Source organism: Methylotenera versatilis 79 (assembly GCF_000384375.1).
Classification (GTDB): Bacteria; Pseudomonadota; Gammaproteobacteria; order Burkholderiales; family Methylophilaceae; genus Methylotenera_A; species Methylotenera_A versatilis_B.
Genome location: NZ_ARVX01000001.1, coordinates 230,687 through 346,029, shown reverse-complemented (window position 1 = coordinate 346,029; position 115,343 = coordinate 230,687). Strand labels below are relative to the sequence as shown.

General features: G+C 41.8%; 115 protein-coding genes and 2 tRNA genes (2 of these 117 running past the window's edge). 41 read left to right on the top strand and 76 right to left on the bottom strand.

Translation table 11 applies throughout. The features are described from left to right. Positions 1–15: the start of a PepSY-associated TM helix domain-containing protein gene (locus tag METVE_RS0101755; RefSeq protein WP_020166729.1), read on the bottom strand. The gene continues 612 nt to the left of window position 1, outside the view; only the first 15 of its 627 coding nucleotides appear in the window; its start codon is at positions 13–15; its stop codon lies off the left edge, out of view. Between the two features lie 384 nt (positions 16–399). On the opposite strand from METVE_RS0101755, the gene METVE_RS0101750 reads away from it, so the two are divergent. The 3 genes from METVE_RS0101750 to METVE_RS0101740 all read left to right on the top strand — a co-directional run bounded on the left by METVE_RS0101750 (position 400) and on the right by METVE_RS0101740 (position 3,195). After that, positions 400–1,134 (top strand): intradiol ring-cleavage dioxygenase, encoded by a 735-nt coding sequence (locus METVE_RS0101750; RefSeq protein WP_020166728.1) that lies wholly within the window; start codon positions 400–402, stop codon positions 1,132–1,134. Positions 1,135–1,306: 172 nt separating this feature from the next. Then, a complete protein-coding gene (locus tag METVE_RS0101745; protein WP_020166727.1) occupies positions 1,307–2,167 on the top strand; it encodes a YihY/virulence factor BrkB family protein in 861 nt (286 codons plus the stop codon). 206 nt (positions 2,168–2,373) lie between these two features. After that, positions 2,374–3,195 carry an alpha/beta fold hydrolase gene (locus METVE_RS0101740; RefSeq protein WP_020166726.1) on the top strand — a complete coding sequence of 274 codons (822 nt, stop codon included), beginning with the start codon at positions 2,374–2,376 and terminating at the stop codon, positions 3,193–3,195. A 168-nt stretch (positions 3,196–3,363) separates the two neighbouring features. On the opposite strand, the gene modA is transcribed toward METVE_RS0101740, so the two are convergent. The 5 genes from modA to METVE_RS0101715 all read right to left on the bottom strand — a co-directional run bounded on the left by modA (position 3,364) and on the right by METVE_RS0101715 (position 9,924). Next, the gene (gene modA / locus METVE_RS0101735; protein ID WP_020166725.1) at positions 3,364–4,128 is read right to left on the bottom strand and encodes a molybdate ABC transporter substrate-binding protein; all 765 of its coding nucleotides are present in this window, start codon (positions 4,126–4,128) and stop codon (positions 3,364–3,366) included. Positions 4,129–4,233: 105 nt separating this feature from the next. Beyond that, on the bottom strand, positions 4,234–5,610 hold the full coding sequence (locus tag METVE_RS0101730) for a di-heme oxidoreductase family protein (protein WP_020166724.1): 1,377 nt from the start codon (positions 5,608–5,610) through the stop codon (positions 4,234–4,236). 5 nt (positions 5,611–5,615) lie between these two features. Then, positions 5,616–6,932, bottom strand: coding sequence for an ABC transporter substrate-binding protein (locus tag METVE_RS0101725; RefSeq protein WP_020166723.1), 1,317 nt, complete (start codon positions 6,930–6,932; stop codon positions 5,616–5,618). Between the two features lie 110 nt (positions 6,933–7,042). Further along, the gene (locus METVE_RS0101720) at positions 7,043–9,250 is read right to left on the bottom strand and encodes a TonB-dependent receptor plug domain-containing protein (protein ID WP_020166722.1); all 2,208 of its coding nucleotides are present in this window, start codon (positions 9,248–9,250) and stop codon (positions 7,043–7,045) included. A gap of 332 nt (positions 9,251–9,582) precedes the next feature. Beyond that, the gene (locus tag METVE_RS0101715; protein ID WP_020166721.1) at positions 9,583–9,924 is read right to left on the bottom strand and encodes a winged helix-turn-helix domain-containing protein; all 342 of its coding nucleotides are present in this window, start codon (positions 9,922–9,924) and stop codon (positions 9,583–9,585) included. Between the two features lie 283 nt (positions 9,925–10,207). On the opposite strand from METVE_RS0101715, the gene METVE_RS0101710 reads away from it, so the two are divergent. The 4 genes from METVE_RS0101710 to galE all read left to right on the top strand — a co-directional run bounded on the left by METVE_RS0101710 (position 10,208) and on the right by galE (position 13,760). Beyond that, positions 10,208–10,663: a PA2169 family four-helix-bundle protein gene (locus METVE_RS0101710; RefSeq protein WP_020166720.1), complete on the top strand. Its 456-nt coding sequence runs from the start codon at positions 10,208–10,210 to the stop codon at positions 10,661–10,663. Positions 10,664–10,747: 84 nt separating this feature from the next. Further along, complete coding sequence (locus METVE_RS0101705) at positions 10,748–11,143, top strand: hypothetical protein (protein WP_232415361.1); 396 nt, start codon at positions 10,748–10,750, stop codon at positions 11,141–11,143. Positions 11,144–11,307: 164 nt separating this feature from the next. Beyond that, on the top strand, positions 11,308–12,537 hold the full coding sequence (locus METVE_RS0101700; RefSeq protein ID WP_020166718.1) for an HPP family protein: 1,230 nt from the start codon (positions 11,308–11,310) through the stop codon (positions 12,535–12,537). A gap of 203 nt (positions 12,538–12,740) precedes the next feature. Further along, entirely contained in the window at positions 12,741–13,760 is a 1,020-nt protein-coding gene (galE, locus tag METVE_RS0101695) for a UDP-glucose 4-epimerase GalE (protein WP_020166717.1), read from the top strand. A 51-nt stretch (positions 13,761–13,811) separates the two neighbouring features. Here the strand turns inward: galE and METVE_RS0101690 are convergent, their stop codons facing one another. Continuing rightward, a complete protein-coding gene (locus METVE_RS0101690) occupies positions 13,812–14,003 on the bottom strand; it encodes a hypothetical protein (protein ID WP_020166716.1) in 192 nt (63 codons plus the stop codon). Between the two features lie 225 nt (positions 14,004–14,228). Here METVE_RS0101690 and METVE_RS0101685 point away from each other — a divergent pair, with 225 nt between their 5' ends. The 3 genes from METVE_RS0101685 to glgX all read left to right on the top strand — a co-directional run bounded on the left by METVE_RS0101685 (position 14,229) and on the right by glgX (position 19,826). Continuing rightward, a complete protein-coding gene (locus METVE_RS0101685) occupies positions 14,229–15,647 on the top strand; it encodes an exonuclease domain-containing protein (protein ID WP_020166715.1) in 1,419 nt (472 codons plus the stop codon). Between the two features lie 65 nt (positions 15,648–15,712). After that, positions 15,713–17,542 carry a DNA helicase RecQ gene (gene recQ, locus METVE_RS0101680; RefSeq protein WP_026361965.1) on the top strand — a complete coding sequence of 610 codons (1,830 nt, stop codon included), beginning with the start codon at positions 15,713–15,715 and terminating at the stop codon, positions 17,540–17,542. Positions 17,543–17,744: 202 nt separating this feature from the next. Continuing rightward, positions 17,745–19,826: a glycogen debranching protein GlgX gene (gene glgX, locus METVE_RS0101670; protein ID WP_051085503.1), complete on the top strand. Its 2,082-nt coding sequence runs from the start codon at positions 17,745–17,747 to the stop codon at positions 19,824–19,826. A 129-nt stretch (positions 19,827–19,955) separates the two neighbouring features. Here the strand turns inward: glgX and METVE_RS0101665 are convergent, their stop codons facing one another. From METVE_RS0101665 to METVE_RS0101655, 3 genes are all read right to left on the bottom strand, one after another. Further along, a complete protein-coding gene (locus METVE_RS0101665) occupies positions 19,956–20,732 on the bottom strand; it encodes a ferredoxin--NADP reductase (RefSeq protein WP_020166711.1) in 777 nt (258 codons plus the stop codon). Between the two features lie 62 nt (positions 20,733–20,794). Continuing rightward, positions 20,795–21,739, bottom strand: a complete 945-nt coding sequence (locus METVE_RS0101660; RefSeq protein ID WP_020166710.1) for an electron transfer flavoprotein subunit alpha/FixB family protein — start codon at positions 21,737–21,739, stop codon at positions 20,795–20,797. Next, complete coding sequence (locus tag METVE_RS0101655) at positions 21,736–22,488, bottom strand: electron transfer flavoprotein subunit beta/FixA family protein (protein WP_020166709.1); 753 nt, start codon at positions 22,486–22,488, stop codon at positions 21,736–21,738. Before METVE_RS0101655 ends, METVE_RS0101660 begins: the two co-directional genes overlap by 4 nt. Positions 22,489–22,623: 135 nt before the next feature. Here METVE_RS0101655 and METVE_RS0101650 point away from each other — a divergent pair, with 135 nt between their 5' ends. Further along, positions 22,624–23,550, top strand: coding sequence for a LysR family transcriptional regulator (locus tag METVE_RS0101650; RefSeq protein ID WP_020166708.1), 927 nt, complete (start codon positions 22,624–22,626; stop codon positions 23,548–23,550). 110 nt (positions 23,551–23,660) lie between these two features. Next, the gene (locus tag METVE_RS0101645) at positions 23,661–25,319 is read left to right on the top strand and encodes an electron transfer flavoprotein-ubiquinone oxidoreductase (RefSeq protein WP_020166707.1); all 1,659 of its coding nucleotides are present in this window, start codon (positions 23,661–23,663) and stop codon (positions 25,317–25,319) included. 99 nt (positions 25,320–25,418) lie between these two features. Here the strand turns inward: METVE_RS0101645 and METVE_RS0101640 are convergent, their stop codons facing one another. The 7 genes from METVE_RS0101640 to METVE_RS0101605 all read right to left on the bottom strand — a co-directional run bounded on the left by METVE_RS0101640 (position 25,419) and on the right by METVE_RS0101605 (position 31,982). After that, positions 25,419–25,640, bottom strand: coding sequence for a hypothetical protein (locus tag METVE_RS0101640; RefSeq protein ID WP_020166706.1), 222 nt, complete (start codon positions 25,638–25,640; stop codon positions 25,419–25,421). A gap of 77 nt (positions 25,641–25,717) precedes the next feature. Further along, complete coding sequence (locus tag METVE_RS0101635) at positions 25,718–26,032, bottom strand: hypothetical protein (RefSeq protein WP_020166705.1); 315 nt, start codon at positions 26,030–26,032, stop codon at positions 25,718–25,720. 198 nt (positions 26,033–26,230) lie between these two features. Beyond that, complete coding sequence (ybaL, locus tag METVE_RS0101630; protein WP_020166704.1) at positions 26,231–27,934, bottom strand: YbaL family putative K(+) efflux transporter; 1,704 nt, start codon at positions 27,932–27,934, stop codon at positions 26,231–26,233. A 221-nt stretch (positions 27,935–28,155) separates the two neighbouring features. Further along, positions 28,156–28,695, bottom strand: coding sequence for a hypothetical protein (locus METVE_RS0101620; protein WP_232415359.1), 540 nt, complete (start codon positions 28,693–28,695; stop codon positions 28,156–28,158). 56 nt (positions 28,696–28,751) lie between these two features. Next, positions 28,752–29,642 carry a DMT family transporter gene (locus tag METVE_RS0101615; RefSeq protein WP_020166701.1) on the bottom strand — a complete coding sequence of 297 codons (891 nt, stop codon included), beginning with the start codon at positions 29,640–29,642 and terminating at the stop codon, positions 28,752–28,754. 85 nt (positions 29,643–29,727) lie between these two features. Beyond that, a complete protein-coding gene (locus METVE_RS0101610; protein ID WP_020166700.1) occupies positions 29,728–30,528 on the bottom strand; it encodes a sulfite exporter TauE/SafE family protein in 801 nt (266 codons plus the stop codon). A gap of 50 nt (positions 30,529–30,578) precedes the next feature. After that, a complete protein-coding gene (locus METVE_RS0101605) occupies positions 30,579–31,982 on the bottom strand; it encodes an MFS transporter (protein ID WP_020166699.1) in 1,404 nt (467 codons plus the stop codon). Positions 31,983–32,191: 209 nt separating this feature from the next. Here METVE_RS0101605 and METVE_RS0101600 point away from each other — a divergent pair, with 209 nt between their 5' ends. After that, positions 32,192–32,746: a DUF3617 domain-containing protein gene (locus METVE_RS0101600; RefSeq protein ID WP_020166698.1), complete on the top strand. Its 555-nt coding sequence runs from the start codon at positions 32,192–32,194 to the stop codon at positions 32,744–32,746. Positions 32,747–32,750: 4 nt separating this feature from the next. On the opposite strand, the gene METVE_RS0101595 is transcribed toward METVE_RS0101600, so the two are convergent. Further along, the gene (locus METVE_RS0101595) at positions 32,751–33,689 is read right to left on the bottom strand and encodes a LysR family transcriptional regulator (protein ID WP_020166697.1); all 939 of its coding nucleotides are present in this window, start codon (positions 33,687–33,689) and stop codon (positions 32,751–32,753) included. A gap of 126 nt (positions 33,690–33,815) precedes the next feature. Here METVE_RS0101595 and METVE_RS0101590 point away from each other — a divergent pair, with 126 nt between their 5' ends. Then, on the top strand, positions 33,816–34,052 hold the full coding sequence (locus METVE_RS0101590; RefSeq protein WP_020166696.1) for a DUF2798 domain-containing protein: 237 nt from the start codon (positions 33,816–33,818) through the stop codon (positions 34,050–34,052). 3 nt (positions 34,053–34,055) lie between these two features. Here METVE_RS0101590 and METVE_RS0101585 read toward each other — a convergent pair whose 3' ends face one another. The 5 genes from METVE_RS0101585 to METVE_RS0101565 form a co-directional block, all read right to left on the bottom strand. After that, positions 34,056–34,451, bottom strand: coding sequence for a YccF domain-containing protein (locus METVE_RS0101585; RefSeq protein ID WP_020166695.1), 396 nt, complete (start codon positions 34,449–34,451; stop codon positions 34,056–34,058). Between the two features lie 153 nt (positions 34,452–34,604). Next, positions 34,605–35,474, bottom strand: a complete 870-nt coding sequence (locus METVE_RS0101580; RefSeq protein WP_020166694.1) for a DUF6279 family lipoprotein — start codon at positions 35,472–35,474, stop codon at positions 34,605–34,607. A gap of 173 nt (positions 35,475–35,647) precedes the next feature. After that, positions 35,648–36,697 carry an NAD(P)-dependent alcohol dehydrogenase gene (locus METVE_RS0101575; protein ID WP_020166693.1) on the bottom strand — a complete coding sequence of 350 codons (1,050 nt, stop codon included), beginning with the start codon at positions 36,695–36,697 and terminating at the stop codon, positions 35,648–35,650. Positions 36,698–37,110: 413 nt separating this feature from the next. Beyond that, entirely contained in the window at positions 37,111–37,743 is a 633-nt protein-coding gene (ycaC, locus tag METVE_RS0101570) for an isochorismate family cysteine hydrolase YcaC (protein WP_020166692.1), read from the bottom strand. Positions 37,744–37,790: 47 nt separating this feature from the next. After that, entirely contained in the window at positions 37,791–38,534 is a 744-nt protein-coding gene (locus METVE_RS0101565; protein ID WP_020166691.1) for a pirin family protein, read from the bottom strand. A gap of 206 nt (positions 38,535–38,740) precedes the next feature. Between METVE_RS0101565 and METVE_RS0101560 the strand changes: the two genes are divergently transcribed. After that, the gene (locus METVE_RS0101560; RefSeq protein WP_020166690.1) at positions 38,741–39,658 is read left to right on the top strand and encodes a LysR family transcriptional regulator; all 918 of its coding nucleotides are present in this window, start codon (positions 38,741–38,743) and stop codon (positions 39,656–39,658) included. 391 nt (positions 39,659–40,049) lie between these two features. Here the strand turns inward: METVE_RS0101560 and METVE_RS0101550 are convergent, their stop codons facing one another. The 3 genes from METVE_RS0101550 to METVE_RS0101540 form a co-directional block, all read right to left on the bottom strand. Next, positions 40,050–40,460: a hypothetical protein gene (locus METVE_RS0101550; RefSeq protein WP_020166688.1), complete on the bottom strand. Its 411-nt coding sequence runs from the start codon at positions 40,458–40,460 to the stop codon at positions 40,050–40,052. A 191-nt stretch (positions 40,461–40,651) separates the two neighbouring features. Beyond that, a complete protein-coding gene (locus METVE_RS0101545; RefSeq protein WP_020166687.1) occupies positions 40,652–41,971 on the bottom strand; it encodes a hemolysin family protein in 1,320 nt (439 codons plus the stop codon). 92 nt (positions 41,972–42,063) lie between these two features. Next, complete coding sequence (locus METVE_RS0101540; protein WP_020166686.1) at positions 42,064–42,669, bottom strand: DUF502 domain-containing protein; 606 nt, start codon at positions 42,667–42,669, stop codon at positions 42,064–42,066. Positions 42,670–43,049: 380 nt separating this feature from the next. On the opposite strand from METVE_RS0101540, the gene METVE_RS0101535 reads away from it, so the two are divergent. The 4 genes from METVE_RS0101535 (at position 43,050) to METVE_RS0101520 (ending at position 46,318) form a co-directional block, all read left to right on the top strand. Next, complete coding sequence (locus METVE_RS0101535) at positions 43,050–44,009, top strand: DedA family protein/thiosulfate sulfurtransferase GlpE (protein ID WP_020166685.1); 960 nt, start codon at positions 43,050–43,052, stop codon at positions 44,007–44,009. Positions 44,010–44,072: 63 nt separating this feature from the next. After that, on the top strand, positions 44,073–45,011 hold the full coding sequence (locus tag METVE_RS0101530) for a DnaJ C-terminal domain-containing protein (RefSeq protein ID WP_020166684.1): 939 nt from the start codon (positions 44,073–44,075) through the stop codon (positions 45,009–45,011). A 10-nt stretch (positions 45,012–45,021) separates the two neighbouring features. Then, positions 45,022–45,351, top strand: a complete 330-nt coding sequence (locus METVE_RS0101525; RefSeq protein WP_020166683.1) for a chaperone modulator CbpM — start codon at positions 45,022–45,024, stop codon at positions 45,349–45,351. 97 nt (positions 45,352–45,448) lie between these two features. After that, a complete protein-coding gene (locus METVE_RS0101520; protein WP_232415357.1) occupies positions 45,449–46,318 on the top strand; it encodes an NAD(P)H-hydrate dehydratase in 870 nt (289 codons plus the stop codon). A gap of 378 nt (positions 46,319–46,696) precedes the next feature. On the opposite strand, the gene METVE_RS0101515 is transcribed toward METVE_RS0101520, so the two are convergent. The 6 genes from METVE_RS0101515 to recA form a co-directional block, all read right to left on the bottom strand. Continuing rightward, positions 46,697–46,773: transfer RNA gene (locus tag METVE_RS0101515), tRNA-Arg, on the bottom strand. Positions 46,774–46,864: 91 nt separating this feature from the next. Further along, a tRNA-Ser gene (locus tag METVE_RS0101510) sits at positions 46,865–46,958 on the bottom strand. 117 nt (positions 46,959–47,075) lie between these two features. Beyond that, positions 47,076–48,311, bottom strand: coding sequence for an aspartate kinase (locus METVE_RS0101505; RefSeq protein WP_020166681.1), 1,236 nt, complete (start codon positions 48,309–48,311; stop codon positions 47,076–47,078). Between the two features lie 99 nt (positions 48,312–48,410). After that, on the bottom strand, positions 48,411–51,071 hold the full coding sequence (gene alaS / locus METVE_RS0101500; protein WP_020166680.1) for an alanine--tRNA ligase: 2,661 nt from the start codon (positions 51,069–51,071) through the stop codon (positions 48,411–48,413). Between the two features lie 115 nt (positions 51,072–51,186). Beyond that, positions 51,187–51,666: a recombination regulator RecX gene (gene recX / locus METVE_RS0101495; protein ID WP_020166679.1), complete on the bottom strand. Its 480-nt coding sequence runs from the start codon at positions 51,664–51,666 to the stop codon at positions 51,187–51,189. A gap of 42 nt (positions 51,667–51,708) precedes the next feature. After that, the gene (recA, locus tag METVE_RS0101490) at positions 51,709–52,737 is read right to left on the bottom strand and encodes a recombinase RecA (RefSeq protein ID WP_020166678.1); all 1,029 of its coding nucleotides are present in this window, start codon (positions 52,735–52,737) and stop codon (positions 51,709–51,711) included. A 218-nt stretch (positions 52,738–52,955) separates the two neighbouring features. Here recA and METVE_RS0101485 point away from each other — a divergent pair, with 218 nt between their 5' ends. After that, entirely contained in the window at positions 52,956–53,339 is a 384-nt protein-coding gene (locus METVE_RS0101485; protein ID WP_232415356.1) for a hypothetical protein, read from the top strand. Between the two features lie 120 nt (positions 53,340–53,459). Here METVE_RS0101485 and METVE_RS0101480 read toward each other — a convergent pair whose 3' ends face one another. Genes METVE_RS0101480 through METVE_RS0101465 form a run of 4 tightly spaced genes read right to left on the bottom strand, consistent with a single transcriptional unit; the run spans position 53,460 to position 55,846 of the window. Then, positions 53,460–54,011: a CinA family protein gene (locus METVE_RS0101480; protein WP_020166676.1), complete on the bottom strand. Its 552-nt coding sequence runs from the start codon at positions 54,009–54,011 to the stop codon at positions 53,460–53,462. Beyond that, positions 54,004–54,549, bottom strand: coding sequence for a phosphatidylglycerophosphatase A family protein (locus tag METVE_RS0101475; RefSeq protein ID WP_020166675.1), 546 nt, complete (start codon positions 54,547–54,549; stop codon positions 54,004–54,006). The genes METVE_RS0101480 and METVE_RS0101475 overlap by 8 nt, the downstream gene beginning before the upstream one ends. Beyond that, on the bottom strand, positions 54,533–55,501 hold the full coding sequence (thiL, locus tag METVE_RS0101470) for a thiamine-phosphate kinase (RefSeq protein ID WP_020166674.1): 969 nt from the start codon (positions 55,499–55,501) through the stop codon (positions 54,533–54,535). Before thiL ends, METVE_RS0101475 begins: the two co-directional genes overlap by 17 nt. A 15-nt stretch (positions 55,502–55,516) precedes the next feature. After that, positions 55,517–55,846 (bottom strand): VanZ family protein, encoded by a 330-nt coding sequence (locus METVE_RS0101465; protein ID WP_232415355.1) that lies wholly within the window; start codon positions 55,844–55,846, stop codon positions 55,517–55,519. Between the two features lie 453 nt (positions 55,847–56,299). Here METVE_RS0101465 and METVE_RS0101460 point away from each other — a divergent pair, with 453 nt between their 5' ends. Continuing rightward, positions 56,300–59,047 carry a TonB-dependent receptor gene (locus METVE_RS0101460; protein ID WP_020184152.1) on the top strand — a complete coding sequence of 916 codons (2,748 nt, stop codon included), beginning with the start codon at positions 56,300–56,302 and terminating at the stop codon, positions 59,045–59,047. Between the two features lie 119 nt (positions 59,048–59,166). Here METVE_RS0101460 and mog read toward each other — a convergent pair whose 3' ends face one another. Then, positions 59,167–59,778 carry a molybdopterin adenylyltransferase gene (gene mog / locus METVE_RS0101455; RefSeq protein ID WP_020166671.1) on the bottom strand — a complete coding sequence of 204 codons (612 nt, stop codon included), beginning with the start codon at positions 59,776–59,778 and terminating at the stop codon, positions 59,167–59,169. A 71-nt stretch (positions 59,779–59,849) separates the two neighbouring features. Between mog and METVE_RS0101450 the strand changes: the two genes are divergently transcribed. Together METVE_RS0101450 and METVE_RS0101445 are read left to right on the top strand one after the other, a co-directional pair. Beyond that, positions 59,850–60,740 (top strand): PDZ domain-containing protein, encoded by an 891-nt coding sequence (locus tag METVE_RS0101450; RefSeq protein WP_020166670.1) that lies wholly within the window; start codon positions 59,850–59,852, stop codon positions 60,738–60,740. Between the two features lie 116 nt (positions 60,741–60,856). Beyond that, complete coding sequence (locus METVE_RS0101445) at positions 60,857–62,893, top strand: site-specific recombinase (RefSeq protein WP_020166669.1); 2,037 nt, start codon at positions 60,857–60,859, stop codon at positions 62,891–62,893. Positions 62,894–62,948: 55 nt separating this feature from the next. On the opposite strand, the gene METVE_RS0101440 is transcribed toward METVE_RS0101445, so the two are convergent. Continuing rightward, positions 62,949–64,205, bottom strand: a complete 1,257-nt coding sequence (locus tag METVE_RS0101440; protein ID WP_232415354.1) for a putative Na+/H+ antiporter — start codon at positions 64,203–64,205, stop codon at positions 62,949–62,951. Beyond that, entirely contained in the window at positions 64,202–64,762 is a 561-nt protein-coding gene (yjgA, locus tag METVE_RS0101435; protein WP_020166667.1) for a ribosome biogenesis factor YjgA, read from the bottom strand. The genes METVE_RS0101440 and yjgA overlap by 4 nt, the downstream gene beginning before the upstream one ends. A gap of 114 nt (positions 64,763–64,876) precedes the next feature. Between yjgA and pmbA the strand changes: the two genes are divergently transcribed. Then, on the top strand, positions 64,877–66,199 hold the full coding sequence (pmbA, locus tag METVE_RS0101430; RefSeq protein ID WP_020166666.1) for a metalloprotease PmbA: 1,323 nt from the start codon (positions 64,877–64,879) through the stop codon (positions 66,197–66,199). A 100-nt stretch (positions 66,200–66,299) separates the two neighbouring features. Here the strand turns inward: pmbA and METVE_RS0101425 are convergent, their stop codons facing one another. The 14 genes from METVE_RS0101425 to METVE_RS0101350 all read right to left on the bottom strand — a co-directional run bounded on the left by METVE_RS0101425 (position 66,300) and on the right by METVE_RS0101350 (position 79,071). Then, the gene (locus tag METVE_RS0101425; RefSeq protein WP_020166665.1) at positions 66,300–67,046 is read right to left on the bottom strand and encodes an MlaA family lipoprotein; all 747 of its coding nucleotides are present in this window, start codon (positions 67,044–67,046) and stop codon (positions 66,300–66,302) included. Between the two features lie 234 nt (positions 67,047–67,280). Beyond that, positions 67,281–68,789, bottom strand: a complete 1,509-nt coding sequence (locus METVE_RS0101420; protein WP_020166664.1) for a cryptochrome/photolyase family protein — start codon at positions 68,787–68,789, stop codon at positions 67,281–67,283. Positions 68,790–68,958: 169 nt separating this feature from the next. After that, positions 68,959–69,246, bottom strand: coding sequence for a hypothetical protein (locus tag METVE_RS0101415; RefSeq protein WP_020166663.1), 288 nt, complete (start codon positions 69,244–69,246; stop codon positions 68,959–68,961). A 145-nt stretch (positions 69,247–69,391) separates the two neighbouring features. After that, positions 69,392–69,859 (bottom strand): 23S rRNA (pseudouridine(1915)-N(3))-methyltransferase RlmH, encoded by a 468-nt coding sequence (gene rlmH / locus METVE_RS0101410; protein WP_020166662.1) that lies wholly within the window; start codon positions 69,857–69,859, stop codon positions 69,392–69,394. A gap of 62 nt (positions 69,860–69,921) precedes the next feature. Further along, complete coding sequence (rsfS, locus tag METVE_RS0101405) at positions 69,922–70,332, bottom strand: ribosome silencing factor (protein ID WP_020166661.1); 411 nt, start codon at positions 70,330–70,332, stop codon at positions 69,922–69,924. Between the two features lie 3 nt (positions 70,333–70,335). Continuing rightward, on the bottom strand, positions 70,336–70,716 hold the full coding sequence (gene panD, locus METVE_RS0101400; RefSeq protein WP_020166660.1) for an aspartate 1-decarboxylase: 381 nt from the start codon (positions 70,714–70,716) through the stop codon (positions 70,336–70,338). Positions 70,717–70,773: 57 nt separating this feature from the next. Beyond that, the gene (gene panC, locus METVE_RS0101395; RefSeq protein ID WP_020166659.1) at positions 70,774–71,625 is read right to left on the bottom strand and encodes a pantoate--beta-alanine ligase; all 852 of its coding nucleotides are present in this window, start codon (positions 71,623–71,625) and stop codon (positions 70,774–70,776) included. A 160-nt stretch (positions 71,626–71,785) separates the two neighbouring features. Beyond that, on the bottom strand, positions 71,786–74,008 hold the full coding sequence (locus tag METVE_RS0101390) for a TonB-dependent receptor family protein (RefSeq protein WP_020166658.1): 2,223 nt from the start codon (positions 74,006–74,008) through the stop codon (positions 71,786–71,788). Between the two features lie 308 nt (positions 74,009–74,316). Then, on the bottom strand, positions 74,317–75,129 hold the full coding sequence (gene panB, locus METVE_RS0101380) for a 3-methyl-2-oxobutanoate hydroxymethyltransferase (RefSeq protein WP_020166657.1): 813 nt from the start codon (positions 75,127–75,129) through the stop codon (positions 74,317–74,319). 143 nt (positions 75,130–75,272) lie between these two features. After that, a complete protein-coding gene (locus tag METVE_RS0101370; RefSeq protein ID WP_020166655.1) occupies positions 75,273–75,863 on the bottom strand; it encodes a hypothetical protein in 591 nt (196 codons plus the stop codon). Between the two features lie 108 nt (positions 75,864–75,971). Beyond that, positions 75,972–76,619, bottom strand: a complete 648-nt coding sequence (locus METVE_RS0101365) for a deoxynucleoside kinase (protein ID WP_020166654.1) — start codon at positions 76,617–76,619, stop codon at positions 75,972–75,974. Beyond that, positions 76,616–77,134: a 2-amino-4-hydroxy-6-hydroxymethyldihydropteridine diphosphokinase gene (folK, locus tag METVE_RS0101360; protein WP_020166653.1), complete on the bottom strand. Its 519-nt coding sequence runs from the start codon at positions 77,132–77,134 to the stop codon at positions 76,616–76,618. The genes METVE_RS0101365 and folK overlap by 4 nt, the downstream gene beginning before the upstream one ends. After that, positions 77,134–78,513: a polynucleotide adenylyltransferase PcnB gene (gene pcnB / locus METVE_RS0101355; RefSeq protein ID WP_020166652.1), complete on the bottom strand. Its 1,380-nt coding sequence runs from the start codon at positions 78,511–78,513 to the stop codon at positions 77,134–77,136. Before pcnB ends, folK begins: the two co-directional genes overlap by 1 nt. Before the next feature lie 6 nt (positions 78,514–78,519). After that, complete coding sequence (locus tag METVE_RS0101350) at positions 78,520–79,071, bottom strand: cob(I)yrinic acid a,c-diamide adenosyltransferase (protein WP_020166651.1); 552 nt, start codon at positions 79,069–79,071, stop codon at positions 78,520–78,522. Between the two features lie 49 nt (positions 79,072–79,120). Between METVE_RS0101350 and murI the strand changes: the two genes are divergently transcribed. Both murI and METVE_RS12640 read left to right on the top strand, forming a co-directional pair. Continuing rightward, on the top strand, positions 79,121–79,951 hold the full coding sequence (murI, locus tag METVE_RS0101345) for a glutamate racemase (protein WP_020166650.1): 831 nt from the start codon (positions 79,121–79,123) through the stop codon (positions 79,949–79,951). Between the two features lie 171 nt (positions 79,952–80,122). After that, positions 80,123–80,281: an entericidin A/B family lipoprotein gene (locus tag METVE_RS12640; RefSeq protein WP_020166649.1), complete on the top strand. Its 159-nt coding sequence runs from the start codon at positions 80,123–80,125 to the stop codon at positions 80,279–80,281. Between the two features lie 60 nt (positions 80,282–80,341). Here the strand turns inward: METVE_RS12640 and METVE_RS0101335 are convergent, their stop codons facing one another. Genes METVE_RS0101335 through METVE_RS0101320 form a run of 4 tightly spaced genes read right to left on the bottom strand, consistent with a single transcriptional unit; the run spans position 80,342 to position 83,080 of the window. After that, positions 80,342–80,488: a hypothetical protein gene (locus METVE_RS0101335; RefSeq protein WP_020166648.1), complete on the bottom strand. Its 147-nt coding sequence runs from the start codon at positions 80,486–80,488 to the stop codon at positions 80,342–80,344. Continuing rightward, on the bottom strand, positions 80,485–81,879 hold the full coding sequence (locus tag METVE_RS0101330; RefSeq protein ID WP_232415353.1) for a leucine-rich repeat-containing protein kinase family protein: 1,395 nt from the start codon (positions 81,877–81,879) through the stop codon (positions 80,485–80,487). The genes METVE_RS0101335 and METVE_RS0101330 overlap by 4 nt, the downstream gene beginning before the upstream one ends. Positions 81,880–81,925: 46 nt before the next feature. Then, complete coding sequence (locus METVE_RS0101325) at positions 81,926–82,114, bottom strand: zinc-finger domain-containing protein (protein WP_020166645.1); 189 nt, start codon at positions 82,112–82,114, stop codon at positions 81,926–81,928. A 21-nt stretch (positions 82,115–82,135) separates the two neighbouring features. Continuing rightward, positions 82,136–83,080, bottom strand: a complete 945-nt coding sequence (locus tag METVE_RS0101320; RefSeq protein ID WP_020184151.1) for a branched-chain amino acid transaminase — start codon at positions 83,078–83,080, stop codon at positions 82,136–82,138. 119 nt (positions 83,081–83,199) lie between these two features. On the opposite strand from METVE_RS0101320, the gene METVE_RS0101315 reads away from it, so the two are divergent. Beyond that, a complete protein-coding gene (locus METVE_RS0101315) occupies positions 83,200–83,793 on the top strand; it encodes an SCO family protein (protein ID WP_020166643.1) in 594 nt (197 codons plus the stop codon). 60 nt (positions 83,794–83,853) lie between these two features. On the opposite strand, the gene METVE_RS0101310 is transcribed toward METVE_RS0101315, so the two are convergent. From METVE_RS0101310 to lnt, 7 genes are all read right to left on the bottom strand, one after another. Then, the gene (locus METVE_RS0101310; RefSeq protein WP_020166642.1) at positions 83,854–84,189 is read right to left on the bottom strand and encodes a DUF805 domain-containing protein; all 336 of its coding nucleotides are present in this window, start codon (positions 84,187–84,189) and stop codon (positions 83,854–83,856) included. Between the two features lie 74 nt (positions 84,190–84,263). After that, on the bottom strand, positions 84,264–84,974 hold the full coding sequence (locus METVE_RS0101305) for a M48 family metallopeptidase (RefSeq protein WP_020166641.1): 711 nt from the start codon (positions 84,972–84,974) through the stop codon (positions 84,264–84,266). 2 nt (positions 84,975–84,976) lie between these two features. Continuing rightward, positions 84,977–85,690 carry a lysophospholipid acyltransferase family protein gene (locus tag METVE_RS0101300; RefSeq protein WP_020166640.1) on the bottom strand — a complete coding sequence of 238 codons (714 nt, stop codon included), beginning with the start codon at positions 85,688–85,690 and terminating at the stop codon, positions 84,977–84,979. A 38-nt stretch (positions 85,691–85,728) separates the two neighbouring features. Next, positions 85,729–86,286, bottom strand: coding sequence for a D-glycero-beta-D-manno-heptose 1,7-bisphosphate 7-phosphatase (gmhB, locus tag METVE_RS0101295; protein WP_020166639.1), 558 nt, complete (start codon positions 86,284–86,286; stop codon positions 85,729–85,731). Positions 86,287–86,304: 18 nt separating this feature from the next. Beyond that, complete coding sequence (glyS, locus tag METVE_RS0101290) at positions 86,305–88,422, bottom strand: glycine--tRNA ligase subunit beta (protein ID WP_026361960.1); 2,118 nt, start codon at positions 88,420–88,422, stop codon at positions 86,305–86,307. 74 nt (positions 88,423–88,496) lie between these two features. Next, positions 88,497–89,417, bottom strand: a complete 921-nt coding sequence (glyQ, locus tag METVE_RS0101285) for a glycine--tRNA ligase subunit alpha (protein WP_020166637.1) — start codon at positions 89,415–89,417, stop codon at positions 88,497–88,499. A 38-nt stretch (positions 89,418–89,455) separates the two neighbouring features. After that, on the bottom strand, positions 89,456–90,961 hold the full coding sequence (lnt, locus tag METVE_RS0101280; RefSeq protein ID WP_232415542.1) for an apolipoprotein N-acyltransferase: 1,506 nt from the start codon (positions 90,959–90,961) through the stop codon (positions 89,456–89,458). Between the two features lie 189 nt (positions 90,962–91,150). Between lnt and mscL the strand changes: the two genes are divergently transcribed. Further along, the gene (mscL, locus tag METVE_RS0101275) at positions 91,151–91,561 is read left to right on the top strand and encodes a large conductance mechanosensitive channel protein MscL (protein WP_020166635.1); all 411 of its coding nucleotides are present in this window, start codon (positions 91,151–91,153) and stop codon (positions 91,559–91,561) included. 95 nt (positions 91,562–91,656) lie between these two features. On the opposite strand, the gene METVE_RS0101270 is transcribed toward mscL, so the two are convergent. From METVE_RS0101270 to ybeY, 3 genes are all read right to left on the bottom strand, one after another. Then, a complete protein-coding gene (locus METVE_RS0101270; RefSeq protein WP_020166634.1) occupies positions 91,657–92,127 on the bottom strand; it encodes a hypothetical protein in 471 nt (156 codons plus the stop codon). A 131-nt stretch (positions 92,128–92,258) separates the two neighbouring features. Continuing rightward, positions 92,259–93,131 (bottom strand): HlyC/CorC family transporter, encoded by an 873-nt coding sequence (locus METVE_RS0101265; protein ID WP_020166633.1) that lies wholly within the window; start codon positions 93,129–93,131, stop codon positions 92,259–92,261. Between the two features lie 9 nt (positions 93,132–93,140). Continuing rightward, on the bottom strand, positions 93,141–93,578 hold the full coding sequence (ybeY, locus tag METVE_RS0101260) for an rRNA maturation RNase YbeY (protein ID WP_020166632.1): 438 nt from the start codon (positions 93,576–93,578) through the stop codon (positions 93,141–93,143). A gap of 43 nt (positions 93,579–93,621) precedes the next feature. Here ybeY and METVE_RS0101255 point away from each other — a divergent pair, with 43 nt between their 5' ends. After that, positions 93,622–94,617 carry a class 1 fructose-bisphosphatase gene (locus tag METVE_RS0101255; RefSeq protein WP_020166631.1) on the top strand — a complete coding sequence of 332 codons (996 nt, stop codon included), beginning with the start codon at positions 93,622–93,624 and terminating at the stop codon, positions 94,615–94,617. Between the two features lie 79 nt (positions 94,618–94,696). On the opposite strand, the gene tpiA is transcribed toward METVE_RS0101255, so the two are convergent. From tpiA to miaB, 4 genes are all read right to left on the bottom strand, one after another. After that, complete coding sequence (gene tpiA, locus METVE_RS0101250; protein WP_020166630.1) at positions 94,697–95,482, bottom strand: triose-phosphate isomerase; 786 nt, start codon at positions 95,480–95,482, stop codon at positions 94,697–94,699. After that, complete coding sequence (fba, locus tag METVE_RS0101245) at positions 95,482–96,570, bottom strand: class II fructose-bisphosphate aldolase (protein WP_020166629.1); 1,089 nt, start codon at positions 96,568–96,570, stop codon at positions 95,482–95,484. The genes tpiA and fba overlap by 1 nt, the downstream gene beginning before the upstream one ends. A 268-nt stretch (positions 96,571–96,838) precedes the next feature. Next, positions 96,839–97,783, bottom strand: coding sequence for a PhoH family protein (locus METVE_RS0101240; RefSeq protein ID WP_020166628.1), 945 nt, complete (start codon positions 97,781–97,783; stop codon positions 96,839–96,841). A gap of 3 nt (positions 97,784–97,786) precedes the next feature. Continuing rightward, positions 97,787–99,133 carry a tRNA (N6-isopentenyl adenosine(37)-C2)-methylthiotransferase MiaB gene (gene miaB, locus METVE_RS0101235; protein WP_198290310.1) on the bottom strand — a complete coding sequence of 449 codons (1,347 nt, stop codon included), beginning with the start codon at positions 99,131–99,133 and terminating at the stop codon, positions 97,787–97,789. 128 nt (positions 99,134–99,261) lie between these two features. Between miaB and cysG the strand changes: the two genes are divergently transcribed. Next, positions 99,262–100,647, top strand: coding sequence for a siroheme synthase CysG (gene cysG, locus METVE_RS0101230; RefSeq protein WP_020166626.1), 1,386 nt, complete (start codon positions 99,262–99,264; stop codon positions 100,645–100,647). A gap of 82 nt (positions 100,648–100,729) precedes the next feature. Here cysG and METVE_RS0101225 read toward each other — a convergent pair whose 3' ends face one another. Both METVE_RS0101225 and ompR read right to left on the bottom strand, forming a co-directional pair. After that, the gene (locus tag METVE_RS0101225) at positions 100,730–102,037 is read right to left on the bottom strand and encodes a sensor histidine kinase (protein WP_020166625.1); all 1,308 of its coding nucleotides are present in this window, start codon (positions 102,035–102,037) and stop codon (positions 100,730–100,732) included. A gap of 50 nt (positions 102,038–102,087) precedes the next feature. After that, positions 102,088–102,816 (bottom strand): osmolarity response regulator transcription factor OmpR, encoded by a 729-nt coding sequence (gene ompR / locus METVE_RS0101220; RefSeq protein WP_020166624.1) that lies wholly within the window; start codon positions 102,814–102,816, stop codon positions 102,088–102,090. Positions 102,817–103,096: 280 nt separating this feature from the next. Between ompR and METVE_RS0101215 the strand changes: the two genes are divergently transcribed. Together METVE_RS0101215 and METVE_RS0101210 are read left to right on the top strand one after the other, a co-directional pair. Continuing rightward, a complete protein-coding gene (locus METVE_RS0101215) occupies positions 103,097–103,672 on the top strand; it encodes a hypothetical protein (RefSeq protein ID WP_020166623.1) in 576 nt (191 codons plus the stop codon). 175 nt (positions 103,673–103,847) lie between these two features. After that, positions 103,848–105,041, top strand: coding sequence for a GNAT family N-acetyltransferase (locus tag METVE_RS0101210; protein ID WP_020166622.1), 1,194 nt, complete (start codon positions 103,848–103,850; stop codon positions 105,039–105,041). A gap of 72 nt (positions 105,042–105,113) precedes the next feature. On the opposite strand, the gene METVE_RS0101205 is transcribed toward METVE_RS0101210, so the two are convergent. Beyond that, positions 105,114–105,806: an SDR family oxidoreductase gene (locus tag METVE_RS0101205; protein WP_020166621.1), complete on the bottom strand. Its 693-nt coding sequence runs from the start codon at positions 105,804–105,806 to the stop codon at positions 105,114–105,116. A gap of 554 nt (positions 105,807–106,360) precedes the next feature. Here METVE_RS0101205 and METVE_RS0101195 point away from each other — a divergent pair. The 5 genes from METVE_RS0101195 (at position 106,361) to METVE_RS0101175 (ending at position 109,492) form a co-directional block, all read left to right on the top strand. After that, entirely contained in the window at positions 106,361–107,599 is a 1,239-nt protein-coding gene (locus METVE_RS0101195) for a tyrosine-type recombinase/integrase (RefSeq protein ID WP_020166619.1), read from the top strand. 37 nt (positions 107,600–107,636) lie between these two features. Then, entirely contained in the window at positions 107,637–107,828 is a 192-nt protein-coding gene (locus METVE_RS0101190; RefSeq protein WP_020166618.1) for a helix-turn-helix transcriptional regulator, read from the top strand. A 93-nt stretch (positions 107,829–107,921) separates the two neighbouring features. After that, a complete protein-coding gene (locus METVE_RS0101185; RefSeq protein WP_232415352.1) occupies positions 107,922–108,446 on the top strand; it encodes a hypothetical protein in 525 nt (174 codons plus the stop codon). A gap of 122 nt (positions 108,447–108,568) precedes the next feature. Beyond that, positions 108,569–108,898, top strand: a complete 330-nt coding sequence (locus METVE_RS0101180) for a nucleotide pyrophosphohydrolase (protein ID WP_020166616.1) — start codon at positions 108,569–108,571, stop codon at positions 108,896–108,898. Positions 108,899–108,925: 27 nt separating this feature from the next. Further along, positions 108,926–109,492 carry a hypothetical protein gene (locus tag METVE_RS0101175; RefSeq protein WP_020166615.1) on the top strand — a complete coding sequence of 189 codons (567 nt, stop codon included), beginning with the start codon at positions 108,926–108,928 and terminating at the stop codon, positions 109,490–109,492. 17 nt (positions 109,493–109,509) lie between these two features. Here METVE_RS0101175 and METVE_RS0101170 read toward each other — a convergent pair whose 3' ends face one another. Next, positions 109,510–111,369, bottom strand: a complete 1,860-nt coding sequence (locus METVE_RS0101170) for a DUF2075 domain-containing protein (RefSeq protein ID WP_020166614.1) — start codon at positions 111,367–111,369, stop codon at positions 109,510–109,512. Between the two features lie 91 nt (positions 111,370–111,460). On the opposite strand from METVE_RS0101170, the gene METVE_RS0101165 reads away from it, so the two are divergent. From METVE_RS0101165 to METVE_RS0101150, 4 genes are all read left to right on the top strand, one after another. Then, positions 111,461–112,393, top strand: a complete 933-nt coding sequence (locus METVE_RS0101165) for an HNH endonuclease (protein ID WP_020166613.1) — start codon at positions 111,461–111,463, stop codon at positions 112,391–112,393. Between the two features lie 12 nt (positions 112,394–112,405). Continuing rightward, entirely contained in the window at positions 112,406–113,056 is a 651-nt protein-coding gene (locus METVE_RS0101160; RefSeq protein ID WP_020166612.1) for a hypothetical protein, read from the top strand. 120 nt (positions 113,057–113,176) lie between these two features. Beyond that, entirely contained in the window at positions 113,177–113,386 is a 210-nt protein-coding gene (locus METVE_RS0101155; RefSeq protein WP_020166611.1) for a helix-turn-helix transcriptional regulator, read from the top strand. Continuing rightward, positions 113,383–114,333 (top strand): rolling circle replication-associated protein, encoded by a 951-nt coding sequence (locus METVE_RS0101150; RefSeq protein ID WP_020166610.1) that lies wholly within the window; start codon positions 113,383–113,385, stop codon positions 114,331–114,333. The genes METVE_RS0101155 and METVE_RS0101150 overlap by 4 nt, the downstream gene beginning before the upstream one ends. Before the next feature lie 115 nt (positions 114,334–114,448). On the opposite strand, the gene METVE_RS0101145 is transcribed toward METVE_RS0101150, so the two are convergent. Then, a protein-coding gene (locus tag METVE_RS0101145; RefSeq protein ID WP_020166609.1) for a hypothetical protein crosses the window boundary here: on the bottom strand, positions 114,449–115,343 show its 3' portion. The gene runs 527 nt beyond the window's last position; only the last 895 of its 1,422 coding nucleotides appear in the window; the start codon falls outside the window, past its right edge — the gene reads right to left on this strand; the stop codon is at positions 114,449–114,451.

Sequence of the window (115,343 nt, the reverse complement as noted above, 5' to 3'; positions counted from 1 at the left end):
GATTTGATTTTGCATATCTGGCTAATTTTACATGTTTGGATTTAATGTGGTTTTGATGGGCATTACACAAAATGCCGTTTGTATAGATACGCTTCAAATACAAATGAGAATTAATCGCATTATAACAGAAACAAATGTGCAATCAATGTGTGCGCTTTAAACTTACGTAGATTTACAATTCCTGATAACAAGTTTACAAAGTCCGGCATTAAAATAACACTTTGTTAAATCGTTTAAATTTGTCTTAATTTTTAGCGTTATTTAAATACAGCGCACGGTTTATTGCCAAAACTTAACCCAAAAAAACAGTTAATATTTGTCTGTACAAAGTGACAATAATCAAACGATATTCTTAAATATATTTTTCCTCATTTTTAATCATTGTCTGGATACAATCACATGCAAAACGACAAATCTACAACTTCAGCAAACCATGCTTTTACGCGCCGTAATGCGCTACAACTGATGGCTGCTGCAGGTGCCAGTTTGATAACTGGCTGCGGCGTTGCATCGGAAAACAAAAGCACATCCAATCTGGCATGCGTTGTTACACCAGAGCAAACTGAAGGGCCGTATTTTGTCGATGAAAAGCTGATGCGCTCAGATATTCGATTTGATCCAACTGATGGTTCGATACAAGATGGCACGCTATTAACCTTGGTTGTGAATGTTTTTGCTGTAGGAAGCCGTGCTTGTAAACCTATAAAAGACGCTATTGTTGATATTTGGCATTGCAATGCAGACGGTATTTATTCCGATGCAAAAGACCGCAGTTTTGATACGCGAGGTAGAAAGTTTCTGCGTGGATATCGGCTGACGGATGAGTTGGGTGCTGTGAAATTTTTCACGGTTTATCCAGGCTGGTATGACGGCAGAGCGGTGCATATCCATTTTAAAATCCGTGCTACTGATGCGACTGGTAAAAGCCACGAATTCACCTCTCAACTCTATTTTGACGACAAATTGAACGATGAGATTTTTGCGCAATCGCCTTATGCGGGCAGAGGTGAGCGTAAAACTAATAATAGTAACGACCGTATTTATGAGGACGGTGGCAAACAATTAATGCTTAAGCCCACAAAAACAGCGGAAGGTTACACGGCTAATGTTGATGTTGGTTTGAATTTAGTTTAACGCGTAATCTATCGAAAAACTTAACCTATTCAATGGGTTAAGTTTTATCTATTAATGTCTGCAATAGCACTTTTCAAGCAAAAGTGCGTTATCGCACAGACTATTTATTTTCAAAATAGGTTTAATTGGCACAGATTAAAACTATCTTTTTAAACAATTGAAATAAATGCGTATGAAAAAAATATGGTTACTGATTAAGACCACCATTGAATCTTGGAATAACGATTACGCCCCCAGCATGGGCGCAGCGTTGTCGTTTTATACGCTGTTTTCAATCGCGCCATTGTTGCTGATTGTGTTGTCTATTATTGGACTTATATTTGGCGAAGAAGCCGCGCGTGGCGAAATTGTCGGGCAATTACAAAACTTAATGGGTGAGCAAGGTGCGATGGCAGTTCAGGCTCTGCTGCAAAATGTTAACAAGCCAACCGAAGGCATTTTTGCCACCATTATTGGCGTTGTGTTGCTGTTAATCGGTGCTACCAGTGTGTTTGGTGAGTTGCAAAATGCGCTAGACCGAATTTGGCGCGCGCCAGAACGTGCTAAAACCAGTGGTTGGTGGAATTTAATCCATATGCGCCTGCTGTCATTTGGCATGATATTAGGTATCGGCTTTATTTCGATGGTGTCTTTATTGTTAAGTGCTGGCCTTTCTGCCATCAACAAATGGTGGGCACCTGTATTAAATAATGCAGAAAATGATTGGATTATTCTACTCACCAGCTTGAATGCACTTTTTAGTTTTCTGATTACTACCGCCATGTTTGCACTCATCTATAAGCTGATGCCGCGCGCAAAAATTGCTTGGAAAGATGTGCTGGTTGGATCTGTCATTACCTCCATTTTATTCACCGTTGGCAAAATATTAATCGGCGTTTATATCGGCACCAGCGCTATCGCCAGTGGTTATGGCGCAGCTGGTTCACTACTCGTATTGTTGATGTGGGTTTATTACTCGGCACAAGTGTTTTTGATGGGTGCAGAATTCACTTGGGTGTATGCCAATATCTACGGCTCGCGCAAAAATAAATAACCTTTCGGCTTAACCTGCCTCAAATTACTTATCTAGTAATCTGCTATATCAATGTGTTAGATAACGTACAGACCATAAAAATTCGTTGCCGCATGCTGGTAGATAACACACTTATAAATGAAAAGCTGTGATTTGAATATCACCTCCTTTAAATTCTAAATTTTTAAACTTTTCATTTCAATATTTAATTTTATGAAGGATTTTTCATGAGCTATATCACCACGCAAGACCAAACCAAATTGTTTTACAAAGATTGGGGCACGGGCAAACCAGTGATTTTTCTACATGGCTGGCCGCTGTCATCCGATAGTTGGGATGATCAAGCAATGGCGATTGCCGATGCTGGTTTCCGCTGCATTTCGTACGATAGACGTGGTTTCGGCCGCTCTACGCATCCTTTTAATGGTTACGATTACAACACTTTGGCCGACGATTTAGCCGCAGTCATTGAACAAACCGGTGCAAAAGATGCAACCATCGTTGGCTTTTCAATGGGCGGTGGCGAAGTTGCGCGTTATATGTCGCGCCACGCAGGTAAATCGGTTTCTAAAGCCGTATTGGTGTCGTCAATAGTGCCATATATGTTGAAAACGGAAGATAATCCAAATGGCACACCGCAAAGTACATTTGAGGATATGACCGCAGGAATGAAAGAAGACCGTGCCGCGTTTTTTGCCAATTTCTTTAAAACATTTTACGGCGTAGGCTTGCTTTCAAACCCAGTGAGCCAAGAAGTATTAGAGTGGTCGCGCAGTGTGGCGATGCAAGCCAATTTAAAAAGCACATTGGCTTGCGCGCAATCATTTGCAATAACCGATTTCCGCCCAGATCTAAGCGCATTTAAAGTGCCGACATTAATCATCCACGGCACAGATGATAAAACGGTACCAATCAATGCGTCTGCACGCGAAGCCGCAAAAGGTATTCCACACGCCACGCTAATTGAATATGACGGTGCTGCGCATGGCATTACAGCAACTGAGAAAGATAGATTAACGCAAGATTTATTGGATTTTTTGCATAGCTAGATTAGCGCAAGTAGTTTGATAGAAGCTGTAAATTTAAATTAATGGCACTGTAGTGAATACAGTGCCATTAACGTTTGTACTTGGATCAACATTCTTAAACGACAAATAAAATGACGAATTTTTCCTAAAAATATTGGTTAACTATTGTGTATTTAAAGTTTGAGAATATTAAGGTTTAAGTACAGTAAACCCATATTTAACAAAAACCGCTTTTGCCTTTTCAGATTTTAAATAGTCATAAAAACTGCTTGCTTCAGGTTTTGCATTTTTAGTTAAGCTTAACGGGTAAACAATTGCGTCATGGCTGGCATCAGGAAAAGCTGCAATCGTTTCAACTTTTTCTGTCACTTTTGCGTCTGTTTCATACACAATCCCTGCATCGCATTCTGCACGTTCCACCAGTGTTAAAGCGGCTCGTACATCTTGTGATCCAACGATGCGTGCTTTAATCGCGTCCCACCAGTTCAATGCTTTTAACGACTGTTTGGCATAGATGCCCGCAGGCACAGATTCCACTTCGCCAGTGCACAATTTTCCTGCAAAAGCATTAGTAAAATTAAATTCTGGTTTCATATCTACTTTAAAGCTTTTGCCCTTGGGGGCGATTAGTACAAGGCGATTGCCTAATAAATTTATTTTGCTGTCTGTTTTTAACAAGTCTTTATCTTGCAGGTAATTCATCCATTTAGTATCTGCTGATATAAAAATATCGGCCGGTGCGCCATTTTCAATTTGCTTGGCAAGCATGGATGATGCAGCCAAAGACGTTTGAATCTTTTGCGGATTTGCGCTTTCATAGTCAGTCACGATTTCTGAAATGGCGTTGGTTAAACTGGCAGCAGCAAACACGGTGACTTTTTGTTCTGCGATTGCATTGCCTGTGATGCAAGCGAATGCGATAGAAATGGCTAAGTTGAGAAGATTTTTGGACATTTTGTTTCCTTTAAAGATAGTTGAAAAATAGTTGGTTAAAATGTTTACTTAATTGAGTATTAAAAATACTGTTGAGTTTTATTGGTTAAGTTTACTCATTAGTTTTCACAGCGAATTCAAAAACTTCATTAGCGCTTTGCGCTCATCAGAAGGCATATCAATGACGCGTTGTTTTGCGTTTTCTGCTTCTCCGCCATGCCAAAGAATGGCTTCCATCAGTGTTCTTGCGCGGCCATCATGTAAAAATCCTGCTTGCAGATTCACTTGCTTGGCAAGTCCGATTCCCCACAGCGGTGGCGTGCGCCATTCCTCTCCAGATGCTAGAAAATCTGGCCGTCCATCTGCTAAACCAGCACCCATATTATGCAAAAGTAGGTCGGTATAAGGCTTTATCGTGACATTTGAAAGCGGCGTTAAGCGCGGAAACTTGCCCGTACGCATTTCTGGGATATGGCACGCTGCACAATTGGCTTGTTTGAAAATTTTCGCACCTTTAATCACCAGCGCATTGTCGGTATTTCTTTGTTTCGGCACCGCTACAGCTAATTGATAAAATTCCATGTCATCTAATTGACTAGAGTTTACTTCGTTCGGCGTGTTTAATCGCATGCAAGTTTGTTGTTTAGTCGCACAATTGGCATTTGGAAAATGTGTCGAAGTAATACCCATATCACCTGCAAGTGCGCTGGCAGTTTGCATTTTAATATCCGCAATATTGGCTTTCCAACCAAACCGGCCAAGCTGGGTTTTCTGCGTTTCAGCATCCCACACGCGGTTCACTTTGCCAGAGATACCATCTGGCTTGGCTTGTGCTGCCAAGTCAATCATCTGTTGTTCTGGTATGGCCGCTAAAAGCCCCATGCCATAAATACCAGGCGCGATTCTTGCGGAAAATTGCGTATCTGGTGCCAGATTTCCATAGGTCAATTCGGTTAAATGTATAGTCGGTGAGCGCAAATTGACCTGTTCGCCATCTTTAAAGGTAAATATCGTTTCAGTGTAAGAAATTTGAATTTTGGCTTCTGCAGGCACGTTGTTTTCATTGCCGTTCACACCAAACTCATTTATTTGATCGCCATACCAAGGGTGCGGCATTGGCGCATTTGTTGATGTGCGGTTTGGCAAACTTAAGCGAACAAGCATTGCTCTCAAGCTATCTTGCGGACCATCTGGCGCGTGGCCACGTCCGTTTTTGCTGTGGCAAGCAACGCAAGAGTTACGATTGTAGAGCGGACCTAGTCCTGCAATCGATGCATCTTGCGATGGCGGAATAATCCAACTTTGGCGCACTAAAGAACGGCCTCTAAAAAAAGCAGCATTTTGCGTGGCATCCAATGGTTGAATGGCTTGCGAATAAGCTTCTCTATTATTTGCTTCTGTCATCACGTTAACTAAGCCAACTTTTTCTGCACCTTGCGCGATTAATATGCCCGAACACGTGGCAACTAATAAAGCAGTGACTAATAATACCGAATGACGCACTGTTGTTATTGCTTAAGCAATAGCTGATGTGTCAACTCAATGACTTGTTGATAACGCTTTTGAATCTGCGTGTCCCATTCAGCTTCTTGTATTTTTTGTGCGGCTACATTTTTATCGTCTTTCTGTGAAAACAGTTTTTGCAAGTCTGCATCATTCGCTTGCGATTCAGTCAAAATCTGCATTTCAGCCATTTTAATAACTGTTAATAAACGCGGATTATTTTGCCCGACTTGCTGCTTGGCTTTTTCAATCGATTGCCACACTTCCTTCAGTATTGCGTGGTGACGCGTGATACGGGCATCGAACAATGCGGCAACTAGATTTTGACGCTTTAACGCCAACTCAGTATCGTAACGCCAATTATTAACGGAGATTTTCTGCTCAAATGGATTGAAATAACCATTTGGTTTATATTGGTAAACAGATGGCCGAGCGGGCAGTTTTTGAATATCTGGATGAAACAACAATTTTTGACCAGATTCTGACACGACGAAATTACTAAAAGCTTTCGCGCCTTCCGGATTAGGTGAATCGCGCAAAATCGCAATATGCGCGGGCGAATAACCCACTATTTTAGGGTAGATAAATTGAAGTGGCGCACCGTTGGCGATAGCCGAAACGGCGAAGAAATCAATCGTTAAGCCAGCCATAAACTGGCCTCTGCCTACATCATCCGTAATAAAAGTAGAACCAGAATCTGCTAGTTTGGCATTAGCCGCCATTTTTGTGATTAAAGCCCAGCCTAGTTCCCAGCCATATCCTTGTAATAAAGTGTCATATAAAGCTGGCGAAAAACCTACTTTGGATGGAATCGGCATCACGACTTGATTGCGAAATTGCGGGCTGGTTAAATCTTGCCAATCTTGTGGCAATGCAATATTCGACTGCGCTAGTTTGCCGGGATTGACCGCCATGCCAAAACCAGCGATTTCAGTTGCGGCATAAAAACTATCTTTGTCAGAAATCGTATAGCCAGCAACCTCAGTTGGCAGATTTTTAGTATCAGTCTCTAATTTCTGAAATGCGTGCTCATTTTTTAATTGCGTAAAATTGCGTTGCGCTGGCGACCAATATACATCTGCCGCACCTTGTGCGGGCAGATGCAAATAATCCAGTGCATCGCGTGATTGCTTCCACAAAACTTCTAGTTTGTATTGTGGATATTCACGCTCGAAAGAGATTTCAAATTGACTGACCACTTCCTGAGGGTAACTGGTCAATACCACAACTTTATCCGCCGCAGTCGCAAACAGACTGACTAGCATTAAGCTGCCAACCAACAGCAGCTGCTTTAACGATTGAAGTTGATAGTGGCTGGTCATGATTGCTCACTTTATTAAAACAGATAACTTAGATGAAACCATGTGCGCCAACGCATGTGAAGACATGGTAAGCGCATATGGTCTCAGATGCCGCAGCGGCCATTGCACGATTAAAACTGGTAACGACTCGATAACAGGAAGTTACGACCATGCGAAGGATAGCCAGCCGATAATTCATAATTCTTGTCGAGCAGATTATTGGCTGCAAAAGACACTACCCAGTCGCGAACGACCCTGTAATCAACCTTAAGGTTAAGTAAGTCGTAGGAACCCGTTTTCACATATCTAGGTCCTGGAATCCCATTTAACTGCGAAGACCATCGACTATCTGCAACTTCATAGCTTGGCACAATGTTCCATTTGTCTGTTGGGTTCCATTTTGCATAGAGGAAGCCCTTATTTTTAGGGGTGGCCAGATACGGATACAACGTAACTGTGCCTGGCGGAGGTGTGATATCAGCATCTATCCAAGAATAATTGCCACCCACTTCTAGTGTGGACATCACCGAGGCTACAATACCAAGCTCCAAACCCTTAATCGTGGCTTCACCGACGTTCTGGTTTTGATTGGAAAAGCCTCCACCAGCCCCCGGTACAAAAACAGCATTAGGTACTTGCTGGATATAATCCCTGATTCTGTTATGAAAGATTGTTGCATTGCCACGCACACCCTTAACCAGATTGTCCTCAATACCTAATTCATAATTGAGTGAACGTTCCGGATCAAGCCCGGGATTAGAGACTGCAGATCCAAACCGTCCGCTAAAGCGCTCAAAGATAGTTGGGAAACGTACACGGTCTGATACCGAAAAATGCGCCTTCCCACCAGGCTGGTAACGCCAGATCGCCGCAGCCTGGTAGTTTGTAGCATTCGTGTCCTTAACTGGAAGATTGAAAAGTGCTGCTGGCTGCCCTGGTGCCGGTAGGTTGAATTCTTCTGCTTGCTTAGATCCGCGCATGTCTCGGCTGATGCCGCCAACTAAGTCAACCGTATCTGCGACATGCCAAGTGTCTTCTACCGCGAATGACCAAATATCCTCAACCGTTTTTTGCTTTGGTTCAGGCGGATTGTTGTTGGCAGCCACTGCTGAGTTATTAGTCCGATTGGTGTTCAACTCATTGTGCTCGTCACGGCGATAGTGTACGGATGTTTTCAGAGTCTGTTGTGCAAGATGCTGGGTTCCAAGTTCAATGCTGAATCCCTTGGAATTATCATCGTAAAAACTGGAGTTAGCCAAGGTGCCAAGGCGATTGCCGCCGCCTGGTGCAACGGTATAGAAATCCAGCCGATTGTCGAAGGTATTGTAATACACGCGCGTTTTCAAATAGGACTTGGTGTCAATCTGTGTGTTCGACAGAAAGTAAAGGCTAGACGTATCCCATACAGGCCAATCCCAAAGGCGGACATCACCTGGCGCACATGTTGTTGTATTAATGCTTTGGGCATCATCGCATCCACGTACCGGCGGAGCGCGACGTTTTTCACCACTTTGCTTGGAATAGTTGAATGAGTATTCATCAGTGTCGTTCGGAGTAAAGCCAAACTTGAGGCTGCCGCGCCAGTCGCTCGAATCTGAGAAATTGCGCAGACCGTTGTCTTGATAGTTAGGCGCAGTAGTCGGCAATTCTGGTTTGTAATCTTTGGAAAGCCGCCAGCCGTCAATATCACGTTGCTGCAGGCTGGCTTGCCAGTAAAATTTCTCCTGCTTACCGCCGAGATTCGCATACCAAATATCCCCGTCATGCTGACCATCTCCACCCAGCAGTGCAGAGTAACGTATTTCACCTTCGAAGTCCTTGACTGGCTTGCGCGTCACCAGGTTGATGGCCCCACCAAAACCATCCGGGCCGTTGAGGACTGAGACGTAGCCTTTGACGACCTGAATTTCCGAAAGGTCAGGTGTCAAGAACCGACCGAAATCGATACGGTTGTCAGCAGGTAAGAAAAGGCGGATGCCATCGATGGTCAGCGGGACGCGTGTGCGGTCTAGACCACGCAGACTAATATCCGACTCGTTGCGGCGTCCCGAGGAACTCGACGATACGGAAACGGGTGTGGTCGCTACGCCAGGAATCAGGTTTAGCGCATCGGCGACACCGTTTTTACTAAAATCCCAGAGTTGTTCACGGTCAAGTGTGTCAATGCCCAAAGCTGTTTCTGTATCTTGATCCTTGGGAGCCACCACCACAATCTGACCTAGGGTAAACACACTACTATCTTCTGCCGCAATACTATTTGGCACGTGACTAATAACAGAAAGAAAACAACTGGAAATCACGGCAAGTTTTTTCTTTTTTAGTGGCAATAAAACATTCATTTAAATCTTCCCCTATTTTAAAATTTTTAAGAATGCGATATTTAGTGCGTTATTCTGTTGTTTTAATTTTTGTCTATCAATTGATTGCCGCCGTTAGCAATCAGTATTTTCAGTGCATTTATCATCAATATTTACGATGAATCTTGCTTAATTTGAGAGCGGTTTTAGGTCAATACAATCAGAAACAGACGTTTACTTTCGCTATTCCCATTTAATCATAATTAACGTTATTTTCAAATGGGAATAGCGATAGGCGCTCAAAATTAAGCTTGAAAATCCAAAATTGAATTAAGTTTGTGGGATTAAATTAAAAGCGGAATTAAGTTTAAAGATTAGCGTTTGATATTGGACAAAATCTGGTCGAGTTCTACTTGAGCAGCAAGGGAGGACTTTGCCACTAAATCTCGATAGCTTTTAAGAGTAGTGCGACCAAATTCAGACAGTTGTGCACCACCACCATTAACGCCGCCTGGCGAGCTGATCACCAATGGCTGGTTGAAACATTTATTCATCACATCCACTAATTCCCACGCTCTGCGATAAGACATTTTCATTTGCTTTGCCGCTGCTGAAATAGAGCCGTGCGCATCGATGGCATCCAATAAATCTGCCTTGCCTGGACCCATGGCGATGGATTTTCCTAAAGCGATTCTAATTTTGAGTGCTTGCATCATTGTTGAGACTTTTTAATGGTTAAGTAGTGGTCGAACAATAGAAACATTTTGCTGATCACTATTTTTAGATGATAAACGCTAATGATTGTTGATGCCAACGATTACTGATTCCAATGATTGCTGGTGTAAGTGTCTGACAGTCGATTCTCACACACATTTCCTGATTTATCTGATGCCAGCAATGCTTAAAAAGCTAGAAAGTATGACCTTAGGCTAATGCAAGTTTTAGGCTGATTTAATTTAATTGGTGTGCTGTCTAGCGCTAAATTTAAGGAGAACCAATATGAATAATGACGAAGCGGTATCCGTATTAAACGGACTAATTGAGGTTTCTATTGATGGCGAGGAAGGCTTTTTGCAGTCATCCCAAGCTGTGGACGATGCGAAATTGAAAGCTTATTTTTTACATCGCTCACATGAAGTAAAACAAAGCGTCTATGAACTGCAAGCGCTGGTGCGCGAATTAGGTGGAAAACCTGCAGATTCTGCCTCTATTAGCGGTTATTTACATCGTCGCTGGTTAGACATTAAAACGGCAATCTCAAGCAATGATAATTTAGCCGTTTTAAATGAAGTAGAGCGTGGCGAAGATGTGGCATTGAATGCTTATCGCGAAGCGTCTACCAAAACAATGCCTGCAGGCGCTAATTTGTTGATACTACGTCAACTTAAAGGTGCAGAACGCAATCACGATGAAGTGAAACAATTGCGCGATATTGCTGAAATGCAAGTGCATTAACCAATCAAACGGGTTAACGATTTTCGTCAAACAAAATTGTTAACTCGTTACTGTATGCCATTTAAATTTTATAAAGGAATCAATATGCATCAATTTATTTCAACTATTTTCGCCGTTGCGTTTGCCGTTAGTGCGTTTTCTGCCATATCTGCAACTAGCACTAATAACGCAGATGATGCGAGCGCAATCGGCACTTCAGAAGCACCACAGATTAAACAACAAAATCTGCGTACTGACAAAGGTGCAGTTGAAACAAACACAGGTGGTACAAATGATGCGGCTAGCAACTTAGGTAATTCAGAATCGCCACAAGTGGTTGAGCAAAACAAACGTACTGAAAAAGGTGCTGCGCAACCTACTGAAGGCGATCATCATAAGAAAAGCAAATTGCAAAAAACCAAAGAGCAAAATGCTGGTACAACTAAAGGCAACAAAGTACAGCCAACTTCACCAGAAGCTGCAGCACCAGCTACAAACTAACATATTATTTAATATTAGTTTAGCCTCAACAGGTTAACGTTAATGATTGCAGATAAGTTGCTTTCATCAATAGTTAACCTGTTTTTTTATGCAGTTTTTGTGTCATATCTTTACACCTAGACTTAAAGTCTAATTCCGCCAGTTTTAAGCGGTGCATCAAAACGGTGCATGTTGTAGAATTGCTAGCAATTTTATGGGTAGCAATCAACGTGACTAAACTGACAGAGTGGATAAAAGGCTTTTCGCCAGAGCCAATTAACATTAATTATACAGAACGCTTGCGCGCTAGTATTGGCGCGTTAATCGGCATACTGATCACCAGTTTGGCGACTTATTTAATCGAAGGCAATACCCAAACGCTGCCATATTTAATCGCGCCAATCGGCGCATCTGCGGTGTTGTTATTTGCAGTACCTTCCAGCCCTTTAGCGCAACCTTGGTCGATTATTGGCGGTAATATTTCTGCTGCGATTATCGGCGTTACGTGTGCATTATGGATTAGCAATATCGCAATTGCGGCTGCATTGGCCGTTGGCATATCTATCGCGGTAATGTTCGCATTGCGCTGTTTGCACCCGCCCAGCGGCGCGGTGGCGCTAACAGCGGTTTTGGGCGGACCAATTATCATCGAGCAAGGTTACGGCTTTGTGCTTTCCCCGGTTGGCATTAATTCCTTATTATTACTAAGCGTCGCGCTTATTTTTAACAACGCCACGCGCAGAGCTTATCCGCATGCAGTCAAATCGGCAGATTCCCATCAAACCAAAGATATTCCGCCAGAAATGCGTTTTGGATTTACGCCAGCCGATTTGGATGAGGTGCTGAAACAATATAATCAAGTGTTGGATGTGAGCCGTGACGATTTGCAAACGTTGTTACAACAGACCGAGATGCACGCTTATCGGCGGCGCTTCGGTGAAATCACTTGTGCGGATATTATGTCGAAAGATGTGATTAGCGTGGAATTTGGTACAGAGCTAGAGCAGGCTTGGGCATTGTTAAGAAAACATAAAATCAAAGCGCTACCAGTGATTGATCGGGCAAAACGCGTGATTGGCATGATTACCCAAATCGATTTTATGGAAAGCGCCAATTTAGAAGTGTATGAGGGATTTGAAGCGAAGCTAAAACGTTTTATTAAAGCCACGACCACGGTGTATTCCGAAAAGCCAGAAGTGGCTGGGCAAATCATGACTTCGCCAGCGACTACAGCCAATATCCATATGCATATTATCGAACTGATTCCATTAATGACGCATAAAGATGTGCATCATCATATTCCGGTGGTGGATGAAGATAGGCGCTTGGTCGGTATCGTTACGCAGTCGGATTTAGTGTCTGCGCTTTATCACGGTCGCGTGGCTAATTTGCGCACGTTGGGCTTGTCTTCATAATCATTTCATCAAATAAATTAACGAGTTAACACTTATTTTTACTGCATTTATTAACGCATATTTATTCATCATATTGACTTAACTGTCATGTATAGTCGCCACTAGTAAAATGTACTGTCTTTTGCATAAGTTAAGTCCTGCACAATTTATGCAGTATGATTCAATTTAAATTATTCAATCTTTCCGTTTTGGGCTAAAAAAGTATGGCTATATTAATTACAGGTGGCGCGGGTTATATCGGCTCGCACACCGTTTTGCAAATGTTGGAAGCTGGGCATGAGATTGTGGTGGTCGATAATCTATCGAATAGCTCCCCAGAATCGCTCACCCGCGTGCAGCAAATTACTGGCAAAACCATTGAATTTATTCAAGCGGATGTTCGCCATAAACTAGCGATGCGTGCTGTTTTTGAAGCGCATAGCATTACTGCAGTCATTCATTTTGCGGGGTTAAAAGCCGTAGGTGAATCCGCCGAAAAACCGCAACTTTATTACGATAACAACGTCACTGGTAGTTTGAATCTATTGGAAGTAATGGCGGAATTTAACGTTAAGAATATCGTCTTTAGCTCATCCGCAACCGTTTATGGCGACCCAGCCAGCGTGCCGATTAAAGAAGATTTCCCCTTAAGCGCGACCAATCCGTATGGTCGTTCTAAGTTAATGGTTGAAGATATTCTGCGCGATTTACATAAAGCCGACGACACTTGGCGCATCGCTTTATTACGTTATTTTAATCCGATTGGCGCGCACAGCAGCGGCTTAATCGGTGAAGATCCCAATGGCATTCCCAATAATTTGTTGCCGTATGTGGCGCAAGTGGCGGTTGGGCGTTTAGCCAAATTGCGCGTATTTGGCGATGATTACGCCACGCACGATGGCACTGGAGTACGTGATTATATTCATGTGATGGATTTGGCCGATGGTCATGTGGCTGCGCTGGATTACTTAAGCAAAAATCAACGCATGATTACGGTTAACTTGGGTACTGGCATTGGTTACAGCGTGTTAGATGTGGTGAATGCGTTTGCCAAAAGCAGCGCAAAAAATATTCCGTACGAAATTTTGCCCAGACGTTTGGGCGATGTGGCGATTAATTATGCCGACTCCAACGTCGCAAAAGAATTGCTGGGTTGGAAAGCAAAACGCAGTTTAGAAGATATGTGCGCCGATACTTGGCGCTGGCAATCAAGCAACCCAAATGGGTTTAAAAAAGTTGGCTAATTTTTAGTATTAAGTAGCAAAAATTTTTGTTACAAAATCACATTAATCAGATTAATAAACATAACGCGCAAGTGGCGCTTGTTGTTGCAAATTAATATGCTCTAAATTCAGGCGAATAATGTCATCAACCGTTGTTGTACCAACACCAATCGTGTCTAAATACTCATTTTCGATATCTGTTTCAATTGATTCTACCGCGTAATAATCATTGCGTAATTCACGTAATCTGTTTAAAAGTTTCATGGTTTATATCCGTTATAAAAAATAACAGTATTACCGCGAAATATTTCAGTTTGATTTTATATATATGTCAATTTGGTGATTTCGCTAGCTGATGCGGATTAGAAAAGTCGCATAGCTGCGATTAAAAACCTTAAATAAAAGCTAACAGCGCAAATAACACGCGCTATTATTCTATTAAACTCACCTAACTAATTGACACAAAAAAACCGTTAACACTTCATGATTATGTTGCCAGCCATCACTTATTTAGACCTTGAAACAACAGGCGCAACGCCATTGCACGACCGTATTACGGAAATTGCCTTGGTGCGTTTTGAGCATGGCGTCGAAGTCGCGCGTTGGCAAGCGCTGGTTAATCCTGAACAACCGATTCCGCCATTTATCCAGCAATTGACCACTATTAATAATGAAATGGTCGCAAACGCGCCAGTTTTTGCTGATGTAGCGGATAAACTGCTGAGTTTTTTAGAAGGCTCAGTGTTGGCGGCGCATAACGTGCGTTTCGATCACGGTTTTATCAAAGCGGAATTTAAGCGCATCGGCATTACTTTTCGGCAAAAAGTGCTGTGCACAGTCAAGCTTTCGCGCCTACTTTATCCGCAACACAAAAGTCATGGATTAGATGCGATTATGCAACGGCATAATCTCACCACGATTGCCCGCCATCGCGCGATGGGCGATGTGGAAGTAATGTTGGCATTTTTGGAGTCCGCAAAATTAGAACTGGGCGAAGCGCCGATTTTCCGCGCCGCGGCGCAGTTAATGAGTCAGCCAACATTGCCATCTCATTTAGATGCAACATTGTTGGACGATATGCCCGAAACGCCTGGTGTTTACTTGTTTTATGGCGACAACGATTTGCCACTGTATATCGGTAAGAGCGTGAATATTCGCGCACGCGTGTTATCGCATTTTAGTTCAGATCACGCATCTACGAAAGAAATGCGTATCTCTCAAGAAATCAAGCATATTGAATGGTTAACTACTGCAGGCGACTTTAGTGCTTTGTTGTTGGAATCTAAGTTAATTAAAGAACGTCAGCCAATTTATAATCGCCAATTGCGTAGTGAACGACAAATATGCAGCTGGAAATTAAACTCTGATCCTCAAGCCAAAAATCTATTAACGCTAGTGCGTGAAAGCGATATTAATCCAGCTGAATTGGGTGTGTTATTCGGCACATTTAAAAGTAAACGCCAAGCGATAGAAGCGCTGCGCAAGATAGCCGAAGCGCATCAATTATGTCCACGTTTATTGGGCTTAGAGCCTGCTGGTAACGGTGCGTGTTTTGCCAGTCAAATTAAGCGCTGCAAAGGTGTTTGTTGCGGCCGTGAATCGGCAGAAATACATTATTTGCGCTTACAGCAGGCATTGGTAGCGCACAAACTTAAAAGTTGGCCCTATGCTGGCAAGATTGGTATCCGCGAACAAAATGCAGAAAATGACAAAATACAATTACATGTTTTTGAGTATTGGACTTATCTCGGTGCAATTGAGAATGACGCAGACTTAACAGAAAAATTACAGCAAAAAGTCGAATTTAAATTTGATTTAGATACCTATAAACTACTATTAAAAGCCTTTAATCATCCCCAAACGCATATTGTGCAGTTGACTACAAAAATAGATTCTCAACCTACATAATATAAAGCCACTTTTATACACGCCTTGCCTTAAAGCAAGCTAGTTCGCGGTGTACAATGGACATGATGACAGCCTCCCCAGCACAGCAGCGCCTGCACGAAGTATTCGGATATTCCAGTTTTAGAGGTGAACAGCAAGCCATTGTTGAACACATGGTCGCTGGCGGCGATGCACTGGTGTTAATGCCCACAGGCGGCGGAAAATCACTGTGTTATCAATTGCCGGCTTTATTGCGTAACGGCGTAGCTATTGTGGTTTCGCCGCTCATCGCGTTGATGCAAGATCAAGTAGATGTTTTGCAACAGTTAGGTGTAAAAGCTGCCTTTTTAAATTCCAGTTTAAGCGCAGATGAAGCGCGCCAAGTCACAGCACAATTGATTCAGGGAGATTTGGATATTCTGTATGTTGCGCCTGAACGGCTGTTATTAAGCGGTTTTTTGGCACAACTGGAACAAGTGGAAATACACACAGGCATTGCGCTATTTGCCATTGATGAAGCGCACTGCGTATCTGAATGGGGGCATGATTTTCGGCCCGAATATCGCAAACTCACCGCGTTGCATACGCGTTTTCCCAATGTGCCGCGTATCGCACTAACCGCCACAGCCGATGCACCGACACGTGCAGAAATCGTTGAGCGATTATCCTTGGAAAATGCGCAACAATTCGTCTCTAGTTTCGACCGCCCGAATATTCGTTATCGCGTCACGCCAAAACATAAAGCGCGTGAACAATTAGAAGCATTTTTAGAAACTGAGCATGCGAACGATGCCGGTATTGTGTACTGTTTGTCGCGTCGAAAAGTAGAAGAAACAGCCGCTTGGTTGCAAGCGCGTGGCTGGGATGCGCTACCTTATCATGCAGGCTTAGATGTGAGTATTCGCAACCAAAACCAGCGCCGTTTTTTACGCGAAGAAGGTGTGATTATGGTGGCGACGATTGCTTTTGGCATGGGGATTGATAAGCCGAATGTGCGTTTTGTGGCGCATTTGGATTTACCTAAAAGCATGGAAAGTTATTATCAAGAAACTGGCCGCGCTGGTCGCGATGGTTTGCCAGCCAATGCCTGGATGACGTTTGGTGTGGGCGATGTGGTGAGCATGCGTCAAATGCTGGATTCAAGCGATGCATCAGACGCGCGCAAACAAGTCGAGCGGCAAAAGTTGGATGCGTTATTGGGCTTTTGCGAATCGGTCAGTTGTCGCCACCAAACCTTATTGCGCTACTTTGGCGAACAACATGCGGGCAATTGTGGACAATGCGATAATTGTTTGCAGCCTGTCGATACATGGGATGCGACACAAGCAGCACAAATGGCGTTGTCAGCGGTGTATCGTACAGGCCAGCGTTTTGGTGTAGTGCATCTAATGGATGTGTTAATGGGTAAAACTAACCCAAAAATAACGCAATTCAGCCATCAAACGTTAACGGTATTTGGTGTGGGCAAAGACCTTGCACAAACACAGTGGAGCAGCGTATTTAGGCAGTTAGTCGCTAGTGGATTTTTGCATAGCGATATTGATTCGCATGGCGGCTTAAAACTCACCGAAGCTGCACGCCCTGTATTAAAAGGTTTGGCGGAAGTATGGTTAAGGCGCGATGCGGAAATTGAAAACCGCAAAATCAGCAAAGCAGGGCGCAGTGCAAATGCTAAAGCGGCTTATGATGGATTAGCTGATGACCCACTTTGGCTGGCGCTAAAAGCCAAGCGTTTAGCGCTGGCGCATGAGCAAGCCGTACCGCCTTATGTTATTTTTCATGACACCACTTTGATTGAGATTTTAAATCGCCGCCCCAGTAGTTTGCTGGAAATGAGTCAAATTATGGGCGTTGGGCGCGCTAAATTAGACCGTTATGGTGAAGATTTTTTAGATGTGTTAATGGAACATACTTAACCCTATAAAACACTGCATTTTTATGAATGAATTTTGCACAAACGCTGATTCAAATTTTGTCAGAACAGTCCTACAATTAAATTCTGGTTATCTGATGTTTGAACGGATTGCTGCTATTTATAATCAAACCAAATATCCAAGCATTTTTAAGCATTAAGCACACTTGCATCACCAAGCTATTTATTTAGAACAGGATTCGCAAATGACAACGTTAAAAGAAGGACTGCCCTACCCGAGAGGTGCAAACTATAATGGAAAGGGTACGAATTTTGCGTTGTTTTCAGACCATGCCACCAGCGTAACGGTTTGTTTGTTCAGTGCAGATGGCAGCTCTGAAATGGAACGGATTGAACTCAAAGAATGTACTAACGGCATTTGGCATGGTTATCTTGAAGGCATCAAGCCGGGTCAGCGTTATGGCTATCGCGTAGACGGGCCGTGGGATCCTATGCAAGGCCAGCGTTTTAATGCCAATAAATTGCTGTTAGACCCTTACGCCAGAAAATTGCACGGCGCGATTAAATGGGATGATTCGCTGTATGGCTATACCTTAAGTGATGCGCCAGATGCAGATTTGATTATAGATGAGCGCGATAGCGCTGCTTTTATGCCAAAAGGCATTGTGATAGATTGTGCTGTTTTAGTAAAAGCCAAAAAGCCCAATATTCGTTGGCCGAAAAGTGTCATTTACGAAGCGCATGTTAGAGGTTTAACCATGCAGCATCCGCTGATTCCTGAGGATGTTCGCGGCACATTCGCGGCTCTGAGCGATTCTGTATTAATCAGCCATCTACATAAAATTGGCGTAACTGCCATTGAGTTGTTGCCTATTCACGCTTTTACACAAGATCACTATTTGATTGAGAAGAATCTAGCCAATTATTGGGGCTATAACAATCTCTCTTATTTTGCCCCAGAGCCAGCTTATATGGGTTCTGGTGAGTTAGAAGAGATTGCGAGAACGGTCGATAGTCTGCATGAAGCGGGCATTGAGGTGATTCTAGATGTGGTTTATAACCACACTTGTGAAGGTAATCACTTAGGCCCAACATTATCTTGGAAAGGCATCGATAACTTAAGTTATTACAAAGAGCTGCCTGGAAACCCACGTTTTTACGATAACTTAACTGGTTGTGGTAACGCATTAAATACATCGCACCCTAAAGTATTGCAGATGATTATGGATAGCTTACGCATGTGGGCAACCGTGTATGGCATCGATGGTTTCAGATTCGACTTGGCGTTAACTTTAGGCCGTGATCAACATGGATTCAATCGTGACCATGCGTTATTTCACGCCATGTTGCAAGACCCTGTATTAAGCCAATGTAAATTGATTGCAGAGCCGTGGGACGTTGGCCCGGGCGGCTTTCAGTTGGGTTCATTCCCACCTGGTTTTTCAGAATGGAATGGCGATTATCGTGATGTGGTGCGCGAATTTTGGACAGGTAAAGAAAGTTTACTGTCAAAATTTTCTAGCCGATTTGCGGCTTCTAGCGATTTGTTCAATGAACAGAATCGCCGGCCTTGGTCTAGCGTTAACTTTATTACCGCGCACGATGGTTTCACGCTGCATGATTTGGTTTCTTACAATGAAAAGCATAATGAAGCGAACGGTGAAGATAATAATGACGGCGCCAATGATAATCGCAGTTGGAATTGTGGTGTAGAAGGCGAAACAGATTCGGTTGAAATTAACGCATTGCGCTCACAGCAAAAAAGAAATTTCTTGGCGACATTATTCTTATCGCAAGGCGTGCCAATGTTATTAGCAGGTGACGAGTTGAATAATTCGCAATCCGGCAATAACAATACTTACTGCCAAAATAACGAAATAGGTTGGGTTAATTGGGATAAAGCAGATGACGGCTTGGTTAATTTTGTCGGCGATTTAGCCGCTTTACGCAAAAAATATAACGCCATTTCTAGAGCTGAGTTTTTGACGGGCAAACTGAATGAGCATGGCAATTCAGACGTCACTTGGTTTAATGTGAACGGCGAAGTGATGATGGATGATTATTGGAATGACCCGAATAATAAGTCGATGGTAGTTAAGTTTGCGCCACCACACAAAACCGCTGCTGGAAAAGATGAGCGTTCGATATTGGTATTTTTAAATGCCTCACATGTTGCGATTGAAGCGCAGATTCCTTGTATCGATCAACATCATTGGAAACCGATTTTGACCTCTGCGTTGCAGACTGATTTTGTTAACACTCAAGAAACTTTGCAGTTGCAACCGCGTTCTGTGTATGTGTTTGAGGGTGAGTTGATTAAAAAATAAGGTGTTAGAAAATAGCGTAAAAAAATCAGGTAACCGTTTAGCAGTTACCTGATTGCTTAAAAACTAATCATTTAAAAGTGTTAACTAAAACTTAGTTAACACTTTTTTTGTATCAATTATTTTGTAGTTTTACTTCTCAACGAAAGCGCGTTCAATCACGTAATCGCCTGGCACGCCGATTCTTGGGGACTCCACAAAATTTCTGGCATCCAATAATGCAGATGTATCCGCTAACATTTGTGGGCTACCACAAATCATCGCGCGGTCATTGGCTGGGTCTAGCGGAGGTAAACCGATATCTTCAAACAATTTACCTGAGTTAATCAAGTCGGTTAATCTGCCCTGATTGCGGAATGGTTCACGCGTCACCGTTGGGTAATAGATTAATTTCTCACGCACTAAATCGCCAAAAAACTCGTTGTTTGGCAATTCTTTTTCAATAAAATCGGCATAAGCCAGTTCGCTCACATAGCGCACGCCATGAATCACAATCACTTTTTCATATTTTTCATACACGTCAATGTCTTGAATCAAGCTGATAAAAGGCGCTAAACCTGTACCAGTTGATAAAAAGTAAAGATTTTTTGCAGGTTTTAAATCGTGAATCACCAGCGTACCAGTCGGTTTGCGACCAATCAAAATATCATCACCGACTTTTAAATGCTGCAAGCGTGAGGTGAGTGGGCCATTCGGTACTTTAATACTGAAAAACTCTAAATGCTCTTCATAGTTTGGGCTGGCAACGCTGTAGGCGCGCGCTAGTGGGCGACCATCAACTTCAAGGCCAATCATCACAAACTGGCCGTTTTCAAAACGCAAACCTGGATCACGCGTAGTTTTAAAGCTGAATAAGGTGTCGTTCCAATGATGAACGCTTAACACGCGTTCGGTAGAGTATTTGCTCATAAGTTAATGTTTTCTATAGATAATATTTTATCATTATGAATGATTGTTGTTATGCGTGATTCTTATTTTACTAGTGCCGCTGTGAGTGTAGGAACTGCCTCAAAAAGATCCGCGACCAAGCCATAATCAGCTACTTGAAAAATCGGCGCATCGGGATCTTGGTTAATGGCGACCACAATTTTACTATCTTTCATGCCGTAAGTGTGTTGAACGGCACCAGAAACACCGATTGCGATATAAAGCTCTGGCGCAACCACTACGCCTGTTTGGCCTACTTGAATATCATTTGGGGCGTAACCTGCATCTACCGCCGCGCGGGTAGCGCCTAAAGCTGCGCCAAGTTTAGTCGCCAATGGCGACAATACTTCTTCAAATTTTTCGGCGCTACCTAGTGATCTACCGCCAGAGACGACAATTTTGGCGGAAGTAAGCGCAGGCCTGTCTGACTGATTATGCGTTTCACTGACCCAGCGCGTTTTAGTGAAAGCGGCTGGTGCATCGATATTCACAATTTCAGTATTCGCGGCACCAGAAAGATTAATGGTGGCGGCTGAGAAACTGCTGCTGTGAATGGTTAACACTTGTGTTTTATCCACACTTTGAATCAAATTATGCACATTGCCAGCATAGCCAGAGCGCGTATAAGTGTTATTTGCTTGAATCGTCAATGCATCCGAAATCATCGCTACATCTAACAAAGCGCCAACGCGCGGCAAGATATTACGACTGAAAGAAGAGTGCGCCGCTAAAATCACTTGGTAATCTTTGGCGATAGTCACAATTAAATTCGCCACGTCTTCTGCCAGTGGATGCGCCAAGTGCGCCGCATTGGCGTGAACGACACGCGTGACGCCTGAAATTGACGCGGCTTTTTGCAGAATCGCTTCATTGCCACCAGCCACTAATAAATCGATAGGCGCTTGCCAAAACTGTGCCGCAGTAACTGCCTGTTGCACGGATGGGCTGAGTTCTTTGCCGTTATGCTCCGCTAAAATCAAAGTTTTCATAGCTGTATTCCTTCATGCGCACGCAATTTACTGACTAATTCTTCAATGCTATTTACTTTGATACCGGCTTTTCTAGCTGGCGGCTCAGATACTTTTAATAGCGTTAAACGCGGTTGAGTGTCTAAATCTAACTCGCTTGCATTAATACTTTCAATCGGTTTTTTTCTCGCCATCATCAAGTTAGGCAATTTCACAAAGCGCGGTTCATTTAAGCGTAAATCAGCGGTAATCACGGCGGGTAAATCTAAGGTTAATGTTTCAGTTCCGCCATCTACCTCGCGCGTCACAGTCGCTTCATTGCCTTCTAGTTTGATAGACGATGCAAACGTCGCTTGCGGATAATCTAACAGCGCCGCCAACATTTGCCCCATTTGCCCCGCATCATCATCAATGGATTGTTTGCCCAAAATAATCAGGTTGGCTTGTTCGCGTAACACAACCGCTTTTAATAATTTAGCCACGCCTAATGATTGCAGTTTCTCAGTGCTTTCTACTAAAATAGCGCGGTCTGCACCCATTGCCAGCGCATGTCTTAGTACATCATGGTTTGCGGTCGAACCAAATGAAACCGCGATTACTTCAGTCGCTTTGCCTTGTTCTTTTAAACGTAACGCTTCTTCAATGGCATTTTCATCAAACGGATTAACGCTCATTTTCACGCCTGCAATATCGACATCAGAACCATCTGGTTTAACACGCACTTTAATGTTGTAATCAACCACTCGTTTTACTGCGACCAGTATTTTCATAACCGCTTCCTTAACAATTAACGCGTATTTTATAGTAAAATCAACTATATGTTAAATGGATTATAATGATTATATATATCTGTAATATAGATATATGTTATTGGTATAAGCAAATGCGCCAATGAAATATAACAAGTGAAATACAGCTTAAGACAACTAGAGATTTTTGTAGCCATCAGCCGCACTGCCAGCGTATCGCGCGCGGCTGAGGAGTTGTCATTGTCACAATCTGCTACCAGCACCGCATTAGGCGAGCTTGAAAAGCAGTTCGATTTGCAACTGTTTGATCGCGTGAACAAATCACTACGCATCAACGAAACTGGCCAGCAATTGTTACCACGTGCGGTAGAGTTGCTGGATAGAGCAAAAGAGATTGAAGCTTTGCTGCAAGGCCATATCAGCTTTGGGCACATGAAAATTGGTGCAACCTTAACGGTGGGCAATTATCTTGTCACTATATTAGTCGCGCGATTTTTACAATCGCATCCAGAAAGTCGTATTCAATTGCAGGTGCAAAATACCAGCGCCATTGTGCAGCAAATCGCCAATCATGAATTAGATTTAGGTTTAATCGAAGGCGATTGTTATCATCCCGATATTACCGTGCAGCCTTGGGTTGCAGATGAATTAGTGGTTTTTAGTGCGCCTAATCATCCCTTGGCAAAGCTGCGCAAAGTGACGACAGAGCAATTATTATTGGAGCCTTGGATTTTGCGTGAAAAAGGATCTGGTACGCGAGAAACGTTTAATCGTGCTTTTCACAATTATAATGCGCAATTAAATATTCGGCTTGAGTTGGAACATACCGAAGCAATCAAGCGCGCGGTAGAGTCTGGTTTGGGCATTGGTTGTATTTCGCGCTTGGCGCTTAAAGATGCGTTCAGGCGCGGCAGTTTGGTGCCACTAGCCACACCGCAACTTAATTTGGGCCGATTTTTTTATTTTTTGTGGCATAAGCAGAAATATCAAACAACTGGCATGCGTGAGTTTTTGGCATTGTGCAAAGAGCTGACAGCGGGCGTTGAAAGAAGTGATTTGGTTAATCTGCCAGAAGTTGCCTAAATTAAACCGTTAAGTAAAAGCAGATTAAAAGTGGCTTAAATAATAAGTCATCAATATACAAATATTAAACAACAAATATAAAAATATAAGATTGAAAACAAGGAAATGTCATGCAGCGTGATGTAATGAATTATGACGTATTGATTGTAGGCGCAGGCCCAGCAGGTTTGGCAGCGGCGATTCGGCTTAAACAATTGGCGCAAGAGTCGGGTCAGGAATTAAGTGTCTGCGTGCTAGAAAAAGGCGCAGAAGTGGGCGCGCATATTCTTTCTGGCGCGGTAATCGATCCTATTGCTTTAAATGAGTTAATTCCAAACTGGCGCGAATTAGGTGCTCCGCTGAATACGCCAGTAAGTGATGATGAGTTTTTAATCTTAAGCCAGGCTAAATCCTGGGCGATTCCACACCGTTTATTGCCACCGTTAATGAGCAATAAAGGTAACTATATTGCCAGCCTTGGTGATGTTTGCCGCTGGTTGGGCGAACAAGCCGAAGCGTTGGGCGTTGAGATCTACGCAGGATTTTCTGCGCAGGAAATGCTGTATGAAGATGGACAAGTAGTAGGTATTATCACAGGCGATATGGGTCGCGATGCGAACGGTGAGCCAACTGCGCAATTTGTGCAAGGTATCGAAATCCGTGCGCCTTATACATTAATTGCGGAAGGCACACGCGGTTCGTTGACGCGTCAGTTGGAAGCGCGTTTTAAGCTGCGTGAAAATGCATCGCCGCAAAAATATGGTTTGGGTTTTAAAGAAGTGTGGCGTGTTTCTGCGGAACAGCACAAATTGGGCTTGGTGCAACATAGTATTGGCTGGCCGTTGAATGCCGATACCGGTGGCGGTTCTTTTATTTATCATTATGGCGAGCAATTGGTTTCTATCGGTTTTGTGGTGCATTTGGATTACGCCAATCCGCATTTGTCGCTATTTGATGAATTTCAGCGTTTTAAAACCCATCCAAAAATCAAAGCGCTTTTGCAAGGTGGAAAACGCTTAAGTTACGGTGCCAGAGCGATTAGCGAGGGCGGATTGCAATCGCTGCCTAATTTGATTTTCCCTGGTGGCGCGTTAATCGGTTGTAGCGCTGGCATGGTGAATGTGCCGCGCATCAAAGGCAGCCACAATGCCATGAAATCCGGCATGTTGGCGGCTGAAGCAGTATTTGAGGCTTTTAACAGTGAGAATTCAAACGACGTAAAAGAAAGCCTGTTAACGGCTTATCCTGAAGCATTGCGCAACTCTTGGGTTTGGCAGGATTTACAAGCGGTGCGCAATGTAAAACCTTTGTTATCACTATTTGGTAGTTGGGGCGGTATGTTGCTTGGCGGTGTTGAAATGTGGTTAGCCGCATTCAAAATAAAAACACCTTGGACGCTGCCACATCAAAAAGCTGACCATGACAGCCTTAAACCAGCGGCTGAAATGCCTGTGATTAATTACCCAAAACCAGATGGTATATTTAGTTTTGATAAGCTGAATTCAATTAATTTAAGTAATATCGCGCACGATGCGAATCAACCGTGCCATTTAAAGTTAATCGATGCGAATGTGCCGATTAGCATTAATTTGCCTAAATATGATGCGCCAGAGCAGCGTTATTGTCCAGCTGGCGTGTATGAGATTATTCAAAAGGATAATGCGCCGCATCTGCAAATCAACGCGCAAAACTGCATTCATTGCAAAACTTGCGATATTAAAGACCCAACGCAGAATATTGTTTGGGTTCCGCCAGAAGGTGGCAGTGGGCCTGTGTATACGGGAATGTAGCTATACAGCCATGTAGCATGCGGTTTTAACTGGAGTCATTTAAATAGTTAACACTTTATTTTAGACAATATTCTTGAATTAAAGTGTTAACCAAAATTTTTAGTCAAAATCATCCGCATCGGTAAATGGCGTTTTGACTGAGCAACCAATCGCATCGTAACCAGCTTTTTCTAATTGCGTGCGGTATTCACACGTGGGCAAATGCCCTTCAAGCTTGCCGTTAATTACTGTAGTTTCTTCCTTACAAAAAACGCAGCGATAGCGATGCAATTGATTCTCATAATGCTCTTGCGGAAAGTCGATGTAATAGGGTTTTTTCATGGCAATTCTCCTTGCTGTCTTAAGTGATTATTGCTTTAAATCTCAGCTTCTTTAAGCTTTATTAATTTTAAGGTCGCTTATTTCAAGCCTTCTTTCGCTTCTTCTGCGCTGCATTTTGCATACTCTTGCACGTCATTTGCATAAGTAATGGCATCTGCGGCGTAGGCGCTCAGTTTTTTCATATATTTGTTGATTTGGTCAATGTAGTTTTCGGCCTCGGTGTTTGAGCAATCGTGCTTGCCAGTACTTTTGTAGCTAGACATGCAAATGGGCAACGACGGCTTTTCGCTTGGCGCATCTGGCGCAGTTGGTACACTGCACGCCGCATAGGCAGCACTAACACTTAAGCAGAAAAATGTTGCAGCGAATAAAATAGAGATGGTTTTTTTCATATTGGCTCTTATCAAATAGACTTTTAATGATGATCAAGTGATTGTTATCGTTTGTTCAATCTGGCTTCATTGTGTTTTATTTCGGCTTTAATTTTTGCCTTAAATTCTCAAGCACAACAATCATATCAGCATTAAAAGCATTGTTCTAGGTAGCCAAAATAACAGTTTTATAAGGTATTGCGCGGTTAAGTTAACCTTCTAAACAGTGGCATTTTTTGGCGCATATTGCTTAACGATAAACTCGCACATGCCATTTGCCAACTCTTCTTCACCATAGAATACTTTGCCGATACTTTCTTCTCTTAAGAATCTCGATTCATCTTCGTTATGCGTTCTAACGACAATCTCAATGCCCGGTTGCAGTATTTTTGCAGTCTGCACCATTTTGCGTACATCAATCGTATCTGGCGTGGCAATCACCAACATAGAGGCGTTAGCAATATGCGCTTGAATCAATACACCAGCATCAGCAGCATTGCCTGAAACGGCGGGTACGCCTTTTTTGCGTAAAGATTCGACGATTTCGCGATTTTCTTCTGCTACAACATAAGGAATACTGCTCTCAGTTAATGCCTTGGCAATGCGTTTACCCACGCGACCATAACCCACTAACACGACTTGGCCTTCTAGATATTTGCGTTCGGTACTCATCGGTAATTCTGAGAATGGATCGGTGCGTTTTTCAAAATGGCGTGCCAGTTCTGAAAAGCCCAATACCCATTTTTTGAACGGTGTGATCATGGAGAACAACAGCGGATTCATGGCGATGGAAATCAGCGCGCCCGCTAAAATCAAGCTCATGCCTTGTGTTGGCAAAATGCCCAAAGTTACGCCTAATCCAGCCAGAATAAATGAGAACTCACCAATTTGCGCTAAGCTGGCTGCTACGGTAAGTGCGGTATTTAATGGATAGCGGAATGCCAGCGTAATCACCATCGCTGCAATGGATTTGCCGAATACGATAACGGCAACGACGGCTAATACGCTAAGCGGTTGTTCCACTAAAATCGCTGGTTCGAACAGCATGCCAACGGAAACGAAAAACAGTACCGCAAACGCATCGCGTAATGGTAAAGATTCTTCCGCGGCGCGATGGCTGAACTCAGATTCGCGCATGACCATGCCGGCAAAAAATGCGCCGAGTGCAAACGAAACGCTGAATAAATGCGCAGCGCCATAAGCGATACCGATGGCGGCAGAAATAACGGCCAAGGTGAATAATTCACGCGAACCCGTTTTTGCGACATGCCACAACAGCCAAGGCAATAGTCGTTTGCCGACCACCAACATTAACACGATAAAAACGGTCACTTGTAAAAGCGTAAAGCTGATGGTTTGCCATAATGGAGTTGACGTGACTTCTGTGGTGACGCCGCCCAAAATCGCCGCCAAAGGTGGCATTAACACCAAAACTAGAACGGTTAACAAATCTTCAACGACCAGCCAGCCGATGGCTATTTTGCCATTCATGCTGTCCATAATTCCTCTGGCCTCTAGCGCTTTTAATAGCACCACAGTACTGGCGCACGATAATGCTAAACCGAATATCAGTCCTTCGCCGAATTTCCAGCCCCACCAATGCGCCAGTGCCATGCCCAACAGCGTAGCGATGGACATTTGAACAATCGCGCCTGGTAATGCGATGCGTTTGACCGACATTAGATCGTTAATGGAGAAGTGTAACCCCACGCCAAACATCAGCAACATCACGCCGATTTCAGATAGTTGCGAGGCGATGGCGACATCTGCCACAAAGCCGGGCGTTGCTGGGCCAATTAAAATACCCGCTAATAAATAGCCCACTAATGCAGGCAATTTGCAGCGTTCTGCGATGAATCCAAAAATGAGTGCCAGCCCAAAGCCGGCAGCGATAGTGGTGATGAGTGTTAAATTATGATCCATAGTTTTTTATCGTTAGTTTTATTATTAGAAATGATTTTTGCAGTGTTTAATGCATTAAGAATGTTTAGATTGTTACTTATTATAACTAGTAAAGCCGCTAGTTTTTTATAAGCATGCCATATCAATATGACTTAACGACCTAAAAAGTTTGCTGAGAAGCGATTTTAAAGACGCTATTTGCAGATAGTGAGCCAAAAATTAAGGTTAATACGGGATTAAAACTAATGTGGGCCCAGATTCTCAATACTTTGCAATGTTGGCAAAAATTTTTGCTCAATCGACGGAAGTGTTAACGATAGCCGCCAACAAAATACGGCTATTACTGTCACAATCAGAATCGCGCCAGCGAATCTGCGCCAAGTCCAGTGTGTGGGTGGCGTATAAGCGGCAAGTAGCAGAATGCCGCCGACAATGGTAATCGCATCAAAACTCGCGCGTTGCCAATAACTGCCGCCCAGATGCAACCACATGCCGAATTCATCAAAAGTGAGTGCTAAACCGATACCATAAGTAATGGCGATAATGCTTAACCACTGCTTGGACGGTGTCGTAAATAACAGCGCTGCCCCGACTGCAGAAAGCAGGAAAATGCCGTAGTTTAAATGGTGCACATGCGTGCCGCCGATATGCAGAAACAAGTCAGGAATATCGCGCGTCATGATGAGTAGCACGACAATGCGCGCGCACGCAAAAGTCACAACAAAGCTGGTCAGCACAAGCCGCTGAAGATGTTTAGACGAGTTAAGATACTTTTTGAGCATATTTTTAGTGTTTAGTTAATGCATTTTAAAGTCTATATTTTTTCGCGACCACTTGTTTACTCACGACCATTTGCAGGTATTTTACTGGAGTCAGTATTGTTATTAGAAGTCGTGCTGTAAGTCACCGCGCAAATTATAATAACTGCACCCACTATCTGTGCAAAATTAGGCGGCAAGCCTTCGAAAGTAGCGATGACGATTGACGTGAGCGGTACAAGATTCATAAAAATAGCGGCTTTGGCAGGACCAAGATTGGCGATGCCCGCATTCCAAAAGAGGTAAGACAACACGCCACCGCAGATACTCATGATGAGTAAAGCAGAGCCAGCAATCATGCTTGGCATAATAAACGCATCGCCATGAATAAGCGCAACAAGCGTCAATGCAACTGCGCCGACCGTCATAATGCCAGCCGTGCTTGCGATGCCGCTAACATCTTTTGGCATTAATTTGCGCACCAGCACGTTGTAAAGTGCCCAATTTAAATTGGCGATAAATATAAAAATATCGCCTGTTGATACACGCAATTCTGCGCCTGCGCCCAGAACTACGATTGCGACGCCGATGATGCCAACGGGAAACGCCAGCATCTGCCGATTATTGGGCTTGTCGTTTAAGACAAAATAAGCAATAACTGCGGTAAAAAGTGGGTTAAGTGCCATAATCAGTGCGCCATTTACCGCTGAAGTGGTTTGCATGCCTAAAAAGAAAAATAGGTTAAAACCAAAAACACCGACTATGCCAAGCGTAAGATAAGTTTTAAGATGGCGCGCAGGAATACGCTCGCGCCTAAATTTTACAATCATCAACATGATAGCCGCCGCCAAAATATAACGGCTAGCACCCGCGATATACGGGCTCATTTCTGCGACGACTGGTTTTGCTAAATTGAAATTAGCGCCCCAAAAAATGGCTGCAGCGGCAGTTAATAAATACGTTTTAAGCAATGCGTGTTCCTTTTAATCTTTCTGAAAATATTCATTTATTTGTTGTTTTATTATTCCTTGCATTAGGTTTTAAGCAATCAGCATCCTATAAAAAAGATGACAACATCTTAAGGCTTAAAATCAGCAGTAATACGCCGAATATTTTCTTTAATATTTGCGTGGGTAAGCGCTGGGTTAACTTCGCACCCAAAGGCGCGGTAAAGTAACTGGGAATCGACACTAACAATACAGCTGGCAGATAAATATAGCCCCACGAATATTGCGTAGTGGCGGGGTTAATAAAGCCATTGATTAAATAACCAAACGTACCGGCGATTGAAATGTAAAAACCCAATGCCGCAGAGATGCCAATCGCGCTTTTCACATTGATTCCGCGCCACGTTAAATAAGGCACAGTGAGCGAGCCGCCGCCAATCGAAACCAATGCAGATGTTGCGCCTATTCCTAATGTGACTAATCTTAACTCGGTTTTATTAATCTCGCCTGAACTGGCTTTTATCTTGGTTGTTCTGAACATCTGCACAGCAACATAGCCCATAAAAGCCGCAAAGATGATGGATAGCGTGATTGAGCTTAAATAAGCAGTTAAGAAAGTACCCGAAAATGTACCAACCACCATGCCGATGGACATGGTTTTGACCAGAGGCCAAATAACGGCGCCATTTTTGTGATGCGCGCGCATGCTTGAAAAAGATGTTAACGCGATACACGCCATTGAAGTGCCCAATGCAAGATGCACAACACTATCTTTTGGGAAGCCCTGATAAATAAAGATAGAGGTTAAGACTGGCACCATAACGCCACCACCACCAATACCCAGCATGCCTGCTAATATGCCAACAAAAATACCGAGTAGCACAAATGCTATGATTAATTCAATACTCACTATTTAACCTTTCTGAGAACTTTTTCATTTAAACTTTTTATTTCAACTATTTATTTCTTAGTGGTGAGGAAAATGCTTAACCCTGCGCCTGCAAGTGCAAATAATGCCGCTAATGCAAATGCAAGTTGATAGCCACCGTTTAAGGCGGATATAGTAGCAATTCCATTACCCGCTAGATGGCGCGTTTGCATGGCTGCTAAGCTCGCCAATATGGCTAAACCTAATGCGCCGCCCATCATAAACGATGTATTAATCACGCCAGAAGCAAGGCCAGATTCACTGGGTTTTACATCATTCATTGCAGCCAGTAACATGGGATTAAACGCAATGCCTGCGCCTAAACCAAGTAATAACATGCCGGGTAATACGTCTACAACAAAATGCCCGGCAACGGGCATGCGTGCAAATAGTGCAAGCCCAATCGCAGCGAGTAATAAGCCAGATGCAAGCGGTATTCTTATGCCAAATCGCATGATTAACTTGGCCGAAATACCCAATGAAAAAACGGCCATAATGACGTTAGCAGGTAGAAAAGCCAAACCTACTTGCAACGCGCTATAACCCAGTACAGATTGCATATATAACGCGGAAATAAAGAACCAAGCAAACATCGCCGCCGCCCATAAAATAGCTGCAGTATTGGCGATGGCGAGATTACGCAAACGAAACATACCAAGCGGAACCAAAGGTTGTTTAACGCGCTGTTCAATAAAAATAAATGTAATCAGTAGCACCACCGAAGCGAGTAACAGACTCATCGTCTGCGTGGAAGTCCAGCCCGCCTCGTTACCGTTGACGATGGCATAAACTGCCAACATCAGTGAAGCCGTAATCGTCAGTGCGCCTCCTACATCGTGGCTGGTTGCATCTGCTTGAGTTTGGTCACTGGGCAAAAGTTTCATGCAAAGTATGAATACGGCGATGCCAATCGGCAAATTCACCAAGAATATCCAATGCCAACTAAACGCGCTGGTTAATAAACCGCCTAATAAAACGCCAATACTGCCGCCGCCAGCACATACAAAACCATAAACACCCATGGCTTTTGCGCGTTCATTTGGCTGTGCAAATAAATCCATAATCAGCGATAACGCGACTGCTGAAACTACTGCACCACCTAAACCCTGAATAGCTCTGGCAATGATTAGTATGGCTTGAGAATTTGCCAAGCCACAGGCCAGTGATGCAACCGTGAATAGCGTTAATCCAACCAGAAACGCTTTGCGATGACCGTAAAAATCGCCTAAACGTCCACCTAACAGTAAAAATCCACCAAAAGTGAGCATGTAAGCATTCACTACCCAAACCAGTGATGTTTCATTAAAACCTAAATCGGTGCGTATAGATGGCAATGCAACATTGACGATTGTCGTATCCAGCACAATCATTAATTCGCCCAGACAAAGCACAATCAGCGTTATCCACTGTTTATTATGCTCATTTGCTTTTAACATGATGCCCAATCCTTTTTAACATGCAGAGTTTCTTGACGCGTTTTTTGCCAAAACGACATGATATATGAGTTGTTAATTTGTGTTGTTACAATGCGCAGTTGAATCGCCAAAGAATGACAATCCGACGATAACAATCAGGCATGGCAATCTGAACTAACTCGACCATTGGCTTTCTGAAAGTTAACGATTATTTTTGCATAGGATATTGAATGCGTAACAACTTATTTTTTTCTAGCGTTTTAACTGGCATTTTTTTAACACTTACTGCATTTGCATTAGCAACAACTGCCAATGCTGCCGAAAACTCAATGAAACCAGGCCTTTGGGAAGTGACGACTACTTCTAATCTATTGAGTCTAGCATCACAAATTCCACCAGACCAAATGGAAAACATCAATCAATTAGCCAAAGAATATGGTTTTGAAATGCCCGCCATTCAAAATGGTGCAGCAATATCCAATGCCTGTGTCACGCAAGAAATGGCGAATAAGAAGTTAATGCCGAGTTCGTTTCAAGAACAAGCTGGTTGCAAAGTGAATAAAGCCACGCAAAACGGCAATAGCTATCGCGTGGAATTCATCTGCAAAAATCCGCAATTAGACGGTAGCGGTGTGGCAGAAGGTACTTTCACCAATGCAGAAAGTTTTACCGGACAAACGGTATTCAATGGCACGGTTCAAGGCAGCCCAATTAAAGATCAGGCCAATATGAGTGGTAAATGGGTTTCTGCAAGCTGTGGCAATAGCAAGCCCTTGCAACAATAATCAATCAGGCTAGCTCCCATGTTGTGGGCAGCGAATCAACCAGATGATTCATAAACGCTTTTACTTTTAATGTCATGGCATGTTGGTCACGAAAACAAGCGTAGAACTCTAAAGGTTCGCTATCCGAATGAGCTTCTAATTGAGTTTGAGTTGTTTTCTGCTGTTGGAATAAAGCGACTAATTTCTCATTTTTGATTAAAGGATTTGCGATAAATGCGGCAAGCCTGGTAATCCCAACGCCGCTAATAGTCAATTCAGCTAGCGAGTCTATATCGTTGCTGATAATAAAAGGTTTAATATCTGGCTCGAATCTCAACTCATCACGAATAAATCCCCAGCTAAACAAACGTCCATTCATCGAAGTACGAAACATCAGGCAATTGTGATGTTGTAACTCCTCAGGTTCTTTAGGTTGTCCTTTCCGCGCCAGATAAGCGGGTGAAGCACAATATATAACGGGTATTGTTGCGATTTTTCTAGCCACCAAACCCAATTCTAATTGTTGCTTCAAGCGAATGCTGATATCGACATCTTCTTTAATATGGTCAACATTGCGATAAGTTAAAACCAGTTCAATGGACAATTTTGGATATAGCGCAGTGAATGTTTGGATGATTGAAGACAGCACGTGACGACCAAATGCAGCAGATGCTGCAATCTTTAAGCGTCCTTGAGGTTCTCCTTGCAGTTCGGTGACTAATGACTTCGCGCTTTCGATATCACTGATGATATGACGCACTTTGGCATAATAGATTTCACCTGCCTCGGTTAACGCTAAACTACGTGTTGTACGTGTAAGCAAACGCGCATTTAATGAAGACTCCAGCCGTAAAATATTCTGACTCGCTGCTGCGGGCGTGATACCTTGCATGCGAGCGCCGGCAGCAATACTTCTGCCTTCTACTGCTTTAACAAAACTTTCAATACTTCTTAATGTGTCCATAAACTATCGAATAGATAAGATTAGTCGATAGTTTAACTTGTTACTGAATATAGTGTTAGCGCTCTACCAACTTATAGAATTTGCCATTAAAATCTCAAAACTTAAATTGAGCAATAAAGAATTGTGATGAAAATACAAATACCCAAACGTTACACCCACTATGTGTTCGCATTTTTCATGGCGGGCATTATGGCTTGTTTAATGTGCATGGTGATTGTTGCTGCCAATAGCGGAATTCATCATGATTATTTTCAGCATGTCATCCATGCTTATCTATTGGCAATGCCTGTCGCATTCGTGTGCGTGCTTATTGTTAGGCCTATTGTTGTTAAGCTTGTTGCTTTAGTCGTCACAGCAGATTGATCGTTATTTATCCACAATCGTTTTACCAATCGGCGCGATGGCGATGACAGCAAGCTTCATATGTTGAATACCAAAAGGGATGCCGATAATTGTTACAAAACAGGCAATAGCGGCTAACAAGTGGCCAATCGCAAGCCACCAACCCGCAATTAAAAACCAAATAATATTGCCGATTAAGCCTAAGGTGCCTGTACCGATATCATCTTTTTTATTGATATGTTTCCGGCTGACCGCTTCTTTTCCGAATGGGAAAAAAGTAAAGGTGCCGATGACAAAACAAGCCTTACCCCAAGGGATACAAATAATCGAGAGGAAAGCGAGCAAACCTGCAAGCCACCAGCCTAATCCCATTAAAGCGCCACCGAAAATAAACCATAAGATATTGCCGATTAAACTCAAAATAATCCCCTTTAATTATCATGCTTATCTAGCAATGATATAAATTATATGGCTAAACCAATATTGACGCTGTACGAGTGTTAAGTTTAGAACAAGTTGCTTGATTTGGCTTTAAAACTTATCTTTTGTGTGCGGTTTTAAGAGCTTTTTTTACTACTGTTTTTTACTCACAGATAAGCTAGAGAGTTGCACGATGTAACTCTCTAACCAATCGTTAGCATGTTGTTTTTGTTTACTGTCAGTGCTGGCATGTAAATCGGCAATGATTTCGCAGGTACGTTTTTTCATCTGATTTGCATACGTTTGATACGTAGGATTCGGGCTGTTTTGTAGTCGCTCAAAGCCATCCTTAACCAATTGTGTTTTGTTTTCGGGGCTTAGTGATTGATTGTGTAACGCAGTGACAATCTGCTCAACATCTTCATTGCGTCTCAATATCTCGGCATAACTTAGCGCTGGATTAACCGGCGTTATGGCAAGGTTTTGTTTCAACAAAGTGTGTTGCGCATCATTTAAGTCACCATAGATTTTTTCAGCCAGATCTTCAATTTTTTCAAGCCGCATAGACAATTGTTCTTCAGGTGTTTCTTGCCACCATTCAGATTTCCATTTAAGCGCACGTTTCTCTAATTTTGCATGAAAATATTGCAGCTGTTTGTCGGTTAACAACGGCGCTATTTCAATAATAGTGGGAATAAACTCAGATTGAAGTTGATTGAAATTGTCCTTAAATTGATCAATTTTTTCACACGCTTCATTAGGGCTAAATTGTTCTTTGGCAACGATAATTTGTAACGCTTGCAGCGTTTTAATGTAATTGGGTAATTGATTTTGGCGATGCCAATCATGCACGCGATGCAAAGCAGGGTTTAAAACAGCTTTTTGTGCAGTAGTAAAATCAAAGTAATCATCTAACCACCAGCTAAGGGCTTTTGGTGCGTTGTTATAAGCGGTTTTAACAAATCCACAGCTATTGATTGAACATGCCAGTAATAGAATTAAAACAGTTTGAATAAATCGCATACTTTTACGACCTGGCGTGGTGTGAATAGTTTAAATAAATAATATTTGGCAGAAGAGTCTAACAGTTGATGCTAAATAGTTAACCCTAAAATTAGGTTAATAATGCTGCGAATAGGTTGTGAGTGAAACGCCCATAAAGCATTCGAAAATGCCTTATGGGAATTTTGTCAAAACTAAGCTTTTAATGTCGCCATATCGATCACAAAACGATATTTCACATCGCCTTTAACCATGCGCTCGTAAGATTCATTGATATCTTTGATATCGATAATTTCAATATCAGAAGTGATATTGTGCTCGGCACAAAAATCTAACATTTCTTGCGTTTCTTTAATGCCGCCAATCAATGAACCAGCAATTTGCCTGCGTTTAAAGATCAAGCTACCAATATTCGGTGAAGGATGTGCATGCTCGGGCACGCCATTCAAACACATGGTGCCATCACGTTTGAGTAATTCGGTAAACACATCCAGGTTATGCGCGGCTGCGACGGTATTTAAAATGAAATCAAAGCTTTTAAGATGCGCTTTCATTTCATCTGGATTTTTTGAGATGACCACTTCATCTGCGCCTAATCGTTTAGCATCTTCAACTTTATTGGCAGAGGTCGTAAATAAAACCACATGCGCACCCATTGCATGCGCGAGTTTTACACCCATGTGACCAAGTCCGCCTAAACCAACGATACCGACTTTACTGCCTGGCCCAACTTTCCAGTGTTTTAATGGTGAGTAGGTGGTGATACCTGCGCACAATAATGGCGCCACTGCAGCTAAATCTAACTTGTCTGAAATATGTAAAACGAAATGTTCGTCGACTACTATTTGATTTGAATATCCGCCATACGTCATTTTGCCTGTGTGTTTGTCTGGGCTGTTGTAAGTAAACACTTCTTGGTCGCAATATTGTTCTAAACCATCTTTACAGTCTTCACACACGCCGCATGAATCGACCAAACAACCTACGCCCGCTAAATCACCGGCTTTAAAAGCTTTAACTTCAGCGCCCACGCTAGTCACACGGCCTACAATCTCATGTCCAGGAATAACTGGGTAAACTGAGTTTTGCCATTCATTGCGTGCGGTATGGAGATCTGAGTGGCAAACGCCGCAGAATAAAATCTCGATCTGTATATCTTTAGCGCCCACTTCACGACGTTCAAAACTTAATGGGGCTAATTTTTCTTTAGCAGAAACTGCTGCATAACTGATGGCTTTTGACATTTATTACTCCTTAATATGGGTTAACTAAACAGGATAATTAAATAGGGTTATTGAATAGCGTTATATTTTTTATGAAAAATATCAAATGAGGTTTTAATCAAAACTGGTTTGAGTTTGCAAGAATATTCTAGTAGTCTTGTGATTAATTTAGGCTATTAAGTTTGAGTTAATACAGACTATAAACCAAGCGCTTATTGAATAAAAATTAAATTTTAATGACTACTTATCCGACTCAGGCTAAACGCATTGGTTCGTGTCGTTTAAGCATTAAGTGATTGTGGCAGGTTATTGGTGCGCGATTTAATATTGATATTTGCGATAAGATTACACGCTGAAAAGATAGAAATCAGCAAGATTTTTTGTAACTCGCTGATTTATCTTGTTGATAATTAATACTATTTTAGGCTGTATTTTTAGCTGGAAGTTTTAGCTTGTGCAGTGTTGTAACTGGTAAATAGATTTTTATAATCGGGAATATGGTTGGAGAATAGTTCGCCTAAACCTTCAATATCATTGCGCCAATCTCTATGTAACTCACAGGCGGCGCCAAACCAAGTCATCAATTGCGCACCAGCTACTGACATGCGATCCCACGCGGCTTGGCGTGTCATTTCATTGAATGTGCCAGATGCATCGGTGATGACAAATACTTCAAAGCCTTCTTCAATTGCCGATAATGCTGGAAATGCCACACAAACTTCAGTCACCACGCCTGCGATAATCAATTGTTTTTTACCGGTGGCTTTGATGGCTTTCACGAAATCTTCATTATCCCAAGCGTTAATATTGCCAGGGCGCGCGATATAAGGCGCATCTGGAAATTGCGCTTTGAATTCCGGAATCAACGGACCATTGGGACCTGTTTCGAAACTGGTCGTCAGAATAGTCGGCAACTTGAAATATTTCGCCATGTCCCCTAAAGCCAATACATTATTCTTCAGCTTATCTGGATCGATATCGCGAACCAGCGACAGCAAGCCCGCTTGATGATCCACTAATAAAACCACTGCGTTATCTTTGTCTAGACGAATGTAAGGTTTAGTCATGGTTATTTCTCCTGATAAATATTTGAAATCGTTAATTAAGGTAAATTTTAGTAAGGTAAATCGAATAAAAGTAATTCAACTGCATACGCATTGGTGAATTCAACTAAATCCGTTTCTGTTATTTTTAAAGCGTCACCGGTTTTTAAAGCGATACCATTTACATCAACTTGTCCGCGAATCACGTGTACGTATCCTGTGCGACCAGCTGCCAATGTATGTTGTAGCGTTTCATTTGATTCATGGTCTGATTCTTGATCTGGTTCAACTGTATTTGACGTACCAAGAATCGCCGCATAAATACGTGCATCTTGGTGAATTAACACTGAACCATCTTTGCCGTCAGGTGAAGCAATCAAACGTAAATTGCCAGTTTTAGATGCCACATCAAAATGCTTTTCTTCATAACTGGCTGGAATACCTTTCACATTTGGCTCGATCCAAATTTGCAAAAAATGCACACGTTCTGTGCTGGAATGATTAAACTCACTGTGGCGCACGCCAGTGCCAGCGCTCATTCTTTGTACATCACCATAACGAATCACCGAGCCTGTACCGATGCTATCTTTGTGCTCCAGCGCGCCGCTTAATACGTATGAAATGATTTCCATATCGCTGTGGCCATGTGTGCCAAAGCCTTTTGCTGGCTGCACGCGATCTTCATTAATGACTAAAAGTGGGCCAAATCCCATTTCTTCTGGATTGTAAAATTGACCAAATGAAAATGAATGATTAGATTGTAACCAACCATGATCTGCTGCACCGCGACTACTATTTTTGTGTATTTTTAACATGATTCACTCCTATTAAAGTTGATTCTATTATTATTAAGGCGATGATTAACTTGTTTTAATATGCGATAATTTTGCACATCAACCACATTGCTAACATCACATTAAGCTTCCGTATTAAGCTTGTTTATGAGGCATGAGTGCAGTATGAACCGAGATTGAATGAATGAAAAACGGAAAAATTATCAACCTATCATCGAAAAAATCGAATGTTTAGAATTACGCTAGATGCTTTACTCATATTAGACGCGATTGATCGGCTTGGATCATTTGCGGCGGCGGGCAATGCATTACACAAAGTACCTTCTACTATTTCTTACACCGTGAGTAAGTTGGAGCAAGATTTGGGCGTGCAGGTATTTGTGCGTTTAGGCCCCAAAGTGGCGATTACAAAAGCGGGCAGTGAATTACTCAACGAAGGGCGGCATCTACTCAAAGCTGCAGAAGATTTAGAACATCGCGTCAGGCGCGTTGCTTCTGGCTGGGAAACCGAGTTAACCATCGGAATGGACTCACTATTTTCGCCCACTGCCTTGATTGCAGATATCACCGAATTCTGCAAAGTCGCCGATTTAACCAGATTAAGATTCGCACAAGAAACTTTATCCGGCACATGGGAAGCGCTGATGGATAGACGCGTTGACCTGCTAATCGGCGCGGCTGGAGAAGGTCCATCTGGCGGCGGTTACAACACTTATGAGATTGGAACGGTTGAATTTGTGTTTGCGGTATCGCCACAACATCCATTAGCCAGCGTGCCACATCCTTTAGGTAAAGCGGATTTCAACCAGCATCTTGCGATTAGTGTCAGTGATTCTGTACGGAAAATGCCACCAAGGACGGTGGGATTGCTGTTTGGCCAAAATACCTTAGCTTTGCCCAATATGCGCAGCAAATATGAGTTTCAAATAGCAGGCGTCGGCTTTGGATTTTTGCCAGAACCATTAGCGCGTAACGCGATTGCAAATGGCTTGTTAATAGAAAAGCAAGCCGAAGAACCTAGACAAGCCGAACCGTTTTATCTTGCGTGGCGAACAGAAGATAATGGGGCAGCGTTGAAATGGTGGGTTGAAAAGATGAAAGATCCAAAATTATTAGATCTATTATGGGCTACGGCGAATCATTGAAACGGGCAAGTTATTCAAATAATAGTCAAACCTCTTGAATGGGGATTTTTATGTATGCAGTTTTAGATGATATTCAAAATAGCCAAAGGTAGATTTTTTTCTGATATTAAGGGATGTTTTCAAAAAACCGATGACAGAAATCAGCATAAAAATATGGTTAACTCATCGCTTATTGCGAGTTTTAACAAATTGATGTTGAAACAATTAGACAAAAAAGTGAAGCATTGTAAGTGCATTAGATTTACGCAAATTACGCAGTTATGAGTTGGAAAATCAGCGCAGAAGAAGCTTTCTTCATGTGATTACCAATGAGCTAAATGATAAAATTTTTGGCAAAAACTAAGCGCGGAAGCTTTATTAAGTATCTGGAAAACTGCTGGTGGCAGAATTATTATTTTGCAAATGTATAAATCAAATTGAAAATGGCAATCAAGCCAATAACAGCGCCAACACCTATTAACCTTAAGATGCGTACGCGACTTAGCTCGATTTTTTTGATAAGTTGTGCATTTTGTTCAGCCAGGGCTTGTATCAATTCTGTTGATGCAAGCATTTGATTATGTAAATTAGCACAGGCAGATTCCACTGTAGCGAGCCTTTTTTGCAGTGACTCAACGGTATTATTTTCAGATGAAAGCCCAGATGAGAGTTTGTAGCGATTAGCCTCAAGCTCACTTTCTGCATTCGGCTTGTTTGTAATCGTACTCCACAACTTTTTTGCTTCATCTGCGATTTTGGGTGAGTTGCGCACAACATCTACCCAAGGCACGGTTTTTAGTAGTGCTAGCCAGCCAATAGCCATAATGACCTTTCCATATAAATAATTTGAGCGTTAATATTTACGACAGTCAGTTTAAAACAAGCGAACTTAACCTCTATAAATGCTTAATAAATGCGTGATATTTAAATGACCATGATTAAATGTAACGGTTGCAATTAGTCGATTGCTAAACAGGATAAAACGCGAAAGTTTGAAACCAATTGAACAGATAATTAATGATGGCTGATTGCATGCGTGTGCTTTTTTGGATAAACCCTGATCAGCAGAATTCTCGGTCCAGACATTTTTTTGACCACAATGCTGAACTCATCAAATTCAATACGTTGGCCTTCTTTCGGCAACTCGGTCAATTTCCAAAGAATCAATCCTGCAACCGTATCGGCATCTTCTGACGCGATATCCACGCCAAGCGTGCGTTCTAACGTGTTAATGGGCAACGTGCCTTTGCCGAGTAAAGAGCCATCATCTAACTTGGTCCATTCACTTTGAGATTTTTTAAACTCATCACTAATATCGCCAACCAATGCGGATAATAAATTATCCAGCGTAATAAATCCTACTGGCGGATTATTGCCGTAAGCCACGATGGTGAGGTGCGGCGCGCCTTGCTGTAATTGCCGAAAAAGATCAGTAGCAGGCGTTTCGGGTGAGACGGTTTTAATTGGCCTGATAATACTGGTTAAGTCGACTTCTTTGCTTTGCTTTGTTAGCGCGATGAAGAGATCTTTAATGTGAATAATGCCTAACACTTTCCCATCACTGCCAATTAATGGATAACGGCTGTAGCGGTGCGCGGCGATCTTTTCCATATTCTGTTGAAAAGTGTCATCTTCTAATAGCACCGTCGCATCGCTAAAAGGGTGCATCAAATCAGATACTTCCAGCTCTCTAAAATCGATTGCTTGCGCTAACACTTTCCATTCTGACGAACTGAAATCTTCATTCGGCCTTGAGCCTCTTAAAATAAGCTTTAGTTCTTCTGATGAGTATTGAGATTCGTGCCCATCTTTTGGTTTGAGTTTTAAGGTTTTAATCACGATATTAGAGCTTTTATTCAATAACCAAATCGCTGGAAACATTAACCAATAAAACCCGTATAACGCAGGCGCAGTCCATAAACTCACGCGTTCAGCCATGCGTATCGCCAATGTTTTAGGCACTAATTCGCCCACCACAATATGCAGATAAGAGATGGTAAAGAAAGCGACCACAAAAGCGATACCGTGAATCAACTTTTGGCTGGTCACGCCTGCATTGAATAAAGCTGGTTCAATTAACGCGGCAAAAGCCGGTTCGCCGACCCAGCCCAGACCAAGCGATGCCAGCGTGATACCAAGCTGACAAGCTGAAAGATATTCGTCTAAACTGCCATGCACTTTGGCCAACATACGGCCGCGCCAGCCTAAGTTTTTGGAAATGGCTTTAACGCGCGTGCTGCGAAGTTTGACTAAACCAAACTCTGCCGCAACAAAAAAACCGTTCAGAAGGACTAGTAGAAAAGCTAAAAAAACTAAAAAGAAATTACCGCCCATAACAAATCCAATTAAGGACTAACCTTAAATCACCCAGACACCACATCATAAATTAATTTCAATTAGGCTTTCGGTTTTATTGCGCATTTTTATTACGCATTTTCTAGCTTGGTCGTTTCAGTCACGCCAGCGGTAAGCGTAAAGCGCATCGCATCTTCCATGCTCATATTCAACGGCTTAGTTGCAGATCGCGGGACTAGTACAGCGAAACCACCGATACCGTAACTCATCGGAATATAAACCAATAAATTGTCTTTCTCATTCAAACCTGCTGGCATTTTAGACATATCCGCTTGTGTCACAAGCCCAATCAATTGCATGCCTGTTTCGCCCATCGTTACAGCGACCACTTGTTCGAAATCTTTCTTTTTTTCAGATGAAAAGTAGTTAAGTAAATCGCGAATCGATAAATATACCGATTTAATCAAAGGCAGCCGCTGCACCAATTTTTCGATATAAGAAAGTATTTGGCGCGCGATAAACGTCTGCATCAACAGTCCGACAAAAAAAGCGAATATCAGCCCAGCGACTACGCCCATACCTGGTCTGTAAAACTGCTCTGATATCACCGCGCGAATTACACCACCCAAAAAAGTCTCCGTTGTAACCACAAACCAGTACAGCAAATATAGCGTCAATATCACAGGCAACAGTGTGATTAAGCCCGTTAAGATGTTTTTATTGATTAATTTCAACATGATTGTTTCCTAATGATTTTTGCCAATTTAAATTTGAGACTTTTGGCTATTTTACCCAAATAACGCCACTATCTTTAGTGACAAATATATCTTCATGTAAACGGTTATCTAAACCTTTACGCAATCTATTCTGTGCAACGCGATATTTGGGTATTTTAATTGGTTAACTTCTATCAAGCGTTTTGCATTTTGCAGTAATTCTTGATGAATCTGACTTAAATGCCCAATGAAATGATTAAGTTAAATGCTTAAGCGGAATGGTTAATGTAAATGCATAAGTTAGCCAAACATCCAGTAATAAGACTCTGTAGCTAAACAATGCATTAACCAATCTTGATAACGAGTATGATTAAAACTTATCCATAAAATAGTGTTAACTAATGAGCTACATAACAGATTTGATTCAGCAATTTGGCTTGATTATTATATTTTTGAACGTTTTTTTAGAGCAATTAGGCTTACCAATCCCCGCATATCCCACGATGGTTATCGCTGGCGCTTTAATCAGCCCTGCGCAATTTTCTTTCTCAGTATTGCTATTAACAGCCGTTGTGGGGGCGCTTATTGCAGATTCGTTCTGGTATTTTGCAGGGCGTAAATATGGCAGCAGGGTGATGAGCAAACTTTGTAAAATATCGCTTTCTCCTGATACCTGCGTCAGCCAATCGCAATCATTGTTTTTAAAATTTGGCGCGCCGGCTTTACTGATATGTAAATTCATTCCGGGTTTCGCCTCAATTTCCAGCGCCTTGGCAGGTTCTACTGGTACTAGATTAATCGTTTTTCTATTACTGGATGGACTTGGTGCGGCGTTGTGGGCTGGTTCAGCGTTATGGTTAGGCTCATTATTCAGTAATGCGATTGATGAGCTGATGAATGTGCTGATTGAAATGGGCAAATGGGGCACATTGCTGGTTTTATCTGCGTTATTTCTTTTTATCGCATCTAAATGGTGGGAAAGAAAACGCTTTATGAATGATTTGCGCATGGCGCGCATCAGTGTGGAAGAGCTAAATGTGCTGTTAACTAAAGGTGAAACGCCGATTATTTTGGATACAAGATCGCCTCATCTTGTTGAGGATGGCTGGATTCCTGGTGCTCAGTTCGTCACTTTAGAAACACTAGACGAATTGGTTTTAGAAGCGGATGGCAATCAACCAGTGGTGCTGTATTGTTCTTGCCCCAATGAAGTAACCGCAGCAAAAATCGCTAAAGCGCTGATGAGAAGAGGTTATTACAATGTAAGGCCGCTAACGGGCGGAATCGATGCATGGCGCGACGCGGGATACAACGTTGTGAATCTTAAGTCTGATACCAGTCCGATAACGCTACCTCAATAAATTAGGTTTGTATCATGATGGATTTTTAAGTAGGATGAATCTCTAACCCATAAATGGGCGACTATGAAATTTAAAGATTATTACGCAGTTTTAGGCGTTGCCCGCACGGCAACATTAGATGAGATTAAAAAATCTTACAAAAAACTCGCTCATCAATATCACCCCGATATTTCCAAAGAGCCTCAAGCAGAAGAAAAATTTAAAGAAGTCGGCGAAGCTTATGCAACGCTTAAAGATAAAGAAAAGCGTGCCGAATTTGATGCGTTAGGTAAGCATAATTCTGGTGAGGAATTTAGACCACCACCTAATTGGGGCGTGAATCAAAATCAATCTTACAGCCAACAAAATGCTTTCGATGATATTGATTTAGCCGATTTTTTCGCTAATTTTTCTAGCGGAAATCGGCATAACCAACAAAGCAGAAGTAGCGCGATTTCTGGTCAAGATTACGAGTTAAGTGCAGCAATAACTTTAGAAGAAGCCTATGTTGGCACAACGCTAGATTTAAACTTTTCAGTGCCTGAACATGACAACCAAGGCCAAATAAAACAAGTACCACACAGCTTTAAAGCGCGTATTCCACAAGGCGTATCAAACGGCACGAAAATGTTGTTACGTGGCAAAGGCGGCAAGGGTTTCAATGGCGGACTTAACGGTAATTTATACTTAAATATCAGTTTTAAACCGCACGCATTATTTCGCGTAGTCGATCACGATTTATTTATAGACGTGCCAATCACGCCATGGGAAGCCGCGCTAGGCGCTACCATTCAAGTGCCTACTTTAGAAAATGCGGTGAATCTGAAAATTCCTGCGGGCAGTAAAAGTGGGCAAAAAATGCGCATCGCAAAACGCGGTATGCCCAAACAAAATAAAGAGCACGGCGACCTTTTTGCGCAGATTCAAATTGTGTTGCCGCCTAATTTAAATGAACGTGAAAAAGCGCTGCTGACTGAATTAGCTAATGCTTCCACATTTAACCCACGTGCGCATTTTTCTTAATTGAGAATAGATGATGACTACTCATGCTGATGAATTAATACTGCTAAGCGAAAGTGTAGAGCTTTCGTTCGATACGTTCGTTGAGTTATCGGGGTTAACACCTGCAGAACTACAATTATTGATTGATTGTGGCGCGATAATTCCCTGCCAAATGACAGAAATATCGTCATTAGAAACCATCAAATTTAACAGTCATTACTTAATATCTATACGCAAGCTTGTGCGACTTAAACAGGATTTTGAGCTAGAAACCAACTCACTTGGCCTGATGTTGGTTTTTTTAGAGCGCGTCAGAACATTGGAGCTGCAATTGCACCAATTAACGAATCAAAATAAATAGCCAAAATGACTGTTCTAAAAATCTGCCAAAAAACTGACCAAAAAAATTGGTTAAGTATATTTAATTTTTAATCATGTGCGCTACAGAAAACAAATCTTTGCAAATTCCCCAGAAAAACTTATTGATACAAAGTCTTTTTTCACCCGCGTTACCACCGCGTGCGCTTGATTCACATAAAGGTAATTTTGGCAGTGTAGCAATCGTCGGTGGCGATTCTGGCATGGTAGGCGCTGTTTTATTGGCTGCGCGTGCCGCATTGTTTTGTGGAGCAGGGCGTGTACATGCCGTTTTTTTAGCTGACGATGCGCCGATTGTCGATATTCAACACCCAGAAATTATGTTGCATTCCGCCGCAAAACTTAACACATTAAAACAGTTAAGTTGTATCGTCATCGGCCCTGGTTTAGGCCAATCAAAAGCTGCAATAGAGAGTTTAGAGTTTTGCATGGCACAGAATGTACCGTTATTAATCGATGCAGATGGACTAAATTTAATTAGCCAGCACCCATATTTAGCAGAAATATTACAGCAGCGCCAAGCACAAACCGTTATCACACCGCATCCAGCCGAAGCCGCCAGATTATTACAGACGACCACAGAAAATATTCAAAATAATCGCGTAGAAAGCGCACAAAATCTAGCTTACAAACTTAAAGTGGTTTGTGTTTTAAAAGGTGCCGGCACTATTTGTGCAGATACTGATGACGCTTGGTTTATGAATACTACTGGCAACCCAAGCTTAGCCACTGGCGGCACAGGTGATGTGTTAAGCGGCATAATCGGCAGCTTAGTCGCACAAGGTTTAAATGTGTTAGAAGCCGCAAAACTAGGCGTCTATGTGCATGGTGCGGCAGCAGATGCGCTTGTAGAAATTGGCATCGGACCAGTCGGCCTAACAGCCTCAGAAATCGTGCAAGAAGCACGCAATCAAATCAATTATCTGAATAAATTAACGGATAAAACCTAACAATTTCTGATGCCTAAGATTTTAGTGTTAATGAGTAAATAAAACCGTTTTACTTTCAGATAATTTTCGATTTAGTCTCGTTGCAAAGTACAGAATCATTAAAGTAACAAAAAGACAAACGCCCAAAAAAGTATATATACCTTGCCATCCAAGAAATAACATCATTTTCTCCTATTTAGCTTACTGAATTTTAAATATAAGCTTCTAAGGAATAAATAATGTAAGGCTTAGCTTAAAGCTATGTCAGACATTACTGACATAATTCAATGTCACTGACCTTGTGATTTTCTGAGTGAATATGGTGATTTAAAGAATGCAGAATAGATAGACAAAATAAAAGTGGGTCACCTGTAACAAGTGCCCACTTTTAATAATGATTGGTGCGCCCAAAGAGATTCGAACTCCTGACCCCTTGGTTCGTAGCCAAGTACTCTATCCAGCTGAGCTATGGGCGCATTTGATTTAACTCAAATTACTAAGAAACGCATTATACGTGATAGCGCTTATTTCTTAAACAATAAACTATAAGTTTATGTAACTTAATAGTGGCGGAGAGCGAGGGATTCGAACCCTCGATACAGATTTAAGCCCGTATGCTTCCTTAGCAGGGAAGTGCCTTCGACCACTCGGCCAGCTCTCCGTTTATTAAAACTACTTAATTGCATGTTTCTGAATTAAGGGCGCGATATTACTGGAATTTGCCTTAAAAATCAATTAAAAGTCGGCTTATACTGCGCCCAATAACCGATTTATATTTTTAAGCGCTTTCTAATTCAAATGCTTTATGTAATACGCGCACAGCTAGTTCCATGTATTTTTCGTCGATCACAACGGCGATTTTGATTTCGCTGGTTGAAATCATTTGAATGTTGATGCCTTCTTCTGCAAGTGTGCGGAACATTTGGCTGGCGATGCCTACATGTGAGCGCATGCCAATACCCACGACTGAGACTTTGGCGATTTTGTCATCGCCGCTAATTTCACGTGCATTGATGTGGCCTTGTACTTTGTCGCGTAACACGGCTAAAGCTTTGCCCATTTCATTTTTATGCACAGTAAAAGTAAAGTCAGTTGTGCCATCTGCGCCAGTGTTTTGAATGATCATATCGACATCGATATTGGCGTCAGCAATCGGACCTAAAATTTGGTAGGCAATGCCTGGTTTGTCTGGCACGCCCAGCACAGTAATTTTGGCTTCGTCGCGATTAAACGCAATGCCTGAGATAATTGGGTTTTCCATATTGTCGTCCTTGCCATCTTCTTCAAACGTAATAAGAGTGCCATCGCCTTCATCTTCAAAGCTAGATAGCACACGTAACTTAACCTTATATTTACCCGCAAATTCGACAGAGCGAATTTGCAGCACTTTACTGCCTTGCGATGCTAGCTCTAGCATCTCTTCAAATGTAATCGATTTTAAACGGCGCGCCTCAGGCACAACGCGTGGATCGGTCGTGTAAACGCCATCTACATCCGTGTATATTTGGCATTCATCTGCGCCTAATGCAGCAGCAAGCGCCACGCCTGTGGTGTCTGAGCCACCACGGCCAAGCGTTGTGATATTGCCATTCGCATCTACACCTTGAAAACCCGCCACAACACACACATAGCCAGCATCTAAATCGGCTTTTAAGTTGTGTTGATCAATATTTAGAATGCGTGCTTTGGTATGCGAATCATCGGTCAAAATTTTCACTTGCGCGCCAGTGTAGCTTTTGGCTTTAATGCCTAGCTCAATCAGTGCCAAAGCAGTCATGCCGATAGTCACTTGTTCGCCCGTTGAAACTATCGTGTCTAATTCGCGCGGATCAGGATCTTCCATTAACTCTCTGGCAAGACCAATCAACCGATTCGTCTCACCAGACATCGCCGAAACGACTACAACAACTTGATGCCCCATGGATTTATAACGCGCCACACGTCTTGCAACATTACGAATGCGCTCAGGATTGGCAACAGAAGTGCCGCCGTATTTTTGTACAATCAATGCCATTATTAACTCTTAAATTTAATCAAAATTTTATATTAATTTACGCTGATAACTACTTGTTAACTTATTAGGTTAATTTTACTGTTAACTCACTGGGTTTAATTACTGTGTTAATTTACTAGTAACCCAATCTTTTACACTTGCTAATGCTTTTGGCAGTTGGCTAGCATCTGTGCCGCCAGCCATCGCCATATCTGGCTTGCCGCCGCCTTTTCCGCCTACTTGGTTCGCCACAAAATTCACCAGATCACCTGCTTTGATTTTAGCAATCAAATCTGGCGTAATACCTGCCGCCACGCTTACTTTGCCATCGTTCACACTGGCTAATACAATTGCGGCAGATTTTAACTTGTCTTTTAGTTTATCCATCGTTTCGCGTAAAGCGTTTGCATCTGCACCTTCTAACGACGCTGATAACACTTTAATGCCTGCAATATCCAAAGCTTGAGCGCTTAGATCATCGCCTTGGCTACTTGCTAATTTCGATTTTAAACGCGCTAATTCTTTTTCTAGCGATTTCGCATGGTCAGACAATTGCGCCACTTTATTGGCGATTTCTGATTGAGGCGCTTTTAAATCACCAGCTAGTTGCGTGATTAACGCTTGTTGCGCATTGATTAATTTTAAAGCGCCATTGCCAGTTGTTGCTTCAACGCGGCGCACGCCAGCAGCAACACCACTTTCGCTGATTATTTTAAACAATCCGATATCGCCTGTTCTTTGCACATGCGTACCGCCGCACAATTCGCGGCTTGAGCCGATATCTAATACGCGCACTTCATCGCCATACTTTTCGCCAAACAGCATCATCGCGCCAGTTTTTTGTGCAGATTCAATATCCATCACGCGCGCTTGCGTCGCTACATTGCTTAGAATTTCAGCATTCACAATCGCTTCCACTTTGGTGATTTCAGCGTCGGTCATTGGCGAATTGTGCACAAAGTCAAACCGGGTTTTATCCGCATCAACCAAACTGCCTTTTTGCTGCACATGCTCACCCAGCACTTCGCGCAAGGCTTTATGCATCAAATGCGTGGCAGAATGGTTACGCATCGTATTCGCGCGCGATACAAGATCTACCGAGGCCTTTACAGAATCACCTACACTTAAACTACCCGTTTTTAATACGCCATGATGGCCAAAAACGGATGCTTGGATTTTTTGTGTATCTTCTACCGCGAAAATACCGTTTTCAGATTTTAATGCGCCATTATCGCCAATTTGTCCGCCAGATTCTGCATAGAAAGGCGAGTTATCTAACACCACAACGCCTTGTTCACCTTCGTTTAAGGCTTGCACCGCGATGCTGTCTTTATAAAGTGCTAAAACCGTGGCGCTTGAATCTAGTGATTCATAACCTGTAAATGCAGTGCTATTACCTGAATATTCAAGGTTAGCCGCCATTTTGAATTTACCAGCAGAACGCGCTTGCTCTTTTTGGCGCGTCATTGCTGCATCGAATGCTGCTGTGTCTACTGTTACGTCACGCTCGCGGCAAATATCTGCCGTTAAATCTAGCGGAAAGCCGTAAGTATCGTGCAGTTTAAATGCAGTTTCGCCATTGAAAATACCTTTGGTCGCGGCTAATTCTGTTTCCAAAATCGCCATTCCATTTTCAATAGTTTCAAAGAAACGGTCTTCTTCAAGCTTCAACATATCGGTAATGCGAGCTTGATTCGCAGTTAGTTCAGGATAAGCTGAACCCATTTCAGTGACTAAATCTGCCACCATTTTATGGAAAAATGCTTTACGTGCGCCTAATTTATAACCATGACGAATCGCGCGGCGGATGATGCGGCGCAGCACATAGCCGCGACCTTCATTACCTGGAATCACGCCATCGGCGATTAAGAATGAGCAGGCGCGAATATGGTCGGCCAACACTTTAAGGCTTGGAATGGTTAAGTCCGTCGTATTTGTTTCGCGTGCGGCGGCATTAATTAACGTTGTAAAAAGGTCAATTTCGTAATTGGCATGTACGTGTTGCAATACAGCAGAAATGCGCTCTAAACCCATGCCCGTATCGACGCTTGGCTTTGGTAATTTATGCATTACGCCAGCTTCGTCGCGGTTAAATTGCATAAACACGTTATTCCAGATTTCAATAAAGCGGTCGCCATCTTCATCAGCGCTACCTGGTGGGCCACCAAAGTGATGTTCACCGTGATCGTAGAATATTTCAGTACAAGGGCCGCAAGGGCCAGTATCGCCCATCATCCAGAAATTGTCTGATGCGTAACGTGCGCCCTTGTTATCGCCAATGCGAATGATGCGTTCTTTTGGCACACCGATTTTATCGTGCCAAATATCGTAGGCTTCATCGTCATCTGCGTAGACGGTAACAGTGAGTTTGTCTTTAGGTAATTTAAAGACTTCGGTTAATAATTCCCACGCATAGCCAATGGCTTCAACTTTAAAATAATCGCCAAAACTAAAATTGCCTAACATCTCAAAAAATGTGTGGTGACGCGCGGTGTAGCCAACGTTTTCTAAATCGTTATGTTTGCCGCCAGCGCGCACACATTTTTGTGATGAAGTTGCGCGTGTATAACTGCGTTTATCAAAACCTAAAAACACGTCTTTAAACTGATTCATCCCCGCGTTAGTGAATAGTAGAGTAGGGTCGCCATGTGGTACTAGCGAACTGGAAGCAACAATTTCATGGCCTTTAGAAGCAAAAAAATCGAGAAATGCTTGGCGGATTTCGTTAGTGGTGGGCGGCTTGCCAGAAGCGGAGTGTGAGTTGCTGGTTTTAATGGTCATTTTTCAGTTCTTGCAAATTATTACTTTTAACTAACGTCTAAATTAACTAAACGCTTTAAATATATAGCCTTCAAATAGATTTCCGCCAATGTGCAAATAACGATGACAGACTAATTTAATCATCATCGTTTTCTTGCGGATTATTCATTACTTTCTTAATCACATCAAAACCAAAACCGCGACTTTGCAAAAAACGCGCTTGCTTTGCCCATTCATCACGATCTGCAGGCGCTTGCTTATATTTTTTACGCCAAACTTCTATTGCGCTACTGAGTTCAGTTTCTTTCAGCTGTTCAATCGCGCCTTCAATTAACGCACCATCAACGCCTTTTTCTCGCAGCTCGTGCACGATTTTACTACTGCCAAACTTTGCCCTGCGTGCATATACCATTTGCTCAGTAAAGCGTTTATCAGATAGCCAGCCACGTTTTTTAAAGTCTTCTAAAATCGCTGTAATGCTGTCTGCATCATCATTTTCATCAAGATAAGGCTGAAGTTTTAGCCCTAACTCTTTGTATGAATATTCACGTTTACCTAAATATTCCAGTGCACGTTGTCGCAGTGACTTTTCAGGCGCGCTAGATTTTTTAAACATACTTTAAAAGCCTAAAAATGATTATTTTAAGCTAAGCAAATATCAATCATCTTCAGTTCTAGGCGCTGTCATGCCGTCTGCTAATTGTTTAGCATTGGCACGAATTTTCGCTTCAATTTCAGCAGCCATTTCTGGATGCTCACGCAGATATTCCTTGGCATTTTCTTTACCTTGGCCGATTTTTTCGCCATTGTAGCTATACCAAGCGCCCGCTTTCTCAACGAATTTCAGGTTTGAACCTAACTCAATCACCTCGCCTAAACGTGAGATACCTTCGCCGTACATAATGTCAAATTCTGCTTGTCTGAATGGCGGTGCGACTTTGTTTTTAATGACTTTTACGCGTGTTTCACTACCAGTGACTTCATCACCTTTTTTAATGGCGCCAGTACGACGAATATCTAAACGCACTGAAGCGTAGAATTTAAGCGCGTTGCCGCCAGTCGTGGTTTCTGGGCTGCCAAACATTACGCCGATTTTCATGCGGATCTGGTTAATAAAAATCACCATTGTATTTGTGCGTTTGATATTACCAGTCAGTTTACGCAAAGCTTGCGACATTAATCGCGCTTGTAAACCCATGTGTGAATCGCCCATTTCGCCTTCGATTTCAGCACGCGGCGTTAAAGCAGCAACCGAGTCGATGACCACGATATCTACAGAACCTGAGCGCACCAACATATCGACGATTTCTAACGCTTGTTCGCCAGTATCTGGTTGCGAGATTAATAAATCCGGCACATTAACGCCTAATTTAGCCGCGTATTGTGGATCAAGCGCATGTTCCGCATCGATAAACGCAGCAACACCGCCAATTTTTTGCATTTCTGCAATCACAGAAAGCGTTAGCGTTGTTTTGCCTGATGATTCCGGGCCGTAAATCTCAATCACTCGGCCGCGCGGTAAACCGCCAATGCCAAGCGCTATATCTAAACCAAGCGAACCAGTGGAAACTGCTTGAATGTCTTCACCAATATCGGCATCGCCCATACGCATAATTGAGCCTTTGCCAAATTGTTTTTCAATTTGTGAAAGTGCGGCGGCGAGTGCTTTGCTTTTGTTGTCATCCATGTAGTTTTGCCTTTATTTTGAGGGACTTAATTAACTGCTAATTATTTCATAATTTGCGCTTAAACGTAAGCTTAACTCAGACTTATACCGAGGTATTTACGATGTATTTAATTTGCGATGTATTTATTAAGTTAAACAATAATTTTAAGGTGCAAAGTAGACTTTTTAAATCTGAAAGCGTTTTTAATGCACGGAGTATTGATTTAATCGGAGGAAATATGAAAACATTACGTTCATTATTAGTGGTTTTAGCATTAAGTGCGGCAGCGATAACATCGGCTTCTGCGCGAGATTCATTTAGTATTGGTATTAATGTCGGTGGGCCAGGGTATTATGCGCCACCTGTCCGATATTATTCAGCGCCGCCCGTTATTTATGCGCCAAACGCTTATTATGCTCAACCTTATTACAGTGCGCCAAGAGTAGTTTATCCAAGTCCTTACTACTATGCGCCAAGTGCTTCATTTGGTTATCAGTACTTTAACAACGGACATCGCGACAACGGCCGCCGCTATTATGGCAACAGAGATCGCGATAATCGCTGGGGTAATCGTGGCGATGACCGCGGACACAGAGGTGATGATCGCCGTGGACATCGTTAACCACCTATTCATTAATCGTTAACGAGGCAAGTTTAAACTTCATGCCTTGTTAACGTTAAGTCGTTAATTTCAATAAGTTGTTCATGTTAAGTAGTTAACTTATTGTACTTAATTGTTTACTTAACCTAATATTTTAATCAAGTTTTGCAGCATAAAAACCGTGGCTTGTTGACGGATCTGTTGGCGATTTCCACTGAAAATCTTCGTTTCAGCTTGTGTGAACAAGTCAGTTTGTGTGCTTAAGTTTAATCCTGACCAAGCAAAACAAACGGTACCGACAGGTTTTTCTGCAGTTCCGCCATCTGGCCCAGCAATGCCCGTAATACTGCCGGCAATATAGGTGTGAGTTTTATCAGGCGTTATTCTGCTTAAACAACCTAATGCCATCTCTTTTGCAACCGCTTCGCTAACTGCACCGTAGGTTTCCAGTGTTTGACTTAACACTTTTAAAAGCTCAATTTTTGATTGATTGCTGTAAGTCACTAATCCACAATCAAACCAAGCAGAGCTGCCGGGCAAGCTGGTAATCGTTTCTGCAACCATACCGCCCGTACAGGATTCTGCCAAAGTGAGCATGATGTTGCGTGCTTTTAACAAAATACCCAATTCGCTGGCTAATGCATGGGCTTGTTTTAAAAGCGCTTGATCATATAAAAGTGCGCTTTCATGCATGCACTTTTACCCCCAAATATATCCATAACAGCACTTTAAAAGCAGCGATTGCGTAAATGGCAGCCAGTAAGTCGTCAAACATCACGCCGAAGCCATTTTTGAGTTTCGCGTCAAATTGCTCAATTGGAAAGGGTTTCCAAATATCAAATAAACGGAATAAACCAAATGCGATTAACCATGCAAACCAATGCAGCGGTGTGAACGCTAACACCAACATAATGGCAACGATTTCATCCCAAACAATCGCACCGTGATCCGCCACACCCAAGGCTTTGCCTGTTTTGGCGCAACAATAAATGCCGATTAAAAATAGGAAAGTAATCACGATTAATTGTGTATGAAATGTATAGCGTGAAAGCAGCCAAAATATCGGCATACCAACCAGCGTGCCAAAAGTGCCAGGTGCTTTTTTAGCTAATCCACTACCAAAACCCAAGCTTAAAAAATGGGCGGGATGCGCGATTAACAGCTTGAATGTTGGCTGATTTGAAATTGCTGAATCTTGATTAGCTGGATTTGAGTTAGTCAAAATGGTCAAACCCTTTGTTTGAAAGCGTTAATTGTTTATCGTTATACATCACTTTAATACCTGAATTTTCTTGAGTTTCACCAATTAAGCTTAACGGCAAGCCAAGCTGATTACTGAGCATTTGAATGGCCGCGCGTTTGGATTTTGGAGCAGTAAAACAAAGCTCATAATCATCACCACCCGCTAAAATAGCCTGCTGCGTTTGTGCGTTTTGTAAATCTTGCTTTAGATAAGCGATGCAGGGAATTTGCGCTAAATCAATCTGTGCGCCAAATGTGGAGTTGCTGGGTTTCGATGATTGCAAAATATGACCCAAATCCGCCAGCAATCCATCTGAAATATCAATACAACTATGGGCAATATCGCGCAAAGCTATACCCAGTGCTAATCGTGGCGTAGGCATGTGTAGTGCGTTTAAACAAACTGGTAGCGCATTGCCTAAAACATGGGTTTTATTTTGCAAATGCGCCAAACCCAACGCCGCGCTGCCAAGATTTCCGCTTACCCAAATATCGTCACCAATCTTTGTGCCACTGCGCTTAATGGCTTTGCCAGTGGGCACTTCGCCCATGATTTGCACGCTGATATTGAGTGGTCCGCGTGTGGTATCGCCGCCAATTAAATCGACACCAAATTGATCCGCGCAAGCAAAAAAACCTTGGCTGAACGGTTTTAACCATGCCTCGTCAATGCTGGGCAATGCAATCGCCAAAGTCGCCCATTTTGGTTGCGCACCCATCGCCGCCATATCGGATATATTCACAGCGAGTGATTTCCAGCCCAATCGGTACGGGTCGCAATCCTCAAAAAAGTGAGTGCCTGCTACCAGCATATCGGCTGAAATAGCAAGCTGCATACCGCTTGAAATAGAAATTAAAGCGGCATCGTCGCCCACACCTAAATCCGCTTGCGGTGTAGGTTTGGTGAAGTATTGTGCGATTAAATTAAATTCGGAAGACATATTAATGTGCCAATATTAGGCGGAATGCGAGATTAAGTTTGCGGCAGGTTTTATGCATAGCTTATCAATCAGCACAAACACCATAACTGCGATAGCGATACCAGTTATATCGGCCAGCCAATCACCCACTGTGGCCATGCGGGTGATAGTCAGTGTCGCTTGCAACCATTCTATTAATGCGCCGTACATCGCCAGCCCTAATACCCAGCGCCAACGCTGCTTAAAAAATAAACTTAATGCTAATCCAGTTAGTATCAAAAATACCAGTATATGCTGTACTTTATCCCAATACGGCCAGCCCATCTTTTTTGGTGGGAGCTCAATCAACATTAAGTAGGTAGTCATAAAAAGCGATGCAACTAACAGCGCAAGTAGCGTGCGCCTTATCGAATATCGTTTCAAAAAGCGATGCAATGGGATAATCATGTTGAGGATATTAGCCTATAACCGACTTAAACTAAATCGAAGTAATAAGATTTTGTGAGATGTTGAAAAGCATTCAAATAACTGTTGCTCAATTATCGTTATTTGTTTGTATAGCAACAGTTGTAATACAGGCTGCTGATTTAGAAACTTAACACTATAAAAAATGATTAGAAATTAACAGAGTGAAAAAATTAATTTTTGACGGAAAATATAAAAAAATAATAATTAATTCAAAGTCTTATATGTTTGTAAGTAATTTAAAAAAATAAAATATATCTGTTGGAACAATACTTGCCTATGCATTCCCTTGTTGTTGACTCGAAGAAGTCAGCTAGAAGTTCATCGTTAGAACTTAATTATTTGGGGGATTACATGCAAACAGAAAACAAACTCACAGGATTCGTTAGAAAAAGAATAGTCGATATTATCGCTTCAGCGCATCCAATTAAATCATCCATGAGCTTGGGTGGTTTAATCGTACTAACATCACTTACGATTCCATACTCAGGCCAATTATTAGCGGCAGAGAACGCTGTAACCGAAAAAGAATATCAAGAAAAAATACTTCGGTTAGAGCAAGAGTTAAAGGCTACCAAAGATGCGCTTAACCAGTCTAAAAATGATCCAAATGCAAGCACCACTAATCCGAGTGAGCCTGCAGAAACCGCAACAGCGCCGAGTGAGCCTAAGGCAGAGCAAGCAACCGTTGTTGATGATACCAATTTGCTCGGTAGCGTAGTGGTTACTTCTCGCAATCGTACAGAAATCGCACAAGATGTGCCTATTCCAATCAATATTATTGGCGGCAAGCAAATTGATCGCGACCGTATTTTTAGCATTGACGATTTGCAACGTGTATCGCCAGGTCTAACTGCTACTACACCAAATGCACGCCGCTCCGGCATTTCGATTCGTGGCGTGGGGAAATCGACAGGTAATGAAAACGCGGAATCTGCAGTGGGTATTGTGGTAGATGATATCTACTTAAGCCAAGTTGGTATGTCGTTTCAAAACTTTAGTGATTTAGATCGTGTAGAAGTACTGCGTGGCCCGCAAGGAACATTGAAGGGCAAAAACACCACAATGGGCTTAATCAATTATGTCAGCCGTGCGCCAAGCTTCAAAGAAAGCAGTTGGTTAGAGTTGGAAGCGGGCGGCAATTCAAGCTCAAGTTTGAATAATTCGGGTGATTCCCCAGGCGGCTTTAAAGCGCGTGGCGCATACACTAACGGTATCATTGAAGATGCATTGGCGTGGCGTGGTTCGTTCTTTGTAGACAAACAAACGGGCGACCGTGAAATTACAACCACCAATGGTGGTGCGACACATGAGAAAAATCGTTACGGCGGTCGTCTACAGTTCTTGGCTACCCCAACTGAAAATATTACGGCTAAAGTGAATTTAGATGCGGCATTTGCTAATGAAAATAGCAATACAAAAGCCAAGATTATTGATCCCCTGACAACAGACGGTGGCAGTGTAATACGAACAACTACGCATACTAGCCGTTTAGCTCGCGGATATTTTGATGGCGGAAATTATCGTCCCTTAATTGGCAAGAATAATCTGGACGAAGTTGAGTTAAACACAGTGATTGCGCAACCTTTAAAAACTTATAATCGCGGCGCAGCACTTACTTTAGATTGGAATTTAGGCCCAGTTACATTGACTTCAATTACAGGTGGTCGTCGTTATCTGTTTGATGCGAAAAACGACGCGCAAGAAACTAAATTTAATCTTTCGCGTGGTGGAACTTTAGTCAATGCAGATCAATTTACTCAAGAGTTTCGTTTAACTTCTGAAGAAGGTGGCTTGTTTGATTATCAAACGGGTTTCTTTTACTTAGATGGGAAAACCGATACGCTAAGTAGAAATGTTTATTACGACGATGCAGGTGCGTTCTTTGCGACAAATGGACAATACAATACTCTATACGGCGCAGGTGCTAATCCAGCCACATCCTCTGGCGTTAATCTATTGAAAAAATCACTTAACAATGTATTTGCCACCAATAGACAAATATCAGAAGTAGATAGCCGTGCAATATTTGGGCAAATCAATTGGCATTTAGTAGAAAAAGTAGACCTAACTACTGGTCTACGATTTACACGTGAAAGACGTGAAAATTCGATAACTCGTCAAAGCACCTTTTTTGACGGCTCTGCACTTACTCCTCTTACAGCAGCGGATGCTCCAGGAGCTTCTGTAGCTGAACTTTCTGCAGCAAATGCAATTCGAACAGCACAAACCGGAGCTACATTTGGGCCTATTAAAGACTCACTCACAGAAAATTCAATTTCTTGGTTGTTAAGTCCAAGTTATAAATATAATGAGGATGTGATGTTTTATGCCTCAGCGGCGGGCGGTGAAAAATCCAGCGCAGTCGCATTTAGGACTAGTAATGGCGCGCGGCTAACCGTGGATCCAGAGAAAACTGTGGATTTCGAACTGGGTGTAAAAAGCTTGTTGCTCAACCGTAAATTAATGTTGAACGTAAACTTATACAATACTGTAATCAAAGACTACCAAGCGACGACCAGTAATTTTGTAGGCATATCAGCAGGTGTTCCAACAGGATATATATCTGACTTTGGTAATATTCCTGAAATCACTGTGCGTGGTATTGAAATTGATGGTGCTTACGCTGTCAATAGTAATCTGTCATTCAATTTTGCAGGGGCATACAATCATGCAACTTATACCGATTGGAGTGAAGCGACTTGCCCTGCAGAAATAACGACAAGTGTGGTTTGCGATAACACAGGCAAGCAAATTGTTGGTGCTCCGCGCTTAACTGGTATTATTGGTGCGGATTATTGGTTCCCACTCTATAATGGCTTTAAAGGGCATGCATTCTTTAGTACTGTGGTGCGCTCAAAACAAAACTTAGAGCAACAATTATCTGAGTACGGCAAAGTGAGTGGTTATTCTGTAACTGACGGTGGCTTTGGTATCGTTGGTGGCAAAAACGATAAGTTTTCAGTGAATTTAGTCGCTAAAAACTTATTTGATAAAAAGTACACCACCAGTGTGAATAACTTTAGTAATAATTACCCAGTTGGTTGGGATGGTTTAGGAGCATTTAGATACGTAGGCATCGTGTTCCGTGCAAATCAATAAGATGCATTAATGATTTACAAAAAGCGCTGTTTATTCAGCGCTTTTTTTATTTTATACATTCTAGTACGCAGAATTTCACACTTAGTACTTAACACTTTTTTTGCTTAAAAATAATCACTTTATAGTGCAGATTTATTTGATACGGCTGACTTTGGCCTGAAGGCTTTTACAATTGCTTCATTGGTTTCCACATACGGCATCGGTGAATCTTCAGTTGCCAATAAATCCAGACAATACGGCACAGCCGCAAAAATACCGTGCACTTTCACTTCACCTGTTTCACTTTTTAAACCCTCAAGCGTTTGTGCGATTGCTTTGGGTTGACCAGGCAGATTAATAATCAAGCATTGTTTGCGAATAACAGCGACTTGTCTGGACAGAATAGCTGTCGGCACAAAATTCAGACTGATTTGGCGCATTTGCTCACCAAAGCCGGGCATGATTTTGTAGGCAATTTTTAATGTGGCTTCTGGCGTTACATCACGCAAAGCAGGGCCTGTGCCGCCAGTGGTGAAAATCAAATGGCACGTTTGATAATCGACTAAGTCAATGAGAGTTTCTTCGATTTCATCTTGCTCATCGGCAATTAATCGCGTTTCAAATTTAATGGGCGTAATGAGGGCTTTTTCTAACCATTCTTGTAAACTGGGAATGCCTTTATCGGCGTAGACGCCGCTACTTGCGCGATCGGAAATAGAAATTAAGCCAATTTTAATGAATTGTTTTATCATTAGCGTGTCTGTGTTGTTGTGTGATTGTTTAAGCGCTAATCATAACATTTTCAATGTAAAAGGATTCTTTCATGCTGCCTGTTCGTCATCAAACATCAATCAAAAAAACCAATTATCAGCCTATGCAGGTTAATAGTGCGCGAGCGAAAAGTCCCAAACAAGATGCTCTAGTTAAAAAAGGTATTTCGCCAAAATTAATGTTGGGCAGTTTGTTAACGTTGGGTATATTTTTATTGGCAACACAGTTGTACGCGGCTGAAACGGCTAATCCTACTGATATTAGCCCTGCCGAAAACTGGTATGCAAAAAGCTATAAAGCACAAAATAGCGGCAATTTAGCTTCTTTACAGGCTAATCCAGATACCAAAATGTATGTGAGTAATCATAAGGAAGAAGATGATATCAGCATGCTTGAAAATGGTTATGACTTGATGGGTTCATCAGGGTTTACTGCGGGCGATGTGCCAGCTGAACAAGCATTGGCTTATGCGAAAGCGCTAAAAGCAGATACGGTGCTGGTTTACAGCAAATATGGTACTGAGAAAACGCCTGCCAATAAAATAGCGTTAATTAAAGAAGCCGCTAAAGCAGGCAAAGCGTTAACTGAAAAAGATTTAGAAAAAGAGCAAACTAACTATAATTATTACGCCAGTTATTGGGCAAAATTGCCTAAGCCTTTGTTAGGCGTGCATGTGATTAAATTATCTAAAAAAGAATTGCCAGAAGATGAAAAAGCGATTGAAGAAGAGGGTTTAAAAGTGATTGCGGTGATTAAAAATTCCGCCGCAGCAAAAGCCAATTTAAAGCGTGGCGATGTGTTAATCAAACTGGGTGACACCGTGCTTGAAAAACCAGAGCAGTTATCAACCGCGGCGCGCAAATATCAAGGCCAAACCGTTGCAATGGTGTATGAACGTGCTGGTCAACCAAATACCGTAGAAGTTGCAATCAATCAACGTTAATTCAATTTAAGTTAATTGCCACGTGGCGCGCTTAATCATTAGGCGTGCTTAATCGTTAGGCATAAACGTGCGCCACGTGATTAAATAGCTTTATCCCTTTTTCAGGCTACTTTCGAGTGGCAATTTTTTTGTATATTTCAGATAGCATGACTCATTACAGCAACATTCAAGGCATTTTGCAGGCGCATTTAGTCAAAATTCGTCTAGAAGGAAAATCAGATTCCATCCAATTGTTGGCCGATATCGTTGGCGCGATACGTCCAAGCGGATTAAATAAAGCGGAAGATGCGACAAATTCGCTACAAACGCTGTGTAAAGTTTTAAATAGTAATAAAGCCTATGCCGACTATTTGCATGCGGCGGTTTTAAATCTTATCCAAGCACATCGGCCTATTTCTATTTTTGCAGATTCTGGTATTCAGCCAAGTAGTGGTTTTTTCTCAGAACTCAATCGTCGTGTTAGCCACCTAATTCTGCCAGAAGCGATTGATAAACGTTACTTAAAAGACATCTTTGCGCTGATTTTTACTGAAACCAGCGATGAAAAATGGGTGTTAGCGATACCGGATGAAATTTGGCTGCAGTTAATGGATGCGCTGCATTTTGACATTGCGGATGCTGACGTTGTGAATGCGATCTATGATGAGTTATTAGAGGCATCACAGATACTTTCTTACCGATTATCGGCTTCTGGTTTAGAGCCGGAGTTGGTTAAAAACCACGAAAATTTAGAAAAACATACTTCACCTTTTATTATTCAAAATGCTGAAATTACGGCTGTTGTCAGCGCCGATAGTGCCAATCAGACCGATGTCAGCCATGTGTTGATCATGCTGCAGCAATGTAGAGAGGTGATTACGAAAATTCGTAAAAACAGCTCGCAAACGGGTACGAGTATTCGCCTAACCTTTTTATTGCAAAGAATGACGCAGCAACTGGACAGGTTGCAAGCGATTTTCGGCATGATCGTGGGCATTAAGAATAAAACCAGCGTAAAGTTCGACGCGCTCAGTTTATTTAAAACGCTGGTTTATGCAGAATGCCACAAGAATGACGTGCGGCAACATTTTCGCCAAAATATTGAGTTAATTGCATTAAGGGTGACTGAAAATGCCAGCAGAACTGGCGAGCACTACATCACCACGACACGCACTGATTATTTCAAATTGATGCGCTCCGCGATGGGTGCGGGATTGATTATTTCGATTATGGCGGTACTCAAAATCCTCATCGCCAAACAGCATTTTGCACCACTGACAGAGGCAATTTTGTTCAGCCTTAATTATGGTTTGGGTTTTGTGTGGATTCATACGCTGCATTTTACGGTGGCGACTAAACAACCAGCCATGACCGCCGCGGCGATTGCTAGCAGTATTGGTAGCAGTGACGGCAAGACTAAAAACTTAGATAAATTGGTTAAGATTATTTCGCAAACCATGAGCAGCCAGACAATCGCTATTTTGGGCAATGTGATGGTGTTGTTGCCGTTAAGTATCTTGATTTCATGGGTAATTTTTTATTTAACTGGCAATCATTTTGTCAACGTCGAAAAAGCGCATCAACTATTAAGAGATAATGATCCCAGCCAAAGTGGCGCGGTTTTATATGCGGGCGTGGCAGGCGTTTGTTTGTTTTTATCGGGCCTAATTGCGGGTTATCACGATAACTTATCTATCTATAACAAAATACCACAACGCTTGGCTGCGCTTAGATGGCTGCAAAAATTATTGGGAAAACCTAGGTTAAATCGTTTGGCTAACTATATTGAAAATAATTTAGGTGCGCTGGCGGGTAATTTTTATTTCGGCTGTCTGCTTGGCGGAATGTCAGGTTTGGGTGTGTTGCTAGGGCTGCCAATCGATATTCGACACGTGACTTTTGCTTCTGCGTTTATTGGTTTTTCAGCATTTACTTTGGATTTTAATCTGACCACACATATGTTTTTAATGGCGGGGTTAGGTATTTTTCTGATTGCCACCATGAATCTGGCGGTGAGCTTTGGTTTAGCGTTATATGTTGCGATGAAGTCGCGAAAAGTTAGTTTTGCACAATGGCGATTACTATTTGTGAAAGTATTGTCACGGTTAAATCAACATCCGGAAGAGTTTCTGCTGCCGCCTAAAAAAGATGCGGATAAAGCGATTGAAGAGTGACTTTGCTCTAAGTCTAATTTATTGCGCTAATTTAAGCGAAAAAAGTGTTAAGTAATTAGATTAAAAACATCACAATAGCGACAGCCGTTGGTGCCAATGCCCCGACAAGTAATTGACCTGCGCCGATTGACTCATCATTAAAGCCTTTTTTTAACAATGCCACGCCTGCCGGATTAGGCGCATTTGCAATCACAGTCAGCCCGCCGCCTGCTACAGCACCTGCCATCAACATGTATTTGGATTGGTCAGTCATGCCGCTAATCAGCGAGCCCAAATAGGTGAGTGCGGCGTTATCGGTGATTGCTGTCAATGCAGTTGCACCAAAGAATAATTGAATAGGTGCCAAAGTAGAAATAATCGGTTGCAGCCACCATTGCTGCAGGCCGCCCAACACGACTAACCCCGCTAAAAAGAAACCAACTAACAAACCTTCTTTTAACAATAATGGTGATTGATAGCGCTCGTAGGCCTGCGTAAAACCTAAAAACAATAAGAATAAACCGAAAAATAATACCGGATGATGCGCAAAAATAACCACGGCGATTAAAAACAGCACATGAATGAAGCTGACTGCAACAGGGATTTTGTTTTCTTTGATTGTTTTAGTTGAAGTGGGTGTATCACCTAAATGTTTGCGTAATAAATAACTGATGGCAGTGGCGTTGATCAACACAGCAATTGCCGCACGCCAGCCGAATGTGCTTGCCATGTAAGCGGAGTCCCATTGCCATGCGCTGGCAACCATTAAAACGGGCGGAGCCGCGTAGGCCGTTAATGTGCCGCCAATCGAAATGTTGACGAATAACACACCAAGCGCTGCGTATTTCAGCCATTCGGGTATACCTTGTTTAAATACTTGTGGCGCGAGTATCAGTGCGGCGAGTGTCATTGCTGCAGGCTCAGTAATAAATGAACCCAGCAAAGGTACAGCCGCAAAACTTAACCATACTTGGGCGAGTAAATTATTGATGGGAATTAAGTTAGCAATAGATTTTACCAGCGTACGCACTACTTCAAGCAAAGGTCTTGAGGCAGCGACCACCATGATGACAAACACAAATAGTGGCTCGGTGTAATGGCGCGATTCAACATAATCAATAGCGTAATTGCTGCCTGCAAATGCTGCCAATAAACCGATTAAGATAAACGCCCAAAATCCGAAAACCACTTCTATTTCGCCTAGTAGATGAAATAATCCTGCATGGTTTGAATGGCGATTTGCTAGCGCTTCAAAGTATTTAGTCGAAAAAGTATGTAAAAGCGCGCATACAAAAATAACTGCTGCCAATATATTGATCGCATGCGCTGTCAAATCGGCGGTTCACTTTCGTCTGTTTCATTCAGCTCATCTGTGTCGCTAGATTCAGATGTTTCGCTAACTTCGCGAATCAACTTAAATAATTCACGGCTGCTTTTTGGCGGCTTCTCTGCGGCTGCTTCACGTTGGGCATTGCGTATTAGGGTGCGTAATTGTTGAATATCGGACTGTGGAAACTTGGCTAAGAATTCTGCCAACGCGGCTGTCTCTGCAATCAAACGTGCGCGCCAGCGTTCCATGGTATGAAAGCGCGCATTTTCTTGCGTATTTTTTCCTTCCCACGCTTCCAATTGTTCAACAATTGGTGCGCTGTCCACGTCGCGCATTAATCGGCCTAAGTATTGTAGCTGGCGGCGCACTGCACCATTGGCCGTAAGGCGTTTTGCTTCCATCACCGCATCAAACAAGGTTTCTGGCAGATTGAGTTTAATCAATTTATCTTTGGATAAATCGATTAACTTTTTACCAATCGCCTGCTGCGCATCTGCTTCGGCTTTTAATTTGGTTTTGCTGATAGGCTCTAATGGTTCGTTTTCAGTCACGGTATTCACTTGGATTTTTTGGCTTGTTTATAGGGTTAAGTTGCTGCTGTTTTAATCTAGCAGCTTTAGGTTGAGCTACGGTATGATACCAGTTTTAGCCAATTGAATTAATCAAACCCCACAATGGACTTAGCGCATTTAAAACAAATCACCCAAGATGTACTCAAGATAGCAAAGCAAGCTGGCGCATCATCCGCAGAAACTGAAGTGAGTTTCGGTACAGGTCAAAATGTATCGGTTCGTTTAGGCGAGACTGAAAACATTGAATACAATCGCGATAAAGGCATGTCGATTACGGTGTATTTTGGTCAACAAAAAGGTCATGCCAGCAGCTCAGACTTAAGTCCAAATGCATTAAAAGACAGCGTAGAAGCGGCGTGTAATATTGCAAAATATACCGCACAAGATGAATTTTGCGGTTTGGCAGATGCAGATTTAATGGCGACTGAAATCCCGGATTTAGATTTATATCATCCATGGAATGTCAGTGTGGATGAAGCGGTTGAAATTGCGAAAGCTTGTGAAGCCGCAGCTTTAGAAGTAGATAAAGAGCGCATCACTAATTCAGAAGGCGCAGGTGTTTCCAATAGTGAAGGTGTGTTTGCTTACGCGAATAGCCACGGATTTGTCGGTGGTTACGCCAGTACAAGACACAGCATGAGTTGCTCGGTTATCGCAGGCGAGGGCGATAATATGCAGCGCGATTATTGGTATACCAGTGCGCGTGATCAATTGGATATGGACTCTGCGCAATCAGTGGGTAAAATAGCTGGCGAACGCAGTATCAGACGTTTAGGTGCGCGTACGATTCAAACAGGGCAATACCCCGTTTTATTTGAAGCACCATTGGCATCAGGCTTGATATCTTCACTCATTGGCGCTATTTCTGGCAGTAGCTTGTATCGAAAGTCTTCTTTTTTATTGGATAGTTTAGGTAAGCAAGTTGCTTCTCCATTGTTAAATATTTTAGAAAATCCGCATCTAAACAAAGGGGTTGCCAGTAGCCCGTTTGACAGTGAAGGTGTTGCCACCAAATCACGCCAATTAGTGCAAAACGGCATCTTGCAAGGTTACGTGTTATCCAGTTATTCAGCGCGAAAATTGGGGTTGCAAACGACAGGTAATGCGGGTGGTAGTCACAATTTGATTGTCCAATCGACTGGGCAGAGTCTTGCTGAATTATTACAGTTAATGGGTACAGGCTTGTTAGTCACTGAAGTGTTAGGCCATGGGTTAAATATGGTGACAGGCGATTATTCGCGGGGAGCGGCAGGCTTTTGGGTCGAAAATGGTGTGATTGCTTATCCCGTAGAAGAAATTACGATTGCGGGTAATATGAAAGATATGCTGAATCAAATTATAGCAATCGGGACAGATGCGATTAAAAATACCTCAAAATTGACTGGTTCTATTTTGATTGAACAAATGACAGTAGCGGCGGGTTAATTGCAGTTGAGTTAACTATGATTCGGTAATAAAAAAAGCCCTTTTTTTACAGGGCTTTTTTTATTAATGCATTTACTTAATTAAGTGATATTAAACAGTTTTATTTAACGGTATCTTCATCTGCAGGTTCAAAACCATCGTCATAAGCTTTTGCATCAACAACGCCATCTGCAACTTGGCTTGCTCGCCTTTGTAAATAAGCTTCCCGCACAAATGAATAAGGATCAAGCGAGGCCTCATCTACAAGGTCGCCTGCATCTAATAATTGGGTTCTTTTATCAACAAGTTGCGCTGCACGTATTTGATTATGTAAACGTACTTGACCAATATTATGCGTATAAGTAATAGGGTCAGATGTCGCCGTATCAATGGCAAAGCCAGCTGCATCACGCACGGTGCTTGGGCCTAATATCGGTAATACTAAATAAGCGCCATTCCCCACGCCCCAGTGGCCTAGTGTTTGACCGAAATCTTCTTTATGATTGGGAATATTATCCATGCTCGCAACATCAATAAAGCCAGCCAAACCAAACGTACTATTGATCACAAATCGACCTGCGTCAGTGAATGCATTGGAAAATTTAAATTGCAACAAGTCGTTTAGAACCGTTGTAAGCGAGCCTAGATTATTGAAGAAATTGTTAAAACCTTTGCGAATTGGCGAAGGTGTAACGGCTTTATAAGCCTTTGCGACGGGTTTAATAATCGCTCTATCAGCCACATCGTTGAATTTGTAAATACCGCGATTAACACCTTCTAATGGGTCATTATTATTCGTTGTTGCACATCCACTGACGAATATGGCAAGCAAGCAGCTTAGAGAAAGTGTAATTAATTTTGAATGCATTATTATGTTCACTTGATTTATTTGAATTTTTATTACGTTATTAATTGTTTTTAAGCTGTATTTTTACCAACCGAATTTTATCACACACAGCACCAACATTATCACTGACAGCGTTGGCATTGTCTACAGATTAAATTTCAACCGTTTAGCCACTCAACTTATTGTTGCGTAGAAACAACGTTAATCATTAATACACACAAGGGCTGAATATCTAGTCAAAAGCTTAAGCAATTACTATGCCTCGTCATTAATGCCGTCACTTTCATTTTTATTTAAGCTGCAACTTTTATATAAAGACAAGGCCAGTGCTCGTTGTTTGGTATGATTAACCACTGGTAAAGGGTAATTTTTACCAATGATTACACCCATTGATTGTTGACGTAATGGTGGAATTAACCACGGTGCGTGCAGTTCTTTGTCATCATGCTGACTCAGTTCTGTCACATATTTCCGAATAAACTTGCCAGAACTATCAAATTTTTCACTTTGAGTGGTTGGGTTAAAAATCCTAAACCAGGGTTGTGCGTCGCAGCCTGTACTTGCCGCCCATTGCCAGCCGCCATTATTTGCACTTAGGTCGAAATCGATTAATTTTTCGGCAAAATAGCGCTCACCCCAGCGCCAATCGACCAACAGATCTTTTACCAAGAAGCTAGCTGCAACCATGCGCAAGCGATTATGCATAAATCCCGTTGTGTTAAGTTGCCGCATAGCCGCATCGACTAATGGATAACCCGTTTGACCATCACACCATGCTTGAAATAGCGCTTTGTCATTGGGAAACGGTAACTTGTCGTATTCTGCTTTGAACGCTTTGCCTACGGCAATATGTGGATTATGGTGCAAAATTTGAAAATAAAAATCACGCCAAATCAACTCATTCAACCAGCTTTGGCTGCCAATACTTGCAACTTGCATAGCCTCGCGCGCTAAGTGGCGAATCGATACGGTGCCGAATCGCAAATGCACTGAAAGATAAGAAACGCCTTTAATCGCAGGAAAATTGCGCGCTTCTTTGTAGCGACTCATGCGCTGTTTGAAATCATCAAATAACGCCAATCCGCCTTGCATGCCAGTGGGCAGGTGCATATTAGATAAATTAGTACGTTCAAACCCCATGCTTTCTAAACTAGGCAAGGGCGTTTCTTCGCTCTTAGCTAAGTTTTGTACATAGTTATCCACTGGATATGGTTTTACGTAAAAATCATTCAGTGTTTTAAGCCACATGTTTTTATACGGTGTAAACACGCCATAAGGCTTGCCAGCCATGTTTAGGACTTCATTTTTTTCGAAGATAACCTGATCTTTATAATGATGAAAATCAATATGATTTTGCTTTAATGTATCCGCCACAAATCTATCGCGTTCAATAGCATTGGGTTCATAATCATGGTTAACAAAAACCGCTTCAACTTCTAATGAACGTGCTAGTTTAGGGATTTCTTCTTTTGCTTTGCCATGCAAAACAATCAGATCGCCACCTTTAAGTTGCAGTGCCGCTTTTAATGCGTGGATGCTTTCCCAGATAAACTCAACTCGGCGGTCTGCCTTGTCTTGCAAATGGTCTAAAATTTCAGTATCAAATACAAACACGCAATAAACTTGGCTGGATATTTTCAATGCATGATAAAGCGCGGCGTGATCATAATCGCGCAAATCACGTCTAAACCAAACTAATGATTTTGCATACGATTTTGCGTTGGATTCGGTGTGGGATTCTGAGTTAGTGTGGATATAAGCCATGCAAAAAAGACAGTAAATAATCTGTCTAGTTTAACAAAACATGATGTTTGTAATTGTTATACTGGTTTAAACCAATCAATTAAGTTGAAGATTAAAAATTAAATTAAAACTTAACGATTAAATAGCGTTAAGTTTATAGTTGTTAATTAATTTGTAGAAGTTAGTTAGATTAGCTTCTGGCCCCAAACATATATTTTTTCTCAGGTTCTTCTTCCTGCTTAATGGGAACCACTTTCGCTGTATTTTGTACTGGTGTGGTGGCGGAAATTAGTCCAAGCATGGTCTGAACTTCAAGCGAAAGCATGATTAACTCTTCATCGCCAAGCTCAAAAGCTTTTTGAAAAACCTCTGCGCTATATTCAGGGTCTTTCAGCAGTTTGGCGGGATTAACTGAGCCGATTAATCTTCTTGCTGAAACTGAAAATTTTGATAATAAAACTAAACTTTTGTTATCCATTAACAAATCCCCGATCTTAAAGATTGCTTCAAAATTAAGCTAATAAGGACTAAATTCCCATTTTTGGGGCATTTTTACCATAAAAATAAGCTTCTATATGCTTTATTGATATATAAGCATTTAACATGCCAGCAATTGGGCGAATTTATTCGCGGTGATAAGGATGATTTTGAATAACGGAATGTGCGCGATAAAGTTGTTCTGCCAGCATGATACGCACCATACCATGCGGAAGTGTGAGTTTCGATAAACTCCATAACCAATCGGCTTTTTGTTTGACGGAAGTATGCAAACCATCTGCGCCGCCAATTACCAGCGCGACATCTCTGCCACCAGCCTGCCAACTTGATAGCTTTTCGGCTAGCTGCAAAGTGGTGATTTCATTGCCGCGCTCATCTAGGGCAATCAGATAATCACGCCCAATCGCCTCTAAAATACGTTTTGCTTCAATGAGTTGGATGTTTTCTGTGCTGTTGCCCGCGGCGCGCTTTTCGGGTTTGATATCGATAATCTCGACCACTAATTCGCGCGGCATGCGTTTTGTGTATTCTGCACAAGCCACTTCAACCCAATTGGGCATTTTGTGGCCAACCGAAATAATGCGCAGCTTCATAACTACTAATTAATCACTAGTGATTATTGTCGGTTTGTTTTGGTTAACTAAATTGATGTTAACTAAACCGCTTTGATATGTCCGCGACGCGCTTCTGCATCGCCCCATAATTGTTCTAAATTATAGTAGGCGCGCGTTGCTGGCACCATAATGTGTACAACGATTTCGTTTAAATCGACCAATACCCATTCGCCTTCTTTTTCGCCTTCTGTGCCACGAATTTCATAGCCTTTTTCTTTTAATTTAGAACGCACGTTATCGCCCATCGCTTTAGCTTGACGGCTAGAAGTGGCGCTTGCGACTATCATGTAGCTAGTCATATTTGTGAGTTTTCGCACATCCATTGTGGTGATATCGAAGCCTTTAATATCATCCAAGGCATCGATTACCGCAACTTTCATCGCTTCTAAATCAAACGTTGCTTGTTTTGATGCTGGTTGTGTTGAATCTGTTGCTTTTGAATCTGTTGTCATTATTTAAGCGGCCTGTGCTGGAATTGCGTTACGTTGAGTTTGAATCTGATTTTGATCATTCACATACACCAATTGCGGTGCGTAGTTTTGCAGTTCCGCTTCGGTGTAATGTGCATAGCTTGCAATAATGATGATGTCTTTTGGGTGCGCTTTGTGCGCAGCTGCGCCATTGACAGAAATAATGCCAGAATGACGGTCTGCACGAATCGCATAAGTACTAAAACGCTCGCCATTGGTGACGTTATATATATTAATCTGCTCGTATTCTTTAATATTCGCCGCTTCTAATAAAGCTTCATCAATCGCGCAACTGCCTTCGTAATGCAACTCGCTATGTGTCACATTTACACGATGCAGTTTAGATTTAAGCATGGTTCGTTGCATGATTTATTTTGCGGGGTTAACCGTTTATTAAAAGGGATTGTATTATAGTCTTTTCAATCACTTAGCGCAAAAGGCTATGTTGTCGATCAAGCGCGTTTTATCCAATTTTGCCGCGCCTAAAACCACCAGATTTTTGTCGTCCGTTGTTGCTGGGAGCAAAGTATCGGCTGAGCGAACAGAAATATAATCGACCAACCAGCCGAAGTTGGTTAATTGCTGAACAGCGAGATTTTCTAATTGATTGAAATTCGTATTACCATTTTTTAAAGAAGCAACGATTCCCTGTAAAGCTTGATTTAATTGGTTTGCAGACGCGCGCGCCGTTTCGCTTAAATAGCCGTTTCGAGAACTTAAAGCAAGGCCACTTGCTTCGCGTACCGTTTCGCCCGCGATGATTTCAACTGGATAATTGAATTGATTAACCAGTTCACGAATGACAAAAAGTTGTTGAAAATCTTTTTGTCCAAATACGGCGATTTGCGGTTGTATGAGATTGAAAAGTTTAGCGACTACTGTCGCAACACCTGCAAAATGGCCAGGACGACTAGCGCCACAAAGCATGTCGGCTATAGCTGGCAGGGCGATTGTCATGGTCTGGTTCAGATTTTTACCATCGTAATTTGGATACAATTCAGCCACGCTTGGCGTAAATACAAAATCTGCACCTGCAGCACTTAGTTTTTCAAAATCAGCTTCTAATGTGCGCGGGTAATTGGCTAAATCCTCATTGGCGCCAAACTGTAATGGGTTAACGAAGATGCTCACAACCACACAGTCAGCGTGCTGTTTTGCAAGTTGTACTAAGTGAATATGGCCAGCATGTAAATTGCCCATGGTTGGTACAAAACCGATATTAACGCGGTTTTTAAGGGCAATACTTAACGCTTTTTTTGAGTCAATTATTTGCATGGCGTTATTTTAAACCACAACAGGATTAAAACGCCTGATAAATCCGATTTGCTTGATAGCTAGTACAAATAAAAAAGCAACTCACCTCTTGCGAAGTGAATTGCTTTTTATTAACGCCAGTGCTGTTTAACGGTTAAAATTTAACCACTAAAATTAACGATTAGAAATCGTAACGCACGCCTGCAACTACCTGACGGCCACGTCCGACGGCCATGCCATCAACGCGACTTGCCAAGTATTCTTTATCAGCTAAGTTATAGCCGCTCATAAAGTAGCTAGCTTTTGAACCGACTGGTTTAAAGTTAACCGACATATTCAGCAAAGTATAAGCTGGAATATCGCCTGCCAAACCTGATAAAGCAGCATCTACTGGGTCAAGTACGCGTGCAAAAGTATCAGTCTGTTGACGACTCACATAATCTACACCAAAGCGCGCATCAAATCCTACGGGATGTTGGTAACCAACGCTGACTGATGCGATATGACGTGGTGCATAAGGTAAACGATCGCCATTAACAATGCCTTCGCTTGGATCTTGACCATTTTTAGTGAATTCTGCTTTAAAGACGTTTGTGTAAGAACCTTGCAAGTAAATATTGTGCGGAGTGTTGTAAATCGTACCAAAATCTACACGAGCAGCAAGCTCTAAACCAGATTGTTCCGATTGACCTGCATTAACAAAGCTACCAGCACCGCCGTTAATCACTAAATCATCCACTTTTGTGTGAAATAAAGTGCTTTGGATGTTAATGCCCTTAAAGTAATTTGAACGAGCGCCGATTTCCCAATTTACACTAGTTTCTGGCTTGGTGTTTTCAATTGCAAAGCCATCAAGGTCACGGTCTGGGCGTGGTGGTGCAAAACCTTTATGCACACCAGCAAACAGCGTTGTGTTAGCAATGCCGTTCCAAGCGATGCCAAAGCCTGGCAAGACCTCGGTTTGTCTATTGGTGCTTGTAGAGAATCCTGCATTACCACTTGCTTGTAAAACTGTCGTTTTGATTTTCAAGTCTTCGTAACGCACACCAGGTGTTAATGACCAATTACCCAAATAAAAAGTATTTTGAGCATAGTAAGATTTAGCGTCCACATCGATACGAATATCTTCGCGGAAAGCCGCAACACCAGATGGCACTAATCCAATATTTGCTTTTAAGAAAGATAAGCTTTGCGCACGTGCATCATTGCCACGGAATTGACGACGTTTGATGTCTTCCTGATGGTATCTAAGACCAACAACTGCATCACTTTGAATGCCGAATAAATTATGTTGGAAATCTAAACGCGGTTCAAAACCGTAATATCGGTAGCTACGTGGACGATGGCGACCACCGCAGGTTTCAGCATTTGCTTCTGTTGCAGTATCGTCACCTGGGCAACGTTCCAGCACTGTAATGCCAGTCGAGCTACCCTCGTCACCAGGGTCGCCTTCATATCCACCAGGCGCATCAGTTTGGCGGAATGAGGAGCGGAATGAATCTACGTAGTATGCTTGAGTAGACAGTTTGGCGCTTTCGTCAAATTGGAAAATATGTTGTAGCTGTAATGTTTTACGCTCTTGCTTAAAGTGATCGTTCTTGCCAGAAGGTGCCTGAAACTTGTCTCTTGCATAATCCACTTCACCTAAACCTGTTTCAGAGACATTTGAATCTTCTTTGTAGTAACCAGTTTTGACAATCAATGTTTGACGATCAGTTAAGTTAAGTTGACCTTTGAGCGTGTATTCCTGCACATCAAATTTATGATTGTCACGAATGCCATCGCCTTTGTTTTGTAAAGCGTCTAGCATAATGCCGCCTTGCTCGTTGCCGTAGCCGACATTAGCATGTAAACCAGTAAAGTCGTTATTGCCAGCACTTGCTTGCACGCTACCTGCAAAACCATCTTTCGGTACAGGTTTTGTCACAAAGTTGATCATGCCGCCAATGGTTTGTGGGCCATATAAAATTTGACCTGAACCTTTAACCACTTCAATACGGCTAACGCGTTGCAATGGTGTTGAATAATGTGCTGATGGATCGCCATAAGGTGCTAAAAACAGTGGCATGCCATCTTCTAGCAATAATGTACGTGAAGTGCGACGTGGATCTAAACCACGAATACCAATATTTGGCGCTAAAACAAACGCATCTTCACCCACAATATTGATGCCGGGCACATTGTTAAGTGCTTCTCTTATTGTAAAAGGACGGCGGTCGATTAATTCTTTTTCGTCAATAACATTAAATGAGCCCGGTACGGATTCTAATTTTTCTGGCAAGATACCGGTGACTTCTACTGCATTGACAGCAATCTCTTCCGCTTGAACTTGTAAAGTGATTGTCAACATTGCTAATGAAACAATCGCTGGAATGGCTTTTAATTTTAGGTTGTGTTTAACCATGCAAAATCTCCCTGATTTTAATTTTTACTGATGAGTTGTTTTTACAGCAAGTTCTATTCCAGTAAGAATGTAAAATCAATTGATTGATTTATAAGGGAAATTTATTTTAAGTTATATTGTGATTGGTTTATATAAGCCATGTTCGGTTGTATGGAACCACCATTAATGAAGGGTTTTTTAAGATAAAGTTGGATTTTTTATGGCAATTGGCAAGATTGCCGATAAAAAATTTAGCCAATAATTTTTTATATTGCAATGAATATTGGCCCAATAATTTAGTGCGAATAGAGATGTTTTAGAGCTGTATGCTAATAGCTGTGTTCTAAAGCGGGGAAAGTTTTATTTTTCACGGATTTGACATAAGTCGAGACCGCATCGTGAATATTATTGGTGTCTTTTAAAAAGTTGCGCACAAAGCGCGGAGATTTAAATTCGGCGGAGTTTTTTGTCGCTGGGCCAGTGTAAATGCCTAATAAATCTTGTATCACTAATACTTGGCCGCTGCAATCTACTCCAGCACCGATGCCAATAGTGGGTACTTTAATGCTTTCGGTGATTATTTTGGCCAAACTGGCTGGTACCATTTCTAGCACGATAAAACTGACGCCAGCATCTGCCATCGCAGTTGCGTCTTGTAGTATTTTAGCTGCGCCTTCTGCGGTTTTGCCTTGAATTTTATAGCCACCCAATTGGTTAACTGATTGCGGCGTGAAACCTAAATGTGCACAAACCGCAATGCCGCGTTCAACCAGATATTTAGCCGTGCTGGCTTTTTCGCCACCACCCTCAAACTTAACCATGTGCGCGCCAGATTTGATTAACCATTCTGCATTTTTGTAGGCAGCTTCTGCATCGTGCTCATAACTTCCAAGCGGCATGTCGGCAATAATCAATGTGTTTGGTGCGCCAGCAGCGACACTTTTGGTGTGATACGTCATGTGGTGCATGCTGACATTAAGCGTATTTTCTGCGCCATGTAACACCATGCCGAGTGAATCGCCCACCAACAAAATATCCACACCAGCAGACTCCATTAACTTGGCAAAGGTGGCATCGTAACAGGTGAGCATGGCGATTTTTTCACCAGATTTAACTTTTTGATTTAACTGAGATAGCAACATGCCGACATTTTACAATGAAATTGTTTTGATATTGGCAAGAATACTAAACAAGCAGATGAAAGATAGCTGCGGAGATTACAATCAAGACGAAAAAATGGGACTTAATTAAGTCCCATTTTTTAGATACTATTTAAGAAATAAATTTAAATAGAGTTGCGACGAGCAATACCAAACAGCCCCAATGCAGAAGCAAATAACCAAGCTGCTGCGGGTACTGGTACAGCGTTCAACTGTACATAATCAATATTGCCACCGAAGCTATCGTTTGTGCCAGTTGCAGCAAATTGTAATACATCGCTGCCAGTACCTGTTACAAAAAATTGTTGCGTAACCCATGAGTTACTCGCGCCGCCTGTACCAGTAATCTCAGCCAATAATGTGCCATTCCAAAAGACTGCAATGCCATTAGTGGTAGAAGGCTGATTAATACGCGGTGAATAATCGAACAAAAGTTCGTATAGTGAGCCAGCCGAAGTGGTAATCACTTGCGCCATTGCGCTGTTGTTATGGGAATCTAATTCAACAAAGTTAACGCCATTAGAGGCAACACCTTCTACGTTGTTACGAATTTCAATACCAGCTCCGTTGGTTGTTGACCAGCCATTAATACTGCTATAAACACTCCATGTGCCGTTAGTCTGGTTTGTGTCTTCAAAAGAGCCATTTTGTATTAGATTAGCATTAGCTATAGTCGCTGCTGACAATAAAACCGCAAAGGTAAATAGTTTTTTCATGATGTATCTCGTTAATCATATGCAAATATCTTATAACGGATAGTCTACTAATTACTAATTAGCCACAATAGCCCGATTGGGCCGTAGTCAGGGTGTTTGGCTTCGAGCTTAGTCGAAATTTGGATTGAAATATTCGCGGCTACTTTTAATCTGCATAATTCTATCGACTAACAGATTAAGCGCGCTTTCATCTTTGATAATATTGAGTTTTTCATTATTTACAATCAATACAGGAGATGTATCGTAAGTGTGAAAAAACTCACTGTAAGCATCCGCTAAGCGCTCAATATATTCCAGTGGGATTTCTTGTTCGTAACTAATGTTGCGTTCTTCAATGCGCTCGGCGAGTTCTTCAATCGGTGTTTGCAGATAAATCACTAAATCTGGTTTGGGTGATTTTAATTGTAAGTGTGTATAAATTTGGTGATACAGCGCATATTCTTCGTCATCCAAATTCAGTCGTGCGAATAGCGGGTCCTTTTCTAAAAAGAAATCGGCGACAGTTGGCGCTGAAAATAAATCGCGCTGCGTCATATCCGCGATTTGGCGTGAACGTTGAAACAAGAAAAACAATTGTGTGGGTAACGCATAGCGTTGTGCATCTTGATAAAAACGTGGCAAAAATGGATTTGATTCAGCCTTTTCGCTTAGCAATTGCACCGAAAACTTGTCTGCCAATAATTTAGCCAGCGTGGTTTTTCCGCTGCCAATTGGGCCTTCAATCACGATATAGGGATATTTATTGAATATGCTCATTGTGAACCATCTAATTTCTGAATGCCTTGATTTAAATACTTTTGCGCTAATTTTACAACATTGCCGTGATTTGGAATGGATAAATCTGGCGCAATTTCTGCCAAAGGTAATAATACAAAGCCACGCAAATGCATGCGAGGGTGCGGCAGCGTGAGTTTTTGTGACAGCACTTCAATATTGTCATAGCACAATAAATCACAATCTAAAACGCGCGGAGCGTTGGCAAATGGGCGCTCGCGACCCGCTTGATTTTCAATTGCCAATAGCGCATCCATCAGCTCAATTGGACTTAAAGTGGTGCGAATTTCGGCTGTGGCATTAATGAAATCTGGCTGATTTTCATAACCGACGGGTTCGCTTTGATAGAGACTAGAAGTCTGAATTAAGCTGGATTGAGTTAATTGGCTTAATGCAATAAAAGCCTGTTTAATTTGCAAAATAGGGTTTTGTAAGTTGCTACCCAACGCAATGTAAGCGGTATGTTGCTGTGCTTTATTTGTCTGTATTTCTTGCATCAATGAATAGAATCCAGCACGACTTTATCAGTAGAAGTGGTTTTTTTACGGCTGCGTTTGCGGCGTTTTTTAGGGCTGGTATCTGGCAATAACATCGCGGTACGTTCTTCTGAATTCGCATCGGCAAATGCAGTCCACCAAGTGCCGAGTTCTGCATCAATTTCACCAGAATCGCAACGCAACAGTAAAAAGTCATAGCCGGCACGATAGCGCGGATGCTCTAAAATGCCAAAAGGCCGTTTACCTGCGCGCTGTTCAAAACGCGGTTGCAAGCCCCAGATTTCTTTCATGGTCGCGGTATGGCGATTATGAATGGCCAATTTTTCGGCTTGCGTTGCAATCACTTCATTCATCGCCATATGCAGGGCAGGGATAAAACTTTCACCTTTGTCTTGATACGATTGCCAAGCGGTTAATACCTCATGCCACAGTAAACAGGCGAATAAGAAGCTAGGGTTAGCTGATTTGCCTATCGAAATACGGTCATCGGTATTTTTAAGCGCCAACATCACGAATTTTTCGCCTAGTGGTTGTTCCAGCACGACATCCAACATGGGCAATAAGCCATGATGTAAATGTTGTGCACGCAAGGCATTGACACTTTCAATGGCGTGGCCAGATAAAAAGAGTTTTAGCATTTCATCAAACAAGCGGCTTGGTGGAACGTCTTGCAATAAATTAGCATTTTTAGCGATAGGTGCTTGGGTCGCAGCATCGATTTTTAAGCCAAGTTTTGCAGATAATCGCACTGCACGCAGCATACGCACAGGGTCTTCTTGATAGCGTGTAAGCGGATCACCAATCATGCGCAATACATTGGTTTTGATATCCGCCACGCCATTGTGAAAATCTAGCACTTCTTGATTGGCCGGGTTGTAATACAGTGCATTAGCCGTAAAGTCGCGTCGCGCAGCATCATTTTCTAAACTGCCAAAAATATTGTCGCGCAGAATACGCCCACTATCGTTGGTTTTTGCATCGCCATCTGCTTGGTGATTGCCACGGAAAGTCGATACCTCAATCGTTTCTTGTCCCCACAATACATGCACTAAACGAAAACGTCGGCCGATAATGCGCGAGCGGCGGAATACGCGATTAACTTCCTCTGGTGTGGCATTGGTGGCGATATCGAAATCTTTTGGCTTAACATTCAGTAGCAAGTCACGCACGGCGCCGCCGACAATAAACGCTTCAAATCCAGCTTTCTGTAAACCATCACAGGTTTTTAGTGCTGCTTGGGTGATTAAGTCTTTATTGATTTTGTGCGTCTTAGCCGTGATTTTTTTTGCCATGCTGGTGTCGATGCTGTCAGCTTGGTTAATGGCTAATACAGCCTTCGTTTTTTTGCTAAAAACTTTTTGCAGGAATCTTTTAATCATATTGATCTATTTCTTAAACTCATTTTTCCACAACACATCTGGCACGCCTGCTTCTTTATTTAATATGCGGCACAGCACAAATAATAAATCCGATAATCGATTGATATATTGCAGAGAAATATCGGTAATTTTTTCTTGTGCATTTAACGTCGTCATTTGGCGCTCGGCGCGTCTGCAAACCGTTCTGGCCAAATGGCAGTAGGCCGCAGCACGGCTACCGCCTGGTAAAATGAACTCTTTTAATGGGTTAAGAGTGTCGTTCCATTCGTCGAGCGCATTTTCTAAGGCGCTTACCCGTTCCGGTTTGATGAGGTCATAACCTGGCATGCAAATCTCGCCACCCATATCAAATAAATCATGCTGAACACGCGTTAAACAAACTTTGATCTTGTCCGACACTGGCTCTGTTAATAGTAAGCCAATCACTGAATTCAACTCATCTACATCGCCCATCGCCACCACACGCAAGCTATCTTTCGCAACGCGTGTGCCATCACCCAAGCCTGTGGTGCCCGCATCGCCAGTGCGCGTGTAAATTTTGCTAAGCCTATTTGCCATTTAAAATCCTATATAATTCAAGCATTATAAATCATCCAAACCTATTTCGATGACTTCACTTTCATTGAATGCGCTTTCCGCCAACAACAGTAAAAACCCAATCGGCGTGTTTGATTCTGGCGTTGGTGGCATCTCGGTTTTAAAGCATATTCACACGTTATTGCCGCATGAAGATTTGCTTTATGTGGCCGATAGCAAATACGCACCTTATGGCAGCAGAACGCCTGTAGAAATCACCGCACGTTGCTTTGAAATCGCCGATTATCTAATCTCCAAAAATGCCAAAGCTTTAGTGGTTGCCTGCAACACGGCCACGGCGGCGGCGATTGACGCGATGCGCGCAAAATATGATTTGCCAATTATTGGGATGGAACCCGCCGTGAAACCTGCTGCTGCTGCCACCCAAAACGGCATTATTGGTGTATTGGCAACAGTGGGTACACTCAAAAGTGCGCAATTTGCAGCGTTGCTCGAAAGCTATGGCCGTAATGTAGAAGTGGTGACGCAAGCCTGTGTCGGGTTGGTTGAGTGTGTTGAGCGGGGTGAATTAAGTAATCAAAGCACGCTTGAACTAATTCAGCAATATTGCAAACCGTTGTTGGATGAAGGCGCAGATACCATTGTTTTGGGTTGCACACATTACCCGTTTGTGCGGCCGCTGATTGAGCGGGTGGTTGGATCAAACGTTACCTTGATTGATACAGGCGCAGCAGTGGCAAAGCATTTGCAAAAACGTTTGTCAGCGCTCAATTTGCTGGTTGAGCCCAAACATTCAAATCAGCTTTCCAGTCTAATTTTTTGGACTAATAGCGAAGCAGCAAATCCTCAACAGATTATCAAACAATTATGGGGTAAAACTGCACCGGTAAACTTCTTGTAATCGTCATATTATTTAGTTACTGAATAACTTAGAATTGCTCTGTGCGTTATCGCACAGAGTTGCTTTTTATTACACGCCACAATGCTCGCAAGAAGGCTTAGCAGAGGATTGCTACTCACTTCTAATTTATTTTACTTTTATGATTGCTCGTACTTTTTTTGGAGGTTTACCATGATTAAAAAAACATTTACGTCCTTATTTGCTATTTTGTTTTTAGCTGGCACAATGGCTGCGATTTCTGGCTGTAATACTGTAGAAGGTGCGGGTAAAGATATTGAAAAAGGTGGTGCAGCTATCAAAAATAAAGCAAGCGAAGAAAAAAATAACTAAATTGTCGTGTTGCTTGTAGCTTACTGCTTGCAACTTTGACTTGTTATAAAAAGTGATTAGTTAATTAATCGCTTTTAAATGCTCAAAAGCTAATGCTCGTAAAAGTGCATTAGCTTTTTTATTGGAATATTTTGATGTCAGCTTTGATGCTGATTGTAAATAACTTTGAATGTTAAATTCGCTTAACTCTACTGCAATCCATTTCACTGTACTCTCATTATTCTCGCTTCAATCGCCTCAAACAAAGGTCTGCTCGCATTCGTTTCTTGTGCACATTCTCTTTGTAACTGCCAAAGGTTTTTAATGGTAAGTATTTGTTTAATATCGTTATTTAAAGTATTGATGTCTTCAATGCGATTAAGTAATTCTTCCAGCAAGCAAGCAAACGCATGCGATTCAATACGCTGAAGTTGCTCAGATTGCTTAGGATTATCTTGCGGCAAAAATGAAGCAGCGCCGAAATCACTTAATAGCGTGCTGGATTCAGCATTGCTATGCGGGTTGCTCAATATATTATGCGCATATAAATCGCCGTGCGTCATCCTGTTCGCATGCAAATGCGCGACAGCAGAAGCAACGCTGTGCGCAATACTTAACACTTTTTTTAGGTCAAATTTTGTGTCATTTGCATATACATCGCGGCTGCAAGATTCAAAGCTGGGTGGGTTTGCCAATACCGTTAAATCTGCATCCATTAATGGCATCACCATTCCAGCCTGTTCATTTGGGTGATGCGCAACAACGCCGCACATGCCCAATAAATTAGGGTGTTGACCAGCAAGTGTTGCGGCATGAATTTCACAGCGCGGCAAGCCATCACTGGTTAAATCTGCTTTAAACATTTTGACTGCAACATCACTCGTTTGACGAACGCTCATTTGAGGTTGCTTAACTTGCAATTGAGCTTGATAAATAAGCCCTGACGCGCCTTCACCCAATAGTTGCTGTATCTCAAGGTCGTTCCAATCGACTTGTGGAATATCATGCTGAGCGATTAAATGTTCCTCTATTCTGTCGCTAAACGGATTGCCTGCATACGCCAGCCAGCTTAGTTTGGGTAAATCCAATAACCATTCCGGTAATGATTCAAACCGATTAGCCGAGATTCTTAGCAATTCTAATTTTCGACAATTAGCTAGAGTTTCTGGTAATTCGCTCAGTTGGTTGCCAGCCAGCATTAGCTTTTGCATGTGCTGGCAATCGCCAATCGCAACTGGTAATTTGGTGAGTGCGTTATCCGTTAAGATTAACCAGCGTAGTGTTGCAGTAGGTATTGCGGAGTTTGAAAACGCTTTGATTTTATTGGCCTTAAAGCCAATCATGCTCAAATTTTCGCATCGCCCTAATACTTCAGGCACATGTGTAAATTGGTTGGATGAGCAAAACAGAATCCGCAGTTTATGCAGCTTATTTAAATCGTCTGGTAAGGAATTGAGTGCATTGCCGGATAAGTCGAGTATTTCTAAGGTGTCGGCCAGTGTGAAAATTTCTACTGGAAACTGGGTTAATCCGCAGCTGAGTTTAAGGCGCTTGCTACCGATTAGTTTGCCTGCTTTAAGCAGACTTAAAGTATCTTCTTGCAGGGGATTGATTTTCAAAAAGCGTGATGTTGAGTTAGCTTGATTATGTAAGTTTAATTATGGTTTAGTGATGCGAAATCACTTCGCCAGCTTTGAGCCGATATTTAGTGCCACAGTAAGGGCAAGCGACTTGCCCCGTTGCCGCGATATCTAAAAACACACGTGGATGACTTGCCCAAAGCGCTACCTCTTTAGTAGGGCAGTGCAAGGGCAGGTCTTTTGCAGTAATTTCTATTTCTTTAACGTCAGACATTTATCTTCTTTCGAACGCTATTTAAACTAACGTTAACCAATCTGCATGTTTAGCAGACTTTCCTGTAACTGCGTCAAAGTACATTTTCTGTAATTGTTTAGTCACTGGGCCAGCTGTGCCTGTGCCGATATTGCGGCGATCTAGTTCACGGATTGGTGTCACTTCAGCCGCTGTGCCAGTAAAGAACGCTTCATCTGCTGAATATACTTCATCACGCGTGATACGTTTTTCAATTACTTGCAAGCCAATTTCGCCGGCTAATTGCACGATTGTGTCGCGCGTAATACCTTCTAACGCAGAGGTTAAATCTGGCGTGTAAAGTTTACCGTTACGCACGATAAAAACATTCTCACCAGAACCTTCAGCCACAAAACCATCCACGTCTAATAACAATGCTTCATCGTATCCATCTTGCGCTGCTTCTTGGTGCGCTAAGATAGAGTTCATGTAATTGCCGTTGGCTTTGGCTTTGCACATGGTGATGTTTACATGGTGACGTGAGAATGAAGACGTTTTAACGCGAATACCGTTATCCAGCGCTTCTTGGCCCATGTACGCTCCCCATTTCCAAGCAGCAACAATCACATGCGTAGACAATGTTTTAGCTGAAATGCCCATCGCCTCAGCGCCGTAAAACGCCATTGGGCGCATATAAGCGGACTCTAAATTGTTTTCACGCACGGCTGCTTTTTGCGCTTCCATCAACTCTTCTTTGGTGAATGGCATTTTCATGCCCAAGATGTGCGCGCTACGGAAAAGTCTGTCTGTATGTTCTTTTAAGCGGAAAATCGCAGTGCCTTTGTCGGTTTTGTATGCACGCACGCCTTCAAAAACGCCCATGCCGTAATGCAAAGTGTGTGTCAGTACGTGGGTGGTGGCATCGCGCCAGTTCACCATTTTACCGTCATACCAAATTACGCCGTCGCGGTCTGCCATACCGCCAGAAGTTGTTGCTGGGTTTGCCATACTTTTCCTTAAAGCTCTAAATTTTGCAAAACCATTATTGTAAACTAAAGGGTGAACTTCTCTATGCATGTTAAAATCAAAATGTTGAATAAATACAGTGTTTAATTGGAGTTTTAGTGATGAAAAAGTTATTGTTAGTTGGCTTGGTTTTGTTTTTAAGCGCGTGCAACCCAAATGCGCAGTCAGGCACAGGGAGTAAAACAGGCGGTTTTGTTGGTACGGATATTACTGGCGCAGACTTTCCAAAACCGTTGGCATTGACCGACCACAACGGCAAAAAGCGCACCATGAGCGACTTTAAAGGCAAAGTAGTGACGCTATTTTTTGGCTATACACATTGTCCAGATGTATGCCCAACGACGATGAGCGACTTAAAACAAACCATGAAATTGTTGGGCGATAAAGCTGACCAAGTACAGGTGGTTTTTGTCACAGTAGATCCACAACGTGATACACAACAAGTGTTGGCGCAATTTGTGCCATCGTTTGACCCGCGTTTTATTGGTTTATGGGGCAGCTTGCAAGAGACTGCCGAAACATTGGGTAACTTTAAAATTTACTATTCGAAAGTCGAGGGTAAAGTCAAAGGTGATTACACGGTTGACCATAGTGCAGGTATGTATGTGTTTGATAAAACAGGAAAAATTCGGCTATATTTAGATTATGGTCAAAAACCAGCAGATATCGCGAGTGATCTTACTAAGTTAATGTAAAACTGAAAGTAATAAAAACTTAAGTTGATGTAAAAAGGGGCGGTTAGCCCCTTTTTTATGCTAGTTCGCAGGAGGCGTACCGTATTGGTTATCGCCAGTATCACCAGGTTGTGCGAGTAAGTAAATCATGTATATCCAGCCTAGTATCGGAATTAGCCAAATCAATTGCATCCAGCCACTTTTGTTTAAATCATGCAATCTACGTGAGCCAACGGCAAGTGAGGGCAACAAAGTAGCTAACGAAAATAACCAAGAAACACCGCTACCAACAGCCTCTAATAATAGTGACAGGATTGCGCAAAATAGTGCAAACCACCAAAATTCTGGACGTTTGGCGCGCCCTGAAAAATCCGCATATTTAGCAAAACATAGCTTGATTGAATCAGTAAAAGACATGACTTACTCCCCTTTTTATATTGAGCAACGAAGATTGCGTTATCAAGCTAACATAAAATAGCGGACGGGTAAAATTACATGCGGTGCAATTGTGGCGATAAAGTTTTTAATTCTTTCTCCGCCATTTTATAGTTGGGAAACAAGCTTTCAACCACAGCCCAAAACTTGGCTGAGTGATTCATTTGTTTTAAATGTGCTAATTCGTGGCAAATCACATAGTTGATAATATGTGGCGGAGCCTGTAACAGGCGCCAATTCAGCCGCACTTCACCGCGACTATTGCAACTTCCCCAGCGCGATTTTGCGTTGGATAATGTTAAAGGCGGCGTTGGTACACCTAACTTAGCCGCTAGAATTTCTAATCGGCGGCTAAAATCTAAACCAGCTTGCTTTTGATACCATTGAATAATTTTGCGCTGGATGAGTGTCTGATTATCAGGTGTTGGTGTAGCTAAAGTCAGTGTGTTTGCATCAAATGCAGGTGATTTATTGCTATGGTTCTTCACAATACTTAACTGAATATCTTGGCCCAAATACAGTAAGTTTTCACCATTGTCCCAGTTAATCGCATCGACTTGATTCGCCGCGCGCGCTTGCAACTTATTGATAATCCAGCCTGATTTTTCCTGCAAAATCTGATTTAACTGAAAAGCAAAAATGCGTTTTGGCGCATGTACTACCAAGCCATCGGCTGTAATCTTTAAACCAACCGTGCGACGTTGACGATGTTCTAATAAAAACGAAATCGTTTCGCCATTGGCTAAAGTTAATACTTGATTAGCCATGTTTACAATGCGCTATTTAAAACAAGCATTTCAGCTTCAATCCACGCTTCAGTTAATTGGTTCGCCGCATCAGCTTTTAAACCTGTCGTCTGAATTGGCTGCCCAATATGGATTTGAATGATGCCCGGTTTTTTTATAAAACTATTCTTAGCCCAAAACTCGCCGGCGTTGTGCGCTACTGGCAAAATTTGTGTGTTAGCGTGCGTGGCAAGCCATGCACCGCCAATATGATATTTGCCGCGTTCACCTGGTGATTTTCGAGTACCTTCAGGGAAAATCACTACCCACAAACCTTTGTTGAGTCTATCTTTACCAATGGACACTAATTTTTTCAAGGCTTCACGACCTGCGCTACGATCAATCGCAATGGGCGAACTCATGGCTAAACCCCAGCCAAAAATAGGAATCCACAATAACTCACGCTTCATCACGTAAGATTGCTCAGGGAATATCGCCTGAAAAGCCAATGTTTCCCATGCGGATTGATGCTTCGATAAAATGATGCTGGGTGTGCTGGGCATATTTTCTAAGCCGCTGATTTTATGCGTGATATTGCAAGTGATGCGTAGCCACCAAATCATACTGCGCGCCCAGCCGGAGATTAAATAATTCCGCATGATGGGATTGAACGGTAGGGCAAGCAGTGCAACAAGGGTGAAAATAGGCGCAGTGATAACCTGACCTAAAAAAAACAATACTGAGCGTAAAAATAACATTATCTTAATCGTGTTCTAAGTTTCTTAAACAATATAACTTATGCATGCTCAGCAATAATATGTTGTACCGCTTCGGATAAATCGGCAAATATCAACGTGTTTTTTGGCAGTGCTTTATCAGGTAATTGACCTTGTATCAGCGTTTCTTCACCTTTGCCGGTTTTTACCAATATCGGCTTGCAGCCTGCATCTGCAAACGCTTTTAAGTCACGATAAGCATCGCCGATGCCATATACTTCGTTCAGTTCTACAGAAAATCGACGGCCAATATCTTCTATCATGCCAGTTTTAGGTTTGCGGCAATTACAGTGATCATCCGCCGCATGCGGGCAATAAAATAGCGCGTCGATTCGCCCACCAACTAATGCCAGCGAACGATGCATTTTGTCATGAATGCTGTTCAGTGTGACCATATCAAACAAACCACGAGCAATGCCAGATTGGTTGGTGGCCAACGCCACGCGAAAGCCTGATTGATTCAGCAGCGCAATCGCCTCTAAACTACCAGAAATCGGAATCCACTCATTTGGATTTTTGATAAAATTGGCGGAATCAAGGTTAATGACGCCGTCTCTATCTAAAATGACCAGTTTCACGTTTACCTGCCTATCATTTTAATTAGCCAACTTGGATAAATCCGCAACGCGATTCATGGTTTGGTGCAATGTCGCCAACAAGCCTAAACGATTCGCTTTTAGTGCAGCATCATCCGCATTCACCATCACGTTATCGAAGAAATCATCCACAGGTGATTTTAATGCCGCTAAAGCTTTAAGTGAGCCAGTGTAATCGCCACTTTCAAACAGCTTATCAGCTTCTGGTTTTACGTTACTTAACGCTTTATTTAGCGCAATTTCTGCAGGTTCTTGTAATAATTTAGTGTTAACTTCCGCTTTTACTTCGCCTTCTACTTTTTTCAAAATATTGCTGACCCGCTTGTTTGCGGCGGCTAAGGCTGGAGCTTCTGAAAGATTCGAGAAAGTACGAACAGCTTCTAATTTTAATGGGATTTCTTTCAATCTATCTGGAGCTAAAGATAACACCGCATCGACTTCTTGTGGGCTAAAGCCTTGGTCACGTAAATTGACACTTAATCGATCAAAACAGAACTCTTGAATTGCGATGGCAACTGGTTGGTTGCTATCAAAGTCTTTAGCAATTGTTTCAATCAAAGCACCAAATGAAAATGGTAGTTTTGCATCTATCAAAATTCTAATAATTCCCAATGCTTGCCTACGCAAAGCGAAAGGATCTTTGTCCCCAGTAGGTTTTTCACCTATGCTGAATAAACCTACTAAAGTTTCTAATTTATCTGCCAAAGCTACACAAATACCTACTTGATTGCGTGGTAAATCATCACCAGAAAAGCGCGGTTTATAATGGTCTTCAATTGCATAAGCAACGTCATTATCTAAACCCTCATATTGTGCATAATAGCGCCCCATAATGCCTTGTAATTCTGGAAATTCGCTCACCATATCGGTAATTAGGTCAGATTTCGAAAGTTTTGCTGCTAGTTCCACTTTAGTTATTAGACTTGTATCAGCTAACTTAGACGTTACAATCGAACTCGCAATTTGACGTGCAATTTTAACAACCCGTTGATTACGTTCGCCTTGGCTACCCAATTTGTTGTGATAAACCACTTTATCTAAACCCGCAATGCGGCTTTCTAGCGTCTTTTTACGGTCTTGATCAAAGAAGAATTTAGCATCGGCCAAACGTGGACGCACAACGCGTTCATTACCGCCGATCACTGCGCTAGGGTCTTTGGGCGATATATTCGAAACGATTAAAAACTTGTTGGTAAGTTTGTTATTAGCATCTAAAAGAGGAAAGTATTTTTGATTCGCCTTCATGGTTAAAATCAAACATTCCTGTGGCACTTCCAGGTAAATTTCTTCAAATTGGCCAAGCAGAACATTCGGGCGTTCCACTAAAGCAGTCACTTCGTCCAACAATGCATCATCTTCAATTGGCTTCAGGTTTTGTTTGGCAGCGGCGGCATTTAATTGGCGAGTGATTTCAGCTTTTCTGCTGGCAAAACTCGCTATGACCGCGCCATCGTCTAATAGCTGCTTTTCATAACTATCTGCATTGTTAATAGTAATAATCGGCTGTTTTGCTTCAAAGCGGTGACCATGCGTCGTGTTGCTGGCGTTCAAACCAAGCGTACTAACTGGCACAATTGTTTCACCATGTAACGCAATCAAGCCATGCGCAGGGCGTACAAACTTCACACTTTCCCAGCCAGGGTTATCTGTGTTGCTATGCAACTGGTAGGTCATCACTTTTGGAATCGGCAGTTTTGCCAGCGCTTCTTCAATCGCTTTTTGCAATGCATCTTTTAAAGTCGCACCAGATTGCAATACATCTAAAAACAACACATTGTTTTCATTTTTAAGTTGAGAAACTGCGCTTTCATCTGCACCTAAGGCTTGTAGTTTTTTAAGTAAAGCCGGGCTGGCATTGCCGTTAGCATCCAAACCTACATTAGCAGGCATCAGTTTTTGTGAGATTTGTTTATCAGCGCCTTTTTCAGCAACGTGTGTCACATGCGCGGCTAAGCGTCGCGGTGTCGCATATGCGGTCACAATAGAATTTTCAGCTGTTAAGCCTTGTGCTTTAAGCGAATCAAACAAGCTGCTGCTGAATGACTCCCCAAGCTTATTCAAAGCTTTTGGCGGTAGTTCTTCTACAAATAATTCTATTAATAAGTTTTTTACTGACATTTTTAATCCGTTAACTTCACCAATTATCATTTTTGACTTGTTTTTGATTTAAGCAGAAATGATATTTTTAATTATTAAGCTGCTTTTTTTGCAATCTCTGTCAGCACTTCATCGGCCCAATTTTTTGGCGCCATTGGGAAACCAAGTCTAGCGCGGCTATCTAGATAACTGGCGGCAACAGCGCGGGCGATGTTGCGAATTTTTCCGATATAGGCGGCACGTTCGGTGACTGAAATTGCACCTCTGGCATCTAGTAAATTAAACGTGTGTGCCGCTTTTAAAACTTGTTCATAAGCAGGCAGGGCAAGTTTTTGATCAACCAAATTTTGTGCTTGTTTTTCGTGCGCAGTAAATGCGGTAAATAGAAAATCTACGTCTGAATGTTCAAAATTATAGGTGGATTGTTCCACCTCATTTTGATGGAATACGTCGCCATATTTCACGTTCTCAGAATACTGTAAATCATAAACGCTATCGACGCCCTGCAAATACATGGCCAAACGCTCTAAACCGTATGTGATTTCGCCGGTAATTGGTTTGCAGTTAATGCCGCCAACTTGTTGAAAATAGGTGAATTGCGTGACTTCCATACCATTTAGCCAAACTTCCCAGCCCAAGCCCCATGCGCCCAAAGTCGGATTTTCCCAATCGTCCTCTACAAAGCGGATATCGTTTTGTTTTAAATCGAAACCGAGTGCCTCAAGCGAACCTAAATACAGCTCTAAAATATTGGCTGGCGCGGGTTTTAATACCACTTGATACTGGTAATAATGTTGCAAGCGGTTTGGATTCTCACCATAGCGCCCGTCTTTTGGGCGGCGGCTTGGTTGTACATAAGCGGCTTTCCACGGCTCTGGGCCAAGTGCGCGTAAAAAAGTGCCCGTGTGTGAAGTGCCTGCGCCAACTTCCATGTCATAAGGTTGCAACAACGCGCAGCCTTGCTTATCCCAATATTGTTGCAGGGTAAGGATGATTTGCTGAAAAGTTAATACCATAAAGTTAATTATTGTTACAGTAATTCAAAAAACTGATTTTACCTTACAAAGCTTGTTTTCCGCGACTGCTTAATCCAAGCAATCACCACTAAAGCCGCAAAACACAACACAATAAACGGCCAATTGCCCCAGCGCACATAAGGCGTGCTACCAGCATAACCTTGCGCGACTACATTCAGCGTTGTTTGAACATCATGAGGTGCATGCGCAATCACATAACCATGTACGTCAATCGCAGAGGTTGCGCCCGTATTGGTGGCGCGCAACATCATTCTGCCCGTTTCAAGCGCACGCGCTTGGCTAAACTGCATATGTTGATCTGCTGCGTAAGATTGACCATACCATGCATCATTACTGATATTCACTAACAGCGTTGCCGCAGGCAGTTGACGGATGATTTCTTCACCAAAAACGTCTTCGTAACACACATTAACCGCGACTTTTTGGTTGCCTAATTGCATGGGCGTTTGATATGCACCGCCGCGTGATAAATCACTTAATGGCATACTGAGCCAATCACGATAAATCCAGCCAAATACTTGTTTTAATGGAATAAACTCACCAAATGGTACCAAGTGGTTTTTGGCGTAGCTTTGGGTGGGCGACCTGCCAAAACTAAAAGCGCTATTAAAGTATTCATCAGTTTTTTCATTTAACTCGACCATGCCCACAATTATGTCACCATTGTTTTGCTTGGCGTGGTTGCTTAATGTATCCGTGATGCTGGCATCAAGTCGGCTGGAAATGACGGGAAGCGCGGTTTCTGGCAGTACAATCAATTGCGCTGTGCTTTGCTTTACCATATTGATATAGGTGTTAATAGTATTTTGTGCGGTATCGGCTGACCATTTTGTATCTTGTGCAATGTTGCCTTGAATCAGCGCTGTACTAATGGGTTCATTGGTTGGAGTTGTCCATTCGACCGCTTTTAACAAGCCGCCAGCCACCAATATTAAAACTAAAGATGCAACAGCGTTGCGTTTGCAAATGGCAGAAAAATTAGCTTGTGCCAACCAGCAGGCAATAATCGCTGCGACCAGCACTGTAATAACTGATACGCCATACACGCCGAAAATCGGCATATAACCAGCTAACGGACTGTGTGGCACTTGGCTGTAGCCCAAAGTTAACCATGGAAAACCAGTAAAAATCCAGCTGCGAACCCAATCTGATAATCCCCACAGAATAGGTGCACTAATCATTAAAAAGCCCAAACGTTTACTCAAATAGCCAACCGCTCCAACAAACAGTGCCATAAATGCACACAGGCAAAAGGTGGAGAAGCCTGCAAACCACCACGGCATGCCGCCGAAATCGTGCAGGCTTATATAAATCCAATAAATACCCACGACATATAAACCTAAGCCATATTGAAAGCCCAGTTTAAAAGCCGATTTGGCCGAGTCTGTTTTAAACCACAAATAAATAATGCCAACCAAAGACAAAATGGAAATAGGAAAAAAGTAAAAAGGCGCAAATGCCAATACGGTGAATGCGCCCAACAAATAAGGAATGACAAAACGAAATCGTGTGAAAAATTGCATCATTTGAGCGGATTGAAAATGTGAATAGCGCATTGTAATCAATTTACAATTATTTATGGCATTGCACATATTTATAGCTTGCACAACTAAACGTTGACAACAACTCAAGCTTAGTCCTATATTGCATTTTCTACACACGGTTTATTTTATTGATTCACTTGTTTTATTAAACTTCTAAGGGGAAGCGCGATGAGTATGGCATCAGAATTTAAGGACTTTATCAGTAAAGGCAACGTGATGGACCTAGCAGTAGGTGTCATTATCGGTGCGGCTTTCGGCAAGATTGTCGATTCGTTGGTAAACGATGTGATTATGCCAATCGCAGGCAAGATTTTCGGTGGCTTAGATTTCAGTAATATGTATATTCCGTTAAACGGCCAAGAAGTTGGCTTGGCTTTAGTCGAGGCAAAAAAAGCCGGCGCAGTATTGGCTTATGGTAACTTTATTACAGTGGTGTTAAATTTCATTATTCTGGCTTTTATCATTTTTCAAATGGTGAAGTTAGTCAACAGACTGAAAAAAGCAGAACCAGCAGCTGCGCCAGCTACACCAGATGACATTTTATTATTGCGTGAAATTCGCGATGCTTTGAAAAAATAGGCGGCCAATAAACTGACTGAAAATAGTTGGTTAATAAAATTAGTTAACATTAAAAAAGGACGCATATGCGTCCTTTTTTAATTGCATCATATTAATTATATTGCGGGTTTTTCTGCTGGCAACTCATAAGCCTGACCATTTTCTCTCTCAGTGCCATCATTATTTAAAAATACCACTTGCACTACTTTGTCATCAATAAAATCCAGTTCTGTGGTTTGATAATAAGTACCGTCGGCTGCTGTATTAATGTTGTGATATTGCCAAATTGAAGCCACCACTCTGCCAGAATCTTTCAATTTGATATCATCAGCTTTGGCTGGCTCGCCCAATTGTTCAATAATCTGTGCTTTGGTAAAGCTATTAATCGCATCCACAAATTCTTTTTCAGTCGTAGGGATTTGAGTCGGTTGTGTCAACGGTAATTGCGTTAACGGACTTTCTGCTAGTTGCTCGGGCACATCATCAGATAGCGGCAAAATGGTTGCCTCGACAGCATCTTCTGCAAAAACAGACGTAGGTAATAGCATCTGTGTAGACAACAAAGCAGCAATTAATAGTTTGTTCATTTACGTCTCCCTAACTGTTTTATTAAGAGATTAAAGCTGACTCTTTAGTTCAACACGGCTTGTTTAAAACACCTTGTTCAAACTATTTGGTTTAGATTCTCTTGAGGTGATTTTTTGAGCCAAATAAAGTGTTAAGTCGATTCGGCTGAGAATGGTTCTTCAGCCAGCACTTCAATCAAAATAGAATGTAAGCGCCTACTATCAGCTCTAACAACGGTAATGCTTAAATTATCCACCACAATATGGTCGCCACGTTTAGGTAAATGACCAAAACGATTCACGATTAATCCGCCGATTGTAGAATATTCTTCATCACTTAATTGCGTGCCTAAAGCCTCATTGAAATCGGCAATCTCGGTCAGCGCTTTAACGCGATAATGGCCTTGCGCGTCTTGAATGATATTGTCTTCGTCTTCGTCGTAATCGTACTCATCTTCAATATCGCCGACAATCTGTTCCAGCACATCTTCAATCGTCACCATGCCTGCCACGCCGCCGTATTCATCCACCACAATGGCGATATGATTACGATTGCTACGAAATTCTTTGAGTAAAATATTTAAGCGTTTGGATTCGGGAATAAATACGGCAGGGCGCAACATATCGCGTACTTCAAAATCCTCGCCCGCGTAATAGCGCAATAAGTCTTTGGCGAGCAAAATGCCAATCACATCATTTTTGTCATCTTCAATGACCGGAAAGCGTGAGTGCGCGGTTTCAATCACATGCGGGATAAAAGTTTCGGGTCGGTCGGTAATGTCGATGACATCCATTTGTGAACGCGGAATCATGATGTCGCGCACCTGCATTTCACTCACTTGTAGCACGCCTTCTATCATGGCGAGTGAGTCTGCATCCATTAAATGATTTTCATACGCGCCATGTAACAGCTCAACAAGCTGCTCACGATCTTCTGGTTCGCGTAGCAAGAAATTGCTTAGACGTTCTAATAAACTGGGTTTGTTGCTGGGTTTACTGCTTAAATTTTCCGACTCACTGGCCATTAAGGCGTCCTACGTAACAAGATAGGGGTTAGCATAACCTAATTTGCCTAAAATAGAAATTTCTAAGCTTTCCATTAACACCGCTTGCGGCTCGATTTCGTGGTCATAACCATGTAAATGCAACATGCCATGTACGGTTAAATGCGCATAATGCGCTTCCAGCGATTTTTGTTGAAATTGCGCTTCAGACTCAACCACAGGCGTGCAAATAATAATATCGCCCATTAAATGCGGCTCTTCTGTGAGCGGAAAAGTTAACACATTGGTCGCGTAATCTTTGCCACGATACATGCTATTCAGTTCACGACCTTCCTGCTCATCTACTAATCTAATTGTCACTTCGGTATCGACATTAATTGCCGCTTTTGCCCATTTTTGGAATTGTTTTTTAGTGGGTAAGTCTGTGCGCTGAGATGCGAATTGAGTGGTGATATGGAGTTTTGGCATGATTTGTAACGTAATTGAAGTGTTTAGATTATATAATTAAACCATGACACAAAATATGACGATTTCAACATTTTTAGCTCAACATCTGCAAGGCGAACACAGCGCTGAGCTGACTGCGATTTTGGACGATATTGCCGTTGCGGTTAAACAAATTGCCGTTGCAATCGATGCTGGTGCGATTGCTGGCAATATGGGCAGTTTAGTGACTGAGAATGTACAAGGTGAAGTGCAGAAGACGTTGGATGTACTGACCAACGATATTTTTATCGAGGCGATTCAGAAAAGCGGTTATATCGCGGGAATGGTTTCTGAAGAAGTCGTTGGCCCAATTAACTTAACCAATAGAAATGGTCAATATTTGTTATGTGTTGATCCGCTGGATGGTTCATCGAACGTGAACGTGAATATTTCAGTTGGTACGATATTTTCAGTATTAAAAGCTAAAAACAATCAGCCGGAATTAGCGGATTTTCTGCAAGCAGGTAAGGAACAGATTTGTGCGGGTTATGCCTTATACGGCACATCAACCATGTTTGTATTGACAGTTGGCAATGGCGTGAATGGATTTACGCTAGATAAAACAAGCAATACATTTGTATTAACCCATCCGCAGATGCAAATTCAGCCAGACACTAAAGAGTTTGCGATCAATATGTCCAACTATCGTTTTTGGCAAGAACCAGTGCAGCGCTATATTGATGAGTGTTTGCAGGGCACGGAAGGTGAGCGCGATAAAGATTTTAATATGCGCTGGGTGGCGTCAATGGTGGCAGAAGTGCATCGTATATTGGTGCGCGGCGGTGTGTTTATGTATCCCAGTGATGCCAGAGCCAAAATGGGTAAACTGCGATTAATGTACGAAGCTAACCCGATGAGTTTTATTGTGGAACAAGCTGGTGGCGGTTCTACGACTGGTTTGCAACGCGTGTTAGAAGTGAGCCCGACTGGTATCCATCAACGTGTGCCGATTATGTTGGGTAGCAAAAACGAGATTGATAGAATCGCTAGCTACCATCAGAAAAAATCTAAGCGTAAATAATGAATTGAGCTTGGCTTTTGGCTTAATTTGGGATTAATTTAGGGGTTAAGTTAACCCCAAATTAAGCTCAATATTTAGATTAGTTAGCTGCCTTGCATATCGAGATAAACTCATCCGCAGACAGCGAAGCACCACCCACTAATCCGCCGTCTACATCTGGCATTGCAAATAATTTTTTAGCATTACTGGCTTTAATACTGCCGCCGTAGATAATGCGCACATGCGTGGCCGCTTCGCTATTACGCCTGGCAATACGATTACGAATAAATGCATGTACCGCTTGCGCTTGTTCTGGTGTGGCGGTTTTTCCAGTGCCAACCGCCCACACGGGCTCGTAGGCAAAAACCATATTCACACGCATGGCGGAAGCAAAATTTTCATCGTTCAACGTTGCCATCACTGCATCCATTTGGCTAGCAATAATTACTTCAGTTAAACCCGCTTCGTGCTCTGCCAGTGTCTCGCCCACGCATAACACTGGCGTTAAACCCGCTTTAATCGATGCATCAAAGCGTGCAGCCGCGGTTAAATTTGTTTCATTGAATAGCACGCGCCGTTCAGAGTGGCCAAGCAATACATAGGTACAACCTAAATCTGTTAGCATGTGAGCGGCGACTGCGCCGGTAAATGCGCCTTTTTCATGTTGATTCACATTTTGGCCGCCCCATGCAATATTGCTCTCGCTTAATAACTCGCGCGCCTGAAAAAGATAAGTGTTCGGCGGGCAAACGACATAATCCGCGTGCTTTAAATTGCTTAAGCCTTTAACAATGTCACCCAACAAATGTTCATTGCTCGATAAATCACCATGCATCTTCCAATTGCCGACGACTAATTTGCGGCGTTTGCTGTGAGTGGCGCTCATTATTTGACCTCATTCTTCACATGCATTTTAACGATGGCATTTAATTCGCCACTTTTGTAGCGTTCCGCCATACGATCACAAGAAATTGGTTTGATTTTATTGGCGTAACCGGCTGAGCCAAACGCCTCATAACGCGCGACGCAAATATCGCGCATGGCAACAGTGGCGGCGGTTAAAAATTTTCTGGGGTCAAATTCTTTTTTGTGCTGGTCAAAAAACTGACGGATTGCGCCGCTGGAAGCCATGCGTAAATCGGTATCAATATTCACCTTTCGTACGCCATATTTAATGCCTTCTACGATTTCCTCCACTGGCACGCCATACGTTTCGCCCATATCGCCACCGTAAGCGTTGATGATTTTCAACCATTCTTGCGGCACAGATGATGAGCCATGCATAACCAGATGTGTGTTGGGAATACGCGTGTGGATTTCTTTAATGCGTTGAATCGACAGCGTTTTCCCCGTTGGCGGTTTGGTGAATTTATAAGCACCGTGTGATGTGCCAATCGCAATCGCTAATGCATCAACTCCAGTTTGATGCACAAAATCGGCCGCTTCTTCAGGGTCAGTTAACAGTTGAGATTGATCTAAAACGCCTTCAGCACCAGAACCATCTTCTTCACCCGCTAAACCTGTTTCTAGCGAGCCAAGCACACCTAACTCTGCCTCAACTGAAACACCAATCGCGTGCGCGAATTCCACCACTTTTTTGGACACATCTACATTGTATTGATAAGTAGATGGCGTTTTAGCATCTTCCATTAGCGAGCCGTCCATCATCACGCTGGAAAACCCTGAACGCATCGCTTGAATACAGATGGCAGGCGTATGGCCGTGATCTTGATGCATCACCACAGGAATATGCGGATAAGATTCGATGGCCGCTAAGACTAAATGCCGCAGAAAAGCTTCGCCCGCATATTGGCGCGCGCCAGCAGAAGCTTGCAAAATAACCGGGCTGTTGGTGGAATCTGCCGCTTGCATAATCGCCTGCACCTGCTCCATGTTATTCACATTAAAAGCGGGAATGCCGTAGCTAAATTCAGCGGCGTGATCTAATAATTGACGTAGTGAAACCAGTGCCATGATGTCCTCTATCGATTTTAAAGGTTAAGTGATTGAATGCATTTTGTGCGCAATACTGTTTCGGGCTGTTTTAAGCGCATTCATTTTGTTCATGTGCTTAATATGATGATAACACTTATGTCTTATATAAGACATAAAAAATAGATTGCTTGGTAAACTGGTTAATAGATAAGCTAGTTATTCGTCATCTACATCACTAATATTCTGATGATGAAAGCAGATAAAAAGTTTATGTAAAAGCTTTGAAACAAAACACTCAATCACTTAATTAAGTATTTTTAAGCTCATATTCTTCGTAGGCATTGATAATCTTTTGTACCAAAGGGTGGCGGACGACATCGGCAGATAAAAAGTGCGTCATCGCAATGCCTTTAACATCTTTCAATATTTTTTGCGCTTCAACCAAGCCGCTTTTTTGGTGACGCTGTAAATCAATTTGCGTCACATCGCCCGTTATAACGGCTTTTGTGCCAAAGCCAATCCGCGTTAAAAACATTTTCATCTGTTCTGGCGTCGTATTTTGCGCTTCATCCAGAATAATAAAGCTTTGGTTCAATGTTCTGCCGCGCATGTAAGCCAACGGTGCGACCTCAATCGCGCCGCGCTCGAACATTTTATTCACCGTGTCATAACCTGCTAAATCGTACAATGCGTCATATAAAGGCCGCAAATATGGGTCGACTTTTTGATTTAAATCACCTGGTAAAAAGCCTAGTTTTTCACCAGCTTCAACCGCTGGGCGTACTAAAACGATACGTTTCACACGGTCGCGCGTCATTGCATCAATTGCGCTGGCAACAGCTAAATAGGTTTTTCCTGTACCCGCTGGGCCAATGCCAAAGGTAATATCGTGATCCTGAATTTGCTGCAAATAAGAAACTTGGCGTGGCGTGCGACCATGTAAATCGCCGCGCCGCGTCATTAAAACCGGCATTGCTGTACTTGATACATCTTCTGGCTTTAATTTATCAATTTCAACCAGGCCCAATTGCACATCTTCTAACTCAAGCGGTTTTTTTGCGCGGACGTAGAAGTTTTCTATCATCTGTGCCGCCAGCCGCATATTGTCTACCTTGCCAGATATATTGAATGTGCCGCCACGGCGATTAATATTTACCTCAAGTGCGGTTTCAATCTGTTTAATATTTTCATCCAATGCGCCGCAAAGGTTTGCCAAACGCACATTGTCTTCAGGTTGTAACGTAATTTCCATTGATTAAACAGTCTTTTCTATTATCTGGCCTTGTAATCGTTTAGGATTGGATACATCGGTGATTTTAACGTTCACAAACGTGTTAATTAAATCACTGCTGCCAGCAATATCCACCACACGATTATTGTCCGTCTTGCCTGCTAATAGTTCAGCATGTTTGCGTGATGCGCCATCAATCAGCACGCGTTGAATGGTGCCTAACATGTTACGGCTGATGGCATCGCCTTGCGCTTCATTGATTGCCTGCAATTTACTCAATCGCGCCAACTTAACATCTTGCGGCGTGTCATCTTTGATAAATGCCGCCGGCGTTCCTGGCCGTGGGCTGTATAAAAAACTAAAGCTGTAATCAAAGCCAACGTCTTGCATCAATTTGGCAGTTGCCGCAAAATCCGCCTCAGTTTCACCGGGGAAACCGATAATAAAATCAGAAGTGAATGTCAGATTTGGGCTGGCTGTCTTTAATTTACGAATGATGGATTTATATTGCAAAGCCGTGTAATTACGCTTCATTGCCATCAAGATGCGGTCAGAGCCTGCTTGCACAGGCAAATGTAACTGAATCGCCAGTTTCGGCACGTTAGCAAAGCAATCAATTAGTCGCTGATTCATTTCATTCGGGTGGCTAGTGGTAAAACGTATGCGCTCGATTTGTGGAATCTCTGCAATCGTTTCAATCAACATGGCTAAATCGGCTTCAATATCATCATGCTCTGTAATATATTGTGCACGGTAAGCATTTACGTTCTGGCCAAGTAGGGTAATTTCCTTAACGCCTAAATCTGCCAATTGCACCGCTTCCAACAAGATAGCCTCAAATGGACGTGACACTTCTTCTCCACGGGTATAAGGCACCACGCAAAAACTGCAATATTTACTACAGCCTTCCATAATGCTTAAAAATGCAGCCACGCCTTCCACACGCGGTGGTGGCAGATGATCAAATTTTTCAATTTCTGGAAAGCTAATATCCACCTGAGATTTTCCGCTGGATTGAGAATTTTTAATCATCTCAGGCAAGCGATGTAGAGTTTGCGGTCCAAAAACCACATCCACATAAGGTGCGCGCTTGATGATATTGTCTCCTTCTTGCGACGCCACGCAACCGCCCACGCCAATCACTAAATTGGGATTTTTCGCTTTAAGCGGAATAAATCGACCTAAGTGGCTGAATACTTTCTCCTCAGCTTTTTCGCGCACCGAACAAGTGTTGAGCAAAATAACATCGGCTTCATCCACATTATCAGTTTGTGTCATGCCATTATCAGCATTCAACATGTCTGCCATGCGCGACGAATCGTATTCATTCATCTGGCAACCAAAGGTTTTAATGAACACCTTTTTCGGCAAAATTTTGGGTAAAACTAAATTGTCTTTTATATCGTTCAAGGGGTTAAATTCATGCAAATCAAAGCATAATTTTAGCGTATTTGAGTAGTAGCAGGTAAAATAGCATCAACGTATTCAAAGTCATTTTCATGCAAGCATTGCCCATTTTTTTTAATATTACCAACCGCCATTGTGTGGTGATTGGCGGCGGTGACGTTGCAACACGCAAAGTGACAATGTTGCTTAAAGCGCACGCGGCAATTACTTTATATTCACCTGAAATCTGTACTGAATTATTAGAGATGGCAAAAGCTGGGCAGATTAAATATGTTCAAGCTAATTTTGAAGAAAAGCAGATTGAAAGCGCATGCTTGGTGATTGCTGCTACCGATGATGAGGCGGTCAATATTGCAGTTTCAATCGCTGCAAAAGCGCAAAATATCCCTGTTAACGTGGTTGATGCGCCTGATTTATGTACATTTACCATGGGTTCGATTATTGATCGCAGTCCGGTAGTCATTGCGATTTCATCTGAAGGCAACGCGCCAGTACTTGCGCGCTATATCCGCACCAAAATTGAAACCATGTTGCCAGCTACTTACGGCCGAATTGCTGCCATTGCAGGCGAGTTTCGTGAGCAAGTAAAAGATAAGTTTGCGACCACGCAACTGCGCCGCCGTTTTTGGGAAGGCGTGTTGCAAGGCCCAATGGTCGAACGTGTGTTATCCGGGCAAGAGCAAGCCGCGCGCGAGTTGCTACAAAATATAATCAATAATGCCGATGCAACCGCCAATAAGGGCGAAGTGTTTTTAGTGGGCGGTGGCCCTGGCGATCCAGATTTGCTGACATTTAGAGCGTTAAGATTGATGCAGCAATGTGATGTTTGCGTATACGATAAGCTCGTCAGCCCCGAAGTGATGGAGTTAGTACGTCGCGATGCAGAGTTGATTTACGTAGGCAAATCGCGCGATCAGCACACGATGCCGCAAGAGGAAATTAACGAGTTGCTTGCCAGATTAGCTTTAGCAGGTAAGCGTGTATTGCGTTTAAAAGGCGGTGACCCATTTATTTTTGGGCGTGGCGGTGAGGAAATTGAAACACTGATGCAACATGGCGTGCCGTTTCAAGTCGTGCCTGGCATTACTGCTGCCAATGGGGTTTCAAGCTATGCAGGTATTCCATTAACGCATCGCGATTACGCGCAAGCTTGTCTATTTATTACAGGTCACCTTAAAGACGGCACTTTGGACTTGGATTGGGTTGCGATGTCTCGCCCGCGCCAAACGGTGGTTATTTATATGGGCCTGGTTGGCTTAAAAGAGATATGCGAAAAGCTGATTGAACATGGCGTGCCAGCGACAATGCCAGTTGCCGTGGTACAACAAGGCACCACACAACGCCAAAGAGTAGTTACTGCAACATTGGCAGATTTGGCCGAAAAAGTCGCGATTGCTGAAATGAAACCGCCTTGTTTAACGATTATCGGTGAAGTGGTGCAATTGCGTGAAAAATTGAATTGGTTTAATCCAGTTTAAAATTAGTTTTGTCGCAAATAATGGTCGTTTTTATACAGTTAAGTATTTTTAACTGAATTGATTAACATCTATTATTGTTGAATTATTGCTGTATTGGCAGGGTTAACTTAGCTTCTAATCCGCCTTCGGGGCGATTAACCAACTCTAAACTACCACGATGCAGCTTGGCAATGCGGTTGCAAATCGCTAAACCTAAACCGCTGCCACCTTCGTTTTTATTCCGCGCACTGTCCATGCGTTCAAATGGGCGTAACAACCTTTCTGCATGTTCCGGCGGTATGCCTGGGCCGTTATCCAGCACGCTAATGACGATTTTTTCAGCAGTGATTCTGCTGGTCACTTCAACATCACCTTTGGAATAAGCGTAAGCATTACCGACTAAATTATCCAGCAAACGTTGAATCGCCAATGGGCGCAAAGGGATGAAATAAGTAGACGTTAGTTTCAGTTTAAGATTCCGGCCAGCACGCGCTTGGCGCTCAGATAATGCATGCAGCAAACCGTTAATATCCATCATTTTGGTAGGCTCGCCCTCAACCCCACGCACAAAATCTAAAAATTGATGAATGATATTATCCATATCGGCGATATCTTCAATCATGCCAGCTTTCATGCTGTTGGTGTTCTCAGGCAGCATTTCTACAGCTAACCTTAATCGTGCAAGTGGAGTGCGAATGTCGTGTGAAACACCCGCCAGCAATAGTGTACGTTCATTATCCAGCCGCACTAAAGAATCCGCCATTTCGTTAAATGTGCGACTTACATCGCGCAACTCATCTACGCTGTCCTCAGGCAAGCGCGGCGCAGGTTCGCCGTTACGTAATCTATCTGCGGCATGCACCAATAAATTAAGCGGCCGATTAATTCGTGCTGCAATCAAATAAGCGCCTAGTAATGAAAGTAAACCAACCACTGCGCCCCAGCCTAACCAATGCCAAGGGAAAGGCCTATCAACTTGAATTTTTGGAATCACTACCCAAAAATCATCCTGCTCTACATTAAAACTAATCCATAAGCCTGGAATACCGTAGTGATTAACCGTGATAATGGTTTCTACACCCAAACGCTCACGGATTTTTTCCGCGATTAAATTAATAAACGGGTCGTTAGGTAATGGCTCGATATCTTCCAAAAAATCTGCTGCATATACCCGAACGCCTTCGCGACCAGATAGTTCTGATAGTAAAGCCAAACGACGATTTTCATGCGCGGCGATAAGAGACGCGCGCGTGTAATTTACAATAGTTACCGCTTGTAAAGCAGCGGTGGTTGCGCGCGGTTCACGGTCAAAATAATCAAAGATTTTAAGCGACGCATAGATACTTACCGCCAATAATATGGCGATAAGTAGCATTAAACGGGAAAGCAATCTGCGTGGTAAGAGTCTCAATGCGGAATTTTAAGATTCGATAGTGGAGTTTATGACTATGGTGGAAAAACTTAGTGCGACGCTTCACCATCAGGAATAAATACGTAACCAAATCCCCACATAGTTTGTAAATAACGTGGACGCGCTGGATCAGGCTCTACAATGCGGCGCAGGCGTGATACTTGTACGTCAATACTCCGATCGAATACATCCAACTCGCGACCACGTGCTAATTGCATCAGTCTATCGCGTGAAAGTGGTTGGCGTGGGTGTTCGGTAAATACTTTAAGCAAAGCAAACTCACCGCTGGTAATAGTGATTGGCATGCCGTTACGACTTAAACTGCGGGTAGATGGATCAAACACAAACTCGCCAAAACTAAACGATTCTAACTTGCCAATATTTTCAGATTCTGGGCTATATTCGTGGCGACGCAATACTGCGTTGATACGCGCAAGCAATTCACGCGGATTGAATGGTTTTGGTAAATAATCATCAGCGCCCATTTCTAAGCCAATAATGCGATCTACTTCGTCACCACGCGCGGTGAGCATGATGATCGGTGAGGTGAATTTGCTGCCACGCAAGCGTCTGCAAATGGCTAAACCATCTTCACCAGGCAGCATTAAATCTAGCACTAATAAATCGAATGATTCATTGGCTAGCGTAGCATCCATTTCTTTAGAATCGGATACGGTTTTGATATTAAAACCTTGCTCGGTTAAATAACGTTGTAGCAGCTCGCGCATGCGTAAGTCATCATCTACCATCAAGATTTTTTTGTTATTTTCAGCCATCATTTACGCTTTCATATGATTGAATGAGCAACTTAAACGTTACTGGATACGTAGTATATGTTCTCATGATGAATAAATCTAGAAAAGTGAAAATTTTTCGGCATTTTCAAACGCCTTAATTTTAAATAATCAAGTGTTACAAATGGTTACAAATATTGATAGTTATGAAACATTGCATTAACAATGCTGATTCATGATTGCAAATCTTGATGGTTGGTCAGTTTTTTCAAACCTATACACTGTTAACTAAATCATGTTAGAAAGAATGAGAATTCATTAAACAATGGTTTTAAAAGCACATTATCTAACCCCAGCTTTATCGATGCTAGCATTGTTTGGCACTTTGCTTGCAACGACTGTTTCAGCCGAAAATAAGAACGGCCTGTTGAGTGATCGATCGTTGGTTGAAGAGGCTGATGAAAGCGGTTTAGAGAAAACGCTAGAATATAACTTTAGCCCTGATGATCGTGCCCGTTTGCGCAAAGCATTGGCGGATTATGCAAGATCGACTGACCCAGAACATACTCAAATCGAACTAAAACGCAAAGCGATGCAAGAAAGCATTGAAAAGCGATTTAACGAATGTAATAAAGACAATGATGATTCACTAGACCGCGAAGAAGCCACTTTATGTTTGCCGCAGATCGCCCGTCATTTTAGCTATGTCGATGTAGATGAAGATGGTGTCATTACTTTAGAAGAGCTACAGCTCGCACAAGCAAAATTAATAGAACGTCAAAAATCTGCAGAAGCTAGAATGGAAGCGCAAAAAATTCAAGACGCTGAAACTGCGATTAAAGAAAAAAGTAAAGCTAAAGATAATAAGCAAGCGGCTAATATTCGTAAACGTCCAAGCTAAGCTCATCTAAGGTTTATTTAGTCTTGAGTTTATTCAATCACTTAAAATATCACCACTCAACTAGTTAACATCATTTTACTAGTCATTTTTACCTCAGTCTTCACTCTCGGTTTTTCATCAATACATCAATGAGTAATGTAGTATGTTGATTTTAGAATCCATTTAAAAAGTATTGATGACTTCCCCGCAAGACAACTCAAAACAAGCATCTGCAAAAAAAGTTAACACTCAAACTACGCCAAATTTTCATGTGGAAATTGTAGATAGTTTAAGCGAGATACCAGCTGCTGATTGGGATGCATTAACTGATGGTACGCCGTTACTCAGTCACGCATTTTTAAGCGCGTTAGAAAACTCAGGCTCGGTCGGGCAGGGCACTGGGTGGAATCCGCAACCTTTAGTGGTTAAGTTAGACCAAAAATTAGTTGCCGCAATGCCTCTGTATTTAAAGACGCATTCCTATGGCGAATATGTATTTGATTGGGCTTGGGCGGATGCTTATCAACGTAGTGGATTTAATTATTATCCCAAACTACTGTCGGCGATTCCTTTCTCGCCCATTACCAGCAGGCGATTTTTAACCGAACAACCCGAGTTGCAGACTATGATGATTGAAGCATTGGAAAGCGTGATGGATAAACATCAGCTTTCCAGTGCGCATGTGCTTTTCCCAGATGAAACCGATGCGCAACAGTTGCAGGCAAGTGGCTGGTTAAAGCGTGTTGGCGTGCAATTTAGGTGGCAGAATAAAAATTATCAGCACTTTGAAGCATTTTTAGCCACATTAAGTCATGATAAACGCAAAAAAATTCATCAAGAACGTAAGAAAATCTCACAGATTGGTATCGTTTGTAGGCAAATTAAAGGGTTTGAGGCCACTGAGCAAGATTGGGATTTTTTCTACCAGTGTTACACCAATACTTACCGCGAGCACCATTCCACACCTTACTTAACACGTCTTTTTTTTGCAGAAATCGACAGAACCATGCCGAATAATATTCTATTAATTGTGGCGGAATTAGATGGAAACCCAATCGCTTGCACACTGAATATTTATAATCAAACCACGTTATACGGCCGTTATTGGGGCGCCATGCAGTTTGTATCAGGCTTACATTTTGAGCTATGTTATTACCAAGCGCAGCAATTTTGCATTACAGAAAATATCACTTTTTTTGAAGGTGGCGCGCAAGGCGAACACAAATTAGCACGTGGCTTTAAACCGCGCCCAACTTACTCTTATCATAAAATCGCTCACCCAGATTTTGAACGCGCTATTAAAATTTATTTAAACCGCGAAGCGCACGGAATAGCTGAATACACCAATGAGTTAGAAGAGCGCGCACCTTTTAAACACGCAACTTTATAAGTTTGTACAATAAAACGCGTACAAACATATCGTTATAAAGCAATCGGTTTTTAAAAGTCTTAGATTACAGACTTACCAATTAATCGACTTTCCATCATAAGCAATAAATTTACCTGTGCTTTCTAAACTTAGCGCATCAATCACGCGCCGTAATCCTGTCACGCTGGTTTGCGTATTAATCAAACCATTCGCACCGCCCATATCCGTTTGTACCCAGCCAGGATGCAATGTCACAACGCTTATGCCATAAGGTTTCAAATCAATCGATAGACTTTTCATCACCATATTTACCGCCGTTTTACTACTGCGATAAATATAACTTTCGCCACCAGAATTATCATCAATACTGCCCATTTTGCTGGTAAGCGTAGCGATTTTTTTTAGCTGACTGCGAGTAATATGCTGAACAAATGCTTCAGCCATTTTTAACGAAGTCATACTGTTAATCTTGAATGCTGCCGCCCAATCATCGTAATTAGTGTCGCCAAAAGTGCTTTGCGGATATACGCCAGCGTTATTAATTAACACATCAATTACCTCATCTTTTAATTGCAACGCAAGGCTATCAATTTGGCTGAAATTGCCAACATCAAGCGCGACCACTTGTACATTTTTGCTAGTACTTGCCAACGTCTGCAATGCGTCAGCCGATTCTGGATCGCGACAACATGCCAGCACTTTCCAGCCATCAGCCGCATATTGCTTAGTAAACTCCAAACCAATGCCACGGTTTGCGCCTGTGATTAATACTTGATATTGACTCATTAATTTGCCTTTATTTACTGATTAATTGATGCTAATAGTTTGCTTAATTAACAGATTTTAGTTTATCAATAATAGTCGCTGCCAATTTTTTAGCGGCGTTTTCAGTCACATTTTTATCCAAAGTAGAGGCCTCTAATTGCACCACACGACTAGTCTAAACATCGTTTAAACTTTTATAGCCTAGAGGTTTAAGACAGGCTAATGAAATAAATCGTTTCACTTAATAACGCAGCGTGCGTTTAAAACGCAAATAGATTAATTACTGCTAAGCTAATTAGAAATGAGTAAAAGAAAAGGCCATATCCGAAGATATGGCCTTGAATTGGTGGGAAAGAGGGACTTGAACCCTCGACCCCAGGATTATGAATTTGACTCTAAGTATTTGTTTTGTAATTGAAATTGTGCTTTTTTCTTTTAATAAACATTAACTTAGTAGCCAAACGATTGCTACCAAATTTTACATAGTTATACTGCGTTTTAAGTACTTTTCTCGATTTTGGCTACTAGGTGGCTACTAATTTTTTAACGAGAAAATAGTAGAACGGAGTATAAAAATGTTGCATAAACTAACTAAATCATTTGTTGATAAAGTTGCATTCGAAAAATCAGGTCAAGTCTTTTATCGTGACTCAGAACTTTTAGGTTTTGGATTAAGGGTTGGAAAGTCAGCTAAGGTTTATTTTGCTGAGGCTAAACTACACAGTAAAACGATCAGAAAATCTATTGCAAGACATAACGTTGTATCGCTAGATGAAGCACGATCACAAGCAAAATCTTATTTGGCTGAAATATCTAGAGGTAAAAATCCACATGATGAAGAAAAAGCCAGAAAAGCCAAACTAGTTACACTAGCCGAAGTGTTAGAAAACTATATTGAAGCGCGAGGCAATTTACAGCCCAGTACTATCCAAGACTATCGACATACCTTTGAATTTTATCTTTCTGACTGGATGAATAAACCAGCCATAGAAATATCTAAAGATATGGTTGAGCTGAAGTTTCGTAAGATAGGTAAAACAAGCACATCTCAGGCTAATAAGACCATGCGCAACTTTAGAGCGGTCATGAACTATGCCATTATGAAATATGAGGATAGTAACGGCGACTCAATCTTTAGACACAACCCTGTTGTTAGAATTACCCAGTTGCGTGCTTGGCATCGTCCAGTCAGAAAAAACACGCTTATTAAACACTATGATTTAGCCCCTTGGTATCGTGCTGTCATGAGTTTATCAAACGATTCGATTGCTCCTAATCGTGAAGTTGTAAGAGATTTTTTATTATTTGTAATAATGACAGGCTTAAGGCGAAATGAAGCCGCTAAGTTAACTTGGAATCGAGTCGATCTAAAAGATAAAACTTTCGTGATTAAAGACACCAAAAATCACACAGATCACGTGTTGCCATTAACAGACTTTTTGTTTGATTTACTGACAAAAAGGAAAGCTGAAGCCAAAACTAAATATGTATTCCCAAACGAGACGAATATTGGTTACTTAGTTGACCCTAAAAAGCAGATTGCAAAAGTAGTAAATGAAAGCGGTGTTAATTTTAGTACGCATGACCTTAGGCGCACATTTATTACGATTGCCGAAAGCTTAGATATTTCTGCGTACTCTCTAAAAAGATTACTTAATCATAAAATGACGAATGATGTCACCGCTGGATACATTATCACTGATGTGGAGAGGTTACGTGCCCCTATGCAAAAAATCACAGACTACATGCTGATTTGTATGGGACGTAAAGAAAGTGCTCCTATTGTTTTCCTTCAAAAGAGTATCGGTGCTTGATATCAATTTCACATTCTAAAATTTAGGAGGTTTAACTATGTTAGAAGATCGCTACATCCGTATTAAAGAATTGACTGTGATGTTGGGAATAGCTAGAAGCACTATATACAAGTTGATGAAAGAAGATAAATTTCCAAAACAAATTAAGTTAACTGAAAGAACGAGTGTTTGGAGGTTAAGTGTAATAAACCAATGGATTTCAGATAGGGAAGGAAATAATTTAGCTTGATTGCATGAGTTAAAAACGCTCTGGTAACTTCGATATATCAATTTAGACCTAATTAGCAGTATTATTTAATTTAATAAAAATAAGGAAATGATTATGCAGTTAGATAAGGAAGATATTAAGAGTTATCAGCAGCGTACATTTTTTGATGCCCCTCCGAAAAATGAAGTTAATCCTATAAGTATTTTCTTAGCAGTGCTAGCAGCAATTTTGGTAGCTTGGTTCATACGAGCGGCGTATATCGAGTGGCAAGTTAGGCAAGCGCTTGAAATTTTTAATCAGCAAATGCAAATAATTAATGCACAAAGTCAGCAGCAAATGAGGAATATTCAGTTGCGAAATGAGGCTATGAGAGAGAAAACAGAAGAGCGAATTAGATTACAAGCAGAGGAGTTAAGACAGCAAAAACTAGCTGCACAACAAATAGACTTTGAAAAGCGCGCTGCGATTGAAAACAAAATAAATGAGCGGTCTAAGAAAGAAGAAGCTTGGGCGGAGTCATATAAACCAGCAAGAGGCTGCGAAAAAGATAATCCTGATCGAGATGCACTAATTTGCGGAAATGATTATGCTAAAGCTCGTCGGCATTTTGAGGCAACATGGTCAACAGATATCCAGTAGCCGGTAAAACTTACTATTCAGTTGACGAGAAAAGCAAGAATTTCTCAATTGTCTTTTGATAGAAAACATCCGGGTACTAAATTGAAATTGTTGTTAAATGAAAAATTATTGGAAATTATCAAATGTCAGATATTCAAGAAATCACAAAACATCTAATCAAGTTTAGAGATGATAGAGATTGGGACCAATTTCATAATCCAAAAGATTTAGCTATAGCACTTAATATTGAAGCGGGTGAGTTATTAGAGGTGTTTCTTTGGAAAAGTGTTGATGATGCAGATGTTGCTAAAGTTAAAGATGAGTTAGCCGATGTGTTTTCATTTGCATTTTTAATCGCTAACAAATACGGGTTTGATGTGAGCAAGATAATTCAAGAAAAGATTACTAAAAATGCACTCAAATATCCAATCGAAAAATCAAAAGGAAGTAATAAAAAGTATAACGAGATTTAAAATTTAGATTTTATTTAGGGGATTTGATTGGGAATAGAACAACACAAGACCTTTTCGCATTGGAATTATTTTCTTAGCATTGAGGAAGACATTTCAAAATTATCGAGATGGGTTGAACTATCAGAAATTAATTACAAGTGTTACTCGCTAGAAATAGCCAGGCTTTTGATGACGACAGCCGCTGAAGTAGATGTGATAGCGAAGTTGATATGTAAGGGAATAGATCCACAATCCAGAGCAAAAGGAATACAAAGTTATCAAAGAGAAATTGTGGCTGAATTCCCCGCAATCTATAAAGCTAAGGTATTAGTACCAAGATTTGGACTGACTTTAAAACCATGGAGTAACTGGGAAACCGAAAACACATCTCCATTATGGTGGAAGGCAAATAATAATGTGAAGCATCAAAGATCTGAATTTTTCCACGAAGCAACCCTGAAAAATCTTTTAAATGCCGTCGCTGCGTTATTATTATTTTTGGTTTTATATTACGGGGAAGAGATTAAAGACCTTGCTCCTAAGTCCGCTTTATTTGTACCCAATTCCTTTTGTGTAAAAATAGGGGGTGACTGGATGTATATGCATATGTCCTAAGGTTACATATGTGATTTTTAACTTTGCATTAACTGCCTAAAATACTCTTGAGTCTCTTCATCGGTTGAGTAAACATAACAACCTTTTTGACCTCTTGTCATTAACGTTCTGTAGGTGTTTTTAATAATTTTATCTACTAGTGGTCCTGCAAAAGTTGGATCTTCCTTCATTAGTTTTTTATATCCTCTAACAGAGGAGTCTTCTGCTGCTCTTTTGCTCGGATCAGTCAATACTTGGCCATTTCTTACAATTAAATCCGGCCCAATGATCACGCCTATATAGTCGACCTCTAGACCTTGACAAGTGTGGATACAACCAATTTCCTTAACAGAGTCTTTTTTTACAATCCATAACATTCCATCGTCAGATAAATTCCATTTTGCACTGAAGTCATATTCTGGGAATACGATATCGTCCATTAATGGATTATTTTTACTTAGCCATTTCCAGCAATAACCCGCAACTAATCTAGCTTTATTATTAGTCTTATTTTTCTCGTAAATAGTATTTCTTAATTCACTAGGCGAGTCGAAAACTCTAAGGTCATATTCAATATCTTCAATAGATGTATTCGCTGTTTCCTTAATCTGCAATGCATTATCAAGCCAAGCCAGATAACCGTCAGAACCATTACATCTAAATTGTGAAGTAAGGGCAGTTTCAAACACTTCAGCACCTTCTAGACTGGCCCATTTCCTGATTTCTTCTTTTTCTCCAATATCATGAATGGTTACTTTTTGATCTTCATCTATAAAGAACACACTAAAGTTAGATGCTCGAATTATTTCTTTAACCTGATTTTCCCCTTTGTTTTTAAACATGCCAGATTTTTCATTTAAACGATGCGCCTCATCAACAATTAGTGCATCGAATATTCCAGATTTAACATCGTGATAGCTCCCCGATCCTGAAAATAAATTAGAAATATGTGATTTTTTAAATGATCCCGCTAATTTGCTTTCGTAAACCTGCCTAGGTGCGGAGTTTCTAGTAATGTATTGAGTAAGTTTTTTGAGTTTTGTAATGGCCACTAACAGGTTGATTGCTACCACTGACTTCCCCGTCCCTGGTCCGCCTTCAACTATTAAGACTTTTTTATTCTTACTATTGGACTTTTTAGCCAGCGTTAATGCCTGTTCGAAAACGACTTTTTGCTCATCGATCATAACAAACTCTTGATTACCCTTAAGCAAGGAATCAAGACTGTCTGCTAAACTTTTAGAAGGTTTAATTTTGCCATTGTCGATTTTAAACAGAGTGTTTTTTTGATCACCTGATTTGATAAACTTTTTAATAAAATTGGTTAGCTCACCAGACTCTTTTCTTAAAAATAGTGGCGCCTTATTAATATAATCCTCATAGAATGGGGCTCTGATTACATCGTCTTGATGGTAGTTATGTAAATAAGCACAAGGTATGATTTCAATTTTATCTTGCTGAACAATTTCAGAGAAATCTTTAATTAGCCTTGCATATGACCAAGCTTGATAAGATGGGTGTGTAACTCTTCTTATACCACCACCCACGAATGTTTCAACAATTCCATCTTCATCTGTTGTTTGAATTTTATCCCATTGTTTCAACTCAATGATTACGGCGATTTCTTCTTCCAAGTGGTTTGCGCCAGTTAGAATGAAGTCAATTCTTTTAGAGCTAGTTGGAATTTTATATTCAATCGCAACACCAGCATTGTGAGGAATTTCATCATCATTTAATACATTGCACATGTACATCATGGAGTTTTCCCATGATCTGATTTCACCAGGGCTAGATTTTTGGCCCATTGTGGAAATAAAGGATTCATGAATTTTTTCAGCAATTTCATTGTTTTTAACATGCTCTGAGAAAGTATGTTTTGTTCCTGAATAGACAATCATGAGTATTACCTTTTATTATTTAGTCATTGCGGCCATTATTACGCAACATGATAAGTCAAAAGATCAATAATAAACACAAGAGGGATTATTTATGAAGTATTGGTGGGTGAATCAAAATCAAACTTACAAGCATGAAGTGGGTGGCGGCTATATGTGGTCACCGAAAACGAACTCTAATGGGCAAAGGAATCAGTTTTATATCAATATGACGCTAGTTATGCCTGGAGATGTTATTTATTCATTTTGCGATACTTATATTAAGGCTATTGGCATCGTAGTAAATAAAGCAGTTTCTTCAATCAAACCTAATGAGTTTGGAAATGCGGGTTTAAATTGGAATGATGATGGGTGGTTTGTAGAAGTAGACTTCCAGGAATTAGAAACTCCAATTAAACCAGCAAATCATATGGATTTATTACTACCTACACTGCCAGATAAGTATTCACCCCTGCAAGCAAATGGTAATGGTAACCAAGTATATTTGGCTAGTGTGCCTATTACTATGAGTAAAGTGCTTAATGTTCTTTTAAGCGATCAAATTGAAAAGATAATAGATCGAGCTGAGTTTACAGTTGGTCATGAAGACGACCAAAATGTAGCAGAGGAAAAACTACTTAATCGAAAAGATATCCCCGAAACTGAAAAGCATCAGTTGATTAAAGCTAGGCGTGGTCAGGGATTATTTAGATCTAGAGTAGGGATGATTGAGAAAGCATGTAGGATTACTGGAGTTTCTAAAAAAAGCTACCTAAGAGCTAGTCATATTAAGCCGTGGTGTAAGTCTACAGATTTAGAAAAGTTAGATGGTAACAATGGTTTAATGCTATCTCCGCACATTGATTATTTATTTGATAAGGGGTTAATATCATTTAGCAATGATGGAGTTATGCTCGTATCCAAAAATCTAGATGCAGATATTTTACAGCTTTGGAACATTAAAAATGTAATCAATCTGGGCAGATTTAATCCTGATCAATCAAACTATCTTGAATATCATCGTAATCATGTTTTCTTAAAAAATTAGCATTGGATAAATATGTATTTAGATAGCAATGATTACCAAACAGTTTGGAATTTAGCCCACAAGTGGGCCAATAGCGATCCAGAGTCAACTGAAATTGATAAACTTCCAGGGGAAGTGAAGTTAAATATCCATAGAATTACAGCGGCTATTTTCAGGAATCAGTTGCCCGCGCGAAATAAAAAACGTGTAATTTTGATTGATGACTCATTATTAGCTTGGTTAATTGATTTTCGTCATTTTAAAATTTTAAGAGCATGCATTAATAATGATTTTTTTGATAAGTCATATTTGAATTCAATATATGTAAGGCGAACTCATGTTATAAGCTGGTGCGAAAAAGAATATTTACCTGTTCCATATATTTGGGATAACAAGTCTCAGACAGTGATTGCTAATTCTGAATATGACTCTTCTGATGATGAAAATGAGAATTGGTATAACGACTTAACAGAACGCCGTAAAAATAGAGTAGCCTGTCTAGAACTAGCTAAGAAGCTTTGGAAAATCTCCCCAAACAAATCCTATGAACAAATTTACAATGATCCAATCATGAAGCAGTTTGGAAACCCCAACGTTTTTTCTCTTGAGTCTTTTAAAAAATGGGCCAGACCCTTTGCGCCAGATCAAATTAAAGAGGGTGGAAGGCCTATAAAAATCAAGTAGTTAGTAAAAAACTAAAACTGTTTCTGAAAATAAAGAAATGGTTATGAATTTTTAGATAGTTTTTTGCTACCTCGTACTGCATCAATCTATTGTCTCCAATATCAATTTTTAGGAGTCAATATGATGCAACATCAAACAGTTTTACTTAGCACGCCGCAAGCTGCTAAATTTCTCAATGTCAGTATCGCTTTTTTAGAGCGTGATCGATGGGCAGGTGCAAGAGTGCCATTTGTCAAAATCGGTTCTCGTGCTGTACGTTATCGTCTAGATGATCTAGAGGCCTATGTTAATAGTCAACGTCATCAATCTATATTAGAGGTGGCGAAATGATTGATTTAGATCGCTTTGACTTAACAGAAGACCATCAGCATGCTGTATTGCCTCCTGAACATCCCTATATGTGGGGTCAAACCATTAACCAGCCGATATTTGATCAAGATTTACAGTGGCGATTAAAAATTCAACCTTTTACAAAAGGTGGATTTGAAGCAAAAGCAGTATTGGTGAATCGTAATGTTTTAAACCGTTTAGTAAATGCTAATCGCGATCGTGGTTTACGAACCGCACCAAAAGAACGTGACGAAGCAGATATTTTGCGTGATCGAGAAAAAGCCGCTTTTCGTGCTGCCAGAAAAGTACGTCACTTTGCTATCGAGATTCGTGCAGACCGTTTATTAACTTTAACTAGTAGAGGATTACTCAAGGATTACGATCAAGTGATTGCCACCTGGAAACGATTTATGCGTGTGCTGGTAGCTGCCGACTCTAAGTTTGATTATATTGCTGTACCAGAGCTACACAAAAGCGGAGACCACTATCATATTCATGCTGCCATCAATGGATTTGTGAAAGCAGACTTGTTAAGACGTTGTTGGCAGATTGCGCTAGGTGGTAAAGGCAATGAGCGAGGGAGTGAAGCGCTTGGCAATGTAGACTTAAAGCAGCAGAAAAGACGCTCTACTGATCCAATTAAGCAGACTGTAGGCATCGCTCGTTATATCTCTAAATACATTACTAAGAGTTATCTAGAACATCATCAATTTAATCGTAAGCGTTACTGGGTGCCTAGAAGCATTAAGCTGCCAGAATCAAGCGGTGAATGGATGCGCGCTGAGACATTGGCAGAAGCAGTACAAGAGCTTTATGTACGTTTTGATCCTGCTGTAATGATAGAAGCGACTAAAGATCAAAGTTTATTTATTACAGACAGAAATGCAGCAATGATATTTTTTAGATATTTACCGAACGAAAATAACTCTTTACCAACACCGTTTTAGGCAAGGTGACAAACGCACCGCGCGCACGCGCCAGCGGCGCACGGCGCGGATTGTCACCGCGTCCTTTAGACTAGATATAAAGGACATTTAAGAACAATAATTACTATTGAAAATTTTATGATTTATCTATGAACTCTCTATAAATGGCTTGTATATATTCCGTTGCATTTTTACCATTTGCGTCCATTTCTAACATGTTTATCAAATCCTCATCTGTCAGACATAAAATTACTTTTCGTTCTTTATCCAATCGTCTGTAGGCTCTTTGAATATCAAGATGATCTTTTTTTCTACTGATCAAAAAACCAATCATTCCACGAATATCGTTCAATCTAGCAGCTATTTGGAAAAACTCCTCATTTGAAAGGTCATCCATATTTTTTAATTCAAAAGTAATTGTGGTAGCACGCCAAAGAATTTTTGCATCATTCCAAAAGCCTTCATTTGCTCCATTGTAGTAAGTTATGTCAATAATCTCCCTACCATCATGAGATGAACTTTGTGGATCAGGGTTGTTAAGTAGAGGGGAGAATAATCTAGTTAAAATTCTTAAGACTAGTTTCTCATACCTTTTTGCGTCCTTATTACCTGATTCAATTGTTTTAAGTTCTGTAATTAAATCATTAATTGGAGTATTGAAATTCTCATTTCCTTGAATTTTGAATAAATCCACAGGACTTATCCCACTACTAAATTTCCTTTCGAATTGATCAACATATTGATGCCTTAACTCTGGATTCTCATGAAGGACTTCAACTACATGTTTTTTTGAAAACTCATACTTTTCTTTAACATCCTTCCACAACACTTTTGGTTCTTTGCCGATTGCGTGAACTGCGGATTCAAGCATATTTGCTCTTAATATGTAACGATAAGTAGTGTCCCAAAATCCTGCATAATCAAATATTGGGAATCTACGAACAACTGTTCTAGGAACCAATAAAATTGGATGTTTAGATTCAGGATGTGTAGGTAAATCAATATGAATGTCGTCCCATTCTAATTCTTCC

Coding starts and splice junctions, on each gene's coding strand:
- METVE_RS0101645 (WP_020166707.1), top strand. CDS start 23,661: ATGCAGCGTGATGTAATGAATTATGACGTATTGATTGTAGGCGCAGGC.
- METVE_RS0101255 (WP_020166631.1), top strand. CDS start 93,622: ATGACACAAAATATGACGATTTCAACATTTTTAGCTCAACATCTGCAA.
- recX (WP_020166679.1), bottom strand. CDS start 51,666: ATGTTTAAAAAATCTAGCGCGCCTGAAAAGTCACTGCGACAACGTGCA.
- METVE_RS0101165 (WP_020166613.1), top strand. CDS start 111,461: ATGAAGTATTGGTGGGTGAATCAAAATCAAACTTACAAGCATGAAGTG.
- METVE_RS0101210 (WP_020166622.1), top strand. CDS start 103,848: ATGACTTCCCCGCAAGACAACTCAAAACAAGCATCTGCAAAAAAAGTT.
- METVE_RS0101540 (WP_020166686.1), bottom strand. CDS start 42,669: ATGTTGAAATTAATCAATAAAAACATCTTAACGGGCTTAATCACACTG.
- METVE_RS0101530 (WP_020166684.1), top strand. CDS start 44,073: ATGAAATTTAAAGATTATTACGCAGTTTTAGGCGTTGCCCGCACGGCA.
- METVE_RS0101325 (WP_020166645.1), bottom strand. CDS start 82,114: ATGTCTGACGTTAAAGAAATAGAAATTACTGCAAAAGACCTGCCCTTG.
- METVE_RS0101565 (WP_020166691.1), bottom strand. CDS start 38,534: ATGTTAAAAATACACAAAAATAGTAGTCGCGGTGCAGCAGATCATGGT.
- METVE_RS0101320 (WP_020184151.1), bottom strand. CDS start 83,080: ATGGCAAACCCAGCAACAACTTCTGGCGGTATGGCAGACCGCGACGGC.
- METVE_RS0101370 (WP_020166655.1), bottom strand. CDS start 75,863: ATGAAAAAACTATTTACCTTTGCGGTTTTATTGTCAGCAGCGACTATA.
- METVE_RS0101595 (WP_020166697.1), bottom strand. CDS start 33,689: ATGGACACATTAAGAAGTATTGAAAGTTTTGTTAAAGCAGTAGAAGGC.
- tpiA (WP_020166630.1), bottom strand. CDS start 95,482: ATGAGCGCCACTCACAGCAAACGCCGCAAATTAGTCGTCGGCAATTGG.
- METVE_RS0101590 (WP_020166696.1), top strand. CDS start 33,816: ATGAAAATACAAATACCCAAACGTTACACCCACTATGTGTTCGCATTT.
- METVE_RS0101580 (WP_020166694.1), bottom strand. CDS start 35,474: ATGCGATTTATTCAAACTGTTTTAATTCTATTACTGGCATGTTCAATC.
- METVE_RS0101155 (WP_020166611.1), top strand. CDS start 113,177: ATGATGCAACATCAAACAGTTTTACTTAGCACGCCGCAAGCTGCTAAA.
- METVE_RS0101605 (WP_020166699.1), bottom strand. CDS start 31,982: ATGTTAAAAGCAAATGAGCATAATAAACAGTGGATAACGCTGATTGTG.
- METVE_RS0101480 (WP_020166676.1), bottom strand. CDS start 54,011: ATGCATGAAAGCGCACTTTTATATGATCAAGCGCTTTTAAAACAAGCC.
- METVE_RS0101600 (WP_020166698.1), top strand. CDS start 32,192: ATGCGTAACAACTTATTTTTTTCTAGCGTTTTAACTGGCATTTTTTTA.
- METVE_RS0101160 (WP_020166612.1), top strand. CDS start 112,406: ATGTATTTAGATAGCAATGATTACCAAACAGTTTGGAATTTAGCCCAC.
- METVE_RS0101215 (WP_020166623.1), top strand. CDS start 103,097: ATGGTTTTAAAAGCACATTATCTAACCCCAGCTTTATCGATGCTAGCA.
- panC (WP_020166659.1), bottom strand. CDS start 71,625: ATGCAAATAATTGACTCAAAAAAAGCGTTAAGTATTGCCCTTAAAAAC.
- murI (WP_020166650.1), top strand. CDS start 79,121: ATGACTTCACTTTCATTGAATGCGCTTTCCGCCAACAACAGTAAAAAC.
- folK (WP_020166653.1), bottom strand. CDS start 77,134: ATGCAAGAAATACAGACAAATAAAGCACAGCAACATACCGCTTACATT.
- mscL (WP_020166635.1), top strand. CDS start 91,151: ATGAGTATGGCATCAGAATTTAAGGACTTTATCAGTAAAGGCAACGTG.
- METVE_RS0101300 (WP_020166640.1), bottom strand. CDS start 85,690: ATGTTATTTTTACGCTCAGTATTGTTTTTTTTAGGTCAGGTTATCACT.
- METVE_RS0101660 (WP_020166710.1), bottom strand. CDS start 21,739: ATGAAAACTTTGATTTTAGCGGAGCATAACGGCAAAGAACTCAGCCCA.
- METVE_RS0101750 (WP_020166728.1), top strand. CDS start 400: ATGCAAAACGACAAATCTACAACTTCAGCAAACCATGCTTTTACGCGC.
- METVE_RS0101460 (WP_020184152.1), top strand. CDS start 56,300: ATGCAAACAGAAAACAAACTCACAGGATTCGTTAGAAAAAGAATAGTC.
- METVE_RS0101665 (WP_020166711.1), bottom strand. CDS start 20,732: ATGAGCAAATACTCTACCGAACGCGTGTTAAGCGTTCATCATTGGAAC.
- METVE_RS0101170 (WP_020166614.1), bottom strand. CDS start 111,369: ATGATTGTCTATTCAGGAACAAAACATACTTTCTCAGAGCATGTTAAA.
- ompR (WP_020166624.1), bottom strand. CDS start 102,816: ATGATGGCTGAAAATAACAAAAAAATCTTGATGGTAGATGATGACTTA.
- modA (WP_020166725.1), bottom strand. CDS start 4,128: ATGTCCAAAAATCTTCTCAACTTAGCCATTTCTATCGCATTCGCTTGC.
- METVE_RS0101185 (WP_232415352.1), top strand. CDS start 107,922: ATGCAGTTAGATAAGGAAGATATTAAGAGTTATCAGCAGCGTACATTT.
- METVE_RS0101390 (WP_020166658.1), bottom strand. CDS start 74,008: ATGGTTAAACACAACCTAAAATTAAAAGCCATTCCAGCGATTGTTTCA.
- METVE_RS0101745 (WP_020166727.1), top strand. CDS start 1,307: ATGAAAAAAATATGGTTACTGATTAAGACCACCATTGAATCTTGGAAT.
- METVE_RS0101740 (WP_020166726.1), top strand. CDS start 2,374: ATGAGCTATATCACCACGCAAGACCAAACCAAATTGTTTTACAAAGAT.
- METVE_RS0101190 (WP_020166618.1), top strand. CDS start 107,637: ATGTTAGAAGATCGCTACATCCGTATTAAAGAATTGACTGTGATGTTG.
- METVE_RS0101505 (WP_020166681.1), bottom strand. CDS start 48,311: ATGGCATTGATTGTACAAAAATACGGCGGCACTTCTGTTGCCAATCCT.
- alaS (WP_020166680.1), bottom strand. CDS start 51,071: ATGACCATTAAAACCAGCAACTCACACTCCGCTTCTGGCAAGCCGCCC.
- METVE_RS0101315 (WP_020166643.1), top strand. CDS start 83,200: ATGAAAAAGTTATTGTTAGTTGGCTTGGTTTTGTTTTTAAGCGCGTGC.
- ybeY (WP_020166632.1), bottom strand. CDS start 93,578: ATGCCAAAACTCCATATCACCACTCAATTCGCATCTCAGCGCACAGAC.
- METVE_RS0101485 (WP_232415356.1), top strand. CDS start 52,956: ATGAAAACATTACGTTCATTATTAGTGGTTTTAGCATTAAGTGCGGCA.
- pcnB (WP_020166652.1), bottom strand. CDS start 78,513: ATGATTAAAAGATTCCTGCAAAAAGTTTTTAGCAAAAAAACGAAGGCT.
- fba (WP_020166629.1), bottom strand. CDS start 96,570: ATGGCACTGGTTTCACTACGTCAATTATTAGATCACGCCGCTGAATTT.
- thiL (WP_020166674.1), bottom strand. CDS start 55,501: ATGTCTTCCGAATTTAATTTAATCGCACAATACTTCACCAAACCTACA.
- METVE_RS0101725 (WP_020166723.1), bottom strand. CDS start 6,932: ATGACCAGCCACTATCAACTTCAATCGTTAAAGCAGCTGCTGTTGGTT.
- rlmH (WP_020166662.1), bottom strand. CDS start 69,859: ATGAAGCTGCGCATTATTTCGGTTGGCCACAAAATGCCCAATTGGGTT.
- METVE_RS0101310 (WP_020166642.1), bottom strand. CDS start 84,189: ATGTCTTTTACTGATTCAATCAAGCTATGTTTTGCTAAATATGCGGAT.
- ycaC (WP_020166692.1), bottom strand. CDS start 37,743: ATGACTAAACCTTACATTCGTCTAGACAAAGATAACGCAGTGGTTTTA.
- glyQ (WP_020166637.1), bottom strand. CDS start 89,417: ATGGTATTAACTTTTCAGCAAATCATCCTTACCCTGCAACAATATTGG.
- lnt (WP_232415542.1), bottom strand. CDS start 90,961: ATGCAATTTTTCACACGATTTCGTTTTGTCATTCCTTATTTGTTGGGC.
- METVE_RS0101525 (WP_020166683.1), top strand. CDS start 45,022: ATGATGACTACTCATGCTGATGAATTAATACTGCTAAGCGAAAGTGTA.
- galE (WP_020166717.1), top strand. CDS start 12,741: ATGGCTATATTAATTACAGGTGGCGCGGGTTATATCGGCTCGCACACC.
- METVE_RS0101635 (WP_020166705.1), bottom strand. CDS start 26,032: ATGAAAAAAACCATCTCTATTTTATTCGCTGCAACATTTTTCTGCTTA.
- METVE_RS0101550 (WP_020166688.1), bottom strand. CDS start 40,460: ATGGCTATTGGCTGGCTAGCACTACTAAAAACCGTGCCTTGGGTAGAT.
- METVE_RS0101690 (WP_020166716.1), bottom strand. CDS start 14,003: ATGAAACTTTTAAACAGATTACGTGAATTACGCAATGATTATTACGCG.
- METVE_RS0101720 (WP_020166722.1), bottom strand. CDS start 9,250: ATGAATGTTTTATTGCCACTAAAAAAGAAAAAACTTGCCGTGATTTCC.
- METVE_RS0101425 (WP_020166665.1), bottom strand. CDS start 67,046: ATGCATTCAAAATTAATTACACTTTCTCTAAGCTGCTTGCTTGCCATA.
- METVE_RS0101545 (WP_020166687.1), bottom strand. CDS start 41,971: ATGGGCGGTAATTTCTTTTTAGTTTTTTTAGCTTTTCTACTAGTCCTT.
- glyS (WP_026361960.1), bottom strand. CDS start 88,422: ATGTCAGTAAAAAACTTATTAATAGAATTATTTGTAGAAGAACTACCG.
- METVE_RS0101450 (WP_020166670.1), top strand. CDS start 59,850: ATGCTGCCTGTTCGTCATCAAACATCAATCAAAAAAACCAATTATCAG.
- METVE_RS0101305 (WP_020166641.1), bottom strand. CDS start 84,974: ATGGCTAATCAAGTATTAACTTTAGCCAATGGCGAAACGATTTCGTTT.
- METVE_RS0101365 (WP_020166654.1), bottom strand. CDS start 76,619: ATGAGCATATTCAATAAATATCCCTATATCGTGATTGAAGGCCCAATT.
- METVE_RS12640 (WP_020166649.1), top strand. CDS start 80,123: ATGATTAAAAAAACATTTACGTCCTTATTTGCTATTTTGTTTTTAGCT.
- METVE_RS0101535 (WP_020166685.1), top strand. CDS start 43,050: ATGAGCTACATAACAGATTTGATTCAGCAATTTGGCTTGATTATTATA.
- METVE_RS0101685 (WP_020166715.1), top strand. CDS start 14,229: ATGTTGCCAGCCATCACTTATTTAGACCTTGAAACAACAGGCGCAACG.
- recQ (WP_026361965.1), top strand. CDS start 15,713: ATGACAGCCTCCCCAGCACAGCAGCGCCTGCACGAAGTATTCGGATAT.
- METVE_RS0101270 (WP_020166634.1), bottom strand. CDS start 92,127: ATGAACAAACTATTAATTGCTGCTTTGTTGTCTACACAGATGCTATTA.
- rsfS (WP_020166661.1), bottom strand. CDS start 70,332: ATGACAACAGATTCAAAAGCAACAGATTCAACACAACCAGCATCAAAA.
- METVE_RS0101150 (WP_020166610.1), top strand. CDS start 113,383: ATGATTGATTTAGATCGCTTTGACTTAACAGAAGACCATCAGCATGCT.
- METVE_RS0101640 (WP_020166706.1), bottom strand. CDS start 25,640: ATGAAAAAACCCTATTACATCGACTTTCCGCAAGAGCATTATGAGAAT.
- recA (WP_020166678.1), bottom strand. CDS start 52,737: ATGGATGACAACAAAAGCAAAGCACTCGCCGCCGCACTTTCACAAATT.
- panD (WP_020166660.1), bottom strand. CDS start 70,716: ATGCAACGAACCATGCTTAAATCTAAACTGCATCGTGTAAATGTGACA.
- panB (WP_020166657.1), bottom strand. CDS start 75,129: ATGTTGCTATCTCAGTTAAATCAAAAAGTTAAATCTGGTGAAAAAATC.
- METVE_RS0101415 (WP_020166663.1), bottom strand. CDS start 69,246: ATGGATAACAAAAGTTTAGTTTTATTATCAAAATTTTCAGTTTCAGCA.
- METVE_RS0101620 (WP_232415359.1), bottom strand. CDS start 28,695: ATGCTCAAAAAGTATCTTAACTCGTCTAAACATCTTCAGCGGCTTGTG.
- METVE_RS0101180 (WP_020166616.1), top strand. CDS start 108,569: ATGTCAGATATTCAAGAAATCACAAAACATCTAATCAAGTTTAGAGAT.
- METVE_RS0101575 (WP_020166693.1), bottom strand. CDS start 36,697: ATGTCAAAAGCCATCAGTTATGCAGCAGTTTCTGCTAAAGAAAAATTA.
- METVE_RS0101195 (WP_020166619.1), top strand. CDS start 106,361: ATGTTGCATAAACTAACTAAATCATTTGTTGATAAAGTTGCATTCGAA.
- METVE_RS0101205 (WP_020166621.1), bottom strand. CDS start 105,806: ATGAGTCAATATCAAGTATTAATCACAGGCGCAAACCGTGGCATTGGT.
- METVE_RS0101655 (WP_020166709.1), bottom strand. CDS start 22,488: ATGAAAATACTGGTCGCAGTAAAACGAGTGGTTGATTACAACATTAAA.
- mog (WP_020166671.1), bottom strand. CDS start 59,778: ATGATAAAACAATTCATTAAAATTGGCTTAATTTCTATTTCCGATCGC.
- cysG (WP_020166626.1), top strand. CDS start 99,262: ATGCAAGCATTGCCCATTTTTTTTAATATTACCAACCGCCATTGTGTG.
- pmbA (WP_020166666.1), top strand. CDS start 64,877: ATGGACTTAGCGCATTTAAAACAAATCACCCAAGATGTACTCAAGATA.
- METVE_RS0101350 (WP_020166651.1), bottom strand. CDS start 79,071: ATGGCAAATAGGCTTAGCAAAATTTACACGCGCACTGGCGATGCGGGC.
- METVE_RS0101465 (WP_232415355.1), bottom strand. CDS start 55,846: ATGACTACCTACTTAATGTTGATTGAGCTCCCACCAAAAAAGATGGGC.
- ybaL (WP_020166704.1), bottom strand. CDS start 27,934: ATGGATCATAATTTAACACTCATCACCACTATCGCTGCCGGCTTTGGG.
- METVE_RS0101705 (WP_232415361.1), top strand. CDS start 10,748: ATGCATCAATTTATTTCAACTATTTTCGCCGTTGCGTTTGCCGTTAGT.
- METVE_RS0101420 (WP_020166664.1), bottom strand. CDS start 68,789: ATGGCTTATATCCACACTAACTCAGAATCCCACACCGAATCCAACGCA.
- glgX (WP_051085503.1), top strand. CDS start 17,745: ATGACAACGTTAAAAGAAGGACTGCCCTACCCGAGAGGTGCAAACTAT.
- METVE_RS0101715 (WP_020166721.1), bottom strand. CDS start 9,924: ATGATGCAAGCACTCAAAATTAGAATCGCTTTAGGAAAATCCATCGCC.
- METVE_RS0101265 (WP_020166633.1), bottom strand. CDS start 93,131: ATGGCCAGTGAGTCGGAAAATTTAAGCAGTAAACCCAGCAACAAACCC.
- METVE_RS0101240 (WP_020166628.1), bottom strand. CDS start 97,783: ATGGAAATTACGTTACAACCTGAAGACAATGTGCGTTTGGCAAACCTT.
- METVE_RS0101710 (WP_020166720.1), top strand. CDS start 10,208: ATGAATAATGACGAAGCGGTATCCGTATTAAACGGACTAATTGAGGTT.
- METVE_RS0101560 (WP_020166690.1), top strand. CDS start 38,741: ATGTTTAGAATTACGCTAGATGCTTTACTCATATTAGACGCGATTGAT.